Annotated in this window: 88 protein-coding genes, 1 tRNA gene, 1 other RNA gene and 1 pseudogene (1 of these 91 only partly in view); 34 read left to right on the top strand and 57 right to left on the bottom strand. The window is 68.9% G+C overall.

What is annotated here, in order from left to right; genetic code table 11:
* From ribB to ACSQ2H_RS02535, 6 genes are all read right to left on the bottom strand, one after another.
* Nucleotides 1-231 carry the start of a 3,4-dihydroxy-2-butanone-4-phosphate synthase gene (gene ribB / locus ACSQ2H_RS02560; RefSeq protein ID WP_436059902.1) on the bottom strand. Its footprint begins 897 nt before the window's first position, so the window shows 231 of its 1,128 coding nt (coding positions 1-231); it begins with the start codon at nucleotides 229-231; its stop codon lies beyond the left edge, outside the window.
* Nucleotides 228-803 carry an NADPH-dependent FMN reductase gene (locus ACSQ2H_RS02555; RefSeq protein WP_436059901.1) on the bottom strand — a complete coding sequence of 192 codons (576 nt, stop codon included), beginning with the start codon at nucleotides 801-803 and terminating at the stop codon, nucleotides 228-230. The genes ribB and ACSQ2H_RS02555 overlap by 4 nt, the downstream gene beginning before the upstream one ends.
* Entirely contained in the window at nucleotides 800-2,518 is a 1,719-nt protein-coding gene (locus tag ACSQ2H_RS02550; protein WP_436063537.1) for a class I adenylate-forming enzyme family protein, read from the bottom strand. The genes ACSQ2H_RS02555 and ACSQ2H_RS02550 overlap by 4 nt, the downstream gene beginning before the upstream one ends.
* A gap of 154 nt (nucleotides 2,519-2,672) precedes the next feature.
* Entirely contained in the window at nucleotides 2,673-4,001 is a 1,329-nt protein-coding gene (locus ACSQ2H_RS02545) for an acyl-CoA dehydrogenase family protein (RefSeq protein WP_436059900.1), read from the bottom strand.
* Nucleotides 4,002-4,189: 188 nt separating this feature from the next.
* Nucleotides 4,190-5,728: an MATE family efflux transporter gene (locus tag ACSQ2H_RS02540; RefSeq protein WP_436059899.1), complete on the bottom strand. Its 1,539-nt coding sequence runs from the start codon at nucleotides 5,726-5,728 to the stop codon at nucleotides 4,190-4,192.
* 189 nt (nucleotides 5,729-5,917) lie between these two features.
* Nucleotides 5,918-7,324, bottom strand: coding sequence for an amino acid permease (locus tag ACSQ2H_RS02535; protein WP_436059898.1), 1,407 nt, complete (start codon nucleotides 7,322-7,324; stop codon nucleotides 5,918-5,920).
* A 170-nt stretch (nucleotides 7,325-7,494) separates the two neighbouring features.
* Here ACSQ2H_RS02535 and ACSQ2H_RS02530 point away from each other — a divergent pair, with 170 nt between their 5' ends.
* On the top strand, nucleotides 7,495-9,240 hold the full coding sequence (locus ACSQ2H_RS02530; protein ID WP_436059897.1) for a DUF885 domain-containing protein: 1,746 nt from the start codon (nucleotides 7,495-7,497) through the stop codon (nucleotides 9,238-9,240).
* Here the strand turns inward: ACSQ2H_RS02530 and ACSQ2H_RS02525 are convergent.
* The gene (locus tag ACSQ2H_RS02525; RefSeq protein WP_436059896.1) at nucleotides 9,237-9,872 is read right to left on the bottom strand and encodes a TetR/AcrR family transcriptional regulator; all 636 of its coding nucleotides are present in this window, start codon (nucleotides 9,870-9,872) and stop codon (nucleotides 9,237-9,239) included. The two genes, ACSQ2H_RS02530 and ACSQ2H_RS02525, sit on opposite strands and share 4 nt — an antisense overlap.
* Before the next feature lie 152 nt (nucleotides 9,873-10,024).
* On the opposite strand from ACSQ2H_RS02525, the gene ACSQ2H_RS02520 reads away from it, so the two are divergent.
* The 4 genes and pseudogenes from ACSQ2H_RS02520 to ACSQ2H_RS02505 all read left to right on the top strand — a co-directional run bounded on the left by ACSQ2H_RS02520 (nucleotide 10,025) and on the right by ACSQ2H_RS02505 (nucleotide 13,549).
* The gene (locus ACSQ2H_RS02520; protein WP_436059895.1) at nucleotides 10,025-10,849 is read left to right on the top strand and encodes a UDP-2,3-diacylglucosamine diphosphatase; all 825 of its coding nucleotides are present in this window, start codon (nucleotides 10,025-10,027) and stop codon (nucleotides 10,847-10,849) included.
* Between the two features lie 55 nt (nucleotides 10,850-10,904).
* Nucleotides 10,905-11,096, top strand: a pseudogene (locus ACSQ2H_RS02515) (TetR/AcrR family transcriptional regulator); the annotation flags it as partial.
* A 111-nt stretch (nucleotides 11,097-11,207) separates the two neighbouring features.
* Entirely contained in the window at nucleotides 11,208-12,305 is a 1,098-nt protein-coding gene (locus ACSQ2H_RS02510; RefSeq protein WP_436063536.1) for a glycosyltransferase family 4 protein, read from the top strand.
* A gap of 11 nt (nucleotides 12,306-12,316) precedes the next feature.
* Entirely contained in the window at nucleotides 12,317-13,549 is a 1,233-nt protein-coding gene (locus ACSQ2H_RS02505; protein WP_436059894.1) for a bifunctional alpha/beta hydrolase/OsmC family protein, read from the top strand.
* 61 nt (nucleotides 13,550-13,610) lie between these two features.
* On the opposite strand, the gene ACSQ2H_RS02500 is transcribed toward ACSQ2H_RS02505, so the two are convergent.
* The 6 genes from ACSQ2H_RS02500 to ACSQ2H_RS02475 all read right to left on the bottom strand — a co-directional run bounded on the left by ACSQ2H_RS02500 (nucleotide 13,611) and on the right by ACSQ2H_RS02475 (nucleotide 19,535).
* Entirely contained in the window at nucleotides 13,611-14,651 is a 1,041-nt protein-coding gene (locus ACSQ2H_RS02500; protein ID WP_436059893.1) for a substrate-binding domain-containing protein, read from the bottom strand.
* 27 nt (nucleotides 14,652-14,678) lie between these two features.
* Nucleotides 14,679-15,950 carry an OprO/OprP family phosphate-selective porin gene (locus ACSQ2H_RS02495; RefSeq protein WP_436059892.1) on the bottom strand — a complete coding sequence of 424 codons (1,272 nt, stop codon included), beginning with the start codon at nucleotides 15,948-15,950 and terminating at the stop codon, nucleotides 14,679-14,681.
* 270 nt (nucleotides 15,951-16,220) lie between these two features.
* Complete coding sequence (gene phnE, locus ACSQ2H_RS02490) at nucleotides 16,221-17,030, bottom strand: phosphonate ABC transporter, permease protein PhnE (RefSeq protein WP_436059891.1); 810 nt, start codon at nucleotides 17,028-17,030, stop codon at nucleotides 16,221-16,223.
* Between the two features lie 9 nt (nucleotides 17,031-17,039).
* Complete coding sequence (gene phnD, locus ACSQ2H_RS02485) at nucleotides 17,040-18,062, bottom strand: phosphate/phosphite/phosphonate ABC transporter substrate-binding protein (protein WP_436059890.1); 1,023 nt, start codon at nucleotides 18,060-18,062, stop codon at nucleotides 17,040-17,042.
* A complete protein-coding gene (gene phnC / locus ACSQ2H_RS02480) occupies nucleotides 18,059-18,853 on the bottom strand; it encodes a phosphonate ABC transporter ATP-binding protein (RefSeq protein ID WP_436059889.1) in 795 nt (264 codons plus the stop codon). Before phnC ends, phnD begins: the two co-directional genes overlap by 4 nt.
* 154 nt (nucleotides 18,854-19,007) lie before the next feature.
* Nucleotides 19,008-19,535: an N-acetyltransferase family protein gene (locus tag ACSQ2H_RS02475; RefSeq protein WP_436059888.1), complete on the bottom strand. Its 528-nt coding sequence runs from the start codon at nucleotides 19,533-19,535 to the stop codon at nucleotides 19,008-19,010.
* Between the two features lie 221 nt (nucleotides 19,536-19,756).
* Between ACSQ2H_RS02475 and ACSQ2H_RS02470 the strand changes: the two genes are divergently transcribed.
* Nucleotides 19,757-21,010: a type III PLP-dependent enzyme gene (locus tag ACSQ2H_RS02470; RefSeq protein ID WP_436059887.1), complete on the top strand. Its 1,254-nt coding sequence runs from the start codon at nucleotides 19,757-19,759 to the stop codon at nucleotides 21,008-21,010.
* Nucleotides 21,011-21,107: 97 nt separating this feature from the next.
* On the top strand, nucleotides 21,108-22,169 hold the full coding sequence (locus ACSQ2H_RS02465; protein ID WP_293406132.1) for a 1,9-bis(guanidino)-5-aza-nonane synthase: 1,062 nt from the start codon (nucleotides 21,108-21,110) through the stop codon (nucleotides 22,167-22,169).
* A gap of 45 nt (nucleotides 22,170-22,214) precedes the next feature.
* Here the strand turns inward: ACSQ2H_RS02465 and ACSQ2H_RS02460 are convergent, their stop codons facing one another.
* A complete protein-coding gene (locus tag ACSQ2H_RS02460; protein WP_436059886.1) occupies nucleotides 22,215-23,042 on the bottom strand; it encodes an SDR family NAD(P)-dependent oxidoreductase in 828 nt (275 codons plus the stop codon).
* A gap of 108 nt (nucleotides 23,043-23,150) precedes the next feature.
* Between ACSQ2H_RS02460 and ACSQ2H_RS02455 the strand changes: the two genes are divergently transcribed.
* Entirely contained in the window at nucleotides 23,151-23,942 is a 792-nt protein-coding gene (locus tag ACSQ2H_RS02455) for an acid phosphatase (RefSeq protein WP_436059885.1), read from the top strand.
* 3 nt (nucleotides 23,943-23,945) lie between these two features.
* Here ACSQ2H_RS02455 and ACSQ2H_RS02450 read toward each other — a convergent pair whose 3' ends face one another.
* The 3 genes from ACSQ2H_RS02450 to ACSQ2H_RS02440 form a co-directional block, all read right to left on the bottom strand.
* On the bottom strand, nucleotides 23,946-24,404 hold the full coding sequence (locus ACSQ2H_RS02450; protein ID WP_436059884.1) for a hypothetical protein: 459 nt from the start codon (nucleotides 24,402-24,404) through the stop codon (nucleotides 23,946-23,948).
* A gap of 77 nt (nucleotides 24,405-24,481) precedes the next feature.
* Nucleotides 24,482-25,252: a molybdopterin-dependent oxidoreductase gene (locus tag ACSQ2H_RS02445; RefSeq protein ID WP_436059883.1), complete on the bottom strand. Its 771-nt coding sequence runs from the start codon at nucleotides 25,250-25,252 to the stop codon at nucleotides 24,482-24,484.
* Nucleotides 25,249-26,061, bottom strand: coding sequence for a cytochrome b/b6 domain-containing protein (locus tag ACSQ2H_RS02440; RefSeq protein WP_436059882.1), 813 nt, complete (start codon nucleotides 26,059-26,061; stop codon nucleotides 25,249-25,251). The genes ACSQ2H_RS02445 and ACSQ2H_RS02440 overlap by 4 nt, the downstream gene beginning before the upstream one ends.
* 115 nt (nucleotides 26,062-26,176) lie before the next feature.
* Here ACSQ2H_RS02440 and ACSQ2H_RS02435 point away from each other — a divergent pair, with 115 nt between their 5' ends.
* Entirely contained in the window at nucleotides 26,177-26,371 is a 195-nt protein-coding gene (locus ACSQ2H_RS02435; protein ID WP_436059881.1) for a hypothetical protein, read from the top strand.
* Here ACSQ2H_RS02435 and ACSQ2H_RS02430 read toward each other — a convergent pair.
* On the bottom strand, nucleotides 26,368-26,574 hold the full coding sequence (locus ACSQ2H_RS02430) for an alkylphosphonate utilization protein (RefSeq protein ID WP_436063535.1): 207 nt from the start codon (nucleotides 26,572-26,574) through the stop codon (nucleotides 26,368-26,370). The genes ACSQ2H_RS02435 and ACSQ2H_RS02430 overlap by 4 nt on opposite strands.
* A gap of 225 nt (nucleotides 26,575-26,799) precedes the next feature.
* Between ACSQ2H_RS02430 and ACSQ2H_RS02425 the strand changes: the two genes are divergently transcribed.
* Nucleotides 26,800-27,726, top strand: coding sequence for a thioesterase family protein (locus tag ACSQ2H_RS02425; RefSeq protein ID WP_436059880.1), 927 nt, complete (start codon nucleotides 26,800-26,802; stop codon nucleotides 27,724-27,726).
* Here ACSQ2H_RS02425 and ACSQ2H_RS02420 read toward each other — a convergent pair.
* Nucleotides 27,723-28,601, bottom strand: coding sequence for an alpha/beta fold hydrolase (locus ACSQ2H_RS02420; RefSeq protein ID WP_436059879.1), 879 nt, complete (start codon nucleotides 28,599-28,601; stop codon nucleotides 27,723-27,725). The two genes, ACSQ2H_RS02425 and ACSQ2H_RS02420, sit on opposite strands and share 4 nt — an antisense overlap.
* 259 nt (nucleotides 28,602-28,860) lie before the next feature.
* On the opposite strand from ACSQ2H_RS02420, the gene ACSQ2H_RS02415 reads away from it, so the two are divergent.
* The 3 genes from ACSQ2H_RS02415 (at nucleotide 28,861) to ACSQ2H_RS02405 (ending at nucleotide 31,463) form a co-directional block, all read left to right on the top strand.
* Nucleotides 28,861-29,169: a hypothetical protein gene (locus tag ACSQ2H_RS02415; RefSeq protein ID WP_183776471.1), complete on the top strand. Its 309-nt coding sequence runs from the start codon at nucleotides 28,861-28,863 to the stop codon at nucleotides 29,167-29,169.
* A gap of 81 nt (nucleotides 29,170-29,250) precedes the next feature.
* The gene (gene mnmD / locus ACSQ2H_RS02410) at nucleotides 29,251-31,065 is read left to right on the top strand and encodes a tRNA (5-methylaminomethyl-2-thiouridine)(34)-methyltransferase MnmD (protein WP_436059878.1); all 1,815 of its coding nucleotides are present in this window, start codon (nucleotides 29,251-29,253) and stop codon (nucleotides 31,063-31,065) included.
* Between the two features lie 2 nt (nucleotides 31,066-31,067).
* Nucleotides 31,068-31,463, top strand: coding sequence for a DUF6491 family protein (locus tag ACSQ2H_RS02405; protein ID WP_436059877.1), 396 nt, complete (start codon nucleotides 31,068-31,070; stop codon nucleotides 31,461-31,463).
* Between the two features lie 82 nt (nucleotides 31,464-31,545).
* Here ACSQ2H_RS02405 and ACSQ2H_RS02400 read toward each other — a convergent pair whose 3' ends face one another.
* From ACSQ2H_RS02400 to ACSQ2H_RS02390, 3 genes are all read right to left on the bottom strand, one after another.
* Nucleotides 31,546-34,710 carry a TonB-dependent receptor domain-containing protein gene (locus ACSQ2H_RS02400; protein WP_436059876.1) on the bottom strand — a complete coding sequence of 1,055 codons (3,165 nt, stop codon included), beginning with the start codon at nucleotides 34,708-34,710 and terminating at the stop codon, nucleotides 31,546-31,548.
* Between the two features lie 460 nt (nucleotides 34,711-35,170).
* Nucleotides 35,171-38,320, bottom strand: coding sequence for a TonB-dependent receptor domain-containing protein (locus tag ACSQ2H_RS02395; protein WP_436059875.1), 3,150 nt, complete (start codon nucleotides 38,318-38,320; stop codon nucleotides 35,171-35,173).
* A 467-nt stretch (nucleotides 38,321-38,787) separates the two neighbouring features.
* Nucleotides 38,788-41,760, bottom strand: a complete 2,973-nt coding sequence (locus ACSQ2H_RS02390) for a TonB-dependent receptor domain-containing protein (protein ID WP_436059874.1) — start codon at nucleotides 41,758-41,760, stop codon at nucleotides 38,788-38,790.
* Between the two features lie 290 nt (nucleotides 41,761-42,050).
* Here ACSQ2H_RS02390 and ACSQ2H_RS02385 point away from each other — a divergent pair, with 290 nt between their 5' ends.
* The gene (locus ACSQ2H_RS02385) at nucleotides 42,051-42,623 is read left to right on the top strand and encodes an acyloxyacyl hydrolase (protein ID WP_436059873.1); all 573 of its coding nucleotides are present in this window, start codon (nucleotides 42,051-42,053) and stop codon (nucleotides 42,621-42,623) included.
* Between the two features lie 65 nt (nucleotides 42,624-42,688).
* Here ACSQ2H_RS02385 and ACSQ2H_RS02380 read toward each other — a convergent pair.
* Both ACSQ2H_RS02380 and cpdR read right to left on the bottom strand, forming a co-directional pair.
* Nucleotides 42,689-42,763: transfer RNA gene (locus ACSQ2H_RS02380), tRNA-Val, on the bottom strand.
* Between the two features lie 92 nt (nucleotides 42,764-42,855).
* On the bottom strand, nucleotides 42,856-43,215 hold the full coding sequence (cpdR, locus tag ACSQ2H_RS02375) for a cell cycle two-component system response regulator CpdR (protein WP_056023153.1): 360 nt from the start codon (nucleotides 43,213-43,215) through the stop codon (nucleotides 42,856-42,858).
* Between the two features lie 136 nt (nucleotides 43,216-43,351).
* Between cpdR and ACSQ2H_RS02370 the strand changes: the two genes are divergently transcribed.
* Nucleotides 43,352-44,254 carry an N-formylglutamate amidohydrolase gene (locus tag ACSQ2H_RS02370; protein ID WP_436063534.1) on the top strand — a complete coding sequence of 301 codons (903 nt, stop codon included), beginning with the start codon at nucleotides 43,352-43,354 and terminating at the stop codon, nucleotides 44,252-44,254.
* A gap of 2 nt (nucleotides 44,255-44,256) precedes the next feature.
* On the opposite strand, the gene recR is transcribed toward ACSQ2H_RS02370, so the two are convergent.
* Nucleotides 44,257-44,859 (bottom strand): recombination mediator RecR, encoded by a 603-nt coding sequence (gene recR, locus ACSQ2H_RS02365; RefSeq protein WP_436059872.1) that lies wholly within the window; start codon nucleotides 44,857-44,859, stop codon nucleotides 44,257-44,259.
* A 117-nt stretch (nucleotides 44,860-44,976) separates the two neighbouring features.
* On the opposite strand from recR, the gene ACSQ2H_RS02360 reads away from it, so the two are divergent.
* Nucleotides 44,977-45,495 (top strand): GNAT family N-acetyltransferase, encoded by a 519-nt coding sequence (locus ACSQ2H_RS02360; protein ID WP_436059871.1) that lies wholly within the window; start codon nucleotides 44,977-44,979, stop codon nucleotides 45,493-45,495.
* Here the strand turns inward: ACSQ2H_RS02360 and ACSQ2H_RS02355 are convergent, their stop codons facing one another.
* The 3 genes from ACSQ2H_RS02355 to ffs all read right to left on the bottom strand — a co-directional run bounded on the left by ACSQ2H_RS02355 (nucleotide 45,496) and on the right by ffs (nucleotide 47,789).
* Nucleotides 45,496-45,822 (bottom strand): YbaB/EbfC family nucleoid-associated protein, encoded by a 327-nt coding sequence (locus ACSQ2H_RS02355; protein ID WP_056023162.1) that lies wholly within the window; start codon nucleotides 45,820-45,822, stop codon nucleotides 45,496-45,498.
* Between the two features lie 7 nt (nucleotides 45,823-45,829).
* Entirely contained in the window at nucleotides 45,830-47,653 is a 1,824-nt protein-coding gene (locus ACSQ2H_RS02350) for a DNA polymerase III subunit gamma/tau (protein ID WP_436059870.1), read from the bottom strand.
* A 37-nt stretch (nucleotides 47,654-47,690) separates the two neighbouring features.
* An RNA gene (gene ffs / locus ACSQ2H_RS02345) (signal recognition particle sRNA small type) lies at nucleotides 47,691-47,789 on the bottom strand.
* A gap of 60 nt (nucleotides 47,790-47,849) precedes the next feature.
* Here ffs and nudC point away from each other — a divergent pair.
* The 3 genes from nudC to ACSQ2H_RS02330 all read left to right on the top strand — a co-directional run bounded on the left by nudC (nucleotide 47,850) and on the right by ACSQ2H_RS02330 (nucleotide 51,083).
* Nucleotides 47,850-48,776: an NAD(+) diphosphatase gene (gene nudC, locus ACSQ2H_RS02340; RefSeq protein ID WP_436059869.1), complete on the top strand. Its 927-nt coding sequence runs from the start codon at nucleotides 47,850-47,852 to the stop codon at nucleotides 48,774-48,776.
* Nucleotides 48,777-48,897: 121 nt separating this feature from the next.
* Nucleotides 48,898-49,251 (top strand): UrcA family protein, encoded by a 354-nt coding sequence (locus tag ACSQ2H_RS02335; RefSeq protein ID WP_436059868.1) that lies wholly within the window; start codon nucleotides 48,898-48,900, stop codon nucleotides 49,249-49,251.
* 89 nt (nucleotides 49,252-49,340) lie between these two features.
* Nucleotides 49,341-51,083 (top strand): winged helix-turn-helix domain-containing protein, encoded by a 1,743-nt coding sequence (locus ACSQ2H_RS02330; protein ID WP_436059867.1) that lies wholly within the window; start codon nucleotides 49,341-49,343, stop codon nucleotides 51,081-51,083.
* Here ACSQ2H_RS02330 and ACSQ2H_RS02325 read toward each other — a convergent pair.
* From ACSQ2H_RS02325 to ACSQ2H_RS02315, 3 genes are read right to left on the bottom strand one after another with little or no spacing between them, the layout of a single operon-like run.
* Complete coding sequence (locus ACSQ2H_RS02325) at nucleotides 51,080-51,382, bottom strand: hypothetical protein (protein ID WP_436059866.1); 303 nt, start codon at nucleotides 51,380-51,382, stop codon at nucleotides 51,080-51,082. The two genes, ACSQ2H_RS02330 and ACSQ2H_RS02325, sit on opposite strands and share 4 nt — an antisense overlap.
* Nucleotides 51,382-52,230: a prephenate dehydratase gene (locus ACSQ2H_RS02320; protein ID WP_436059865.1), complete on the bottom strand. Its 849-nt coding sequence runs from the start codon at nucleotides 52,228-52,230 to the stop codon at nucleotides 51,382-51,384. Before ACSQ2H_RS02320 ends, ACSQ2H_RS02325 begins: the two co-directional genes overlap by 1 nt.
* Entirely contained in the window at nucleotides 52,227-52,964 is a 738-nt protein-coding gene (locus ACSQ2H_RS02315; protein ID WP_436059864.1) for a 3-deoxy-manno-octulosonate cytidylyltransferase, read from the bottom strand. The genes ACSQ2H_RS02320 and ACSQ2H_RS02315 overlap by 4 nt, the downstream gene beginning before the upstream one ends.
* Nucleotides 52,965-53,102: 138 nt before the next feature.
* Here ACSQ2H_RS02315 and ACSQ2H_RS02310 point away from each other — a divergent pair, with 138 nt between their 5' ends.
* Nucleotides 53,103-53,765: a c-type cytochrome gene (locus ACSQ2H_RS02310; protein WP_436059863.1), complete on the top strand. Its 663-nt coding sequence runs from the start codon at nucleotides 53,103-53,105 to the stop codon at nucleotides 53,763-53,765.
* Nucleotides 53,766-53,771: 6 nt separating this feature from the next.
* Here the strand turns inward: ACSQ2H_RS02310 and ACSQ2H_RS02305 are convergent, their stop codons facing one another.
* Entirely contained in the window at nucleotides 53,772-54,605 is an 834-nt protein-coding gene (locus tag ACSQ2H_RS02305; RefSeq protein ID WP_436059862.1) for a C40 family peptidase, read from the bottom strand.
* The gene (locus ACSQ2H_RS02300; protein WP_436059861.1) at nucleotides 54,602-55,984 is read right to left on the bottom strand and encodes a leucyl aminopeptidase family protein; all 1,383 of its coding nucleotides are present in this window, start codon (nucleotides 55,982-55,984) and stop codon (nucleotides 54,602-54,604) included. Before ACSQ2H_RS02300 ends, ACSQ2H_RS02305 begins: the two co-directional genes overlap by 4 nt.
* 98 nt (nucleotides 55,985-56,082) lie before the next feature.
* Here ACSQ2H_RS02300 and ACSQ2H_RS02295 point away from each other — a divergent pair, with 98 nt between their 5' ends.
* Nucleotides 56,083-56,928, top strand: a complete 846-nt coding sequence (locus ACSQ2H_RS02295) for a tetratricopeptide repeat protein (protein ID WP_436059860.1) — start codon at nucleotides 56,083-56,085, stop codon at nucleotides 56,926-56,928.
* A 16-nt stretch (nucleotides 56,929-56,944) separates the two neighbouring features.
* Here ACSQ2H_RS02295 and ACSQ2H_RS02290 read toward each other — a convergent pair whose 3' ends face one another.
* Both ACSQ2H_RS02290 and ACSQ2H_RS02285 read right to left on the bottom strand, forming a co-directional pair.
* Nucleotides 56,945-57,121 (bottom strand): hypothetical protein, encoded by a 177-nt coding sequence (locus ACSQ2H_RS02290; protein WP_436059859.1) that lies wholly within the window; start codon nucleotides 57,119-57,121, stop codon nucleotides 56,945-56,947.
* Nucleotides 57,122-57,929: 808 nt separating this feature from the next.
* Nucleotides 57,930-58,139 carry a hypothetical protein gene (locus ACSQ2H_RS02285; protein WP_436059858.1) on the bottom strand — a complete coding sequence of 70 codons (210 nt, stop codon included), beginning with the start codon at nucleotides 58,137-58,139 and terminating at the stop codon, nucleotides 57,930-57,932.
* A 55-nt stretch (nucleotides 58,140-58,194) separates the two neighbouring features.
* On the opposite strand from ACSQ2H_RS02285, the gene ACSQ2H_RS02280 reads away from it, so the two are divergent.
* Both ACSQ2H_RS02280 and ACSQ2H_RS02275 read left to right on the top strand, forming a co-directional pair.
* Nucleotides 58,195-58,377 carry a hypothetical protein gene (locus ACSQ2H_RS02280; RefSeq protein WP_436059857.1) on the top strand — a complete coding sequence of 61 codons (183 nt, stop codon included), beginning with the start codon at nucleotides 58,195-58,197 and terminating at the stop codon, nucleotides 58,375-58,377.
* Between the two features lie 69 nt (nucleotides 58,378-58,446).
* Nucleotides 58,447-58,821, top strand: coding sequence for a hypothetical protein (locus ACSQ2H_RS02275; RefSeq protein WP_436059856.1), 375 nt, complete (start codon nucleotides 58,447-58,449; stop codon nucleotides 58,819-58,821).
* A gap of 60 nt (nucleotides 58,822-58,881) precedes the next feature.
* Here the strand turns inward: ACSQ2H_RS02275 and ACSQ2H_RS02270 are convergent, their stop codons facing one another.
* Nucleotides 58,882-59,913: an NAD(P)-dependent alcohol dehydrogenase gene (locus tag ACSQ2H_RS02270; protein WP_436059855.1), complete on the bottom strand. Its 1,032-nt coding sequence runs from the start codon at nucleotides 59,911-59,913 to the stop codon at nucleotides 58,882-58,884.
* Between the two features lie 291 nt (nucleotides 59,914-60,204).
* Between ACSQ2H_RS02270 and ACSQ2H_RS02265 the strand changes: the two genes are divergently transcribed.
* The 3 genes from ACSQ2H_RS02265 (at nucleotide 60,205) to ACSQ2H_RS02255 (ending at nucleotide 65,283) form a co-directional block, all read left to right on the top strand.
* A complete protein-coding gene (locus tag ACSQ2H_RS02265; RefSeq protein ID WP_436059854.1) occupies nucleotides 60,205-61,797 on the top strand; it encodes an L-serine ammonia-lyase in 1,593 nt (530 codons plus the stop codon).
* 34 nt (nucleotides 61,798-61,831) lie between these two features.
* On the top strand, nucleotides 61,832-63,313 hold the full coding sequence (locus ACSQ2H_RS02260) for a hypothetical protein (protein ID WP_436059853.1): 1,482 nt from the start codon (nucleotides 61,832-61,834) through the stop codon (nucleotides 63,311-63,313).
* 155 nt (nucleotides 63,314-63,468) lie between these two features.
* A complete protein-coding gene (locus ACSQ2H_RS02255; RefSeq protein WP_436059852.1) occupies nucleotides 63,469-65,283 on the top strand; it encodes a flavin-containing monooxygenase in 1,815 nt (604 codons plus the stop codon).
* A 52-nt stretch (nucleotides 65,284-65,335) separates the two neighbouring features.
* Here the strand turns inward: ACSQ2H_RS02255 and ACSQ2H_RS02250 are convergent, their stop codons facing one another.
* Nucleotides 65,336-65,773 carry an Rrf2 family transcriptional regulator gene (locus ACSQ2H_RS02250; RefSeq protein WP_436059851.1) on the bottom strand — a complete coding sequence of 146 codons (438 nt, stop codon included), beginning with the start codon at nucleotides 65,771-65,773 and terminating at the stop codon, nucleotides 65,336-65,338.
* 104 nt (nucleotides 65,774-65,877) lie between these two features.
* On the opposite strand from ACSQ2H_RS02250, the gene ACSQ2H_RS02245 reads away from it, so the two are divergent.
* Complete coding sequence (locus tag ACSQ2H_RS02245) at nucleotides 65,878-66,771, top strand: NAD(P)/FAD-dependent oxidoreductase (protein WP_436059850.1); 894 nt, start codon at nucleotides 65,878-65,880, stop codon at nucleotides 66,769-66,771.
* On the opposite strand, the gene ACSQ2H_RS02240 is transcribed toward ACSQ2H_RS02245, so the two are convergent.
* Nucleotides 66,768-67,448, bottom strand: a complete 681-nt coding sequence (locus ACSQ2H_RS02240) for a Crp/Fnr family transcriptional regulator (RefSeq protein ID WP_436059849.1) — start codon at nucleotides 67,446-67,448, stop codon at nucleotides 66,768-66,770. The two genes, ACSQ2H_RS02245 and ACSQ2H_RS02240, sit on opposite strands and share 4 nt — an antisense overlap.
* Before the next feature lie 85 nt (nucleotides 67,449-67,533).
* On the opposite strand from ACSQ2H_RS02240, the gene ACSQ2H_RS02235 reads away from it, so the two are divergent.
* Nucleotides 67,534-68,361: a TauD/TfdA dioxygenase family protein gene (locus ACSQ2H_RS02235; protein ID WP_436059848.1), complete on the top strand. Its 828-nt coding sequence runs from the start codon at nucleotides 67,534-67,536 to the stop codon at nucleotides 68,359-68,361.
* Here ACSQ2H_RS02235 and ACSQ2H_RS02230 read toward each other — a convergent pair.
* On the bottom strand, nucleotides 68,330-69,673 hold the full coding sequence (locus ACSQ2H_RS02230; protein ID WP_436059847.1) for an HWE histidine kinase domain-containing protein: 1,344 nt from the start codon (nucleotides 69,671-69,673) through the stop codon (nucleotides 68,330-68,332). The genes ACSQ2H_RS02235 and ACSQ2H_RS02230 overlap by 32 nt on opposite strands.
* Before the next feature lie 196 nt (nucleotides 69,674-69,869).
* Here ACSQ2H_RS02230 and ACSQ2H_RS02225 point away from each other — a divergent pair, with 196 nt between their 5' ends.
* On the top strand, nucleotides 69,870-71,498 hold the full coding sequence (locus ACSQ2H_RS02225) for an ABC-F family ATP-binding cassette domain-containing protein (RefSeq protein ID WP_436059846.1): 1,629 nt from the start codon (nucleotides 69,870-69,872) through the stop codon (nucleotides 71,496-71,498).
* A 7-nt stretch (nucleotides 71,499-71,505) separates the two neighbouring features.
* Here ACSQ2H_RS02225 and ACSQ2H_RS02220 read toward each other — a convergent pair whose 3' ends face one another.
* The 11 genes from ACSQ2H_RS02220 to ACSQ2H_RS02170 form a co-directional block, all read right to left on the bottom strand.
* Nucleotides 71,506-71,691, bottom strand: a complete 186-nt coding sequence (locus ACSQ2H_RS02220; protein WP_436059845.1) for an oxidoreductase-like domain-containing protein — start codon at nucleotides 71,689-71,691, stop codon at nucleotides 71,506-71,508.
* 44 nt (nucleotides 71,692-71,735) lie between these two features.
* Nucleotides 71,736-72,722, bottom strand: a complete 987-nt coding sequence (locus ACSQ2H_RS02215) for a type II secretion system F family protein (protein WP_436059844.1) — start codon at nucleotides 72,720-72,722, stop codon at nucleotides 71,736-71,738.
* Nucleotides 72,723-72,726: 4 nt separating this feature from the next.
* On the bottom strand, nucleotides 72,727-73,704 hold the full coding sequence (locus ACSQ2H_RS02210) for a type II secretion system F family protein (protein WP_436063533.1): 978 nt from the start codon (nucleotides 73,702-73,704) through the stop codon (nucleotides 72,727-72,729).
* A 6-nt stretch (nucleotides 73,705-73,710) separates the two neighbouring features.
* On the bottom strand, nucleotides 73,711-75,237 hold the full coding sequence (locus ACSQ2H_RS02205; RefSeq protein WP_436059843.1) for a CpaF family protein: 1,527 nt from the start codon (nucleotides 75,235-75,237) through the stop codon (nucleotides 73,711-73,713).
* Nucleotides 75,238-76,725 carry an AAA family ATPase gene (locus ACSQ2H_RS02200; protein ID WP_436059842.1) on the bottom strand — a complete coding sequence of 496 codons (1,488 nt, stop codon included), beginning with the start codon at nucleotides 76,723-76,725 and terminating at the stop codon, nucleotides 75,238-75,240.
* A complete protein-coding gene (locus tag ACSQ2H_RS02195) occupies nucleotides 76,725-77,408 on the bottom strand; it encodes a CpaD family pilus assembly protein (protein WP_436059841.1) in 684 nt (227 codons plus the stop codon). The genes ACSQ2H_RS02200 and ACSQ2H_RS02195 overlap by 1 nt, the downstream gene beginning before the upstream one ends.
* Nucleotides 77,405-78,991: a type II and III secretion system protein family protein gene (locus tag ACSQ2H_RS02190; RefSeq protein WP_436059840.1), complete on the bottom strand. Its 1,587-nt coding sequence runs from the start codon at nucleotides 78,989-78,991 to the stop codon at nucleotides 77,405-77,407. Before ACSQ2H_RS02190 ends, ACSQ2H_RS02195 begins: the two co-directional genes overlap by 4 nt.
* Nucleotides 78,988-79,851 (bottom strand): Flp pilus assembly protein CpaB, encoded by an 864-nt coding sequence (gene cpaB / locus ACSQ2H_RS02185; protein WP_436059839.1) that lies wholly within the window; start codon nucleotides 79,849-79,851, stop codon nucleotides 78,988-78,990. The genes ACSQ2H_RS02190 and cpaB overlap by 4 nt, the downstream gene beginning before the upstream one ends.
* Nucleotides 79,852-79,990: 139 nt before the next feature.
* A complete protein-coding gene (locus ACSQ2H_RS02180; RefSeq protein ID WP_436063532.1) occupies nucleotides 79,991-80,506 on the bottom strand; it encodes an A24 family peptidase in 516 nt (171 codons plus the stop codon).
* Between the two features lie 126 nt (nucleotides 80,507-80,632).
* Nucleotides 80,633-80,809 carry a Flp family type IVb pilin gene (locus tag ACSQ2H_RS02175; protein ID WP_436059838.1) on the bottom strand — a complete coding sequence of 59 codons (177 nt, stop codon included), beginning with the start codon at nucleotides 80,807-80,809 and terminating at the stop codon, nucleotides 80,633-80,635.
* An 88-nt stretch (nucleotides 80,810-80,897) separates the two neighbouring features.
* The gene (locus ACSQ2H_RS02170; protein ID WP_436059837.1) at nucleotides 80,898-81,068 is read right to left on the bottom strand and encodes a Flp family type IVb pilin; all 171 of its coding nucleotides are present in this window, start codon (nucleotides 81,066-81,068) and stop codon (nucleotides 80,898-80,900) included.
* Nucleotides 81,069-81,373: 305 nt separating this feature from the next.
* On the opposite strand from ACSQ2H_RS02170, the gene ACSQ2H_RS02165 reads away from it, so the two are divergent.
* From ACSQ2H_RS02165 to ACSQ2H_RS02155, 3 genes are read left to right on the top strand one after another with little or no spacing between them, the layout of a single operon-like run.
* Nucleotides 81,374-81,763, top strand: a complete 390-nt coding sequence (locus ACSQ2H_RS02165; protein ID WP_436059836.1) for a pilus assembly protein N-terminal domain-containing protein — start codon at nucleotides 81,374-81,376, stop codon at nucleotides 81,761-81,763.
* 56 nt (nucleotides 81,764-81,819) lie between these two features.
* On the top strand, nucleotides 81,820-82,443 hold the full coding sequence (locus tag ACSQ2H_RS02160; protein WP_436059835.1) for a TadE/TadG family type IV pilus assembly protein: 624 nt from the start codon (nucleotides 81,820-81,822) through the stop codon (nucleotides 82,441-82,443).
* Entirely contained in the window at nucleotides 82,434-82,958 is a 525-nt protein-coding gene (locus ACSQ2H_RS02155; protein WP_436059834.1) for a TadE/TadG family type IV pilus assembly protein, read from the top strand. The genes ACSQ2H_RS02160 and ACSQ2H_RS02155 overlap by 10 nt, the downstream gene beginning before the upstream one ends.
* Here the strand turns inward: ACSQ2H_RS02155 and ACSQ2H_RS02150 are convergent.
* The 3 genes from ACSQ2H_RS02150 to ACSQ2H_RS02140 are packed head-to-tail and all read right to left on the bottom strand — an operon-like array spanning nucleotide 82,948 to nucleotide 86,526.
* Nucleotides 82,948-83,712, bottom strand: a complete 765-nt coding sequence (locus ACSQ2H_RS02150) for an aminotransferase class IV (protein ID WP_436059833.1) — start codon at nucleotides 83,710-83,712, stop codon at nucleotides 82,948-82,950. The genes ACSQ2H_RS02155 and ACSQ2H_RS02150 overlap by 11 nt on opposite strands.
* Nucleotides 83,709-85,046, bottom strand: coding sequence for an aminodeoxychorismate synthase, component I (pabB, locus tag ACSQ2H_RS02145; RefSeq protein WP_436059832.1), 1,338 nt, complete (start codon nucleotides 85,044-85,046; stop codon nucleotides 83,709-83,711). Before pabB ends, ACSQ2H_RS02150 begins: the two co-directional genes overlap by 4 nt.
* A gap of 37 nt (nucleotides 85,047-85,083) precedes the next feature.
* Complete coding sequence (locus ACSQ2H_RS02140) at nucleotides 85,084-86,526, bottom strand: MFS transporter (protein ID WP_436059831.1); 1,443 nt, start codon at nucleotides 86,524-86,526, stop codon at nucleotides 85,084-85,086.
* A gap of 241 nt (nucleotides 86,527-86,767) precedes the next feature.
* Between ACSQ2H_RS02140 and ACSQ2H_RS02135 the strand changes: the two genes are divergently transcribed.
* Entirely contained in the window at nucleotides 86,768-88,591 is a 1,824-nt protein-coding gene (locus ACSQ2H_RS02135; RefSeq protein ID WP_436059830.1) for an ABC transporter ATP-binding protein, read from the top strand.
* 145 nt (nucleotides 88,592-88,736) lie between these two features.
* Here the strand turns inward: ACSQ2H_RS02135 and ACSQ2H_RS02130 are convergent, their stop codons facing one another.
* The 3 genes from ACSQ2H_RS02130 to ACSQ2H_RS02120 all read right to left on the bottom strand — a co-directional run bounded on the left by ACSQ2H_RS02130 (nucleotide 88,737) and on the right by ACSQ2H_RS02120 (nucleotide 91,948).
* Nucleotides 88,737-89,906, bottom strand: a complete 1,170-nt coding sequence (locus ACSQ2H_RS02130) for a pyridoxal-phosphate-dependent aminotransferase family protein (RefSeq protein ID WP_436059829.1) — start codon at nucleotides 89,904-89,906, stop codon at nucleotides 88,737-88,739.
* A gap of 219 nt (nucleotides 89,907-90,125) precedes the next feature.
* Nucleotides 90,126-90,899 carry a tyrosine-protein phosphatase gene (locus tag ACSQ2H_RS02125; protein ID WP_436059828.1) on the bottom strand — a complete coding sequence of 258 codons (774 nt, stop codon included), beginning with the start codon at nucleotides 90,897-90,899 and terminating at the stop codon, nucleotides 90,126-90,128.
* A gap of 50 nt (nucleotides 90,900-90,949) precedes the next feature.
* Entirely contained in the window at nucleotides 90,950-91,948 is a 999-nt protein-coding gene (locus tag ACSQ2H_RS02120; RefSeq protein ID WP_436059827.1) for a YeiH family protein, read from the bottom strand.
* A 74-nt stretch (nucleotides 91,949-92,022) separates the two neighbouring features.
* Between ACSQ2H_RS02120 and ACSQ2H_RS02115 the strand changes: the two genes are divergently transcribed.
* Entirely contained in the window at nucleotides 92,023-92,901 is an 879-nt protein-coding gene (locus ACSQ2H_RS02115) for a LysR family transcriptional regulator (protein WP_436059826.1), read from the top strand.
* Here the strand turns inward: ACSQ2H_RS02115 and ACSQ2H_RS02110 are convergent.
* Nucleotides 92,898-93,569: a CerR family C-terminal domain-containing protein gene (locus tag ACSQ2H_RS02110; RefSeq protein ID WP_436059825.1), complete on the bottom strand. Its 672-nt coding sequence runs from the start codon at nucleotides 93,567-93,569 to the stop codon at nucleotides 92,898-92,900. The genes ACSQ2H_RS02115 and ACSQ2H_RS02110 overlap by 4 nt on opposite strands.
* Between the last annotated feature and the right edge of the window lie 31 nt (nucleotides 93,570-93,600).

The raw sequence follows: 93,600 nt of genomic DNA, 5'->3' as shown, positions 1-93,600 counted from the left end.
CGCCCGCTCGGCGCTGATCGAGAGACAGATCAGCCCCCGCGCGTGCTTGGCCATGAAGTTGATCTGGTCCGGCGTGGCGAACTGGGCCGGGATGATGACGTCGCCCTCGTTCTCACGGTCCTCGGCGTCGACCAGGATGTAGGGCCGGCCGTTGCGGGCGTCCTCGATGATGTCCTCGATCGGGGAGATCGCCGATTCGTAGGGCGCATCGTCGGTGTGAGCGGTGGTCATAGTCGGGCTTTCATCTTGGCGAAGTCCAGGACCTGCTCGCCGACCGTGGCCAGCTGCCAGGCGTCCTTCGCCTCGATGCAGCCGCCCTCGGCGTCGAACAGACCCGTCGTGGCGTTCAGGGCCGCGCCGAACGGTGTCGGCCAGCCCCGCAGCGCATGTACGATCGAGCGCAGGGTGGTCAAGGTGGTTCCGGCCGCCTGCCAGCCGTCAGCGGTGATGACGCAGCCCACCGCGCGGTCGGTCAGATAGGGCCGATCATCGCCGCGCAGCATCTCCAGGGTGTCGAGCGCGTTCTTGATCACCCCGGAGATCGAGCCGTGATAGCCCGGCGAGGCGACAATCACCCCGTCGGCCGCGCGCACCGCCTCGGCCAGTTCGACCTGTTCGGGCGTCGCCTCGGCGATCGCCGGATTGTAGATCGGCAGGCGGGCGAGGAACTCGCCCCCCAGCAAGCGGGTCTCCCCGCCCCCGGCCTCGACCGCCCGCAAGGCGACGCTCAACGCCCGCTCGGTGCTCGAACCGATCCGGGTGGTGCCGCCGATGCCGACGATCAGCGGCTTGCGCGAACTCATGAGGTCCCCTCGAACAGCTTCTTCAGTTCGGTCTTCACGATCTTGCCGTTGGCGTTGCGCGGCAGCGTCTCGGGCCAGAACCGCACCTCCACCGGGACCTTGAAGGACGCCAGACGCTCGCGGACGAAGGCGCGCAGCTCGTCCTCGCCGGCGGTCCCGCCGGGCTTGAGGTGCACCACCGCGACCGGCTCCTCGCCGAGGGTCTTGTGCGGCCGGCCGACCAGCGCGGCGTCCATGACGTCGGGGTGGTCGTAGAGCACGTTCTCCACCTCCACGCAGTAGATGTTTTCGCCGCCGCGGATCAGCATGTCCTTGGCCCGATCGATGATGAAGAGGAAGCCCTCCTCGTCGATCCGCGCCAGGTCGCCGGTGCGCAGCCAGCCGTCGACGAAGGTCTCGGCGGTCGCCTCCGGCTTGTTCCAGTAGCCCTTCACGACCTGCGGGCCCTTGACCCAGAGTTCGCCGACCGCGTCCGGGGCCAGCACGGTCTTGCCCTCGGCCGGGTCGCGGATCTGCATCTCGCCGACCGGCGCGGCGGGACCGGCGCTGGCCGGGCGGTTCTCATAGTCCTTGCCAAGGTGAGAGGTGAAGGTCGCCGTGGTCTCGGTCATGCCCCAGCCGTTGCCGGGTTGGGAGGCCGGGAACACCTCGACGATCTTGCGCACCAGCTCGGGCGCCGACGGCGCGCCGCCATAGGCCACCGACTGCAGCGAGGACAGATCGTACTTGGCCCGGGCCGGATGCTCGATCAGCTGCCAGGCGATGGTCGGCACCCCGCCGGTCGAGCCCACCTTCTCGCGCTCGATCAGCGCCATCGCCGGTTCGGTGTCCCAGCGGCGCATCAGCACGATCTTGCCGCCCGAGTTCAGCGCCGGCGACAGGTTCGCCGACAGGCCGGTGGCGTGGAACATCGGCACCACCAGCAGATTGACCCGCTGCGGCAGCTTGTGCGGATCGCTCTCCGGCAGCGGTTGGCCGGCGCGCAGGAAGTTGCGCGTCGCCGAGATCCCGCTGGCCATGATGTTCGACGTCATGTTGCGATGGGTGCCCAGAGCGCCCTTCGGCTTACCGGTCGTCCCCGACGTATAGAGAATGGTCGCATCGTCCTCAGGCTCGAGCGCGACGTCCGGCAGCGGCTGATCGGGCAGCCGGCCCCAGTCGTTGACCTGGCCGATCACGTCTTCCAGCCGCCGCACCTTGGGATCGGACGGCTCGCCGGCCAGGCGCGGGACATAGACCTTCTCCAGGTCGGGGAGATTCGGGAACGAGGCGGTGATCCGCTCCAGCCGTTCGTCATCGACGATGGCCACCTTGGTGCCGGAGTCGGCCAGGCCGTACTCCAGCTCGGGCCCGGTCCACCAGGCGTTCAGCGGGGTGACGATCGCCCCGGCCAGGATCCCGGCCCAGAAGGCCACCGGCCATTCGGGGATGTTGCGCATGATGACCGCGACGCGGTCGCCCTTCTTCACGCCGTCGGCTTGCAGTTGATGGGCCAGCGCGATCGTGGCCCGGGCGAAGCTCTCGAAGGTGGCGCGGTCGTTCTCGTAGACCAGGAACTCGCGGTCCGCGAACGTGCGACCATTGAGGAAGATGTCGCGTAGGGTCGGCGGCGCGTTCTTCCAGGTGCGGGTCACGATCCCGCGGATCGGCTTTTCCTCGATCTCGAAGCGCTGGCCCGGCGCGGTCAGCTGCGCATGGGCTTGGGCCAGACTCATCACCGGCCAGACGGGCGCCGACGGCGGCGCGGAATGGGTTTGAACGTCGGTCACGAAAATCCTCGAAATCGAATAGCTCAAAATAAGAAGGGCGGCCCCCGCTGAAGGAGCCGCCCCACACACTAGACCGTTGCAGCGTGAACGCTACAACCCGTCAGACGCTTTCGGCGCCGGCCGCGCGCTGGGCGCGATAGGCTTCCTTCAGCTCGCCCAGTTCCTTGGCGTACTTCTCCTCGGCCGCCTCCTTGAGGCGCGGGATGTGATAGTTCGGGAACAGGTCGTTGTCGGGCCGGTAGTCCTTCAGCACCTGCTTGGCGAGCGTGACCTTGTGGACCTCGGTCGGGCCGTCGGCGATGCCCATGACCAGCGAGCTGGTGACCATGTGCATGAACGGCATCTCGTTGGAGACGCCCAGCGCCCCGTGCAGGTGGGCGGCCTTGGTGGCCACGTCGTTATAGACCTTGGGCATCGCGACCTTGATGGCGGCGATGTCCTTGCGGACCATGTTGTAGTCCTTGTGCTTGTCGATCAGCCAGGCGGTGCGCAGCACCAGCAGGCGGAACTGCTCGACCGCGATCCAGCTGTCGGCGATCTGCTCCTGGACCATCTGCAGGTCGGCGAGCTTGCCGTCGCGGGTGGTCCGCGAGACCGCCCGGCGGCACATCAGGTCCAGCGCGTGCTTGCAGGCGCCGACCGTACGCATGGCGTGGTGGACCCGGCCGCCGCCGAGGCGGACCTGGGCGATGACGAAGGCAGCGCCCCGCTCGCCCAGCAGCGCGTCATACGGCACGCGGACGTTGTTGTAGCGGACGTAGCCCTCGCTGCCGTTGCCGATCTCGCCGCTGCCGACGCCGACGTTGCGGATGATCTCGACGCCGGGCGTGTCGGTGGGCACCAGGAAGATCGAAGTCCGGCGATAGGGATCCTTGGCGTCCGGATCGGTCACCGCGTAGAGCACCAGCACCTTCGAATAGCGGGCGTTGGTCGAGAACCACTTCTCACCGTTGATCACCCACTCGTCGCCGTCGAGCACCGCGCGGGTCTTGAAGGTCAGCGGGTCGGAACCGCCCGTCGGCTCGCTCATCGAAAAGGCCGAACGGATGTCGCCGTTGAGCAGCGGCCAGAGGTACTGCTCCTTCTGCTTGTCGGTGCCGTAGTGGGCGATGATCTCGGCGTTGCCGGTGTCAGGCGCCTGGCAGCCGAAGATCGTCGGAGCCAGGCTGTTGCGGCCCAGCTTCTCATTCATAAGGCCAAGCTTGAGCTGGCCATAGCCCTGCCCGCCCAGCTCCGGGCCGAGGTGGCACGCCCACAGCCCCTGGTCCTTCACCTTCTGCTGCAGCGGCTTGATGAACTTCTCGCGCCCCAGGGTGCCGCGCACCGCCAGCCCGAGCTGCGAGAGGGGCTCGACCTCCTCGCGCATGAAGTCCTCGATCCAGTCCAGCTTCTTCTGGAACTCAGGGTCGGTTTCGAAATCCCACGCCATCTGGCGTCTCCCATCTTCTGCTTACAATTCGCGTTTTTCAAAAAATCGGTATGGTCGGCCGCGCAGCCGCCCAGAATTGTTGCGCACGGACAGCTGCTTAGCCGCCCGCGCTTGCCGACATTATCAAACGCTTGTTTGCGTGACGCAACGTCGCCGATGCGGCTTACGTGCGTTTTCTAGAGTTCGCCCTACTCGGCCGGGGCCTTCACGGGGATCTTCGGCCCGCCGGCGGCATGACGCGCGGCGTCGAGCGCCTCGGTCTCCTCGGCGACAGCCGGCGGGCTCATGCCGGTGTCGGGCGCCGAGCCAACGGGAATGCCTTCCATGAGCTTGGCCTTCCGCCAGCCGCCCCAGCGATAATAGCCGGCGGCCAACACCAGCGACATGATCGAGCCGAGCGGGAAGCTCCACCACACGGCGTCCTGACCGAGGACAGGCTCCAGGAAGTGCGCGAACGGGATGCGCACGAACCACATCGAGATCAGCAGCCCCAGCAGCGGCGGCCAGACCGCGCCGGTGGCGCGGATGATGCCGTTCAGCACGAAGGCCATGCCGAAGGGAATGAAGCCCCACAGCGCGAAGGCGTTGATATGCATGGCGATCGCCAGCGAGGGACTGTCGGACGGCAGGAAGGCCATCAGCACCCACGGCTCGACCAGATAGATCAGCGCCACCGGGATCCCGGTCATGAAGGCGGCGATCATCACGCCCTTGCGGGCGATCTGGTTGACCCGGTCCATCTTGCCCGCGCCGACGTTCTGCGCCGCCATCGACGAGACCGCCGCGCCCAGCGCCATGGCCGGCATCTGGATGTAGGTCCACAGCTGGATCGCCGCCCCGTAGCCGGCCGCCGTGGCCGAGCCGTAGGCGTTGACGAAGCGGATCATCAACACCGCCGCGCCGGAGATGACCAGCATCTGCAGCGCCATCGGGAAGCCCTTGACCACCAGCGTCTTGATGATCGCCAGCTCGGGTCGGAACAGCTTCCAGTCGCCGCGCTTGAGGATCAGCACGCTGTCGGTGCGGTAGAGATAGACGATCATCGCCGCGAGGGTCAGCGTCTGGCTGACCAGGGTCGCCGTCGCCGAACCGGCGATGCCCATCCGCGGGAACGGGCCGAAGCCCGTGATCAGCATCGGATTGAGGATCACGTCCAGCCCGACCGCGGCGACAGAGAACCAGAACGGGGTCTTGGAATCCCCCGCCCCGCGCTGCGCCATCATCACGAACGAGAAGAAGTACATGAACGGCATCGCCGCGAAGATCACCCGCAGATAGGTGATCGCGTCGCGGGTCGCGTCCGGCGGGGTCTGCATGAGCTTCAGGATCGTGGGCGTCAGCAGGTAGCCGGCCACCCCGACCGACAGCGACAGCACCAGGAAGAAGGTCGAAGCCGATCCGACCACCCGCTTGACCGTCGCGACGTCCTTGGCGCCGACCGACTGCGAGATCAGCAGGTTGGCCGCCATGGTCATGCCGAACACCGCGCCCAGCATCAGGAAGAAGATGTTGTTGGCGTTGACGGTGGCGGTCAGCGCCGCCTCGCCCAGCACGTGGCTGACCCAGATGGCGTTGGCCGATCCGTTCAGCGACTGCAGGATGTTGGAGCCCAGCACCGGCAGGGCGAACACGATCAGGGTCTTGCCGATCGGACCTGTGGTCAGGTCCTGCATGCCGCCGGGACGACCGCCAGGCGCGGACGCGCCCTTCTTTACCGCTGAATCCACTTCGCTCCCCAGGGCGCTGAAGAATATGCGCCGTCCGGCCGCCCGACCTCGCCCCTGAAATGAGGGCGCTGATTTGCTTACGCCCCGGGCGGCAGGCGAAGCGACTGTAGGCGCGCGCCTGCGTCGCCTCAAGCAGGGCCGGCAGGAGAAATCGACCCGGGCGGCCCTGGCTCGCCCGGGCCCCGGGGCCTACGCCGTCGCCAACCGGCTCTTGACCCGGCCGTAGGCCAGATAGGCGACGACGCCGATCGCGTTCCAGATCAGGAAGTTGATCAGGGTCGACACCGGCAGGGTGGTGAACAGGTAGAGGCATCCGACCACCGCCGCCGGGCCGACGATCCACCAGAGCGGCGTGCGGAACGGTCGCGGCAGGTCCGGCGCGCGGCGACGCATCAGCATCATCGCGATGGCGGTGGCGATGAAGGCCAGCAGGGTGCCGGCGTTGGCCAGGGCGGCGATCTCGTCGAGCGGCAGGAAGCCGGCGATGGTCGCGGCGACGACGCCGGTCAGGATGATCACGGGCGCCGGCACGCCGCGCGCGCCCACCCTGGACAGCCGACGCGGCAGCAGGCCGTCGCGGGCCATGGCGAAGAAGATCCGGCTCTGACCGAACATGAACACCATGATCACGGTCGGCAGGGCGACGACCGCCGCTCCGGCGACCACCGCGGCCACCTGCGGATGGCCAAGACCGCGCAGGATGTAGGCGAGCGGTTCCGGGCTCTTGGAGAACACGTCGAACGGCGAGGCGCCCAGCGCCGCGGCCGCGACGATCATGTAGATGGCGGTGCAGGCGAACATCGAGCCGATGATGCCGATGGTCAGGTCGCGCCCCGGGTTCTTGGTCTCCTCGGCCGCGGTCGAGATCGCGTCGAAGCCATAGAACGCGAAGAAGATGATGCCGGCGGCCGCCGCCACCCCGCGCTTGACGCCGTCGGCGTCCATGGTCGCGCCATAGCCGAAGGGGGCGAATGGCTCGAAGTGCGCGGCGTCGAACGCCGGGATCGTCAGGGCGACGAAGGCGGCCAGGGCGACGATCTTCACGATCACCAGGATGAAGTTGATCGTGGCGCTCTCACGGGTGCCGACCAGCAGCAGCGCGCTGACCACCAGGGTGATGAAGATGGCTGGGACGTTGATGATCCCGCCGGCGTGCGGTCCGGCCAACAAGGCTTGCGGCACGGCCCAGCCGGCCTGCTGCATCAGGCCGCCAGCATAGCCCGACCAGCCCACGGCCACGGTCGAACAAACGACGGTGTATTCGAGGATCAGGCTCCAGCCGACGATCCAGGCCGTCAGTTCGCCCATGCCGACATAGGAGTAAGTGTAGGCGCTGCCCGCCTGGGGCATCATCGTCGACATTTCGGCGTAGCAGAGCGCGGCGAAGGCGCAGACCGCCCCGGCCAGCGCGAAGGACAGGATCACCGCTGGCCCCGCTAGGCCCGCAGCCACGCCGGTCAAGGTGTAGATACCGGTCCCGATGATCGCGCCGACGCCAAGGGCCACTAGATGCGGCCAGCCGAGTGTCGGGATCAGACTGTGTCCGTCGTGGGCCGGCGGCGGCTCCAGCGACTTGCGACGCGTCACGAAACTCATGGACTTCCCCCGAGGGCTCTTTTCTTGTCGCGCGAACATGACGCGTCGCGCGCTACGCTTGAAGTGGGATGATTCTTCGCCGTCCGGCGAGCGTTGTTAGCCGAAAATACCTTGGCGAGGGACAGCGCAGGCGCCAGCTTTCCTGAACTCATTGTGAAGGTGGACTGATTATGCGCCTGGCGCCGCTGGCCCTTGTTTTCGCCCTGGGCGCTGCGCCCGCATTTGCTGACGATGCAGCGCTCGACCGGCTGATCGCCGACTACGAGCTCTACAGCCTCTCGCAGAACCCGATCGAGGCCGGCCAGCAGGGCGATCGCGCCGCGCTCTCTCGCCTGCCGGACAATTCCCCCGCCGCGGACGCCGCCCGCGCCACGGCCCTGAAGGACTTCGCCGCCCGCACCCAGGCTATCGCCCCTGGCGAACTCTCGGACGAGGGCCGCATCAACCGCGAGTTCCTCGGCTGGACCGTCGATCGCCAGCGACAGAGCCTGGCCTTCGACGAGGCGCGGATGCCGTTCTCCTCGGATGGCGGGTTTCACTGGACGCTCGGCTATCTCGCATCGTCGACGCCGATGCGCGGCCCCGCCGACGCCCGCGCCTGGATCGACCGCCTGAATGCGGCGCCGGCCTACTACGCCACCGAGATCGCCAACGCCCGGCGCGGAGCCAAGACGGGTTTCACCCAGCCGCGCGCCACCGTCGAACAGGTGCTGGCCCGCGCCCGCGAGCAGGCCGCCGCGCCGGTGGAGAGCGATCCGCTGCTGGCCCCGCTCGACCGGCTGCCGGCCGAGATCCCCGCCGCCGAGCGGGCGGCGTTGCGCGCCCAGACGCTCGCCGCCATTGCCGACAGGCTCCGCCCCGCACAGGCGCAGTTCGTGACCTTCCTGGAAACCGAGTACCTGCCCAAGGCCCGAAGGGGCCTGGCGGCCCGCAGTCTGCCGGACGGCGAGCGCTATTACGCCTGGCTGGTCGCCGACCACACCACCACGGCGCTGACGCCGGACCAGATCCACCAGAACGGTCTGGCCGAAGTCGCCCGCATCCGCCGCGAGATGGACGCCGTGATCGCCGAGACCGGCTTCAAGGGCGACTTCGCCGCCTTTCAGGCGCACCTGCGCAGCGACTCGCAGTTCTATGTCACCAGCCGCCAGGCGCTGCTGGAGAAGGCCTCCGAAATCGCCAAGCGGATCGACGATCAGCTGCCGGCCTGGTTCGCCACCCTGCCGCGCCTGACTTATGGCGTGCGGCCTGTGCCGGCCGACATCGAGAAGACCTACACCACCGGCCGCTACTTCTCGGGCAATCCCAAGCTGGGGATCGCCGGCGGCTACATGGTCAACACCTACGACCTGCCCCAGCGGCCGCTCTATGAGCTGCCGGCCCTGACCCTGCATGAGTCCGTCCCCGGCCATCACCTGCAGATCGCGCTCGGCCAGGAAGCCGACGACATCCCTTACTTCCGGCGCGAAGCAAACGTCACCGCCTTCACCGAGGGCTGGGGTCTATATGCCGAGAAGCTGGGCGGCGAGATGGGCATCTACCGCGACCCGTACGAGCGCTTCGGCCGGCTGTCCTACGAGATGTGGCGCGCCTGCCGGCTGGTGGCCGACACCGGCCTGCACTGGAAGGGCTGGAGCCTGGATCAGGCCCGCGAGTGCTTTGCGAAGAACTCGGCCCTCTCGCCGTTGAACATCGAGGTCGAACTGGCGCGCTACGTCTCCTGGCCGGGCCAGGCGCTGGCTTACAAGACCGGCGAGATGAGGATCGTCGCCATCCGCGAGAAGGCCAAGGCGCAGCTGGGCGAGCGGTTCGACATCCGCCGCTTCCACGACGCCATGCTGCTGGACGGCCCGATGCCGCTCGACATGCTGGAGCGGCGGATGGACGGGTGGATCGCGGCCGAGAAGGCGCGCTAGTCCGGCCAGAGTTCCTGGACGTCGCCCTTGCGGTTCAGCACCCGCACCGCGCGCTTGACCACCATCAGCAGCCGCTCCTTGCGGGCCGGCTCGTCATAGGTCATCGCCCCGCGAGCCAGGCCTTCCAGCAGGAAGCGCCCAAGGTCGCGGCTGGTCTGGAAGCGCGGATCGACGCCCGCCTGCGCCAGCGCCAGGAACCGGTCGCCGACCTGATTGCGGTCGAAGGCGCTCTGGGCGTCGGCCAGGCGCACGCGCAGCATCGCATCGGTGCGCGCGGCGGCCTCAAGTTCGGCGAAGGCGATGAACGGAATTTCGTGCAGCAGAGCCCAGTAGGCGTCGATCGCGTGCTCGGCGGCGTCCACGCCCGGCGCCATCGGTCCGCTTGCCGCCTGTTCAAATAGCCGCGCGCGCTCGACCTCGATGTAGGCGATGGCGGCCTCGACCAGCTCTTCGCGGCTGGCGAAATGATAGAGCATCGCGCCACGGGTCAGGTTCGCCGCGTCGGCGATCATGGCGTTGGTCGCCGCGTGATAGCCGGTTTCAGCAAACAGCCTCATGGCCGCGTCGAGAATACGCGCGCGGGTGCGCCGAGACTTCGGCGTCTCCTTCGCAGGATAGGTTCGGGCGTCCATCGGACCTTATTTCGGAAGACCGGGGGAGGGTCGGCCTCAACCAAACCCTTAATTCAAAAGGCGCCGCGACAAAAGGGGCGCGGGCGGTTTCATGAGAATGACATGCAAGCAGCCTAACCGATGAGCAGTTCTGGCCGGCCAAGGGGCACGGAATGGCAGATCTGGCGATCCGCAACTACCGCGCGGTATTCATCTCCGACGTTCATCTGGGCACCAAGGGCTGTCAGGCCGAGTTGTTGCTCGACTTCATCCGCCACATCGAGTGCGAGAGCCTCTACCTGGTCGGCGACATCGTCGACGGCTGGAAGCTGCGCTCGGGCTGGCACTGGCCGCAGTCCCACAACGACGTGGTGCAGAAGATCCTGCGCATGGCCCGCAAGGGCGTGAACGTCATCTACGTCCCGGGCAACCACGACGATCGCGTGCGCGAGTTCGTCGGGGTCCACTTCGGCGGCGTGGTCGTGGTGCGCGACGCCATCCACGAGACCGCCGACGGCAAGCGCTTCTTGGTCCTGCACGGCGACGAGTTCGACGGCGTGGTCCAGCACGCCCGCTGGCTGGCCTTCGTCGGCGACTACGCCTATCGGGCGCTGGTCGCGACCAACACCCTGTTCAACCGCGTCCGCCGGCGCATGGGCTTCGGCTACTGGAGCCTCTCGGCCTTCCTGAAGACCAAGGTCAAGAACGCCCTCCAGTTCGTCGAGAACTTCGAGGCCGCGGTCGCCGACGAGGCCCGCCGCCGTGGCGTCGACGGAGTCATCTGTGGACACATTCACAAAGCCGAGATGCGCGACATCGACGGGATCGCGTATATCAACGACGGCGACTGGGTGGAGAGCTGCTCGGCGCTGGTCGAGCACCATGACGGAACGCTCGAGATCCTCCACTGGGCCAAGCTTCGCTCGTGGTCGGCCATCGACCGGACCATTCGCCTGGTCGAGCCGGTCGAGCCGCTGCCCACTCCGGCGGCGGCCTGAGCCGCGGATCACCCCTGATTGACAGTCCTGCTGATTTGGTGACAGTCCCGCTGTCATGTTGCCGCCGACACGCTACGCCTCGAGCCTGCGCGACCGCCAGAAGCAGGCGACCCGCGACCAGATCATGCACGCCGTGGCGCGCAAGCTGGAGTCGGGCCCGCTCGAAGACCTGAGCTTCGCCGAGATCGCCGCAGAGGCCGAGGTCGGCGAGCGGACGGTCTATCGCCACTTCCCGACCAAGGAAGCGCTGCTGGGCGCCTTCTGGGCCTGGCTGCAGGCTCAGGCCCTGGCGCCGACGCGGCCGGCGACCCGCATCCGCGACGCCATCACCGCCCCGCGCGAGAACGGCCACAAGCCGATGCGGATCCTGCTGGTCACCGACGCCTGGGAGCCGCAGGTCAACGGCGTGGTCCGCACCCTCAGCCGCGTGGTCGGCGAGCTCAAGGAGCTCGGCCATTCGGTCGAGGTGATCAGCCCCGACCAGTTCAAGACCTTCCCGCTGCCGACCTATCCCGAGATCAAGGTCGCCCTGGCCGCGCACGAACCGGTGCAGGAGCGCTTCAAGGCCTTCGAGCCGGAAGCCATCCACATCGCCACCGAGGGCCCGCTGGGCCTGGCCGCGCGCCGCATCTGCGTGGAATGGAAGCTGCCGTTCACGACCAGCTACCACACCCGGTTCCCGGAATACGTCTCGGCCCGGCTGCCTTTGCCGCTGGCCGCCGGCTACGCCTACATGAAGTGGTTCCACAAGCCGTCCGGCCGGATGATGGTCACCACCCCGACCATGAAGGACGAGCTGGAGCGCCACGGCTTCGGCAATATCTCGGTCTGGTCGCGCGGCGTCGACACCGTGATGTTCCACCCCAAGCGCGACGACGAGCCCGACATCTTCGCCGGCCTCGCCCGGCCGATCTTCCTATCTGTCGGCCGCGTGGCGGTGGAGAAGAACATCGAGGCCTTCCTCGGCCTCGACCTGCCCGGCACCAAGGTGGTGGTCGGCGACGGCCCGCAGCGTGACGAGCTGATGGAGCGCTATCCGAACGCGGTGTTCACCGGCGCCAAGTTCGGCGACGAGCTGGCCGCGCACTTCTCCTGCGCCGACGTCTTCGTCTTCCCTTCGCTGACCGACACCTTCGGCCTGGTGATCCTGGAAGCGATGGCCGCCGGCGTGCCGGTCGCCGCCTATCCGGCCCCCGGCCCGATCGACATCATTCCTGGCTCCGGCGCCGGGGTGCTGGCCCACAGCGCCACCGAGGGCCTGCGCGAGGCCTGCCTGGAGGCTCTCAAGCTCGACCGCAAGCAGGTCCGCAGCTTCGCCGAGGGCTTTTCGTGGAAGGCCTGCGCCGAGGATTTCGTGAAGAACCTCCAGCCCTATCCTGAGCCGGAGAAGACCCGCTTCTGGCGCAAGCTGCGTCGGCTGGCCCGCGTGCGCCGGCGTCGGCCGGAGGCCGCATAGGGAACCGTCCAATGTCCGTCAGCGTCGAACGCGTCGAATTCCCCGGCCACTCGGGGGCGACGCTCGCCGCCCGCCTGGACCGCCCGAACGGGCCGATTCGCGCCTACGCCCTGTTCGCGCACTGCTTCACCTGCTCCAAGGACCTGCTCGGCGCCCGCCGCATCGCCACCGACCTGACGCGGATCGGCGTGGCGGTGCTGCGCTTCGACTTCACCGGTCTCGGCTCAAGCCAGGGCGAGTTCGCCTCGACGAACTTCTCCTCCAACATCGAGGACCTGCGGGCCGCGGCCGACTACCTGCGCCAGAATCATCGCGCGCCCTCGGTGCTGATCGGCCACTCGCTGGGCGGCGCGGCGGCCCTGGCCGTGGCCAAGGATATTCCCGAGGTGCGCGCCGTCGTCACCATCGCCGCGCCGGCCGATCCCGCCCACGCGCTGAAGAACCTCGGCTCCAGCCTCGAGCAGATCGAGTCGGAAGGACAGGCCGAGGTCGAGCTCGGCGGCCGCCGCTTCACCATCAAGCGGCAGTTCGTCGAGGACGTGCGCCGCAGCGCCCTCCGCGAGGCGATCGCGGCGATGAAGAAGCCGCTGCTGATCCTGCATTCTCCGATCGACCAGACCGTCGGCATCGACAACGCCACCCGCATCTTCCTGGCCGCCAAGCATCCCAAGAGCTTCGTCTCGCTCGACAAGGCCGACCACCTGCTCACCGACCCCGACGACGCCGCCTTCGCCGCCCAGGTGATCGGCGGCTGGCTGCCCCGCTACCTGCCCGCCGATCAGCCGCAGGGCGAGGAGCCCATCGAGCACGTCCGGGTCATGGAGACCGGCGACAGCAAGTTCCAGAACACCGTCCAGGCCGGCCGCCACCGATTGTTCGCCGACGAACCGCAGAGCGTCGGCGGCGGCGACACCGGCCCCTCGCCCTACGATCTGATCTCCGCGGCGCTGGGCGCCTGCACCTCGATGACCCTGCGGCTCTACGCCGAGCGCAAGGGTCTGCCCCTTGGCCGCATCCAGGTCGATGTCAGCCACGAGAAGATCCATGCCCGCGACGGGGTCGGCGGCGGCGATTCGCCGGTCCGCCCGAAGATCGACTGCTTCACCCGGGTGATCTCGATCGAGGGCGAACTCGACGACGACCTCGCCGCCAAGATCGTCGAGATCGCCGACAAGTGCCCGGTCCATCGCACGCTGGAGAACAGCTCGGCGGTGCGCACCGAAGTCCGCCGCGCCGGCGCCTGAAACGCAGAACGCCGCGGATCTTGCGATCCGCGGCGCCCGACGTCTCTCCTGGGACTAACCTTTAGCTGGCGGGACGCGCCATCGGGGTCAGCTTCTGGGCGACCGTCTTCTGGCCGTCGTGCTGGCCGGCCGGCAGCGAGATCAGGCCGCGGCTCGCCAGGTACCCGCCCTTGCCCGTCGCCGCGTCGGAGACGAACTCGTTCAGGTATTCCCGCAGGCCCTGGGTCACCCCGATGTTGGCCTTCTTCACGTAGATGTAGAGCGAGCGGGCCAGGGGGTACGAACCGTCCGCGATCGTCTGGGCGGTCGGCTTCACGCCGTTGACCGAGGCGCCCTTGATCTTGTCCATGTTCTCTTCGAGGTAGGACCAGCCGAAGACGCCCAGCGAGCCGGGGGTCTTGGTCAGGGTGCCGACGATGGCGTTGTCGTTCTCGCCGGCGTCGACCCAGCCGTCCTTACGGAGCGGGTCGACCACTTCCTTGAACTTCTTCTCGTTGTTCGAGCGCAGTTCCTCGGCGGTCGGGAACTTGCGGGCCCCGGCCTCGATGGCCAGTTCGACGAAGGCGTCGCGGGTGCCCGAGGTCGGCGGCGGGCCATAGACGTTGATGCGGTTGCCCGGCAGGCCGGTGCCGATCTCGTCCCAGGTCGCGTAGGGGTTCTTCACGAACTTGCCCTGGCGCAGCACGTTGGACGCCAGACCGAGGTACAGGTGCTCGGTCTTGAAGCTGTAGTCGGCGCCGTCTTTGTCGGTGGCCACGACGATGCCGTCGAAGCCGATCTTGATCTGGACGATGTCCTTCACGCCCTTGGCGGCGCAGGCGTCGAACTCCGACTTCTTCATCGGACGCGAGGCGTTGGCGATGTCCGGGAAGGCGTCGCCGACGCCGCCGCAGAACAGCTTGATGCCGCCGCCGGTGCCCAGGCTCTCGACCTTGGGCGCCTTCTTGCCGGTCTTCTTGGCGTAGTTCTCGGCCACGCGGGTGGCGAACGGGAACACCGTCGAGGAGCCGGCGGCCCAGACGTAGTCGCGGGCGGCGTAAGCCGGGGCCGCGGCGCCCAGGGTGGTCGCCGCAGCAGCGGCGCAGAGCAGAAGCTTCTTCATGGGTTCAGTCTCCTTCAGGCGCGGCGACTAGAAGTCGAGCTGCGCGCGGACCTGGAATTGCTGGACTTCGACGTCACGGCCGGGGCCGGGATTGTCGATGTCGGCGTTGGTGTAGTTGGCCTGCAGACGCACGTACGAGGTCGGGTAGTAGTTGGCCCCGAGGGTGATGCCCTTGTACTTGCCGGCGTCCTGCGACAGCGTCCGGCCGGCCGCGGTGGTCGCAGTGTCGTAGGCGTCGGTCAGGTCGGCATAGTCGTAGCGGGCCAGCAGTTCGACGCCGCCCCAGCCACCGGCGGTGATCGGGTTCAGGATCTTCGGACGACCGAATTCGCCCTTGGCCGCGTCGTAGGCGCGCTGCTCGCCGGTCGGCCAGAAGCTGACGAAGGCGTAGCCGGTCTTGATGGTCGGGTCGCCGCCCGGCTGGATGGTCTTCAGACGATCGATCTTCATGCTGGCGTACTCGCCCTGCACCGAGAACGGACCATGCTGATAGGCGCCTTCGAAGGCGATGGTCTGGTCGGTGTCGCCGATGGCGCCGGTCGAGTAGTAGCGGGTGTTGCCGTAGTTGGTGTTGGTGCGGCCGCGATAGTTGAAGGCCGCCTCGTCGCCGTGGTTGCGGCTGCGCGCCCACAGGCCCAGGTGCGCTTTGTCGATGTCGTTGTTGATCGGCGCGAAGGTCACGCGGCCGGTCACGCCGACGCGTTCCTTGCTGCCCGGATTGGCGGTGGCCGTGTTGTCGACGTCGGCGCTGTTCAGGCTGTCGCCCGCCAGCTGGCCGGTCACGGTCCAGTTCAGGCCGTTGGCCTTGGCCACGACCGACATCAGGTACGAGTCGGTGGCGATGTCGCCGTACGGGCCGCGGTCCATGAAGCTGATGAAGCGGGTCGAGGTCATGTTCTCAAGGCCCGCGGCCTTGATGTTGCCGACCATCAGCGAGGTCATGTCGGTCGGCTTGAACTCGATGACGACGTCATCCCAGGCCCAGGCCGCGCCGTTCCACGAACCGCCCTCGACCTTGTAGGCGAAGTAGTTGTTCAGCTTGCCTTCGACGCCCAGGAACACCTGACGGCCGCGGGTGTTGCTGGTCTTGTAGTCGGCCAGCGCGCCGGCGCGATCAACGTCCTGGTAGGTGTAGTCCAGCAGCACCCGGCCGCGGACCTTGAACTGCACGTCGTCATTGGTCCACTGCGGCGCGCCCTTCCAGGCGGTGGTGGTGTCTTGCGCCTGGGCGCCGCCGGCGATGGCGAGCGCGATCACGCCGAGCGCCGCCCCGGCGCAAAGCGAGGTGTTGATCTTCATTCTCAGGATCCTTGTAGAGCTATCCCCGTGAGCCCTTTCAGAGCTTGGGAGGCGGCTTAACGAGGTCCCGTGACGCTTCCGCCAAGCTTCAGCGACAGCAGATCGTCAGTTTGAAGACGGATTTGCGACGCCCCCGCCGGGCGGGTGAAAGAACGCCTCTAAAAGACGTCCAATCCCTTGCGGATCAAGGATTTCGGAGAGTTGGGCCGCCGACGGCGGCGTCGCAGCGGGGCGCACGATCGGCCCCGCCTGCGACATTCTGGTCACGCTCTAGAGCAGGCGTGCACGGATGGTTTGTGACAGCAGGTCGATCAATGTGACAGCCACCACGATGACGATCGCGATCGCCGCGACTCGCGAGTACGAGAACGAGTTGAGGCTGTCGAACAGGATCTGGCCGATGCCGCCGGCGCCGATCAGGCCGAGCACCGTGGCCGCCCGGCTGTTCGATTCGAACCGGTAGAGCGCGTACGAGGTCCACAGCGGCGCGACCTGCGGGATCACCCCCCAGACCACCTCCTGCAGGGGCGCTGCGCCGGTGGCGCGCACGCCTTCGACCGGGCCCTTGTCGATCGACTCGACCGCCTCGGAGAACAGCTTGCCCAGCACCCCGCCGGTGTTCAGCGCCAGCGCCATGACCCCGGCGAACGGCCCCAGGCCGACGGCGACGACGAAGATGGTGCCAATGACCAGGTCCGGCACCGAACGCAGCACGTCCATCAGCCGGCGGATCGGCAGCTGGACGTAGGACGGCGTCACGTTGCGCGCGCCCAGCAGGCCGAGCGGCACCGCGATCAGCACGGCGATGGCCGTGCCCCACAGCGCGATCTGAACGGTCAGCCACATCTGACTGACCAGGAACGTCCAGTCGCTGAAGTCCGGATGCAGGAACTCGCGGCCGAACTGCCGCATGTTGTCCGAGTTGGCGAACAGCTTCGGCAGCTTGCTCATCTCGGCAGGCCCGAAGCTGATCACCAGCAGCACGATGATCCCGCCCCACAGGCCGAGGTCGAACAGTTGCTGGCCCAGGGGCCGCGAGGGCGGCTTCAGGAGGTCGGTGTTGGTCACGCTGGCGGTCACGGAAATGTCCTACTGGGCCGCGACGGGCTGGCCGGTCTTGGCCTCCAGCGCCGCGCGCTCGGCCGCGATGGTGTCGAGCGACTTCTGGGCCTGGGCTTCCTTGACCTTGTCGCCGGCGTTGCGGGCCGTCAGCAGTTGCTCGGTCGCCTCCATCTCGCGCACCGGCAGCAGGTGCGAGTTGTCGGCCGGGCGGAAGCCGCCGATCGACAGCGCCGCCAGCAGCTTGCGCTGGCGTTCGGCCTCCGGGCCTTCGCCCTGGGCGTAGGTCAGGAAGAACTGGCGCAGCTTTTCCTTCACCGCGGGGTCCAGGTCGCTGCGCCAGATGATCGGGTCTTCCGGCAGCTTGGGGCTTTCCCAGATCACCCGCACCTGGTCGGCGACCGGCGAGCCGCGCTCGCGCTGCAGGCGCAGGGCGGTGGAGTTGTTGGTGGCCACGTCCAGCACGCCTTTGGCCACCGAGAACAGGTTGGCCTGGTGGTTGGCGGCGCGGACCTGCTTGAAGCAGGCCTCGGGACGGATGCCCTTCGGCGCGAACAGATAGGTCATCGGCGCGAGCGTGCCGGAGGTCGACTTGGCGTCGCCGATCCCGAAGGTCAGGGTCTTGTCGCACTTCAGCACGTCTTCCAGCGTCGTCTTCGAGCTGGCCGGCACGATCAGCAGCGACTTGTAGCCGTCCGACCCGCTGGGATCGAAGGTGCGCGCGAACACTTCGCCGTTCGAGCGGCGCACGGCTTCCAGGCCCGACTGATTGGAGAACCAGCCGGCGTCGGTCTGCTTGAAGCGCAGGGCCTCGATCAGGGCGGTGTAGTTCGAGGCGAAGAACGGCTTCACCGGGATGCCGATCGACTTCTCCATGTCGGCCAGGATCGGCTTCCAGAAGGTCTCCATGCTGGTGGAGTTTTCGGTCGCCAGGATCGAGAAGTTGATCACCTTGGGCGGGCCGCCGGGCGGGGTCGTAGTCTCGGACTTGCCGCAGGCCGCGACGCTGAGGGCGGCCAGGCTGCTGCCGATGAGCAGGCGACGATCGATCATTGCGGGGCTCCTTCCCAGAAGACGTCCTCGAATTCCGGGCCGTAGATGTCGATGAGCTGTTTGCGTTCCAACTGCGCGGCCGGGCCGTCATAGACGACCTTGCCGGCCTTCAGGGCGACCACGCGGTCGCAGTAGCGCAGGGCGTAGTCGACCTGGTGCAGCGTGACGACGACCGTCAGGCCGTCCTGCTGGTTCAGGTCGCGCAGAATTTCCATCACCCGGCGCGCCGACACCGGGTCGAGCGAGGCGACGGGTTCGTCGGCCAGGATGATCTTGGCCTTCTGGACCAGGGCCCGAGCGATCGCGCCGCGTTGCTGCTGGCCACCCGACAGGGTGTTGGCGCGCTGGCCGGCGTATTCGGCGACGCCGACGCGCGCCAGGGCGGCCATGACCGCCTGCTTGGTCTCCCCCGGCCAGAACCCGAACACGCCGCGCACGAACGGAATGCGGCCGAGCGACCCCAGCGCCACGTTCGAGAACAGGGTCAGGCGGCCGACCAGGTTGAACTGCTGGAAGATGAAGCCGATGCGGATGCGCGCCTCGCGCACCTTGCCGCTGATCTTGCCGTCCGACTGCACGACGCCGCCGAACGCCTCGATGCGGCCGGCGCCGCTGTCGATGGTCTGCAGGCCGCTGATCGAGCGCAGCAGCGTCGACTTGCCCGAGCCCGAAGGCCCGATCAGGGCGATCATCTCACCCTTGCTGACATTGAGAGACACGGAATCGAGGGCGCGCCGCGAGCCGAAGCTCTTGGTGGCGTTCCGCACGGACAGTACGGCGGCTTCAGACATAGATGGCGAGGCTTCCCCGGATCAGCGCGCGCATAGGTACGGACTGGCTGTGATCGCCGACCCCTGCGACGGCTTCATGACACGAGGCCCCGCTTTCGGTCCAGCACGCGATAGTATCACCGCCCGTCACAGGTCTCCGAGTGCTGGTTGCGGGTCAGTAGTGACCCTCGCCGATCAGCGGCGAAAGCTCATCCCAGACGAAGACGATGTTTTCGGAGCGCCATAGCGGCCCAGGATCGGTGAAGCCGCCGGCTCGCCGCCCGCCCAGCTGTTCGTAGAACCGCATCGCGGGCGCGTTGCCGACCACCACCGCCAGCGCGCAACCGCCATAGCCCCAGTCGGCGAGCTGCTGGGTCAGCGCGCTCATCAGCCGCCGCCCGATCCCGCCGCCCTGGGCCGCCGGATCGACATGCAGCCAGCGGACCTCGCCGCGGCCGCCGAACGCCTCTTCGGTCGGCGCGCAGGCCGAGCCGAACCCGACGATGCGTCCGCCGCGCTCGGCGACCAGGGTCGTGCGCTGCGGATGCTCCTCGCCGAGCACTTCCTCCCAGCGGGCCCGGCGCACGGCCTCCGTCAGTCCGTCCCAGGCCGCCTTCGTCGCAAGGTCGCGATAGGTCGCGCGCCAGACCTCGTCGTGCAGCCTGGCGATGTGGGCGGCATCGGCGAAAACCGCTGTACGCAAAGCGATCGCGGCCTCCGTAAAATCCCTCGAAACCATATCGCGGCGCCCCCCTCGCAAGTCCTGGCCCGGCTTGGGTTTGATGACAATTTTTGGGCGAAGAAACAAACCCCTTTACATCGGGGGTCATCGCCCCTATTTCGCACGGCTCCGGCGGACCCGATGTCCTGAAAAAGCGCTGCTAACGCCGGTCTGGGTTCAACTGCCAATGGGGGCTACGTGAATTGCGCACGTACCATACGCCCCTGGACCTGGTCCGTGAGCGGCCACCGGAACGCCCTGTCGCCATTGCGCGACCGGACGCGGTGGCGGTAGCGGCGCGCTGGTTCCAGGAAAATTTCAAAGGCGACGTCTTCTACGCGGTGAAGGCCAATCCTTCTCCGTGGGTCATCAAGGCCCTCGTTGAAAACGGCGTAACGTCCTTCGATGTGGCTTCGGTCCCCGAGATCGAGCTTGTCGCGCAGCACGCGCCCGGGTCCCGCATGGCCTTCATGCATCCGGTCAAGAGCCGCGCGGCGATTGCGGCCGCCTACTTCGATCACGGCGTGAAGACCTTCTCCCTCGACACGCACGAGGAACTCGAGAAGATCCTCGCCGCGACCCAGGGGGCCAAGGACCTCAACCTCATCGTCCGTCTCGGCGTCGCCGCCGAGGGCGCGGCCTATTCGCTGGCCGGCAAGTTCGGCGTCGACCAACACCAGGCCCCCGGCCTGCTGCTGGCCGCCCGCCGCGCGACCCAGGACCTGATGGGCGTCTCGTTCCACGTCGGCAGCCAGTGCATGCGGCCTACGGCCTATCAGGCAGCCATGACCCAGGCCTCTCGGGCCCTGGTCCGCGCCGGCGTGTTCGCCGACGTGGTGGACGTGGGCGGCGGTTTCCCGTCGGTCTATCCCGGCATGGTTCCGCCGGACCTGGCCGACTACATGGACTCCATCGACCGCGGCTTCGCCGAGATGATGGTGCACGAGACGACCGAGCTGTGGTGCGAACCCGGCCGGGCGCTGGTCGCCGAAGGCTCGTCGATCCTCACCAAGGTCGAACTCAAGAAGGGCGACGCGCTCTATCTGAACGACGGGTCGTACGGCTCGCTGTTCGACGCCGCGCACACCAAATGGCCCTTTCCGGTCAAGCTGCTCCGCAGCGAGGACGGCGAGGCCAAGGAAGTCGAGGGGCCGCTGAAGCCCTATCGCTTCTGGGGTCCGACCTGCGACTCCCTCGACCACATGCCCGGCCCGTTCTGGCTGCCGGAGGATGTGCGCGAGGGCGACTATGTCGAGATCGGCATGCTCGGCGCCTACGGCGTGGCGATGAACACCCGCTTCAACGGTTACGGCGACGCCGAAACCGTCGAGGCCTCCGACGCCCCTATGGCCTCGATGTACGGTCTGGCCCGCCGCTCCATTCCGGTTCCCCGCCAGGAGAACCAGAATGTCGTGAAGCTGTCGCGTGCGCGCGGAAAGAAGCGTCGGCGGAAATAAGCCGGGCGCTGGAAAGTTATAGGCGCGGCCGGTCGCTCCGTCCCGGCCGCGCCTTTTCCATTTTGGACGGGCGCTCAAACTCTAGAGGTCTCAGAGAATGAACGCTGACGTTCAAAAGTCGAACCGCAAGGCCGAGCTGCTGGCCAACACCGTCGAGCACGTGGCGATCGACCAGTACGACGCCCGCCCGATCGTCGACGCGATGCGCAAGATGAGCTTCACCAGCCGCGACACCGCGCGCGCCGCCGACATCTGGTCGATGTCGCTGGAAGACAAGGAATGCTCGACCTGGCTGACCCTCGCGGGCTCGACCAGCGCCGGCGGCTGCATGCACATCTACCGCGACATGGTGAAGTACGGGATGATCGACACGATCGTCGCGACCGGCGCCTCGATCGTCGACATGGACTTCTTCGAAGCCCTCGGCTTCAAGCACTATCAAGCCCAGTCGGACGTCGACGACCGCGACCTGCGCGACCTCTACATCGACCGCATCTACGACACCTACATCGACGAAGAAGAACTCCAGAACTGCGACGGCACGATCTACGAGATCTGCAACCTGCTGGAGCCGCGCCCCTACTCGTCGCGCGAGTTCATCTGGGAAATGGGCAAGTGGCTGGCGGCGGGCAACGCCAAGAAGCCGGACTCGCTGATCGAGACCGCCTATCGCGAAGGCGTGCCGATCTTCTGCCCGGCCTTCGTCGACTCGTCGGCGGGCTTTGGTCTGGTCAAGCACCAGGTCGAGCGCATGAAGGAAGGCAAGCCCTACCTGACCATCGATGCGGTCGCCGACTTCCGCGAACTGACCGACATCAAGCTGGCGGCCGGCACCACCGGCCTGTTCATGGTCGGCGGCGGCGTGCCGAAGAACTTCGCCCAGGACACCGTGGTCTGCGCCGAGATCCTCGGCCACGAAGCGGCGATGCATAAGTACGCGGTGCAGATCACCGTGGCCGACGTGCGCGACGGCGCCTGCTCGTCCTCGACGCTCAAGGAAGCCTGCTCCTGGGGCAAGGTCGACGTGACCTGGGAACAGATGGTGTTCGCCGAAGCCACCACCGTGGTGCCGCTGATCGCCTCGGACGCTTGGCACCGCGGGTCGTGGAAGACCCGCACCAAGCCGCGCTGGAACAAGCTCTTCGAAAAGAAGGCCTAAGGCCTCAACAAAACGGCGTCCCTCGGGACGCCGTTTTTCTTTGAGCTACTCCCCGGCCATGTAGCGGTCGAACCGCTCCTTCCAGTCGGCGTGCCAGCGCGACAGCGCCGGCCGGTTCTCGACGATGTCGCCGGCGGTCCACAGCACCCGCTTCTCGTCGACCGCGCGCGGCGTCTCGTTGTCCTCGCACCACAGATAGAAGTCGCCGCGGGCGATCCCCTCCAGCATCCGCTCGACCACCTGCTCGGAGGTCCAGGCCGAGGGCGGACGCTCGGGGATCCGGCTGGCGACCATGCCGGTATAGGTGAACCCCGGGACCAGCAGGTGGGCGCTGACCTGGCAGCCGGCGGTGTTGCGCAGGGTATGCGCCAGCCCCTCGGTCAGCGCCTTCACCCCGGCCTTGGAGACGTTGTAGGCGGTGTCGCCCGGCGGCATCGTCACCCCCTGCTTGGAGCCGGTGTTGACCACCAGCCCCGGCGCGCCGCTCTGCGCCATGGCCGGGGCGAAGGCCTGCACGCCGTGCAGCACCCCCATCAGGTTCACCCCTAGCACCCGCTGCCAGCCGTCGGGATTGGACAGGGCGTCGCCGCCCCCGCCGACCCCGGCGTTGTTCATCAGCACCGACACCGGCCCCAGCCGCTCGGCGACGGTCTTGGCCAGCGCCTCGACCGCCGCGCGGTCGGACACGTCGACGACGAGGGCGATGGCCGGCTCGCCCAGTTCGGCCTGCACGGCGGCCAGCCGGGCCCCGTCGGCGTCGACCAGGCAGAGGCGCATCCCCTCGCCCGCCAGCCGCCGGGCGGCGGCCGCGCCGATGCCGTTGGCCGCGCCGGTGACGACGGCGACGTTTCCAGGTGCGATGGCGGGATGCATGGCGTTCTCCAGGGCTGCGGGCTTGTCCGCGTCATCTTAGCGGCAAATCTACCGCTTGAACCGCGCTCGCGGCTCCGCATGATCGGCCGCCAGTTCGGAAGGGTCGTCATGAACCGCATCGTCATCAGTCTCGTCGCCGCAGCCGCGCTCGCCGGCGGCGGAACCGCGCTCGCCCAGCAGCAGACCAAGCCCGCGCCGACGGGCTACCTCGGCGACGCCGCCCCCGACAGCTACAAGATCCTCCCGCCCGCCCCGACGCCGGGCACGATCCGCTACCAGGCCGACCGTTCGGCCTTCCTGGCCACCCGCTCGCTCAAGGACAGCCCGCGCTGGTCGCTGGCCACCGCGGACGCCGACGAGGCCGCCATCGTCAAGGACATGAGCTGCGCCATCGGCATGCAGCTGACCCCGGAAAGCGCGCCCAAGCTGACCAAGATCCTGATGACCGCCCGCTACGACGTGCGCCGCGCGGTCAATCATCCGAAGGACATCTACAAGCGCCAGCGCCCCTACCTGATCGACGAGGGCGAGATCTGCGTGGCCAAGACCGACGGCCTGGCCAAGAGCCCCGACTACCCCTCCGGCCACACCACCTGGGGCTGGACGGTCGGCCTGATCCTGGCCGAGCTGGTCCCCGAGCGGTCGACCGAGATCCTCGCCCGCGCCCGCTCGTTCGGCGAGAGCCGGCTGATCTGCGGCGTGCACAACATGAGCGCGGTCGAGGCCGGCCGCACCAACGGCTCGATCGTCGTCGCCGGCCTGCATGGCTCGGCGGCCTTCCGCTCCGACATGGATGCCGCTCGCAAGGAGATCGCCGCCCTGCGGAAATCGGCCAAGGCCCCCGACGGCGCGGCCTGCGCGGCCGAGGCCGAGCTGATCGGCAAGTCGCCGTACAACTAATCCCTAGAACGGAAAGCTGGTCGCGACCTGCAGTCCGACCAGCGCCAGCATCGCCGCCAGGCTGATCAGGTGGTCGCGATAGACGTCCACCGCCAGCTTGGTCTGGACCTCGGGCGTGTCCACCGCCTGGCCCAGCCGCACGGCGTTGCGCCAGGTGCGCCACAGCCCCAGGCCGATCGAGACCGCCGCCAGTGCCAGCGACGCGCCGCTGACCCAGATCGGCTGCACCCGCTCGAGCATCTGGATCAGGATGCCCGCCAAGGTCAGGGCCAGCACCGACGGCGTCAGCCAGTTCATCGGCCAGGCCCCGGTCGTCACCCGTCGATAGTACAGCGCCATCGAGGCCAGCACCTCGTCGGGGGCGCGCTCGGGGCCCCGGCGTTGGACCTGGACGTCGAAGGTCAGGTCGATCCACAGCACCGCGGCGAGAAAGCCGGCGCCTGCAGCGATCACGGCGTTCATGGTCATCGTCCTGCTGGCAGGGCCCGCCCCCGCACGCTCAGTTCGGGATTTTCCGGCGCAGATGTCAATTCCGCGGCTCAGATCCCCGCGTACCACTCATAGCCGCGGTCTTCCCAGAACCCGCCCTTGCCGCCGCCGATCCCGGCCAGGTCGGCCACCGCCTCGATGCGCATGACGTACTTGGCGTGCTTGTAGCCGAGCTGGCGCTCGACCCGCAGCCGCACCGGCGCCCCGTGCTTCACCGCCAGCGGCGCACCGTTCATGTCGTAGGCCAGGATGCTCTGCGGGTGATAGGCGTCGATCAGGTCGATACTCTCGTAGTAGCGCCCCAGGGCCGGCGGCGCGTTGGGGTCCAGGGTGTCGGCGCAGTGAAAGACGATGTAGCGCGCGCTCTCCTTCAGCCCGGCCCGGTCCAGCAGCGGCCCCAGCCGCGCGCCGCTCCATTGGCCGATCGCCGACCAGCCCTCGACGCAGTCGTGCCGGGTGATCTGCGTGCGGGCCGGCTGGGCGCGCAGTTCGGCCATGCTCAGCGACAGCGGCCGCTCGACCAGGCCGTCGATCACCAGCCGCCAGTCGGCGAACCCCGCCTCGACCAGCGCCCGGTACTCGGGGTCGCCCGGGGCGGTAGAGCCGTTGGCGCGGAAGTCAGGCGAGATCTCGGCGGGGCTGAATTCCTGGGCCAGCGCCTTGCGATCGACGATCAGCCGCTGGGCGCGCCGGGTCAGGCCTTCGGCGCGCGCCAGGCCCCGCTGCACGCCCGCGTTCATGGTGAGCTTGTCGCAGGCCCCCAGCACCGCCCCCATGGCGGCGACGGCCAAGCCCGACAACCATCGGCGCCGGTCGATCATCGCGGCTCCTCCCCGATCGCGAACTTGCCAGTGATCATCGAGCGCAGCCCGTTCAGCGGCCCTGACAGCACCACCATGGCCAGGTGGACCGCGACGAACGCCACGATCAGGCCGGCGGTGATGAAGTGGATCGTGCGCGCCGACTGCCGCCCGCCGAACAACTCGGGCAGCCACGGGAAGCCGGCGTTCATGCCCGGCGACATCGACAGCCCAGTCAGCACCATCAGCGGCAGCAGCACGAAGACGACCCCCAGATAGGACAGCTTCTGCAGGGCGTTGTAGCGCCGCGCCGCCTCGCCCCTGGCGAACCGCAACCGCGCATGGTCGACAATCTCGCCCAGCAGATGGCGCGGCGACAGCTGATCGCGGCTCGGCAGCAGGTCGCGGCGGAAGTGGCCGCCGATCAGGCCCGCCACCAGATAGACCAGCCCGTTCAGCGCAAAGAGCCAGGCGAAGGCGAAGTGCCAGCGGCGCCCGTCGGCCAGGCTGCGATAGCTGGGCAATGTCGCCCAGGACGGAAAGCCGCGTACCTCGTTCCCGGAGAAGCCGAGCACGCCGGTGGTCTCGACATAGGTCGAGCCGATCTTGGTGATCCCGATCGCCTCGCCGCCGCGCTCGGCCGCGAACATCGACACCCAGGGGCGGGCGAAGGTCGAGACGTCGCCCCAGTAGAGCGCGGGATGGGCGTTGAAGATCTGCAGGCCGCTGAGCAACAGCACCAGCAGCGCGGCCGCATTGATCCAGTGGGTCAGCCGGGTCGTCAGCCCGTGCAGGCGGACGGGCGGCGACTGGTTGTCCGTGTCGGGCATCGAGCGTCCCTCAGGTCGAGCGTGACCTTGCCATGCCGTGGTTACGGGCGCCATGGGCCCTCGGATGCGGGAACATCGCTCGGCGGCGGCGATTTCCTCATCAGAGGAGACCGCCATGCCGCAAACCCCCGCCGACGACGGACGCCTGCAGAGCCCAGGCCGCCGGAAGAACGCCGCCGAACCGCTGGACGCCGCCAAGGACAACGACGGTGCGGAGCGCTATCCCGAGCCCCGCAGCTTCGACACCGATACGCCGCCCGGCGGTCACATGGGTTCGGCCGGCGACCCCGCCGAAGGCAAGCGCGACTAGAGCTTGCGGACGAACTCGGCGCGCAGCACCAGCCCCTTGATGGCCTCGTGCCGGCAGTCGATCTCCTGCTCGTCGCCGGTCAGGCGGATCGACTTGATCACCGTGCCGCGCTTCAGGGTCTGGCCGGCGCCCTTGACCTTCAGGTCCTTGACCAGGGTCACGCTGTCGCCGTCGGCGAGCAGGTTGCCGACCGCATCGCGCACCTCGACCTGCTGCGACGCCGCGGTGTTGGCTGCCGCCTCTGCGGCGCTCACCCACTCGCCGGTGGTTTCGTCATAGACGAACTCGTCGCCGCTCTCGCTCATGCCGCCTCGCAATACTGGTCGGCGCTGGCTTAAAGCCTCGGGGCGGCCAGGGCCAGCCTCCTGGCGCAGGCCGGCCTCTCCCCCTAAGGTTCGCGCCGTTTCGAGTGTCGGGGGAGCGTGCAAGTGACCGAACAAGGCGTCGAGGTCTGGAGCGGCGGCGTCAACACCTGGGAATGCGACGAGATGGGTCACCTGAACGTCCGCTTCTGGGTCGCCAAGGCCCAGGAGGGGCTGGCCGGGCTCGCCGCGCTGCTGGGCATGCCGCGCGCCTTCGCCCGTGACGGCGAGTCGACCCTGGTCGTACGCGAGCAGCACATCCGCTTCCTGCGCGAAGCCAAGGCCGGCGCCTCGCTGCACATGACCGGCGGCGTCGTGTCGATGGGCGAGCACGACGCGCGGCTGCTGCTGGTCATCCGCCACCTCGACGGCCAGCCGGCCGCGACCTTCCAGCTGGTCGTCGATCACGCCACCGCCCGCGAACTGCGCCCCTTCCCCTGGCCGCAGCGCCTGCGCGAGCGAGCCGCGGAGATGACGGTCGAGATTCCGGCCTTCGCCGCCGCGCGCAGCATCGACCTCTCGCCCGTCGTCGCCACCGCATCGCTGCCGCGCGCCGACGAACTGGGCCTGAAGCGGATCGGCCTTGGCGTCATCGGCCCGGCCGAGTGCGACGTGTTCGGCCGCATGCGGCCCGAGATCTTCATCGGCCGCGTCTCGGACGGGGTCGGGCGGCTGTTCGGCGACGTCCGGCCCGGCCCGGCCGACGGCGATCCGGAGGCGCGGATCGGCGGGGCGGTGCTGGAATATCGCGTGCTGCACCTCGACTGGCCGCAGGCCGGCGACGGCGTCGAACTGCGCTCGGGCTTCGCCGGCTGCGACGCGCGCACCCGCCGGGTCATGCACTGGATGGTCGATCCGCAGAGTGGCCGGCCCTGGGCCAGCGCCGAGGCGGTCGTGGTCTCGTTCGACCTCGACCGGCGCAAGGTCGTCGACATCTCGGAAGCGGCGCAGGCGGCGTTCCGCGCCGCCTCGCCGGCCGGGATCGCGCTCTAGGCCACCGCGTCCCGCAGCGCGGCGTGGACCAGGTCCGGCCGCTCCATCGGCAGGAAGTGGCTCGTGCCGGGCACGGTCTCGACCTGGATGCGGCCGGCGGCGACCAGGGCGTCCAGCTTGGGATCCTCGCGGCAGGTCGAGCCCTCCTCGGCCCGCAGGATCCGAATCGGGACCTGGGCCTGCTCGAAGGCGCCCCAGGTGTCGTGGGCGTGCGAGGCGAAGTTGGACGCCTCCCACTCCGGCGCGCAGGAGAGCTCGACCTGGCCGTCCTCGCGCTCACGGAAGCCGTCGGCGACATAGTCGGCCAGCATCTCGCCCTGCCAGGTCCGGAACGCCCCGCGGCCGGTGTAGGCGGCGACCACAGCCGCCTTGTCGGGAAACACCGACCGACGTCGCAAGGCGCCCTGCACCAGCGGCGAGTTGCTCACCTGGCTCGGGTCGACCGGTCCGGCCGCCGGCATCACCACCGGATCGAACAGCACCACGCGGCGCACGCGGTCGGCGGCCAGCGCCTGGGCCAGCACGCAGGCGGTGCCGCCCATCGAGTGGCCGGCCAGCACCACGTCGCGGACGTCGAGGGTCTGCAGCAGCGCCAGCAGGTCGTCGCGCAGGCCGTTCCACGAGGTCCGTCCGACGGTTTCGGCCGGCAGGGTCGAGCGGCCATGCCCGCGCTGGTCGACCGCCAGGATCCGCAGGTCCTCGGCCAGCGGCGCAAGAATTGTGCGATAGGTGCGCGCATTGAAGCCATTGGCGTGAACGAAGACGATGTCGACCGGTCGGCCCGGATCGCCGAAGTCCAGCGCCGCCATCGCGCCGCCGCGATCCTTCAGGTCGATCAGGCGCGCGCGCGGCGCCTCCGCCAAAGCCGATTCCATTGCAAAACCCTCCGCCGACCGCCGATCTGGGCCGGTCACCCCCTCGAAACCACATTGACGCGCGGTTCGACAACACCCTCCAAGCCCTTGGTTTTCGGGGGGATGGGGGCAAGGGTTGCAAAAGTGATCACGAGGGCGTGAATTAAAGCCTTGCCCTGAGCGCCAAGCCGGGCATATTCCGAAGCAGCGCAGCGATGTTCCCCGTCAGGGTCGCCTCGTTGAGCCGCTTCTAACCTCCGTTTCCAGGGGACCCAGGGACATGACCACCGAAATCCTTCGCAAGCTGCTCGTCGCCGGCGCCGCCGTCGCCGCTCTGTCCGTCGCCGCTTGCGGCAAGCCGGCTGAAAAGGCCGCTGACACCGCCGAAGCCACCGCCGAAACCGCGACCGACGCCGCCGCCACCGCGACCGACGCCGCCGCCACCGCCGCTGACGCCGCTGCCGACGCCACGAAGGCCGCTGGCGACGCGACCGCCGCTGCCGCCGCTGCTCCGGCCGACGCCGCTGCCGCCGCTGCTGCTCCGGCTGCTCCGGCTGCCGACGCCGCTGCCGCTCCGGCCGCGAAGTAAGTCTTACGAACGCATCCGCGTTCTTAAGCGAAGGGCCGCCCTCCCGGGCGGCCCTTTTCTTTTGCGCGTTATAACGGCGCGATGAGCGACGAATCTCCCCTCGCCTGGACCGACGACGGTCAGCCGCGGTCGCGCCTGTATGGCGACGTCTATTTCTCGGCTGAGGACGGCCTGGCCGAATCCCGCGCGGTGTTCCTGCAAGGCTGCGGCCTGCCGGACGCCTGGGCCGGGCGCACCCGCTTCACGGTCGGCGAGCTGGGCTTCGGCACCGGCCTCAACATCCTGGCCCTGCTCGACCTCTGGCGGACCAACGCCCCGTCCGGCGCGCATCTCCACGTCTTCAGCGTCGAGGCCCACTCGATCACCGCCGACGAGGCCGCTCGCGCCCTGTCGCGCTGGCCCGAGCTCGCGGACCTGGCGGCGCTGCTGGTCGCCCGCTGGCCCGGCCGCGCCCGCGGCTTCCATCGAATCGACCTGCCCGAGGTCGCCGCGACCATCGACCTGGCGGTGATGGACGTCGAAACCGCGCTCTCCGCATGGTCCGGCCAGGCCGACGCCTGGTTCCTCGACGGCTTTTCGCCCGCGCTGAACCCGGCCATGTGGCGCGAGGAAATCCTCGCCCTGGTCGCCGCCCGCTCGGCCCCCGGCGCCCGCGCCGCCACCTTCACCGTCGCCGGCGCCGTGCGCCGCGGCCTGGCCGCCGCCGGCTTCGCGGTCGACAAGCGTCCTGGCTTTGGCCGCAAGCGCGAACGGCTGGAGGCGCAGATGCCGGGCGAGCCCGTCCCGCGCCCGCCTCGCCGCGTCGCGATTGTCGGGGCCGGCATCGCCGGGGCCAGCGCCGCCCGCGCCCTGCGCGCGCTCGGTTGCGAGCCCATAGTGCTCGACGCCGACGGCCCTGGCGCCGGCGCGTCCGGCAACCCCGCCGCCCTGGTGACGCCGCGGCTCGACGCCGGGCTCGGCCCGCTGGCCGCGCTGTTCGCCCAGGCGCTCGGCCGCGCTGGGCGGCTCTATGAAGCCCTGCCCGGCGCCGTCCTGGCCCGCAGCGTCCTGCAGATCGCCGGCGACGAGCGCGACGTCGCCCGCTTCGCCAAGATCGCCGCCTCGGACCTCTTCGAACCCGGCGCCCTGGTCCCGCTCGACGCGGCCGAAACCACGGCCCGCCTGGGCGAGCTTTCGACCGCCCCGGCTCTCGATCTGGCCGCCGCCCTGGTGGTGGTGCCAGCCGCCATCCTCGCCGCCTGGAGCCCGCAGGTCGTCCGCGCCGAGGTGGCCCAAGTCGTCCCCGCCCCGGCGTGCGTCGTCCTGCGCGATTCGGCGGGCGGCACGATTGTGGAGGCCGACGCGGTAATCCTGACGATAGGACCCGCTATCGGCGCGTTGCTGGACGGCCTGCCGATCGCGCCGGTCCGCGGCCAGGCCAGTTGGACCGACGCCGCGACCACCGGGCAGGCCGCGGCCTGGGGCGGCTATGCGGTCCCGACCCGCACGGGCCTGCTGTTCGGCGCCACCCACGACCGGGGCGAGACCGGGACCGACGTCCGTGCCGACGACCACGGCCGCAACCTCGCCACCCTCGCCGCCGCCCTGCCCGGCCTCGCTGCGCAGATCGACGACGGCGCGCTGCAGGGCCGCGCCTCGGTCCGCGCCACGACGCCCGACCACCTGCCGCTGGCAGGCCCCGCGCCGGGCCTGGACGGCGTCTACGTGCTGAGCGGGCTCGGGTCGCGCGGCTTCTGCCTGGCGCCGCTGTTGGCCGAGCACGTCGCGGCCCTGGCGCTCGGGGCGCCTTCGCCGCTGCCCGCGCCGCTTGCCGACCTCGTCGCGCCCGACCGATTCCACAGGCGCGCAGCACGCAAAGGTCGTAATCTCGCCAGCGAGACCGCTAAAGGAGCGTGACCATGATCCGGGCCTTTCTCGGCGCAGTGGGGGCGTTGGCCCTGGCCGGCTGCACCACTCCGCCGGTTTCGGACGCCGCCGTCGCCGCCAGCAGTTCGGCCCGCAGCTGCTTCTGGGCCAACAACGCCAACGGATTCAACGCCGTGGACGAGACCACGGTCTATGTCCGGGTCGGGGTTCGCGACGTCTATCGGCTCGACCTCTTCGCGCGCTGCCCCGACGTCGACTGGAACCAGGCCATCGCGCTGTTCTCGCGCGGCGGCAATTCGATCTGCTCGGGCCTCGACGCCTCGATCATCACCAAGGGCCCGTTCGGCCCCCAGCGCTGCGAAGTGCGCACGGTCACCAAGCTGACCCCGGAAGAGGCCGCCGCGCTGCCGCCCAAATCCAAGCCTTGAAACGAAAAAGCGGGCGCCGCCTTCGAGGGGGCGACGCCCGCAGTACGGCCCTACGCGTCGCCGCGCCGGCCGGAGGCTCGCATCAGAAGCGCTTCTTCAGCGCCACTGCATAGACGCGGCCCAGCGGGTTTCCGCTGCCCGGGTCGTAGTTGTACTGGGTGCCGATCGCGAACGGCGGGTCCTCGTCGAAGATGTTCTGGACCGTCAGCGTCGCGGTCGTGTCCCACGGCAGTTCGGCCCGATAGGTCAGGTCGTGCTGCCAGTACTCGTCGATTTTGATCGACTGCTTCAGCGCCGCAGCGAGGGCGATCGAGTTGGTCTCCACCTGGGTGGTCGAGGACACGTGGCGGATCTGCCAGCGGAGGTTATGCATGCCGCTGGACCAGTTCACGAAGGCGTTCGCCCGCAGCCTGTTGTAGCCGGTGAACAGCGAGGCGCGGTAGGTGCCGGCCCGCTTCTGGACGCCCGCCGCATTCGAGGGGAAACCCTCGATGTCGTAGGGCTCTTCATCGAACTTGAGCAGGTAGGTGCCGTCGAACCCGGCGCTGAGGGCGCCGTTGAACAGCTCCCCGACGTCGAGGTTGGCCTGGAAGTCCACGCCCGACGTCTTCACGCCGCCGCCGTTGATGTACTGGGTGCGGTACGAGAGGATGTTGGCCCGACCGCAGTTGCCGCCGGTGAAGGTGAACCGCGCCTGGACGGCGGCGTAGGCCGCGTTGCCGCAGTTGCCGGTCGCCGAGCCGCCCGGGAACATGACGTTCAGCAGGTCGGCGGTGGCTTCCGAGGTGAGCGGATCTTCGAAGTCGAAGTCCCAGTAGTCGATGGTCGCGCGGAAGTTGGAGAATTCGACCACGCCGCCGATGTTGTAGGTGAAGGCGGTTTCCGGCTCGAGGTTCGGGTTGCCGTAGAGGTCGTTGGCCCGGTAGGTGCCGTTGGCGTTGGTCAGGTTACGCGCGAAGTTGGTGGTGGTCAGGGTCGCCGCCGGCGCGCGGTAGGTGGTGCCGACCGAGCCGCGGAACGCCAGCCAATCCAGTGCTTGCCAGCGGACCGAGGCCTTCGGGTTGAAGGTGTCGCCCTGGCTCTCGTAGGTCTCGTAGCGTCCGGCCAGCGTCAGCTCGAGGCCGTCGGCGATCGGGATCAGGGTTTCGGCGAACACCGAGCTGATCTTCCGGTTCACGTCGTAAGGCCGCAGGTTGGCGTTGAACAGGAACGGGCCGTTCGCCGTGGTCGGGCAGAACGGCGAGCCGTCGCCGTAGGGCGGGCTGTCGACGCAGGGCGTGGCGTTGGCGTCGTAGAAGACGTCCGGGTCCTGGATCGTGCGGTCGTAACGGTACTGCGCGCCGGCCGCCCAGGCGATGTTGCCGCCGCCGATGTCCCACGGCAGTTCGCCGTTGAAGACCACGTCGGCCACGAACAGCTCGGACGAGATCTCGTTGCGCTGCTTCTCGTCCATCCAGGCGACCACCGCCCCGCGATTGGCGGCCGCGTCGTTGAAGCCGGGGATGGTGCTGTTGGCCACGTAGAAGGGGTTGGCTCCGACCTGCGCCAGGCTCTGGTCGAAGGCGTTGGTGAACGGGTTGAAGAAGAAGCAGCCGAGCGCGGCGTTGCCGGCGTTGGTGGTGAAGTTGTTGGTCTCAGCCGCCGTACACTGGTCGGCGTTGCCATCGCGGCTGCCGAAGCCGCGAAGGGCCATCTGCAGCCGGTTAACCGACAGATCCTCGAGGTTGTAGTTGTAGTCCTGCTTCTGCCAGGTCAGGGCGACGTCGAAGCCGATGTCGTTGAAGATCTTGCCCTTGAAGCCGCCCGCCACCCGGGCCGTATCCACCTTGTAGGAATAGTGGGCGTGCCGGTCGTCGGTATACGGGTTGCCGCCAAAGCCGATCGGGCGCCAGACGCTCTGGCTGGTCGCCAAGCCGTTGGCCAGGGCGCTGGCCACGCCCGCCCGCGCCAGGGCCAGGCCCGCCGCGCAGCTGGCGGCGTCGACGCCGTAGGGAAGCACCGTACCCGTGCAGTTGGCCGCGTTGATCTGCGAGACCAGGGCCAGCAGGCCGGGGTTGGTGTTCGGAATGTAGAAGTTCGACTGCTCGCCGGTGCCGGTCGCCGGGATCGGCGAGACGCCGCCGCCGGCCGAGCCGCCGGAAGCCAGGATCGGCGCCGGGAACTGGTTCGGCCCGGTCACGGCCCAGCTTTGCAGCGGGGTCTCATGCATCGCGTACAGCACCTCGATGTTGGCGCTGAGGGTGTCGGTGATGTCGAAGTTGAACTTCCCGTAGGCCTGGTAGTGGTGCTCGTCCTCCACCAGGTTGTCGAAGGTCGTGTACTGGAAGTTACAGACCCCGCTATTGGGGACGACCGTGCGGGTCCCGATCAGGGTGGTGAGGCTGTAAGGGGCGCCGCCGTTGGCCGCGCAGCCGATGTCGGGCAGCACGCCATTGAAGCTCGCCGCGGTGAAGCCGGTGTTCGGCGAACCGGTCGGGGTGGTGGTCGCATAGGTGTAGCCGCCCGGGTTGCCGGTCGCGGCCCAGCCGCCGAGCGGGTTCTCCAGGAAGCCGTCGACGCCGGTGCGAATGGCCCAGTCGCGCTCGAAGATCGGCATCTCGGAGCGGGCGCGATAGCCCAGGGTGATCAGGGCGTCGGCGTTGTCCCACTTCTTGCCCCAGGCGAGCGAAGCCTCGTAGTCGCCGTCCGAGCCATCAATGAACTGGTACTGGCCGCTGAACTCGAAACCGTCCAGATCGGTGCGGGTGATGAAGTTGACCACGCCGCCGATGGCGTCGGAGCCGTAGGTCGCGGCCGCGCCGTCCTTCAGCACTTCCACCCGGCCGATGGCCGCCGTGGGCAGCAGGTTGATGTCCACCGCGTTCAGGCCCTGCGGCGAGACGGGGACGCGGCGGCCGTTGAACAGCACCAGGGTGCGGCTGCCGGTGACGGCGGAGTTCAGGCTGCGCAGGTTCACCGTGGCGGCGCCGGAGCCAGAGCCGAAGCGGTTGTTCTCGCCGATCACCGCCCCGGAGGACGGGATGGTCTTGATGAACTGGACCATGGTCGGCGAACCGCGGGCCTCAAGCTCCTTGGAGCCGATGACGTCGACCGGCAGCGCTGCATTTTCGGGCGTGCCGGCGATGAACGAGCCGGTGACAACCACCTCCTCGACGGTGGAGGCCTGGGCGTAGGCTGAACTGTTGGCTGAAATTGCCAGGACGACGGCCAATAGCGAGCCGCCGCAGAAATAACTGCTCTTCAACATTGGTTTCCTTCCCCCTCGAGAGCCGCCCCCGTCTGGTGCGGTGGCTTTTGACTCATGAGCAGAAAGATCATCGAACGGGCCCGCGGGCTCCGCCACTATTTTTCAGCTTCGCAACATACTGTTGTCTTGAACCGGGCAGCGCACGGCCGGCGGTAGTGATCAGCGTTCATAAACCGCTGATAAGCGGACGGTTTTCCAGATCGGAGAACGCCGATCCTTTAGATTTCAACGGTTTCACTGCATTTCAGGTCGCGCGGCGGCGGCGCGGCGGCGCGGCCGGCGTCCAGGGCGTAACGCCGGCCGGACGGCTGACGTCACGGCAAGTTGAGGCGTAACTGTTGCACGAAAGCCCCGTTTTGGAGGGTCTCCGGAGCGCCCTATGGCCACGCGTACCCCACACAAGACAAAACGCCGCCCCCTTTCGGGGACGGCGCCTGCCTAAGCGAACTTCGTTTGAAGCTTAGAAGCGCTTCTTCGCCGAGATGGCGAACACGCGGCCCAGCGGGTTCGCGCTGGAGGGGTCGTAGTTGTACTGGGTACCGATCGCGAACGGCGGCTCTTCGTCGAACACGTTCTGAACCGTCATGGTCAGAGTCGTGTCCCACGGCAGTTCGGCCCGATAGGTCAGGTCGTGCTGCCAGTATTCCGGGATCTTCGTCGTCGTCTTGGTGGCGAGCGCCAGGCCGATCGAGTTCGATTCCGTCTGGTTGACCGAGCTGATGAAGCGGGTCTGCCAGCGCAGGTTATGAATGCCGCTGCTCCAGTTCACCCACGCGTTGGCGCGCAGTTGGTTGTAGCCGGTGAAGATCGACGCGCGGTAGGTGCCCGCACGTTCCTGGGTGCCGCGGCCCGGAGCCGGGACGCCTTCGATCAGGTAGGGATCTTCGTCGTACTGGATCAGGTAGCTGCCGTCGAAGCCGGTGGTCAGCGCGCCTTCGAACAGGTCGCCCACGTCCAGGCTGGCCTGGAAGTCGACGCCCGAGGTCTTCACCTTGCCGCCGTTGATATACTTCGTGCGGTACGACTGGACGTTGGCGCGGCCGCAGCCCAGGTCAGTGAAGGTGAAGCGCGAGCGCAGAGCCACATAGGCCGGATCGGTGCTCGTGCAGACGTTCGCGCCCGTGGCCGGGAACGCGGCGGCCAGCATGTCGGTGGCGCTTTCCAGGATCAGCTGGTCTTCGAAGTCGAAGCTCCAGTAGTCGATCGTGGCGCGGAACGCCCCGAGCTTGGCCATGGCGCCGACGCTGTAGGTGAAGGCGGTTTCCGGATCCAGGTCCGGGTTGCCGTACTGGTCGTTGGCGCGCCACGTGCCGTTGGCGTTGGTCAGACCGCGGGTGAAGTTCGTGGTCGTGATGATCGCCGACGGAGCGCGGTAGGTGGTGCCGACCGAGCCGCGCAGGGCCAGCCAGTCCAGGGCCTGCCAGCGCAGCGACGCCTTCGGATTGAAGGTCTCGCCTTGGCCCGCATAGTACTCGTAGCGGGCGGCCAGGGTCAGCTCGAGGTCGTCGGTGATCGGCAGCAGGGTTTCAGCGAAGACCGAGCTGATTTCACGCGAGACGTTGTACTGAGCCAGGTTGGCGTTGAACAGGTACGGACCGGTGGGGACCAGGCAGTAGGGCTGGCCGTCGCCGAACGGAACCGAGTCCACGCAGGGCGTCGCGTTGACGTCATGCAGCACTTCGGGGTTTTGGCGATACTGGTCGTAGCGGTACTGGGCGCCGGCCGCCCACTTGACCTGACCACCGCCCAGTTCGAACGGCAGGTCGCCGTTCAGAACGATGTCGGCGACGAACAGGCGGGTCGACATCTTGTTGACCAGACGCTCGTCCATCCAGTCGACGACCTCGTTGCGGGCCGCGACGGCTTCGTTGAAGCCCGGGATGGTGCTCGAACCGATGTAGAACGGGTTCGACGGGACGTCCGACAGGCTCTGCTCGAAGCCGTTCGAGAACGGATTGAAGTAGTAGCAGCCCATCGCCGCGTTACCGGCGTTGGTCTGCCAGTTGTTCGTCTCGGCGGCCGTACACTGGTCGGCCGCGCCAGCCCGGCTGGCGAAGCCGCGCAGGCCCTGCTGCAGGCGGTTGACCGAGATGTCTTCCTGCACGCGGGTGTAGTCTTGCTGCTGGTAGGTCAGCGCGCCGTCCCAGTTGATGCCGAAGGGCAGTTCGCCCTTGAAGCCGCCCGACACCCGGAAGGTGTCGACCTTGTAGGAATAGTGGGCGTGCTTGTCTTCAGTGTACGGGTTGCCGCCGAAGCCGATCGGGCGCCAGGCCGTCTGGCTGGCCGCGACGCCATTGGTCGCCGCCGTCGCCACCGCGGCGCGCGCCGCGTTCAGCGCCGTCTGGCAGCTGGCCGCGTCGATGCCGTAGGGCAGCACCGTGCCGGCGCAGTTGGCGCCGTTGACTTGGCTGATCAGCGCAGCCAGGCCAGGGTTGCTGGCCGGGATGTAGAAGCGGCCCTGGTCCGAAGGCGCCAGCGCCGGGATCGGCGAGGTGCCGCCGGCCGCCAGCGGGGTCGGGAACTGGTTCGGCCCGGTCACAGCCCAGCTTTGGTTGGGCGTGTCGTGCATGGCGTAGAGCACTTCGATGTTGGCCGACAGGGTGTCGGTGATGTCGAAGTTGAACTTGCCGTAGGCTTGGAAGTGCTCTTCTTCCTCAACCAGGTTGTCGAACACCGTGTACTGGAACTGACACGAGTTGGCGTCGGGGTTGAGCTGACGCAGGCCGATCACGGCCGAGATGTTGTAGGGCGCGCCGCCGTTGGCCGCGCAGCCGATGTCCGGCAGGCCGGCGCCGAGCGTCGCGCTGGCGAAGCCGCCATTGATCCCAGGCGTGATCGAAGAGATCACGTTGTACTGACCGGGGTTGCCGGTGCTGGCCCAGCCGCCCAGCGGGTTTTGCAGGAAGCCGTCGACGCCGGTGCGCAGCGCCCAGTCGCGTTCCTGGATCGGCAGCACCGAACGGTGGCGGTAGCCGACCGTGATCAGCGCGTCGGCGCTGTCCCACTTCTTGCCCCAGGCCAGGTTGGCTTCGTAGTCGCCGTCCGAGCCATCTATGAACTGGTATTGTCCGCTGAACTCGAAGCCGTCGAGATCGGTGCGGGTGATGAAGTTGACGACGCCGCCGATGGCGTCAGAGCCGTAGGTCGCGGCCGCGCCGTCCTTCAGCACTTCCACCCGGCCGATCGCGGCCGTCGGCAGCAGGTTCACGTCGACCGAGTTGAGGCTCTGCGGCGAGACCGGCACGCGCCGGCCGTTGAACAGAACCAGGGTCCGCGAACCGGTGCTCGGCGAGTTCAGGTTGCGCAGGTTGACCGTCGCCGCGCCCGACCCCGAGCCGAAACGGTTGTTTTCGCCGATCACCGCCCCTGAGGAGGGGATGGTCTTGATCAGCTGGACCATGGTGGGCGACCCGCGCGCCTCCATTTCCTTCGAGCCGATGACATCCACCGGCAGAGCGGCGTCTTCAGGCGTCCCGGCGATGAATGAGCCGGTGACGACCACCTCCTCTACCGTAGAGCCGCCGTCCTGGGCAGCGGCCGTTCCCGACACGCCGAACGCCAGGGCGACGGCCAATAGCGACCCGCCGCAGAAATATCTGCTCTTCAACATAAGTGTTTCCTTTCCCCCTCGAACGCGCGCGGCGATTGAAATGCCGCGTTTGTCTATGTCCGAGTATGGCGATCATCGACGCAGATGAGCCAAGACGCCAGAGCGTTGTCGCGATCGTTACAAACTTGAAACGCGATGCAATTCAGCGCATATTTTTGACAGAACCGAGAGTTTTGACGGTCAACCGCATACCGCAATCAGTAAATTTTGATCACTCAAGAATAATACTTACTAAGTCATTGGTTTTACGTATTTTCCGGACTTCTAAACCGATCCAAACGACGCCCGGATCAAACCGGTGCTTCGAATAACTCGCTGCGCGGTGGAGTCCGGCGGGTCTTCCACCCTGCGGTAGGTGTGGCGCCGGCGCCGCGGCCACAGAAAAAGGCGCCGCAGGGGAAGCCCGCGGCGCCTTCAAGACGTGATCGTGGGGCCGCGAGTCGCGCTCGCAGCCCCTCTTTGCGAAGCTAGAACTTCTTCTTCACCGCCAGCTTGTAGGTCCGGCCGAGCGCGTTGCCGGTGAACGGATCGTAGTTGAGATCCAGTCGGGCGAACGACGGCTCGACGTCGAACAGGTTGTCGATCGACACGTTGACCGTCACGTCCCAGGGCAGGAACACGCGGTAGTCGAGTTCGTGCACCCAGCTCTCGTCGATCTTGGCCCCTTCCGGCTGGATCGCCCCGTTGACCGGGTTGGGCGCGAAGATCGAAGCCCGCTGGTCGATGTAGGAGTCGATGTAGTTCACCGTCCAGCGCAGGTTGTGCGGCCCGTGGCTGTACTCGGCGTAGACCGAGCCCTTGAGCTGCGGCAGCGAGGTCGCGGTGAGCTGGTAGTTAAGGTAGCCGGCCGCGTCGAACGCCTTCTCGACGGTCACGTCGCCGATCTTGAACTCATCGACCTTGTACTCGAGCGTGTAGGTGACCGAGCCGCCAATCCGCAGATTGCCGCCCCAGACGTCGCCGGCGTCGTAGTCGCCCAGCACGTCGATCCCGGAGGTCTTCACGCCCGGGCCGTTGGTCCAGTTGGTCCGCACCCGCGAGATCGTCGCAATGTTGCAGGCGCCCTGGAACACGAAGCGGGCCTGCAGGTCGGCGTAGGCGGGCAGACCGCAGTTGGTGGAGGCGCCGTTCGGGAACATCGTGTTGACCATCGAGGCCGAGGGTTCGGCCACGATCGGGTTCTCGAAGTCGAAGTTCCAGTAGTCGACGCTGCCCTTGAAATTGCCGACGTTGAGGATCGCGCCGACACTGTAGGTGGTGGCCTTTTCCGGCTCCAGGTCCGGGTTGCCGAAGATGTCGATGGCGCGGAACGCGCCGCCGATGAACGACAGGGCCGTGACGCTGGACGTGGTCAGCTGGGTCAGCGGCGGGCCACGGAAGGTCGTGCCGGCCGAGGCGCGGAACGCCAGGGCGTCGGTGGCCTGCCAGCGGACGGCGATCTTCGGGTTCAGGGTCGAACCGGTGTCGCCGCCGTAGTCCTCGTAGCGGGCCGCCAGCTGGACCTGCAGGTCGTCGGTGACCGGCAGCGCCATTTCGGCGAACAGGGCGTAGACGTCGCCCTCGAGGTCAGCCTCTTCGCCGGTGCCCAGGAACATCAGCGGGCCGTTGCGCACCGAACAGCTGGTCGAACCGTTGAACGGAGTGTCGATGCAGGGGTTGGCGTCGATGTTGCTGAGGTCGTTGTACGACGAGGTGAAGAAGCTGCGGCGGAACTGCGCCCCGGCCGCCCATCCGACCGCGCCGCCGCCCAGTTCCCAGCCCAGTTCGCCGTTGAACACCGCGTCCGCGACGAACAGCTTCGAGGTCTGCTTGGTCGAGACCTCCTGGAAGAACCAGCGCACCAGCTCCGGATTGTTGGCGAGCGAGGCGTTGAAGTTCGGGTTGGTCTGGCCGGTGATCGTGTTGTTGGCGATCGCGTTGGAGAACGGGTTGAAATAGTAGCAGCCGAGCGCAGTGTTGCCGGCGTTGGTGGTGAAGTTGTTGGTCTCGGCCGCCGTACAGCCGCCGGCCGTGCCGTTGTTCAGCGAGCCGTAGCCGCGCAGGGCCAGCTGGAAGCGCGACACCACCGTGTCGTAGCCGGTCCGCACCCCGGTTTCCTGGCCGTAGGTCAGGGCGAAGTCGTAGCCGACGGCGTCGTTGAACTGGCCCTTGATGCCGCCGCTGACGCGGAAGGCGTCATAGTGGCGACGGCCTTCCGACGGCCCGTAGTCGAACGCCGGGTTGCCGCCGAACGACAGCGGCCGGTAGCGCACGCCGGGGATGTGGACGCCGGTCGCGAAGGCCGGGATCTGGGTCGGATTGGCGTTACGATAGGCGATGAAGCCGGGGTTGCTGGCCGGGACGAAGTAGCCGGCCAGCACTGAGGCCGGCAGCTGGCCGACGGTCGGGTTGGTGGCGGCCGTCGAGGTCTGCAGGGCCAGGTACGACGGCGAGGTCTTCCACTCCGGCACGTCGGTCTCCGAGTAGAAGACTTCGACATGCAGCTGGGCGTTGTCGCCCAGGTCGGCGTTGGCTTCCCCGTAGAGCTGGAAGCGGTCTTCGTTCTCGACGAGATTGTCGTAGGGAATGAAGTTGAAGAAGCAGGCCGGCAGCGCGCCGCCCTGCACCACCCCGCCCAGCGAGGCGCAGCCGTTGTCGAGCGCAAAGCCGGCAGCCGGCGTAAACGCTCCGCTCGGCAGATTGGTCACCGGAAGGAACGGGGCGACGGCGTTGCCGGCCGACCAGCCGCCTTCAGGGTTGTTGAAGTAGGACTGGCTCGCCCAGTCGCGTTCGGTGGTCGGCAGCTCCGAGCGGTGCTGGTAGCCGGCGCTCAGCAGGACGTTGCCGTTCTCCCAGGTGTGGCCGAAGATAATGCTGCCGTCATAGTCGCCGTCCGAACCATCGACGTAGCGATAGCTGCCGTTCAGCTCCAGGCCGTTGAAATCCTTGCGGGTGATGAAGTTCACGACGCCGGCGATGGCGTCCGAGCCGTAGGTCGCGGCCGCGCCGTCCTTCAGCACCTCGATCCGGCCGACTGCGGCCGACGGGATGATGTTGGTGTCGACGATGCCCGCCCCGGCCTGGCCGAACGGGTTCGCGGCCATGCGGTGCCCGTTGATCAGCACCAGGGTGCGCTGGGCCCCGAGGCCCCGCAGGTTGACCGAGCCCGAGCCTTCCGAGCCCTGGGCCCGCGGGTCGAACTGGTTGGTGTCCCCCAGCACCCCGCTGGAGACCGGCAGCGCCTTCAGAAGCTCGACCGTCGTGGGCGAACCCTGCTTGGCCAGGTCGTCGGCGCCGATTACGTCCACGGGCAGAGCCGCGTCCTCGGGCGTGCCGCGAATGAAGGACCCGGTGACCACCACCTCCTCGACGGTGCTGGCTTGTTGGGCAAAGGCCTGGCCGCCGAGGGCCAGAGCAACGGCCATGACTGAGCCGCCGCAGAGATACCTGCTCTTCAACATCATTTTCCTCCCCCTCGACGGACGCCGGTTTCGATCTGACGCGATGGTCGTCCGTGGGTCTGAGGATGAGATGCGAGTTCGAGGCCGCCGCGCTAGGTGAATTTTGCAGAACCGCAACAATGCATTCGAACTGCGTTCAAATCGCAACACCGTTGTTCGACAAGGCTTTTTGACGAAGATGATCAAAAGCGCACCCCTGACGTGGCGTCATGGGAGCGCCTCAAGGCCTGACCCACACCTCCGGGTTTCGCCCCATAGGCGGGGGTGGGCAGCCCCGCTTAACTGGCCGCATGAAGCGGGCGGCTCTCCCTCGATACACATGGTTGGTGGTGGTGGCGGCGGCGCTGGCTGCTGGCGGCCACGCGCAGGCCCATGAACTCCGGGTCGGCGCAGGGTACGCCCCGCACGGGCCCGAGGAAGGCGCCTCGGTGATCGTCGAGTACCTGTTCCCGCCGGCGAAGGCCTTGAAGGTGATCGGGACGCCGCGGCCGTTCGTGAGCACCCAGATCAGCCTGGACGGCTACACCAACTACGCGCAGGGCGGGCTGATCTGGCGCTTCGAGCGGGAACGCACCTATCTCGACCTGGGAGCCGGCGTGGCGGTGCACGACGGCTCACTCTACCTGCCGCGCCCGCAGGAGGGCGTACCGCATGACGAAAACCTGCGGCGCAAGGCGGCCCGCGACGAGTTCATCGAGTTCGACAAGCGGTGGGTGTTCCACGCCACCTTCGCGGTCGGCTATCGCCTCACCGAGCGGTGGGCGGTGGAGTTCGAGGGCCAGCATTGGAGCAACGGCCAGTTCGGCAGCGACACCCACGACGGGGCCGACAGCCTGGGCCTGCGCGCGGCCTACCGCTTCTGAGCGCAGGCAGGCGTTCGCACGCAGAGGTCAGGCTGCGAGGGCTTGGAACCAGCTTGTAAGGAGAATGGTGGACGTGACAGGGATTGAACCTGTGACCCCCTCGATGTCAACGAGGTGCTCTCCCGCTGAGCTACACGTCCGAACCAAGTCGGCTCCCTTTCGGGAACGGGAGGCGGCGGTATAGCGGCGAGGACGGGCTTGTGCAAGCGCCCTCGACCGCATTTTCACAGCCTTATGCGGCGGCCATCATCCGCTCGACCTCGGAGACGATCTCACGCAGGTGAATCGGCTTGGACAGCACCTTGGCGCCCGGAGGCGCGCTCTCGCCCGCGGCCAGGGCCACGGCGGCGAAGCCGGTGATGAACATGATGCGAAGGCCTGGATGGCGGGCCGCGGCCAGGCGCGCGACTTCGATCCCGTCCATGCCCGGCATGACGATGTCGGTCAGCAGCAGGTCCCAGTCCTGGTCGAGCACGGCGGCGGCTTCCTCGCCGTCGGCGCAGGAGGTCACCTCGTAGCCGGCCCGTTCCAGCGCGCGGGACAGGAAGCCGCGCAACGAGTCATCGTCTTCGGCGAGGAGAATTCGGGGCATGGGTAGCTCGCAGGTGCGTAGTCGTAAGGCTCCACAGTAGCTGCGCAGACGTAAATCGCCGATGAACCGAAGGCCCTGAAGGCGTGGCGGCGCGATCTGTTTGACCCACGCGAAGACGCACCGTCATATGGCGGCGATGAACGCCTGGGAGCCCCTCGCCGCCGACCGTTCCGCGCCGGCGCTCGCGCCCTTCGAGGTGCGCCGCGCAGCGCCCGACGGCGCGCCCGCGCCGACCCCGCTGGTGTTCGCTTCGCCCCATTCAGGCCGGCTCTATCCTGACGACATGATGGCGGCCGCCGCGCTGGATTCGCTGGCCATCCGCCGCTCGGAAGACGCCTTCGTCGACGAACTGATCGGCTCTGGTCCGAGCCAGGGCGCGGCGTTGATCTGCGCCAATCTGGCCCGGGCCTATATCGACGTGAACCGTGAGGCCTTCGAACTCGACCAGGCGATGTTCGCCGACGAACTGCCGGACTTCGCCCGCGCCCGCACCGCCCGCGTCGCCGCCGGGCTCGGCGCGATCGCCCGCGTGGTCTCCGAGGGCCAGGAGATCTACACCCGCAAGCTGACCTTCGCCGAGGCCCGTCGCCGCATCGACGGCGTGCACGCGCCCTATCACCAGGCCCTGGCGCGCCTGCTGGGCGAAGCCCACGCCGCCCACGGCTATGCGATCCTGATCGACTGGCATTCGATGCCGGCCGCCGCCGCCAAGGCCGGAGCCCGCGACGGGCCGTGCGACATGGTGCTGGGCGACCGTTTCGGCGCCTCCTGCGCGAGCCAGGTGACCCAGAAGGTCGAACAGGAGCTCGAGGCCCGCGGCTACAAGGTGGCCCGCAACGCGCCCTATGCCGGCGGCTACACCACCGAGCACTATGGCCGCCCGAACCGGCGCACTCACGCCCTGCAGATCGAGATCAACCGCGGGATCTATCTGAACGAGGGCACGCTGGAGCCGACCAAGGGCTTCAAACGGCTCAAGGCCGACCTCGACGAGGTGATCGCCGCGCTCGGCGCCATGGACTGGTCCGGCCTGAAATAGCCTTAGGCGGGCCGGCGCGCGCGCATGGCCTGGTTGATGGTGCCGTCGTCGAGCCAGTCGAGTTCGCCGCCCACCGGCACCCCGCGCGCCAGCATGGTGACGCTGACCCCGGCCCCCTCCAGCCGCTCCGCCAGGTAATGGGCGGTGGTCTGGCCATCGACCGTCGCCGGCAACGCCAGGATGACCTCGCGCACGCCGGTCTCCGACGCCCGCGTCACCAGCGGGCCTATACGCAGCGCTTCGGGACCGACCCCGTCGAGCGCCGACAGCAGCCCGCCCAGCACGTGGTAGCGGCCGCGGAAGGCGGCGGCCCGCTCCATGGCCCACAGCGCCCCGACCTCCTCGACCACGCAGATCAGCGCGGCGTCGCGTTGCGGGTCGGCGCAGATCGCGCAGGGATCCTGGGTGTCGAGCGATCCGCAGACGCCGCAGGTTTTCACTCGTTCGGCCGCCGTCGACAACGCGTCGGACAGCGGCAGCAGCAGCTGGTCGCGCCGCTTCAGCAGCGCCAGCGCCGCGCGACGGGCAGAGCGCGGCCCCAGTCCCGGCAGCTTGGAGAGCAACGAGATCAGACGCTCGATTTCAGGTCCGGCGGAGGCGGCCAAGTCAGCTCCTGGCTAGGCGAGAGGTGCGGTGTGCGCCACCCTGGCGGCGATTCAACAGTGGCGCGGTCATGCAGATTGTCGGGACTACCCATCTAGATGTCGAGGGGAGCGCTCGCCATGGTCATTTCTGATCTTCCGCAGGTCGAGGGCGCCCAAGTCGCCCTGATCTCGGGCAGCGCCGTTCCCGAGTTGCAGGAACTGCTCGAACGCTGCGCCGACTTCGAGGTGTTGGTCACCGGTTCGCCGCCCCATGCGGACGCGGCCGCCGACCTGCTGGTCGAGGTTCCGCCCGACCACGCGCTGCGCGACAAGCTCGTGATCGGGATCTGGACGGAGGCGGGGCTGACCGCGGCGATCGACCTGCTGCGGGACTTCCCCGATCCGCACGCCTGGTATCTGGGGCTGCTGCTCATCGCGCCCGAGGCCCGCGGACAGGAACTGGGCTCGAAAATCGTCGCGGCGCTGCGGGATTGGATCGTCGCTCAGGGCGGCTGGACGATCCGGCTGATCGTCCAGGAACAGAACCCTGCGGCCCGCCGCTTCTGGATTCGTCAGGGCTTCGTCGAGATCGGGACGAGCGTGCAGGAACTGGAAGACCGCACCAATCAGGTGACCCGGCTGGAGCTCCGGCTCTAGCTAGAACTTCGGCATGCCCGGCAGGCCCATGGCCGCCAACGGGCCGGCGGCCTCGCGCATCAGCTCCGACTGCTGGGCGTCGAGCTTGCGCTTGGCGTCGGCATGGGCGGCCACGATCAGGTCCGAGATCACCTCGCCCTCGCCGGGGGCCAGCAGGCTCTCGTCGAGCTCGACGCCGGCCATCTCGCCCGTGCCCTTCAGGGTCACCTTGACCATGCCGCCGCCGGAGGTGCCGTCGACCACGATTTCGGCGATGCGCGCCTGGGCGTCGGCCAGCTTCTGCTGCATGGCCTGAGCCTGCTTCATGATGGAGCCGAGGTCTTTCATCGCAATCTCACTCTTCGTCTTCGTCGTCTTCCGCGCCCTCGATCGGCGGCGCGACATCGGGCTGCGGCAGGTTGCGCACGCCGACGATCTCAGTTCCCGGGAAGGCCTGCATCACCGACAGCACGAAGGGATCGGACTCGATCTCGGCGCGGACTTCCAGCGCCTCGCGCTTCTGCCGTTCCCAGGCGCTCTCGGTTCCGCCGCCCCCGCGCGCGGCGATCAGCCACGGCTGGCCGGTCCATTCCTTCAACCGCCCCACGAGGCGTTGAGCCAGGTTGTTCGGCCCGCCCGGCACGGGTTCGTACTCGATCGCCCCCTGACGGAAGCTGATCGGACGCACGAAGCGCTCGACGTCCAGCTGCAGGACGATGTCGCGCTTGGCCTTGATCAGGTTCAGCACGTCGGCGAACGAATTCAGGGTCGGGACGGCGTCGGCCTGCTCCTGCGGAGCGGCCATCACCCGGGCTTGGGCGGTCACCCCGCCGCCGCCCATCGCGGCCACGCCGCCGCCACCACCGCCGCCCCCGCCGCCACCACCGCCGCCCCCGCCGCCGCCGGGCGCGGGCCCGCTCGGGAGCTGGTCGCCGGCCGCCAGGCGCTTGAGCGCCTCCTCGGGGCCCGGCAGGTCGGCGGCATAGGCCAGGCGGATCAGCGCCATGTCGCAGGCCGCGGCCGCGTCAGGCGCGCGACGCACCTCTTCGTGGGCCTTCAGCAGCATCTGCCAGATGCGCGAGAGATTCCCGGCCGGCACCGAGGCGCCGACCGCCGCCAGCCGCGCGGCCTGCTCCTTGGGCAGGGTCAGGGCCTGCGGACCGATCGCCTTGGCCACCGACGCGCCGTGGGTGTGGTCCATCAGGTCCAGCATCACCTGGCCGGGCTCGGCGCCGAAATTATAGAGGCCGCGGAAGGTCTCCACCGCCGGGCCGGCTTGGCCGCGCATGACCTGCTCGAACAGGCTGATGGTCTGGGCGCGGTCGGCCAGACCCAGCATGTCGCGGATCGCGGCGGCGGCTACGGTCTGGCCGGCCTCGGCCTGGACGATCGCCTGATCCAGCATCGACTGGGCGTCGCGCATCGAGCCCTCGGCCGCGCGCGCGATCAGCAGCATGCCCTCGGCCTCGACCCGCGCGCCTTCCTTCTCGGCGATCATCTCGAGGTTCTTGACGATCACGTCCGGCTCGACGCGGCGCAGGTCGAAGCGCTGGCAACGCGACAGGATCGTCACCGGCACCTTGCGGATCTCGGTGGTCGCGAAGATGAACTTGGCGTGGGGCGGCGGCTCTTCGAGGGTCTTCAGGAGCGCATTGAACGCCCCTGTCGAGAGCATGTGCACCTCGTCGATGATGTAGACCTTGTAGCGGGCCTCGACGGGGGCGTAGCGCACGCCGTCCAGCAGCTCGCGCATATCGTTGACGCCGGTGCGGCTGGCAGCGTCGAGTTCCAGCACGTCCATGTGCCGGCCCTCGATGATGGCGCGGCAGTGCCGGCCCTCCTCGCGCAGGTCCAGGCTGGGCTCGTGGACGGCGTCGGTGTCGTAGTTGAGAGCGCGGGCCAACAGGCGCGCGGTGGTGGTCTTCCCGACCCCGCGGACCCCGGTCAGCATGAACGCATGGGCGATCCGGCCGCTGGCGAAGGCGTTGCGCAGCGTGCGCACCATCGCTTCCTGGCCGTAGAGATCATCGAAGGTCCGCGGGCGGTACTTCCGGGCGATGACGGTGTAGGCGGCCGATTCCTCGGCCGGCGGCGCAGGCGGCGGCGCCGCAGGCGCGCCGAACATGTCGCTCGTATTGGGATCGCGCTCTAGGATCTCGGGTTCGTCGTCTTCTGCCATTGGCGCCCGAGGATGGAGGCTTGAGCCTTGTGGGGCTGGGTGGAGACCGAACGACGACCCGGAGCGAAACTCGTTGTGGCTGCTTCCTTCCGGACCTGACCAGGTTGGCGAGGCGTCCGCCCGTCGCCGATCTCCGCCCCCTATATCGCGACCTTGGCGCTCGCGCGCAAGCGCCAGCGCAGCTACAACTCCGCCCATGCCGCTTTCAGCCCATCAAAACACCTTCGCCGGCAACCCGTTGAACCGCGCCAGCGAAAGGCGCGGCGACGTTTCCTGGCTGACCGAAAAACTTCTCGCGCAGGACTCGCTGGCCATCGCGCTCTGGAACGGCCAGCCGTTCGTCGAGTCGACGGCCGACGGCGGCGTGCAGATCGCCTACCTGCCCTCGCGCATGGCCGAGGACCTGTCGGGCGGGGCTGAGCGCCTGCTGTTCCTGGGCCTCTGGCAGGAGACCGCGGTCTTCGCCGTCGACCTGGAGGGCGGCCACGACCCAGCCGATGGGCCGCTGGCCGGGATGGGGCGATTCGAGGACCTGCGGGCCATGGCCCTGCGGCTGCCCGCGACCGATGCGGCGATCATGGCCACCGCCAAGTCGATGTTCGAATGGCGGCGGCGCCACCGCCACTGCTCGTCCTGCGGCGAGCACACCGACGTCGTCGACGGCGGCTGGAAGCGCGCCTGCCCATCCTGCAAGGCCGAGCACTTCCCGCGCACCGACCCGGTGGTGATCATGCTGGCCGTGCACGGCGACCGCTGCATGCTCGGCCGCCAGGAGATCTGGCCCAAGGGGATGTTCTCGGCCCTGGCCGGTTTCCTGGAGCCCGGCGAATCGATCGAGGAGGCCTGCGCCCGCGAACTCGAGGAAGAGGCCGGCCTGAAGACGCTGTCGGTCGAGTACCACTCGACCCAGCCCTGGCCCTATCCGTCGTCGCTGATGATCGGACTGATCGCCCAGGTGGCCAGCGACGAGGCGACGCCCGACCAGACCGAGCTGTCGGAAGTGCGTTGGTTCACCAAGGCCGAGGCCCGCGACGTGCTGGCCGGCAAGGTCGAAGGTACGTTCGCGCCCGGAGCCATGGCCATCGCCCACCAGCTGCTGAAGACCTGGGCCGAGAGCGAATAGATCGGGATTTCGTCGGGGGAAGATCGGGTCTTGGTCCTGTCGGGAGCGGGCCGAGCGGCGTCTGTTTGAGCCCGCCTGGTGCAAGCCGCACCGGGCGAGCAGGCCCGAAAGGACTCCTCCCATGCTTGCCAAGACCCTGCTTGTCGCCGCCGCCGCGCTTGGCCTGTCCAGCGCCGCCCACGCCGCGCAGCCAGTCGAGAACCCCGACCAGACTGTGTCCGTCGCGGTGCCGTACGGCGATCTGAACATCAACCGCGAGGCCGGCGCCACGATCGCCCTGCAGCGGATCAACAACGCCGCCGCCGAAGTTTGCGGTCGCGAATCGCAGGTCACCAGCCTCGACCGCATGGCGCTGCACCAGGCCTGCGTGCGTTCGACCGTCGACCGCACCGTGACGCGGCTGGGCAATCCCGTGGTCGCCGCCTTGAACAGCGGACAGGAGCAAAGCCACACCATGCTGGCCATGCGCCACTGAACCTAAGGGTGGCCGACTCGCCCGAGGGTGTATGGCGAGCCGCTCCCCCGACTGCTAGTTTGCCCGTACGCGAAATCAGGGCTCGTCCCATGAGCGCATCGGACTTCGAGGACGCCGCGGCGCCCAACAGGCGCAACGGCGAGGCGGACGGGCAAGCCGTCAGCCAGATTCGGCTGGCCCAGGAGCTCCCCCTCGCCCTCGGCCCCCTGCAGATCGATCCCGCCTTGCGTCGGGTGGCGCACGAGGATGGCCGCGAGGAATTCCTGCAGCCGCGCGTGATGCAGGTGCTGGTGGCCCTGGTGCGCGCGGAAGGCCAGATCCTGTCCCGAGACGACCTGCTGAGGTCCTGCTGGTCCGGCCTGATCGTCGGCGAAGACGCCATCGACCGAGTCATCGGTCGCCTGCGGCGTCTGGCCGACTGGGCCGGTGGCGGCGCCTTCGACGTCCAGACCATCACCAAGGTCGGCTATCGGCTGACGTATCGGGACGCTCGCCCCTCCCCCCGCCCATCGCAGGCCGCGCGCAGTTCGATCTGCGTCCTGCCCTTCGCCAACATGAGCGACGACCTGCAGCAGGACTACTTCAGCGACGGCATCAGCGAGGACATCATCACCGACCTCAGCAAGGTGTCGTCGCTGTTCGTCGTCGCCCGCACCAGCAGCTTCGCTTTCAAAGGCAAGAACCCGGACATCCCTCAGATCGCGCGCCAGCTGCATGTCGGCCATGTCCTGGAAGGCAGCGTCCGCAAGTCGGGGGGACGGGTGCGGATCACCGCTCAGCTGATCGACGCGGCCAGCGGAGGGCATGTCTGGGCCGAACGCTTCGACCGCGATCTCAAGGACATCTTCGCCCTTCAAGACGAAATCTCGCAGGCCATCGTCGCGGCGCTGAAGCTCAAGCTTCTGCCCGAGGAAAAGCGGGCCATCGAGCACCGCGGCACCACCAACCTGGAGGCCTACAACCTCTATCTGCTGGCCCGCCGCTACTATGTTCCCGGCTGCGGCGGCGACACCCGCGCGCTGGAAGCCATCGAACGGATCTGCCAGGGCGCGATAGAGATCGACGCCAGCTACGCCCGCGCCTGGACCTTGCTCGGGGTGGCCCAGACCCTGCTGCACTTCAACTACGGGCGGGCCGGCGAGAGCGGGCTGACCGCCATCCAGAGGGCCCTTGAGCTCGACGGGAACCTGGCTGAGGCGCATGCGGTGATGGCCCGACACCTGTCCGAACAGGGGCAAGACGAGGAGGCCTTCGCCCGCGCGGACCTCGCGCTCGCGCTCGACCCGGAGTCCTGGGCGGCCAATTCCGAGGCTGCGCGGCTCTACTACAAGGCTCACCGGTTCCGCGATGCGATCCGGCACTGGGAAAAGGCGGTTCTGCTGCCCGAGACCTCCCGCAGCGACCCCGGGCTGCTGATGTCCTGCTATTCGGCCGTCGGCGACCTCGAAGGGGCGCAACGGGCGGCTCGAATGGCGTTGGCCCGCGCCGAGGAGGCCCTGGCCCAGGATCATGTCGACGGCGCCGCCATCGGCTGCGGCGCCAGCGCGCTGGCGGTGCTGGGCAAGCCCGATCAGGCCCGCGACCTGATCCGCCGAGCGCTGCTGATCGATCCCGATAACCTGCGCATGCGCTACAATTTCGCGTGCGGCGCGGTGCTGTACCTCAAGGACATCGACATGGCGCTCGATCTGCTGGGATCGGTCTTCGCCAGGATGTCGGTGAGTTGGCTGCGTCACGCCGAACTGGACCCGGACCTCGATTCGATCCGCGGTCTGCCGAGCTACCGCGCCATGGTCGCCGCGGCCGAGGAACGCTTCGCGCGAGCCGCCTAGGCGCCGACCTTCAGGCTGACCTCGACGTCGTCGCCGCGGCGGGTGCGGCGCTCCAGCCGCGCCTGGCCGATGGCGTTCGAGAGATCGGCCGCAAAGGCGCGGACTTCGGGGCGTAGGTCGCCGAGCACGACGATGCGATAGGGCGGCGACAATTCGCTCATGGTGCCGAACACCATCGAATCCACGAAGGACTCGACGCTGGAGCCGTGGCCTGGCAGCGCCTGGATGGTCTCCTGCAGGAGCTTGGCGAATTCCTTGCGGTTCCAGCAGCGGCTGGCGTCGATCTCGATCGTGTTCATCAGCCGGCTCGCGAACGGAAGGGGTCGGCCGGATAGACGCCGAGGATCTCGAAGCGTTCCGAGAAGAACTTCAGCTCGTCGAACGCCAGGGCCAGGCCGCGGTCCTCGGGCCGGCCGTCGACCTCGGCGTAGAAGAAGGTCGCAGTGAAGGCGCCGTTCTCCATGTAGCTCTCGAGCTTGGTCATGTTGACGCCGTTGGTCGCAAACCCGCCCAGCGCCTTGTAGAGCGCGGCCGGGAGGTTGCGGACCCGGAAGATGAAGCTGGTCACGCAGGGGGTGGTGAACGGCGGCGGCGGCGGGGTCTTGTCGGCCGTCATCACCAGGAAGCGCGTGGTGTTGTTGTGCTCGTCCTCGATGTCGCGGGCGACGATGTCGAGGCCGTAGAGCTCGGCGGCCAGGGCCGGCGAGACCGCGCCGCGGGTCGGGTCGGGATGCTCCGACAGCAGCTTGGCGGCCAGCGCCGTGTCGCCCACCGGCTCGGTCTTCAGGCCCATGCGGCGCAAGGACTTGCGGCATTGGCCCAGCGCGATCGGCATCGACGAGACGGTCTTGACGTCCTCGAGCTTCACGCCGCGGTTGACCATCAGCTGGAAGTGGATCGGCTTGAACCGCTCGCCGATGATCTTCAGGCCCGACGACGGCAGCAGGTGGTGCACGTCGGCGACGCGGCCGGCGATCGAGTTCTCGACCGGGATCATGCCCAACTGGCAGTCGCCCAGCTTCACCGCGTCGAACGCCTCCTCGAACGAGGCGTGGGGGACCGGCTCCATGTCCGGAAACGCCGCGACGCAGGCCTCGTGGCTGTTGGCGCCGAGCTCGCCCTGGAAGGCGATGCGTCCCTTGGTCATGCGTGGTCCCTTGCGTACTGGCGGGCTTTCTCAAGGTCGGCGGGGTTGTCGACCGAGATCGGGGCTTCGTCGATCACCGCGGCCCAGATGGACATCCCCATCTCCAGGGCGCGCAGCTGCTCCAGGCGCTCGCGGATCTCCAGCGGCGACGGCGGGGCGGCGCAGAAGCGCTCCAGCGCCTGGCGGCGGTAGCCGTAGACCCCGTGGTGCAGCCACACGGGCGCGTCGCCGTAGAGCACCGAGCGGGTGAAATAGAGCGCCCGGGCGCTGCGGCCGTCGGGCGCCATGGCCGCGACGACCTTGGGGATGTCGGGATTGCTGCGCTCGGCGACGTCGGCCTCGGCGACCATCACCGTGGAGATGTCGCAGCTCGGCTGCTCGGCCAGCAGCCGGGCCGCCGCCTCGACCACGGCCGGCGCCACGAACGGGATGTCGCCCTGCAGATTGATGACCACGTCATGCGCGCCGGCCGGGTCCAGGGTGTTCAACGCCGCCAGGATGCGGTCCGAGCCGGACGGGAGGTCGGGATCGGTCAGCACCGCCTGCCCGCCCGCGGCCTTCACCGCCTCGACGATCTCGGCGTCGCCGGCTGCGACCGCCACGGGCCCGACGCCGGCCGCCTGGGCCTGACGCAGGACACGGACGATCATTGGGAGACCCTCGATATCTGCGAGGGGCTTTCCCGGCAGCCGAGTGGCCGCCATGCGTGCAGGAATAAGGATGATCGGTTTCATGACACCCGGAAGCGACCAACTGGCTGGTTGCGCGGGCGGCGGTAGCGTGTAAGAGAGCCGGGCGCAATAAGGGGCGGGGATTCCCGTGCTGACGCCAGCCCGCTTTGGCTGGCCGTTGAGAGGGCCGATTTAGAGACTATGAGCGACCTGACGTTCAATAAAGTCGCGGGCGCCGTGCTTGCGACCGGCTTGGCCATTGTCGGCCTGCGTGAAATTTCGTCGGGCGTGTTCGCGCCCCATCCGGTCGAAAAGCCGGGCTACGCGATCGAGGTCGCCGAGGAAGCGGGCGCCGGCGGCGCCACCGCCGAAGCGCCGATCGACTGGGGCACCGTCCTGCCGACCGCCGACATCAAGGCGGGCGAAGCGGTCTTCGCCAAGTGCAAGTCCTGCCACACCATCGAAGCGGGCGGTCCGAACGGCACCGGCCCCAATCTTCATGGCATCCTCGGCAAGAAGTCGGGCCAGCACGCCGGCTTCGCCTACTCGCCGGCCATGATCGAACACGGCACCCACGGCGTCTGGACCTTCGAAGAGACTTCGGAATTCCTCAAGGCGCCGCAGAAGCACCTGTCGGGCACCAAGATGACCTTCGTCGGCCTGAAGAAGGCCGAGGACCGCATCAACCTGCTGGCCTATCTGAACACCCAGGGTTCCAACCTGCCGTTCCCGGCGCCGGCTCCGGCCGCCGCTGCGGCTCCGGCGGCGGACGCTGCTGCGGCCCCGGCCGCCGACGCGGCTGCCGCTCCGGCGGCTGCGGCTCCCGCCGCGGCGGCCCCGGCTGCTCCGGCCGCCGCGCACTAAGCCTTTCTAATAACGGCGGAAAGCGGTGGGTTCGCCCACCCCCGCCGCGACGTAGCGAGCCCTTGTCACCGACAAGGGCTCGATTGCTGTGGCCATATGGTGCGCGTTGGCGTGCACGATGGTCTCGCCGTCCAGCATCATGGCCACGTGGCCCTTCCAGAACACCAGATCGCCGCGCGCCAGCGCGCCCTCGGCCACCGCCACCCCGCCCTGCGCCTGCTGGTCGGTGTCGCGCGGCAAGGCCACGCCGCAGGCCCCAAAGGCTTGCAGCGTAAGGCCCGAGCAATCGAGGCCGAGGCTCTCACGCCCGCCCCAGAGGTATGGCGTCCCGACGTAGCGCAGGGCCACGGCGGCCGGATCGGTCTCGAAGACCCCGACCGGCGCCAGGTGATCCCCCACGAACCAGCCGATCCCGGCCACGCGGGCGAAGCGGCCGTCGCGCTCTTCGACGTCCAGCAAGCTGCCGAGAGAGTACGGGCCGAGCGCCCGCGACTTGATGCTGGGCGCCTCGAAGGCGTAGGTCCGCAGCGCCGATAGCTTCATATTCGGCGCCCTATCGGCAGGTTTCAGCGCCGATAATTCCACAAACCCGACATAACCATCGCGCCGGGCCTGGCCCCAGGCGTAGCCGCCGGCCTCGTCGAGGACGTCAAACCCTTCTCCGCAAAGGAGTTGGTCGACCTGCTCGGCGCCGGCGTCGGCCGAGCGCAGGATCCCAGCGGCAGGTTTCGCGCATATATGCCGGCGCCTATCGGCATAACGATCGGCAGCGACGATAGCCTCCAGCTCGCGCGCGGCGAGGTCGCCGCGGGCCAGCGTCACGCGCGGATCGAAGCTCACGAAAAGCGGCCCGCGAGCATCGCATAGAGGGCGCGGATCGACTGGGCCTCGCCGCCCGAGGGCCAGCCCGGCCGGCCGCGCGGGTTCCAGGCGAAGATGTCCAGGTGCACCCACGGCCCGCTCGGCGCGAACTTCTGCAGGAAGAGGGCCGCGGTGACCGAGCCGGCCTGGGCCCAGGCGTCGGAGTCGTTCTTCAGGTCGGCGACGTCGCTATCGAGCGAGTCGACATAGCCCTTCCACAGCGGCATCCGCCACAGCGGGTCGGCGACCGCGGCGGCGGCGGCCTCAATCTGGCCGGCCAGCTCCTCGTCATCGGTGTAGTAGGGCGGCAGCTGCGGGCCGAGCGCCATGCGCGCCGCGCCGGTCAGGGTCGCCAAGTCGATGGTCAGGGCCGGCTCCAGCTCGGCGGCGCGGGTCAGGGCGTCGGCCAGGATCAGGCGGCCCTCGGCGTCGGTGTTGCCGACCTCGATGGTCAGGCCCTTGCGGCTGCCCAGCACGTCGCCCGGCCGCATGGCGTCGCCGGAGATCGCGTTCTCGACCACCGGCAGCAGGATCGCCAGCCGCACCGGCAGACCCGCGGCCATCACCATCCGGCCGAGCGCCAGGGCGTGAGCGGCGCCGCCCATGTCCTTCTTCATGTTGCGCATGCCGGCCGACGGCTTGATGTCGAGGCCGCCGGTGTCGAACACCACGCCCTTGCCGACCAGGGCGACCAGCGGCGCGCCCTCCTGGCCCCAGCTGATCTCGATCATCCGCGGCGCACGCTCGGGCACGGCGGCGCGGCCGACGGCGTGGACGGCCGGATAGTTCGCCTCAAGCAGGCCCTCGCCGGTGACCACGGTGATGCCCGCGCCGTACTGCTCGGCGATCTCGCGGGCGATGGTCTCGATCTGCAGCGGGCCCATGTCGCTGGCCGGGGTGTTGACCATGTCGCGGGCCAGGGCGCAGGCGTGGGCGATGCTGCGCACCTGCGCGACGTCGACGCCCTCGGCCGCCACCAGGCGCGGACGCTTCTCGCCCTTCTTCTTGTAGCGGTCGAAGCGGTAGCTCCCGAGCGCAAAGGCCAGGGCGATCTGATCGGGGGCGATCTCGGCCGGGGCCGAGGCGATGCGGTAGTCGCCGGCCGGCAGCCTGGCCGCCAGGACGCGGAAGCCTTGGGCGTCTCCCGCCGCGCCGAGGCCCAGCAGCACCCGGTCGATGCCGCCGGCGGTGTCGGGCACGACCAGCACCTGGCCGGCCTTGGCCTTGAACTCCGACAGTTCGGCGAACGCCTTCACGAAGGCCTGGCGGCCCTCGAGGAAGCCCGCCAGCTCGCTGTCGCGCAGGGCGTGGACGGGAAAGACGGCGCCCTCGGCGTGGTCGACGACGACTTCGGTCATGGCGCTCTCCTGCCCCGCCGGGCGGCGGAAATTATGCTTAACGCTTCCTTTAAGCGGGCGGGGGGATGCTTGGCGCACTCACCGGAGCCCGTCATTCCATGTGTCGCATGTCGGCCCTCGCCGCAACCGCCCTCGCCCTCACCCTGGGCGCCAGCCCGGCCCTGGCCCTGCCGTTCGGCAAGAGCGCCGACAAGGCCGCGCCCGCGGACAAGGCGCCGGCCGCCGCCGCGCCGGCCCCGCGCAAGGCCAGCGCCCAGGAGCGCGCCCAGATCGCGCGGCTGGACCCGCTGGCCCGCGCCGCCTTCTGGGCGCACGAGACCGAACTCGACCCGAACGACGTCGACGCCGGGATCAAGCTCGCCCAGGCGCTGCGCCAGATGGGCAATTACGGCGACGCGCTGCAGGCGACCGAGCGCACGCTGATCGTCGCCCCGAACAATGTCGAGGCGCTGCTCGAAGCGGCCCGCAGCCAGGTCGGCCGCGGCCAGGGCTTCTACGCCATCGAGCCGGCGCGGCAGGCGCAGGCGCTGGCCCCGCGCGACTGGCGCATCCCCTCGCTGCTGGGCGTCGCCTACGAGCAGGCCAGCCGTTTCGACGAGGCGCTGGCCGCGCACCGCCAGGCGCTGGCGCTGGCGCCGGACAACCCGGTCGCGCTGGGCAACCTCGGCATGTACTACGCCGCGCGCGGCGACACGGCCCAGGCCGAGGCGACCCTGCGCCAGGCCGCCGCCCGCCCCGACGCGCCGATCGCCGTGCGCCAGAACCTGGCCCTGGTGGTCGGACTGTCGGGCCGCATCGACGAGGCCGAGCGCCTGGCCCGCCAGGATCTGCCGCCGGAAATGGTCGAGAACAACCTCGCCTGGCTGCGCAGCGCCCGCGCCCCCGCCGCCAGCGGCGGCGCGCCGAGCGCCCGCTCGTGGGAGAGCCTGCGGCAGACGCCGTAGGGCGCGGCGCGCAGGGTCAGTGCGACGTGGGGCCCTCTTCCTCGATGATCGCGATGAGGGTCTCCCGCCCATCCGGCGGCCAGAATTCGATTTCCAGGAGCAGCTGTTCAATCTCGTAGGGCGCTGCGGTGCGAAGCCACTTCCTCAATTGGATGATCGAGTTGAGAGGAAGTCGCGAAACGAGCGGAGTCATGGCCGGACCTCTTCGGCCGCGCGCGGGCACGGACGAGACATCGGTTGTGACGGGTCGGGCGTCCTGCCCGCCAGCGCCGCCGCCTGCGCGTTCTGGCGCTTCAGCCATTGGTGATTGGCGCGACTGTCGGCGAGGGCGCCGCCCGGATAGAGTTTCATCGCGCTGCGCCTGCACATAGCCGCGAGCGCTGCCCTCTGGGCGACACCAATCGATCGCCCTGCCACACCGAGACCCTGGTCGCGCTGTCGTGTTGGCTGAGCACCGCCGACGCTCGCCGCCTAGCGCGGGCGTCGCTGGAACAATAGATCGCCTCGAAACTCGCAGACACGCCATCGGGTTTGGCGGGATAGATCATGTAGAGCTTCATCGTCGGCTCCGGCTTTGATTGGGAGCTTCCCGGTGCAGCCAAAAGCTTCCCGAATTCAGTAAAATTTCAGTCTTAAGTTCACCGAAACGCACGGTACGCCGAATTTTGCCGCCTCGAAACAAAAATTGTGATTTATCTAAAACGTGAGGACATCACAAAGTAGCGGCAACTATTCCAGTTTTCACGGGTTTATACTTCATGGATTTTCGACCGACACCACTAGAACGTGCGTTTCAACTCGCCCGAACCGGGGAGTTTTCGGGGTTGGGGGCCGTCGTCGACCGTCTTCGCGTCGAAGGCTTCAGCGTGAATCAGATCGAAGGACCGCAACTCAAGCGCCAGATCCGCGAGCTCTGCGCGGCGTCGGCGTGCAGCCCGCAAATGACGAATAGCCCCCGTGTCGAATGCCTGGCGGCCGGCCGCCCCGGCGTTCCAGACACGTCACCCCTCGGGTGGAGAGCGGGTTTCGCTGGCGGCGATGAGGTCGTCGAAGTCCCTGATCGCGTCTCGCAGCTGGTAGATCGTCTCGACGCTCACGTCCTTGCTGTCGGACATGATCTGGTAGGTCCCGTCTTCGAAGCGCGAGAGCTGCTCGATGAGCAATCCGCGGAGGTACGACCAGCGTCGCCGAATGTCAGCGGGCGTTTCCATGCCCGGAACGCTACGCCCTGCGGCCAGGGCGCGCCACCTCAAACCGGGGCGAACGATGACCCTCCAGTATGAAGCCCGCCGGGACGACGCCGGCTGGACGGTGTTCGATCGCTGGACCGGGATGATCGTAATCCTCAATCGCGTGCGGCTGGTCGGGCTGTCGGCCTTCCTGGCGGACGAATTCGTCGAGCGTCTCAACAGCGACCAGGAGCGCGGCGACCGCACCATCCATCAGTAGCCGGCGCGCGTCATCGCCGTGACGCCCGATTGTCGCCAGCCCGACACAGGCGGCGAGCATCCTGGCGCCATGCGAATCGCGGCGCCGCCCGTCCTGGCTTTCGCGCTGGCCGCCGGCCAGGTCTCAAGCATGGCCTGGGCCGCGCCGCCGATCGAGGCGGCGTTCGGCAACACCGTCGTCTCGACCTTTCCAGACGGCAAGACCCAGCACATCTGGTTCGACGAAGACGGCGCCTATAGCGCCAGCGGCCGGCGCGGCCAGCGCTCCAGCGGACGCTGGAGCCTGAGGGGCGGCGAGGTCTGCCTGCGCCAGCTGCGCCCGTTCCCGGCCCCGATCGTCTATTGCACCCCGGCCCCGCGGGACGTCAGCGCCGCCTGGACGGCCAAGGCGCTGGACGGGCAACCCGTGCGGCTGCAGCTGGTGCGAGGGCGGTTTCCTCACTGAGCGGCGGCGCACTAGGGGGGGGTGTCATCCGGAATGCGGGAACACCCCCCGCGAGGCCCGTCAGGGCCGCAGCACCGCCCGGCCGTGGATCTTGCCCTCGCGCAGGCGCTGGTAGACGTCGACCGCCTGGTCGAGGGCGAAGGTTTCGATGTCGGCCTTGATGGCGCCGGACTGCGCCAGGGCGATCACCTCCATCAGCTCGGTGCGCGAGCCCCAGTAGGGGACGCTGACCTGCGTGCCGTAGGGCGGGTTGTTGGCCGAATAGCTGAGCACGCCGCCGGCCAGGCCGACGATGGTCAGGCGGCTGGCCCGCCCGACCGTGCGCGCGCAGAGGTCGATGGTCGGCTGCGCCCCGACGAAGTCGAGGGCCACGGTGATCCCGCGCTGGCCGGCGAGGTCGGAGATCTCCTCGGCCGCCAGGTCCCCGTTACGGGTGTTGACCGTGTGCTGGACGCCGAGCTTGCGGGCGTGGGCGAGCTTCGCGTCGTCGATGTCGCCGGCGATCACCTTGGCGCTGGTCAGGGCCTGGAGGATCTGCACGGCCATGTGGCCAAGGCCGCCGACCCCGAGCACCAGCACCGTGGCGTCGGGGGTCAGCAGCGGCAGCGCCGTCTTGATGGCGTGATAGGGGGTCAGGGCCGCGTCGCTGAGCGGGGCGGCGGCCAGCGGGTCGAGCCCGCCCAGCGGCACCAGCAGCCGCGCCGAGGGGACGATCATGAACTCGGCCATGCCGCCGTCGGAGCCGAGCCCGCCGCCGTAGCTGGGGATGGTGGCGTGGCGCTCGCAATAGTTCTCGGCGGAACTCTGGCAGGTCTTGCACTGGCCGCAGCCCCAGGGGCCGTAGACGGCGACGGGATCGCCCTCCTTCCAGCCGCTGACGCCCTCGCCCAGCTGTTCGATCCAGCCGGCGTTCTCGTGGCCGAGGGTGAAGGGCCCAAGCCCGCCGAGCCCATGCTCGAGCACGTGCAGATCGGAGTGGCAGACCCCTGCCCCGCCCATCCGCACCAGCACCTGGCCGGGACCGGGCACGGGCTTCGCGATATCGACGATCTCAGGCGGACGACCGGACTCGATGAAGCGGACAGCCTTCATGCCAGGACTCCTGGTTGTGGAGCGGCGAGTTTGGGCGCCTGGCGGCGGGGAAGGCAATGGGGGGATGACGACGCGCGAGCCGCGCTGGCGAACCGGAGTGAAAATGTATTCCCCGCCGCGCCTCCATCTCTGAATTCATAACAATCGCCAACCTGCATCTTCCCGCGCAAGACCCCAGGCACCGAGTCCTTAGGGGAAACGCGGGGGGCGCCTACGCACTTCACCCTATGCTAAGCTCGAACTTTCGGCCGCATCCTCCAGCTTCCTGATTTCTTCAAGAGGCGCAGGGTGATGGCCAGTGAAGATCTCGTCCAAGACAATCCCGTTCCGCAATTGGATAGGAGCGAGCCGCCCGCCGGCTCGGATCGTCGTGCGTTCATGGTGCGCAGCGCCATGGCCGCGGCCATCGCCACCCTGACCGGGCGGCCGATCGCGGCCTATGCGCAGACGCCGGCGACCTCGCCGCAGGACTCGGTGAAGCTCGATCCGAGCCTGGACGTGGTGAAGAAGTCCAAGGGTCCGGTGATGACCCTGGTGGACGAGTTCTACAAGGTCGGCCCCGGCCCCTCGTCGTCGCACACCATCGGGCCGATGCGGATCACCTATGACTTCTATCAGCGGGCCGCCAAGCTGCCGCCGGACCAGCTGGCCCAGGCGACGGCCCTGCAGGTGAACCTGTTCGGCAGCCTGAGCGCCACCGGCAAGGGCCACGGCACCGAGCGCGCGGCGCTGGCCGGGCTGATCGGCAAGGAGCCGGCGACGGTCGATCCGGCCTTCCTCGACAGCCTGGCCGCCGATCCGAACCAGACCTTCAAGGTCAAGCTCGGGAACAAGGAGATCCCGGTCTCGCTGAAGAACATCGTCTACGACGCGACCAAGGGCGACTTCCACCACCCCAACACCATGACCGCCAAGCTGATGGCCGGCGACAAGGTGCTGCTGGAGCAGGAGTACTATTCGGTCGGCGGCGGCTTCATCGAGTGGAAGGGCTACGAGCCGCCGAAGAAGAACCCGCCCAAGTATCCGTACGAGCGGATCAGCCAGGTCATCGAGTACTGCAACCGCGACAAGATCTCGATCGCGCAGCTGGCGCGCGCCAACGAGACCGCGATCTCCGGCAAGAGCGACGCCGAGATCGACGCCTTCCTCGACAAGATCCTCGGGGCCATGGACGCGACGGTGAAGACCGGCCTGGCGGCGCCGACCTCGACCCTGCCCGGACCGATCAAGCTGAAGACCAAGGCGCACGACGTCTATGAGAGCGCCCAGAAGCAGGAGGGCGAGGCGCGGCGCGCCATCGGCCTGGTCTCGGCCTATGCGCTGGCCGGCTCCGAAGAGAACGCCCGCGGCCACCTGGTGATCACCGCCCCGACCGGCGGATCGGCCGGGGTGCTGCCGGCGGTCATCTACTCGCTGGGCCCGAACGGGGCGAAGATGTCGAAGGAGAAGCTGCGCGAGGCGCTGCTGGCCGGCGCGGTCGTCGGCTATCTCTGCAAGCACAACGCCACCCTGTCGGCGGCCGAGGGCGGCTGCCAGGCCGAGATCGGCGTCGCCTCGGCCATGGGCGCGGCGGCGATCGCCCAGGCCTATGGCGACAGCCCGCAGGTGGCGGCGAACGCCGCCGAGGGCGCGCTGGAGCACCACCTGGGCATGACCTGCGATCCGGTGGCCGGGTTCGTGCAGATCCCCTGCATCGAGCGCTGCGCCTTCGGGGCGGTGAAGGCCTGGACCGGCTACCTGATCGCCAAGAACGAGGTCCCCGCCAACCGCCGCGTGGACTTCGACTCGACGGTCGACGCGCTGGCCCTGACCGCCAAGGAGATGAACTCCAAGTACAAGGAGACCTCCGAAGGCGGCCTGGCGGTCTCGCTCGTGCTCTGCTGAGGCGCCGGTGGGGCCGGGGGCATCAGTCCGGCGAGTGATCGCGGCCGGCGCGCTCGCCGCCGCGTTCGCGAGCGCCGCCCAGGCGCAGGACCGGCCCGCCACCACCGCCGAGCTGGAGCAGCAGGTCAACGCGCTGCAGGCGCAGCTGCGCGCCATGCAGGAGCAGCAGCAGGCGCTGACCGCGACGCTCGGCCGGCTGCAGCAGCAGCTGAACAGCCAGAGCGCGGCGGCCCCGCCGCCCACCGCCGCGCCGCCCGCGCAGGCCGCGCTCGCCCCGCCGCTGGCGGTGAAGTCCTCGACCGGATCGATGGGCGAGAAGCTGGCCGAGCGCTATCAGGACGGCATCGTCATCTGGCAGACGCCGCCGGACGCCGACGTTCCCTTCCTGCTGAAGTACAACATCAATTCCCAGGTCCGATATCTGAACACCACATCGGGCGACGAGACCTTCACGGATCACCTGGGGGTCGATCGCGCGGTCAACCTGCGCAACGACATCACCGTCAACCGCACGATGTTCATCCTCGGCGGCTACATCTTCGATCCGCGGCTGCGCTACAGCTCGACGGTCTGGACCTCGGCCGGGTCGAACTCGATCGTCATCGCCGGCAACATCGGCTGGCAGTTCAACAAGGCCTTCACCCTGACCGGCGGCTACACCGGCGTGCCCGGCAGCCGCTCGCTGGTGAACACCTTCCCGTTCTTCCAGTCGACCGACCGGACCATGGCCGACAACTTCTTCCGCCCCGGATTCACGCAGGGGATCTGGGCCAACGGCGACATCACCAAGGACCTGCATTACCTGGCCTTCGTGGGCAACGGCCTGAACACGCTGAACATCTCGGCGGCCAAGATCGACGAGAACCTGATGGCGTCGGGCAGCCTGTGGTGGGAGCCGCTGGGCGAATACGGACCGCCCGGCAAGTCGCGCAACATGTACGACGACTACTACGCCTCGCCGAACCTGCGCATGCGGCTGGGCACTTCGTTCACCTGGGCGCGGGAAGACCGGTTCTCGGACCTCGACCAGTCGAGCCCCGAGAACACCTCGATGCACAATTCGGACGGGGTGCTGACCTTCGCCACCGGGGCGTTCGCCCCCGGGGTGACGGTGGACAACGCCACCTACCGCATGTGGGCCATCGACCTCGGCCTCAAGAAGTACGGCTGGTCGCTGAACGGGCAGTACTATTTCCGCTGGATCGACGACTTCAAGGCCGACGGGCCGATGCCGATCGACAGCATGTTCGACCACGGCTTCGAGCTGTCGGGGGCGGCGTTCATCGTGCCCAAGAAGGTGATGGCCTACGGCCGCGGCTCGATGGTGTTCGGCGAGTTCCGCGACTCCTGGGAGGCCGGAGTCGGGGTGAAGTGGTACTTCGTGCCGACCGAGCGCATGTGGCTGACCGCCGAGGTGATGCGCGTGGTCGATACGCCCTATGGCGGGGTGTTCACCCCCTACACGGCCGGCCTGACCGCCTGGGTGCCGATGGTCCAGGCGGTGCTGGCGTTCTGACATCGATTACGCCGGCGCGGCTGGCGCTAGGCGATTGCAGAACGCCGATAACATACTGTAAGTTCGAAAAATAACGAGCCGCGATCCGCGGCCGCGCGGCTTTGTCCGGGCGGCCGATTACGTGGCAATAGATTGATCAAGTTGGGGAATTCCGCATGACCGCCGTCACCGACGCGCCCGCCAAGCGCCAGATCGACAAGCAGGCGCTGCTGGCGAAGTACATCGCCGAGCGCGACAAGCGGCTGCGGACTGACGGCAACGATCAGTACCAGCAGCTGACCGGCCGCTTCGCCCACTACGCGCAGGACCCCTATACCCCCGTGGTGGAGCGCGAGCCGAAGACCGACCACGTGACCTTCGCCTTCGTCGGCGGCGGTTTCGCCGGGCTGGTGACCGGGGCGCGGCTGGTCGAGCAGGGCGTCACCGACGTGCGCATCGTCGAGAAGGGCGGCGACTTCGGCGGCACCTGGTACTGGAACCGCTATCCGGGCGCGCAGTGCGACACCGCCTCGATGATCTACATGCCGCTGCTGGAAGAAACCGGTCACATGCCGACCGAGAAGTACGCCCATGCGCCGGAAATCCTGGCCCAGTGCCAGCGGATCGGGAAGCAGTACGGCCTCTATGAGAACGCCCTCTTCCACACCGAGGTGACCGACATCGCCTGGGACGAGGCGAACTCGCGCTGGGTGATCTCGACCAACCGCGGCGACGCCTTCACCGCCAGCTTCATCGGCCTGGGCACCGGCCCGCTGCACGTGCCCAAGCTGCCCGGCATTCCCGGCATCGAAGGCTTCAAGGGCCACGCCTTCCACACCAGCCGCTGGGACTACGACTACACCGGCGGCGATCCCGGCGGGGCGCTGATGGAGAAGCTGGCCGACAAGCGGGTGGCGATCATCGGCACCGGCGCGACCAGCGTGCAGGCCGTGCCGCACCTGGCCAAGGCCTGCAAGGAGCTCTACGTCGTGCAGCGCACGCCGTCCTCGGTGGACGTGCGGGCCAATGCGCCGATCGATCCGGAGTGGTTCGCGGGCATCGCGACGCCGGGCTGGCAGCAGCGCTGGCTGGAGAACTTCACCGCCAACCAGGCCGGCGGCAACGCCGACGAGGACCTGGTGATGGACGGCTGGACGGACCTGTCGCGCCGCATCCGCGCCAAGATCATGCAGCTGGCGCCGGAAGACCGCACGCCGCTGAAGATGCTGGCCGCCTATGAGGACTCCGACTTCGAGAAGATGGAGGAGATCCGCGCGCGGGCCGAGAGCATCGTGCAGGACGGCGAGACGGCCGAGAAGCTCAAGGCCTGGTATCGCCAGCTCTGCAAGCGGCCCTGCTTCCACGACGCCTATCTGCAGGCGTTCAACACCCCGGGGACGGTGCTGATCGACACCGACGGCCAGGGCGTCGAGGCGATCACCGAGAACGGCTTCGTGGTCGGCGGCGAAGAGTACGAGGTCGACTGCATCATCTACGCCTCGGGCTTCGAGGTCGGCACCGACTACAAGCGCCGCTCGGGCTTCGAGGTCGTGGGGCGCGACGGCCTGACGCTGTCGGAGGCCTGGGGCGAGGGCATCAAGTCCAAGCACGGGATCCACGTGCGCGGCTTCCCGAACGCCTTCTTCGTGCAGCCGACCCAGGGCGCGAACCTGATCTCGAACATTCCGCACAACCTGACCGACTCCGGCCGCACCATCGCCGTGACCATCAAGCACGCGCTGGACGGCGGGTTCCGCGAGGTCGAGGTCAGCCAGGAGGCGCAGGACGCCTGGGTCGCTCTGATGCTGAGCGGCATGGGCCGGATGATGGGCGCGCCGGACTGCACGCCCGGCTACTACAACAACGAGGGCAAGGACCCGGGCCCGGCGGCGAAGCTGAACGTCGGCTATCCGGCCGGGGCCAGCGCCTACTTCCAGTACATCGACGGCTGGCGGACGTCGGGCCAGTTCGAAGGGCTGGAGTTCCGCTAAGAACGATCTTTGGGGCGTGACGGCCGCTTCAACCGGCGACCACTTGAAGCTGTCACGCCCCGTGGCCCGCGGCGAAGCGGTCGTCGAAATCGCGGGAGAGATCCCCGAGGGTGACGGCCGCGAACCGCGCGGAAATCAGCTCGCGGGCTTGCTGAAGGGTTCCCTCCAGCGCGCCATTGACCGCCTGTTCGACCAGGCACTCGGGATGGTCCTGCGACTGGCCGATGGCGAACAGCGTCGGCTCGTCCAGGGCCCGGTAGATATCCATCAGGGTGATGTCGTCGAGCGGCCGGGCCAGCGCCCAGCCGCCGCCCTGCCCCGGCTCCGAAGCCACCAGCCCGTCGCGGCGCAGGCCGGCCATGGTGCGGCGCACGACCACCGGATTGGTCGCCAGCATCGCCGCCAGCTGCTCTGAGGTGGCCTTGCCGCCCAGCCGGTCCATGTGGATCAGGGCGTGCAGCATTCGCGAAAGTCGGCTGTCGGTGCGCATGGCGCAGATATGGCCCCTGCGCACATTCGTAACAAGACCAGTTGCGGAATCGATCCTCCCGCCCATATCCGTAACTTCGAAAGTATCGAATACGGAGATGGACGATGTACGACGCGATCGTGGTGGGGGCGAGCTTTGCGGGCTTATCGGCGGCGATGCAGCTGGCGCGGGCCCGGCGCAAGCTGCTGGTGATCGACGCCGGGGCGCCGCGCAACCGCTTCGCGCAGGCCGCGCACGGCTTCCTGGGACAGGACGGCGTCGCGCCGGCGACGATCATGCGCACGGGACTGACGCAGCTCAGCGCCTATCCGAGCGTCGAGTTCGCCGACGGCCTGGCGACCCGCGCCTGGGGCGAGATCGACGCCTTCCGGGTCGAGTTGGACGACGAGGTCGAGCTGGCGGCGCGGCGGCTGATCCTGGCCACCGGCGTGCGCGACGCCCTGCCCGACCTGCCCGGCGTCGCCGAGCGCTGGGGGACCAGCGTGCTGCACTGTCCCTACTGCCACGGCTACGAGATGGACCGCGGGCCGCTGGGCTTGCTGGGCGGCGACCCGGCGCTGGCGTTGAAGGCCGGGCTGATCGCCGAGTGGGGCCCCACGACGCTCTTCCTGCAGGGCGGGCCGGCGCCGGACGCGCAGACGGCGGCGAAGCTGGCCGCTCGCGGCGTCGCCATCGAGGCCACGCCCATCGCCCAACTGGTCGGCGAGGCGCCGCGGCTGTCGGCGGCGCGGCTGGCCGACGGTCGCGAGATCCCCCTCGCCGGCCTGTTCGTCGCCCCGCGCACCAGCCCGGCCAGCCCGCTGGCCGCGCAGCTGGGCTGCGCCTTCGAGGACGGCATGACCGGGCCCTATGTGCGGGTCGACGACAAGCAGCAGACCAGCGTGGCCGGCGTCTATGCGGCCGGCGACCTGGCGATGCAGATGCACAACGGCACGCTGGCCTCGGCCGCCGGGGCGATGGCCGGGTTCGGGACGCACCAGTCGCTGATCACGCTCTAGCTCTCGGCCACCCGCTCGAGACGGCGCAGGTCGAGCACCTCGACCGCGCCGTAGTCGAGGCCGATCAGGCGCTCGCGGGCGAACTCGACGAGCAGGCCGTTCACGGTCTTACGGCTGAGCCCGACCATCTCGGCCAGGGCCTGCTGGCTCAGCGCCAGCCGCGGCGGGCCGCGGCGGCTGCGGGCCAGCACCAGCAGCCGCGAGGCCAGCCGCTGGCGCGGCGGCAGGGCGACGGCCTCGGCGGCCTGGCGCACGGCGCCGCGCAGCTGCAGATAGACGAGCGCGGCGAGCGCGCGCCAGATCTCGGGCCGGGTGCGGGCGATGCGCTCGAGCCCGGCGTCGGAGACCCGCAGCAACAGGCTGGGCTGGGCGCAGACGGCGGTGACGATCCGCGGGCCGCCGCCGAAGGCGACGCTCTGGCCGAGCGCGCCGCCGGGTCCGGCCTGGCTGAAGCGCACCTCGCGGTCGCCGGGCGCCTGACAATAGAGATCGACCGCGCCCTCGATCACGACCAGCAAGCCGGTCTCTTCGTCACCCTCGGCCTGGGCCCAGCGCCCGGCGCCCAGCCGCGCCAGCTGACCTTCCGCCAGCAGCGCGTCGGCCAGCCCCGGCCCATAGGGCGCGAGCCAGCCGGCGGCGTGGAGGACCTCGAGGGCCAGGCGACGGTCGTCGGTCATGCCAAGACTGTAACCTTGGTGACAATCTTGCGCGAGCGCCGTTCCTAGGCTCACCCGAAAGACAATCGCCAGGGAGGCGACCGACATGACCGCCATCGTCCGTGAACTCGAAGGCTGCGGCGCCGAGATCGCCAATGTCAGCCTGCCGGCCGCCAGCGCCGCCGACATCGACCTGATCCGCGAGACGGTCTTCCGCCGCGGCGTTGCGTTCCTGCACGGCCAGCACCTGACCCCCGAGCAGCACATCGCCTTCGCCGAGCAGATCGGGCCGATCGTGGTCAACCGCTACTTCCCGCCGTCGGAGAAGTACCCGCAGATCGCCAAGGTCGAGAAAACCGAGGCCCAGACCACCAACATCGGCGGCGGCTGGCATACCGACCACAGCTATGACCTCGAGCCGGCCATGGGCTCGGTGCTGCTGGCCATCGACACCCCGCCGAGCGGCGGCGACACCATGTTCGCCGACATGTACGCGGCCTATGAAGCGCTGTCGGACGGGCTGAAGGCGACGCTGGCCGGCCTGCGCGCGGTCCACGCCTCCGAGCACATCTACGGAATGGACGGGGTCTACGGAAAGACCGACCAGGCGCACCTGGCCGGCAAGACCGACACCCCCAGCGCCGTGCACCCGGTGGTGATCACCCACCCCGGCAGCGGCCGCAAGGCGCTGTACGTGAATCCGGCCTTCACCCTGGGCTTCGAGGGCTGGAACCGCGACGAGAGCCGCGCCCTGCTGGCCTATCTCTACCAGCACGCGGTGAAGCCGGAATTCGTGCACCGGTTCGCATGGAAGCCCGGCTCGATGGCGATCTGGGACAACCGCGCCACCTGGCACCAGGCGATGAACGACTATCAGGGCCACCACCGGCTGATGCACCGCATCACGATAGCCGGCGGTCCGCTGGCGGCGTAGGCAGGGGTACGCCCGCCCAACTCGCGGCGGGCGTCTCGGCGTGCACCCTGAAGCGGCAGACGAGCCCTTCGGGCCGGTAGTCGAGGTCGGCCGGCGCGCCCAGCTCCCCCGCCAGGCCCCGGCCGAGCAGCCGCGACCCGAACCCGGCTCGCGTCGGCGGAGCGATCGGCGGGCCGCCGAATTCGCGCCACTCCACCTCTGACCCTTGGCCGTCGTCCGCGGTCCAATGGACGACGACGCGCCCCTCGGGAACCGAGAGCGCACCGTGTTTCGTGGCGTTAGTGGCGAGTTCATGCAGGGCCATCGACAGCGCCACGGCGGCGCTGGTCGCCACCCAGATCGGCGGGCCTCGCGCCTCCACGCGGTTTGCGTCCGCGTAGGGGTTCACGGCGGTGGCGACGATCTCGTGGAGATAGCAGCCCTCCCAAGCCTGCCGGGTGAGGACGTCGTGGGCGGCCGACAGCGCCATCAGCCGCCCGTTGATGGCGGCCTCGCGCTCTGCGTCCACCTCCTTCAAGGTCTGGGTCACCACCGATTGCACGGTCGCCAGGGTGTTCTTGACCCGGTGGTTGAGCTCGCCGATCAGCAGCGCCTGGCGCTGTTCGAACCTGCGCCGCGCGGTGACGTCCTCGGCGGTTCCGATGTGGCCGGCGAACCGGCCGTCGTCGAAACGCGGACGGCCGTGAAGGTGAACGATGCGCAGCCCGCCGTCGGCGTGGCGAAATCGGCCCTCGACGTCAAAGGGACTGGCGGCCTCGCGCGCCTCGCGCAAGGACGCCATGAGCTGGTCATGGTCCTCGGCGTCCACCGCTTTCAGCCAGCCCTGGTCCAGCAGGTCTTCCCGGCTTCGCCCCAGGGTGTCGACCATGGCCTGGTTGATGAAGGTGAGGCCGCCGTCCGCGCGGCTCGCCCACGCCGCGGCCGGCATGTCGAGCGCCAAGGCCCGAAAGTGACGCTCGCTTTCGGCCAGCCGGCGTTCGGCCGCGCGGACTTCGGTGATGTCGCGCCACACCGCGCCGACCCCGCCGCACAAGGGGAAGACCTGGATCAGCAACAACCGCCGCTGACCGCGCAGGGGAAAGGCGGCCTCGGCCTCCTCCGGCGCCTGGGTCTCGCGCACGCGACGACAGACGACGGCGAAGGGGCTGCCTTTCGAGATTCGGGGAAAGCTCCACAGGACCCGGCCGACGATCTGGCTGCGCGGTCTCTGCAGGAAGCTGACGGCGGCGGCGTTGCAGTCGATGCACAGCCAGTCCGCGTCGAACTGAAGGAAGCTCTCCGAGAGGCCTTCGACGAACTCGCGGGGAAGCATGGTGGTCGCCCGCGCGGCCCCGGCCTCAATGTCCGATAAGTCATCGCCCATCCGGCAAGGTTGTTGTGCGCGACGGCCGCCTACAATCGGGTATGGGCCTTAGCGACCCCGCGCGAACGCTTCAGATCGAAGCAGGGCCGTGCTTCCGGCTGCAGAGGACTGGCGTTCCTTCCTCGCCCGCGCTAGCAGGCGCCCCATGATCCGCCTCGACAACATCACCAAGCAAAACGGCCACCAACTCCTGTTCATCGAAGCCTCGATGGGCGTCCAGAAGGGCGAGAAGGTCGGGCTGGTCGGTCCGAACGGGGCCGGCAAGACGACGCTGTTCCGCATGATGACCGGCCAGGAGCTGCCAGACGACGGACAGGTCGCCGTCGATGCCGGCATGACCATCGGCTATTTCAGCCAGGACGTCGGCGAGATGTCGGGCCAGAGCGCGGTCGCCGCGGTGATGGACGGCGTCGGCCCGGTCAGCGCGCTGGCCGCCGAAATGGCCAAGCTCGAGGCGGCGATGGTCGACCCGGACCAGGCCGACGAGATGGACGCGATCATCGAACGCTATGGCGAAGTGCAGGAGCGCTTCCAGGACCTGGACGGCTATGCGCTGGAAGCCCGGGCGCGCGAGGTGCTGGCGGGGCTGAGCTTCAGCCAGGAGCGGATGGACGGCGACGTCGGGCTGCTGTCCGGCGGCTGGAAGATGCGCGTGGCGCTGGCCCGCATCCTGCTGATGCGGCCCGACGGCATGCTGCTGGACGAACCCAGCAACCACCTCGACCTGGAAAGCCTGATCTGGCTGGAGGCCTTCCTCAAGGGCTACGACGGCGCGCTGCTGATGACCTCGCACGACCGCGCCTTCATGAACCGCATCATCGGCAAGGTGGTCGAGATCGACGCCGGCTCGCTCATCACCTATTCGGGCGATCTCGACTTCTACGACCAGCAGCGCGCGCTCACCGAGCAGCAGCGCCAGGCGCAGTACGAGCGCCAGCAGGCCATGCTGGCCAAGGAAATCAAGTTCATCGAGAAGTTCAAGGCGCGCGCCAGCCACGCCGCCCAGGTGCAGAGCCGGGTGAAGAAGCTCGACAAGATCGAACGCGTCGAGCCGCCGCGCCGCCGCCAGAGCGTCCAGTTCGAGTTCCGCAGCCCGCCGCGGTCGGGCGACGACGTGGTCGCCCTGCGCAACATCCACAAGGGCTACGGCGCCCAGCCGATCTACGAAGGCCTCGACTTCCTGGTGCGCCGCAAGGAGCGCTGGTGCGTGCTGGGCGCCAACGGGGCCGGCAAGTCGACGCTGCTGAAACTGGTGGCCGGGGCCACGGCGCCCGACCAGGGCACGGTCAACGTCGGCGCCAGCGTCAAGATGGGCTACTTCGCGCAGCACTCCATGGACCTGCTGGACGGCGAAGAGACGATCTTCGAGTCGCTGGACGGCTCGTTCCCGCAGGCCGGCCAGGGCGCGCTGCGCACCCTGGCGGGGTGCTTCGGGTTCTCGGGCGACGACGTCGAAAAGCCCTGCCGGGTCCTGTCCGGCGGCGAGAAGGCGCGGCTGGTCATGGCCAAGATGCTGTTCGATCCGCCGAACCTGCTGGTGCTCGATGAGCCGACCAACCACCTCGACATGGCGACCAAGGAGATGCTGGTCGCGGCGCTGGCCGACTTCGAGGGCACCATGCTGTTCGTCTCGCACGACCGCCATTTCCTGGGCGCGCTGTCGAACCGCGTGCTGGAGCTGACGCCGCAGGGGGTCCACCAGTACGGCGGCGGCTATACGGAATATGTCGCTCGCACCGGCCAGGAAGCGCCCGGCCTGCACCCCGAAGGCTAGGCCGCGATCACGGCGAGGGCGGCGAGAGGTCCTTGAGAATGGCGTCGGGATCGGCGCCCAGCTTGCGGACCCGCTCGCTCCATCGGTCGAGGGCGCGCTCGTAATAGTCGAAGATGCAGGGATCGCAGCCGCGCCGGCAGCACTCGTCCTCGTGCGGACGGGTCGGCGGCGGAGGGATCGGGGCGGCGTTCACCGGCGAAGGTCTAGTCGGCCGGCCCGGTGTTGGCCAGGGCGCCGTCAGCCCCCGGCCGCGCCGGCCCGCATCAGGTCGCTGACCTTGAGCGCGGCCGGGCCGAGGATGACGATGAACAGCACCGGCAGGAAGAAGACGATCATCGGGATCGTCAGCTTGGCCGGCAGCTGGGCGGCCTTCTTCTCGGCCGCGGCGATGCGCATCTCGCGGTTTTCCTTGGCCATGACCCGCAGCGCCGCGCCGAGCGGCGTGCCGTAGCGCTCGGCCTGGATCATGGCGGTGGTCACCGACTTGATGCCCGGATGGTTGGTCCGCCGGGCCAGGCCCTCATAGGCCATGCGCCGCTCGGGCAGATACGAGATCTCGGCGGTGAGCAGGGTCAGCTCCTCGGCCAGCTCGATCGAGTTGCCGCCGATCTCCTGGCTGACCTTCTGGATCGCCGCCTCGATCGACATGCCGCTCTCGACGCAGATCAGCAGCAGGTCCAGGGCGTCGGGCCAGGCGCCGATGATCGAGTCGCGGCGCTTGGTGGCGACGTTGCTGATGAACACGTTCGGCGCGTAGTAGCCGGCGGTCAGGCCGACCACCGCGAAGAAGAAGCGGGTCATCGGCGGCAGGCCGAAATCGTTGACCAGGAACAGGTAGGCCCCGACCACGATGAAGAACACGAACGGCAGGATGAACCGGAAGAAGTAGAAGGTGGAGACCGGCCGCGGGCCGCGGAAGCCGGCCTGGGCCAGCTTGTCGACCACCTGCGGGTCCTCGAGCAGGCGCGAGAGCTGCAGCCGCTCGACGACCTTCTTGTAGAGGCCCTCGTCGACGTGGCGCAGGCTGTTCTGGCCGCGGGACCCTGCCAGGGCCTCGCGCGACTTGCGGCGCAGCTCCTCGCGGCGGGTCGACACCGATTTCAGCCGCGCCTCGAGATTGCGGCGGTCCATCATCGGCATGGCGATGGTGACGATGGTCGCAAAGCAGACCACCGCCACGAAGAGCGTCAGCAGGTTGGCCGGGTTGGTGAGCGCCTCGACCATGCCGTCAGAGCCTGAAGTTGATCATCTTGCGCATCGAGAGCACCCCGAGCGACATCCAGAAGGCGCCGATCATCAGCATCACGCGGCCGCGCGGGTCGGTGAACAGCGGGCCCATGTAGTCCGGCGCGGTGATGAAGATCAGGATCGCCACGGCGGGCGGCAGACAGCCGATGATCGCCGCCGAGGCGACGGCTTCGGCCGACAGCGCCTTGACCTTTTCGCGCATCAGCTTGCGCGAGCGGATGACGGTCGAGAGGTTGCCGAGCGCTTCGGCCAGGTTGCCGCCGGTCTTGGCCTGGATGGCCAGCACGATCGCGAAGAACCGCACCTCCGGCGTCGGCATCTCGGCGTGCATCTTGTCCAGCGCCTGGTCGATGGTCATGCCCATGCCGATGCTCTCGACCAGGCGGTTGAACTGGCTGGCCAGCGGCTCAGGCGCCTCCTTGCCGATGACCCGCAGGCTGTCGTGCACGGGCAGGCCGGACTTGATGCCGCGCACGACGATGTCCATGGCGTCGGGGAAGGCCTCGGTGAACTTCTTGATCCGCGACTTGGCGATGGCCCCGACCACCCAGCGCGGCAGGCCCAGGCCCGCGGCGAAGGCCAGGCCGAAGGCGGCGAGCGGCATCTTGCTGAACGCCCAGACGACCAGCAGCACCACGATCGCGAGCCCGGCGCTGATCATCCAGAAGGTGCTGACCTTCATGCCCAGGCCCGCCTGGCGCAGCTTGGAGGAGATGCTGAGCAGCGCCTTCTTCTGCTCGCGGTCCTGGTCCTTGAGGGTCTTGAGGAGCTGCTTGCGGCGCTGTTCCTGGGCGGTGGCGGCCGGGCGGCGGCGATTGGCCTCGCGCACCTCGTCGCCGCCGACCAGGGCCTGGGCGCGCTTCAGGGTCTTGGCGTCGGCGGTCGAGCCGCCGGCCAGGGCCAGGCCGACGCCGGCGATGGCGACGAACCCGAGAACCGCGATCAGCAGCGTCAGCAGCATCGGCTATTCCGCCGCGTCGAGCGCTTCGGCGAGCTCGCGCTCCAGGCCGTAGTAGCGGGCCCGGTCCCAGAAGCGCGGCCGGGCGATGCCGGTGGAACGGTGGCGGCCGAGGACCTTGCCGTCGGCGTCGTCGCCGGTGATCTCGTAGACGAACAGGTCCTGGGTGATGATCACGTCGCCTTCCAGCCCGACCACCTCGGTGATGTGGGTGATGCGGCGCGAGCCGTCGCGCAGACGCGCGGCCTGGATGATCACGTCGACCGAGCCGACGATCATCTCGCGGATGGTCTTCGAGGGCAGGCCGTAGCCGCCCATGGTGATCATCGACTCCATCCGGCTGATCGCCTCGCGCGGCGAGTTGGCGTGGAGCGTGCCCATCGAGCCGTCGTGGCCGGTGTTCATGGCCTGAAGGAGGTCGAAGGCCTCCGGGCCGCGGACTTCGCCGACGATGATCCGTTCCGGACGCATCCGCAGGCAGTTCTTGACCAGGTCGCGCATGGTGATCTGGCCCTGGCCCTCAAGGTTCGGGGGCCGGGTCTCCAGGCGCACGACGTGCGGCTGCTGCAGCTGCAGCTCGGCGGCGTCTTCACAGGTGATGACCCGCTCGGACGGGTCGATGAAGGCGGTCAGGGTGTTGAGCAGGGTGGTCTTGCCCGAGCCGGTGCCGCCCGAGATGACCAGGTTGCATCGGCAGGCGCCGATGACCCCGAGAACCCGCGCCCCTTCCGGGCTGATGGAGGCGTACTCCACCAAGTTCTTCATCGTCAGCTTGTCCTTCTTGAACTTCCGGATGGTCAGGGTCGGACCATCCAGCGCCAAGGGCGGGGCGATGACGTTGACGCGGCTGCCGTCGGGCAGGCGCGCGTCGCAGATCGGCGAGCTTTCGTCGACCCGGCGGCCGACCTGGCTGACGATCCGCTGGCAGATGTTCATCAGCTGGGTGTTGTCGCGGAAGCGGACATTGGTCAGCTGCACGCGGCCGGCGACTTCGATGAACACCCGCCCGGCGCCGTTGACCATGATGTCGGCGATGTCGTCGCGCGACAGCAGCGGCTCCAGCGGCCCATAGCCGAGGACGTCGTTGATGATGTCCTGGACGAGGGTGTCCTGCTCGGCCACCGACATCGAGACGTTCTTGATCGCCACCAGCTCGGCGACGATGTCGCGGATCTCCTCGGCCGCCTGCTTGGCGTCGAGCTGGGCGAGCTGCGCCAGGTCGATCGTGTTGATCAGGGCGTTGAAGATCGTGGTCTTGGTGGCGTGGTAGTAGTCGCTCTGCTCGCGCACGACCTGGGTCGTGGGGGCTGGCCCCTGGGCGGCGCGCAGCTGCTCGAAGCCCAGCGTCTGCTTGGGACCGGTCGCCGGCTTGGCGGCGCGCTCGGCCGGCGGCGGCGTCTGGACCGGCGCGCTCGGCGCGGCGGTCGGCTCGATGCGCTGCGGCCGCGTGGCGATCGCCGGACCTTCGGCTGCGGGAGGCGGCGCCTGACGCGGCGCCTGCGACCCGCCTTCTGTGGGGCGCTTGCCGAACATCTACTTCTTCTTGAACAGGCTGGAGAGCAGCGAGGACTTCTGGACCTGCGGCGGCTCGCGCCGGGCGATCTGCTGGGCCAGCTGGTCGAGGCCCTCGGCGGACTTCGACTTCGGGCCGACCTCGCTGATCATCTGGCCGTTGTTGGCGGCCTGGCCGAACAGCTTGGGATCGAACGGCAGGCAGAGCGCCGGGGTGAGGTCGAGCGCCTCGCCGAAGTCCTTGACCGGGATCTCGGGGCGGCCGGGCACGCCGACCTGATTGAGCACCAGTCGCGGCGGGGCGTCGTTGGGCCGGGCGCGACGCACCAGGTCGACGATGTTCTTGGCGTTGCGCAGCGAGGCGAGGTCCGGCGTGGCGACGATCACCAGATCGTCGGACGACAGCAGGATCTTGCGCTTCCAGGCGTTCCAGACGTGCGGCAGGTCGAGGACCACGAAGGGCGCGGCGCTGCGGATCTTCTGGGTGACCTCTTCGAACGCCTCGGCCGAGATGTCGTAGTCGCTGTCGAGCGTCGCCGGGGCGGCGAACAGCGACAGGCGGTCCGAGCAGCGGGCCATCATCCGGTCCATCAGCACCGGGTCGAGGCGGTCCGGCTGGCCGAGCGCGTCGGCGACGCCCTGCAGCGGGTCCTGGTTGAAGTCGAGGCCGGCGGTGCCGAACGGCAGGTCGAGGTCGACCAGCACCGCGCCGGTCTGCAGCCGTTCGCTGATCGAGTGGGCGACGTTGTGGGCGAGCGTCGAGACCCCTGCCCCGCCCTTGGCGCCGCAGAAGGCGATCTGGCGGCCGATGAACGGCGCCGAGGGATCGGCGTAGAGGCTGGTGGCGGTGCGCACCAGCAGCAGCGGATTGAGCGGCGGGACCAGATACTCCGACACCCCACGGCGCATCAGCTCGCGATAGAGGGCGATGTCGTTGGCCGAGCCGATGACCACCACCTTGGTGCCCGGATCGCAGACCTCGGCCAGACGGTCCAGCTGAGCCAGCAGCACCGAAGCCGGATCGGCGCTTTCGACCATCACCAGCGAGGGCGTGGCTTCGTTCTGATAGGCCTCGACCGCGGCGGACAGGCCGCCCATGCGCACGGCGACGACGCCGCGCTCCATCCGCCGATCGGCGGCGGCGACCGACGCGAACTCGGCGGTCTCCGGGTTGGCGCAATAGATGTGGACGGTGATGCGCGGCAGGCTGGCCTCGCCGAAGGCCGCCTCGGCCCCGGCGATCATGTCGTGCACCGGATTGGCGGGCGTCCGCTCAGGCGGCAGCGGCGGCACGGCCGGGGCGTCGCCGAAGTCGTCCTCGGCGGCTTCCAGCAGCGCGTCGGCGCGGGCGCTCTCGCGCACCGGCGGCAAGTCGGCGAACGGGTCGCCGAACGGATCGGCCGCCGCAGCCGGCGGGCTCTCGCGCCAGGATTCGTCCTGGGCGGGGGCGAACTCGTCGTCGGCGTCGAAGTCGAGATCGAAGGGATCGTGACCCTGTTGCGGCTTCATTACTTCACCACCTGCGACACCGCTCCGGTCGCCTGACTGTCGCGGGCCGAGGCTGTGATCTCGCCCTTGCGGTACTTGTCGAGCACCACGGCGCGGCGCTGGGCGTCGGCCGGGTCGAGCGCCGAGGGCCCCAGAAGATCGGCCGGATTGGCGATCTGGGCGGCCATGTTGGCGGTGACCGAGCAGCCGAATTGCGACTGAACCTGGTTGGTCGCCGACTTAGAGATGTTGTCCCACTGCTGACCGCAGGTCGGGATGGAGACCGTGTAGCTCTCGCGGCCGACGATCAGCGGCGCGGCGGCGTCGCCCTTGGCCTCATAGCCTTGCACGCGAACCTCGGCGCCGTAGCTCGCCAGCATGGCGCGGGCGCCCTCGGTCGCGCGCGAAACCATCGCCGCGTCGGGCCCGCCCACCGGCGCGCGCAGGGTGATCGGGCCGCGCGAGCCCAAACGCCAATCGCCGGCGAACCCGGCCAAGGCATCCTGTTGGGTCGAGGACAGGCCCTGGGCGTGGACGGCCAGATAGATCTCCTGCGCCTGCGGCCGGACCTCGGGGGCCCAGAGCTCGGTCGGGGTGCGGGCGGTCTCGGCGCGGGTCGGCTCGGGCGCCGGCAGCGGGACGCTGGCGCAGGCGCTCAGCGCGGCGCCGGCGAACAACAGGACGGAAAGGCGAAGTGCGCTCATTCGATCACGTAGCCGTGCGGCCCCTGGTAGCTGCGCCCCGATTGCGCCTGGGGATTGGCGTTGTAGGCCTTGATCAGCGAGCCCATCAGCACGGTGGACGGGTCGTCGGCGATCTGCAGGCCGTCGACCGGCGTCTGCATGCGGCCGGGGCTCACGGCCTCGACGATGTAGGGCGTCACCAGGATCACCAGCTCGGTCTCGCCGGCCAGGTAGTCGCGCGAACGGAACAGGGCGCCGAGCACCGGCAGGGTGGTCATGCCTGGCAGGCTGTCGATGTTCTGCTTGGTCTTTTCCTGCAACAGGCCGGCGATCATCATCGAGCCGCCCGACGGCAGTTCGACGGCGGTCTCGGCGCGACGCACGGTCAGAGCCGGAATGGTCAGGGCGGCGCTGGTCCCCGGCGTGGTGAGGGAGAACGCGCCCTGGCTGGTCAGTTCCGAGACTTCGGTCGAGACCTTCAGGGCGATACGGCCGGAGGACAGCACCACCGGGGTGAAGCCCAGGCCGACGCCGAAGGGCTTGAACTCGACGGTGACGCCGCCGTCCTTGTCCTGCGCGACCGGGATCGGGAATTCACCGCCGGCCAGGAACTTGGCCGACTCGCCGGAGACGGCGCTCAGGTTCGGCTCGGCCAGGGTGCGGACGAGGCCGACTCGTTCGAACGCCTTGATGGTCGCCTCGCCCGAGTTGAGCCCTGGGCTGCCGGCGGTGTCCTTGAGGGTCGCGGTGTTCCAGTTCGAGGCCTGGGTCGCGTCGCGGACCACGACATCGCACATCTTGCTCGGGTCGAACGAACAGGGGAACTGCATGACCGGCTGCTTGGTGGTGTTGGTCTGCCAGCCGCCGGTGATGCCACCGAGCAGCGAGCCGTTGATGCCGAAGCCGGCGACGGTGCCGAACTTGTACTGGGTCTCGCCCAGCTGGCCGAGCACGGTGTTGAGGTTGAAGCCCAGCTGCTTGATGACGTTGCGCTGCATCTCGACGATGCGCACCTTGAGCATCACCTGATCCTTGCCGGCGACGCCGAGCATGTTGATCACCAGCTCAGGCTTGGCGACCGCGGCGCGGGCGATCTGCAGCGCCTTGTCGGCGTCGGCCAGGTTCGGCACCTGGCCCGAGAGGATCAGGCTCTCGTTCATCGAATCGACCTGGACGCGGGCGCCCGGCACGATGCGGTTGATGGTCTGGGCGACCGCGGTCGGGTCCTGGTCGACGCGGATGTCGAGCGCCAGGATGCGGCGGCCGGCCGAGTCAAAGAACACGGCGTCGGTGGTGCCGCTCTTGAGGCCCAAGATGAAGATCCGCCGCGGCGAGCGCAGCATGGCGTCGGCGACGCCGGGGTTGGTCACCAGGACGTCGCGGACATCGACCGGCAGCTCGATGATCGCCGACTTGCCGGTCGGCAGGTTCAGCGCCTGGGACGCGGTCCCGCCGGTGAGATTGACCCGGACCACCGCCGACTGGGCGGCGAGGCCCGCCGCCATCGCCGGGGCGGCCGCTTCAGAAACCTGGGCGAAGGCCGCGCCCGGCGCGAGGGCGGCGGCGAAGGCGGCGAGCGCGATAAGGGTGCGGCGCAGCGTCATGGATTGGCGACCTCGGAGACCTGCCCGGCGCGGAACACGCGCACGCCCTGGGCGGAAGCGCGGCTGGCGACGCCGCGTCCCGGCGCGCCGCCGATATCGGCATAGGAGCGAAGCGCGAGCTGCATCTCGCCCTGGGCCTTGCCGCGGGCGATGATCTCGACGTCTGCGGCGGGGATTTCGATGGTGGCGACGCCGCCGACGATGGTGCGGGCGTCCTTGGCCGGCTCGATGTTCTGGTCGATGGCCAGGACGCGGACGTTGCGCATCAGCACCTCGGTCAGCATCGTCTTGGAGCCGCTGCTCGAATCGCTGCGGCTTTGCAGCACGTCGACCCGGTCGCCCGGCAGGATGAAGCCGCCGGCGGCGGTCTCGGCGTTGATCGGAACCGCCATGGCCCGCATGCCCGGCTGCAGCACCACGGCCATGAAGCCGCTCTGACCGGCGCGGACCACCTTGCGGGCCACCACCGGTTCGCCCGCGGCCAGGGCTTCCTTGACGATGGCGCCATCGAAGGCCTGCATCGGGCCTTGCGGCATGACCATGTCGTTGGCGACGCGAGCCGCCTTCTGGACCGCCTTGTCCGGCATCTTGGCGGGCAGCGCCGGAGCCGCTCCGTCGGTGACGAACGCCGCGTTCAGCGCGTCGGCGGGCCAGGGCTGCCAGCCGAGATCGGCCGGGGTCAGGCGGGTGCCGATCGGCAGTTCACGCTTGGCGATCAGCACCTGGACGACGGGTTGCGGCGGCGGGGCGGCGGCGACCGCTTCCGGCCGCTTGGGCGTGACCATGCCGCGCACGATGAAGGCCAGCCCGATGGCGGCGATCGCGGCGACGGCCAGCAAGGCGATACGGGCAGGACCCATGGTCGGTGCTCAAGGCTCCGCGCAAGCGGGTGTCAGGCGGGTGCGCCGCGGTCCGCGGGCGCACGCGATTCGGTCGACCGGCGTTTTGCCGGCAGGGTCTGTTTGCGCGGCCCATGGTTAACGCGGCCTAAAGCCACGGTTAGAAACCAGGCCAAGCCTGCATCAGCGGCGAGGCCGCGAAGGCCGCCAGGGCCCCGGCCGCAATCGCCACGCCGTAGGGCACCGCTTCCTCCGGATCGGCCAGCCGTCCGAACCAAGCCGGGCCGCTGAGCACGTAGGGCCGCAGGATCGGCGAGCGCAGGCTGATCAAGGCCAGCGCCAGGGCCCCGCCGGCCAGGCCGGTCATCACCACATAGGTGAGCGCCGCCGGCGCGCCCAGCCAGAGGGCTGCGGCCGCGAACAGCTTGGCGTCGCCGCCGCCGATCCAGCGCAGGGCGAACATGGCGATGCCGACCGCCAGAGCGCCGAGGCCGACGAGCAGGTGCGCCCCGATGGACATCGGGGTCAGCCCGAGCAGCAGCGCCGCCGGGAAGAAGGCGATGATCAAGACGCCCGAGATCCAGTTGGGGATGGTGAAGCTGGTCAGGTCGCGCAGCGCGCCGACGATCACCAGCACCGGGAAGAAGAGCAGCAGCGCGGCCTGGAGGAGCGTGATCATTTCTGGATCGGTCCGGAACTTTTGTTCACCGGCACTCTGCGCGGTCAGCCGTGAATGGATGATTGAAAAAGAAAAAGGGCCGCTGCGAGAGCGGCCCTTTTCTTATCGATCCCGGCCAGTTCCCTAGGGAAGCGACTGGGGGAAGGCGTTGGCGACGGTCTGTAGAGCTCCCGTCAGCGCGGTGGTCAACGGCCCGAGGGCGGCGACCAGGACGACGCTGATGAGCGCGGCCATCAGGGCGTACTCGATAGCAGTGGCGCCCGACTGGTGGACGCTGAACCGCTTGAGAAACTTTCTCATCCCGAAACCCTCCCGGCAGGCCATGCGCGGAACGCCATCAGAGCGACGTAACCGCGGCGGCTTTCGCCGCCGCGGTCGCCGGTGAGGCTTACTTGCCTTCCAGAGTCTTCTGGATGCCTTCGAACGAATTCGTCAGGCCCGAGCCCAGGAAGCCCATGGCGGTGACCAGGGCCACGGCGATGAGAGCCGCAATCAGGCCGTACTCGATGGCGGTGGCGCCAGATTCGTCCTTCAGGAAGCGCGAAACGAACTTCGACATGCTCGATCTCCTTTTGTTTAGCGAGCAGATTGTTGAGGCATCAAACCTTTTTGGTCTGCTCGCCCCGAAACGCAGGATGACTTTCGCGCACTTGGCTTAATTGCCAGTAAACAGTCATGTATAAACGCCGGTTTACCTATGATTTACTTGCGTTTACTGTAAATATCGATTAACCATGGGTGCGAAATGGGGCGATTTTCGCGTTTCGACATAATGATTCTCGCGCACGCGAGGGGTCGGAAGTTCAGGCTTTATTGACCATTCCAATCGAGTCTTCGCTCGACGCCTTCATGCCGGAAACGCCCATGCGCCGCTCGATCCTGTCCCTGACGCTCGCCCTGACCGCCCTGGCGGGGGCCGCCCAGGCCGCGCCGTCGCTGGTGGTTCCGATCGACCAGAGCACCCCGCTGACCCTGCCGCGCGGCGCCCGCGACGTGCTGATCGGCAATCCGGCCATCGCCGACGTGGCGGTGATCGATTCCGGCAAGGCGGTGATCAGCGGCCGCGGCTATGGGGTCACCAACTTGGTGGTCATCGACCAGCTGGGCCGCACAGTGCTCGAGCGACAGGTGGTGGTCGCCGCCCCCAGCGAGGGCCGGGTGTCGGTGATCCGCGGCCCGAAGGTTTCGGAGTACGCCTGCGCCGGCGGTTGCGAGCGCGCCGGCGACAAGGACGGCGATTCAGCTAAGCCTTAAACCTCCAGTTAGCCAGACTTGGCTAGTCTCCGGCGGTCACGCTCCCTGGAGACGCCATGCCGCGCTCTGCAACCCAGCTCCGCACCGTCATCCGGCGGTTCGTCCGCTCGCGCCGCGGCGCGACGGCGGTGGAGTTCGCCCTCATCGCCATGCCGCTGATGATGCTGCTGTTCGGGGTGTTGGAGCTGGCGATGATCCTGCTGGTCTCGGCGACCCTGGACACCGCCACCGACTTCGCCGCCCGCAACATCCGCACCGGCCAGTTCCAGAGCGGCCAGAGCAAGGCGCCCGTCAACCAGCAGGGCTTCCGCCAGCTGGTCTGCGTCAACATGAGCTGGCTGGAGAAAATGTGCTCGCTGCAGGAGCCCGAGGCAGGCAAGCCCGACCCTAATCCGCTGTTCGTCGAAGCCCGCAGCTTCGCCACCTTCGCCGACGCCGGCGCGCAACCGCCGCGCGACCCCACCACCTTCGATCCGCAGAACACCGACTGGTGCGCCGGCAACCCGGAAGACATCGTGGTGGTCACCACCTACTTCAAATGGCCGATCGTCACGCCGTTGCTTCGGCCGCTGTTCAAGAACTTTGAGGGCGGCCGGATGATCAGCTCCACCCGGCTGTTCCGCAACGAGCCGTTCAACCCGGCGCTCCGCCCCCTCGGGAACCGCACGCAATGCTCGTGAAGCAGGACCTGATCGGCGATCGGCGCGGCTCGGCCGCGGTCGAGTTCGCCTTCATCGTGCCGATCGTGCTGGCGCTCTACTTCGGCATGGTCGAGGCGACGCAGGCGCTGCTGGCCAATCGCCGCGCCAGCGCCGTCACCACCGCCGTCGGCGACCTGGTGACCCAGCAGGCCCAGGTCACGACGGCCGACGTGAACAACATCTTCAACGCCAGCACGGCGATCATGAAACCGTTCGCGACCGACCAGCTGGCGATCCGGGTGACGAGCATCGAGATCAACGCCAGCGGCGCGCCGGTCCAGAAGTGGACGCGCGACAACGGCAAGACCATCGCGGCCACCAACGTCTCGACTGTCGCCGCATCGATGCGCACGCCGAACACCGCGGTGCTGCGCGCCGAGACCGTCTACACCTACCGCACCCCGTTCCAGCAAATGCTGCCGGGCAGCTTTACCTTCCGGCACAAGATGGACCTGGCGCCGCGCGCCGGGGTTCCGATCACGCTCAACCCCTGACGGCGGCGGCCAGCGCCTCGACCAGGGGCGAGGGCTCCCACGAAAAGCCGTCCAGCGAGCGCACCTGGCGTACGCCGACCAGGGCGTTGGTCAGGAAGGCCGCGTCGGCGCGAGCCAGTTCGGCGACGCCCGAGCGGGTCTCGACCACCGCCAGCCCCTGCCCTTGCGCCAAGGCGATCACCCGCGCGCGCATGGTCCCGGCCAGCACCCCGCAGTCGAGCCGCGGCGTGTAGAGCCGCCCGCCCCACAGCCAGAAGACATTGGCCGCGCTTGCGCAGGCCACGTCGCCGCGGGTGTTGAGCAGCAGCGCCTCATCCACGCCGGCGTCGCGCGCCTGCGCCCTGGCCAGCACGTTGTCGAGATAGGAGAGCGTCTTCAGCCGCGAGACCGGCGAGAGATCGTTGCGGCGCACGGTGCTGGTGATGAGGTCGGCCGGTTGCTGCGGCATGGGCGCTGGAGCCGCTGTGGCGAACACCCGGACCTGCGGCGTCTCGGGCCGGTCGAGCCCCCGGCCGCCGGAGCCGGCGGTGAGCGTGAGACGCACCGCGGCGCGGGGCGCGTCCAGTCCGGCCAGGGCCTGGGCCATGGCCTGCGCGGCGGCGGTGCGATCGAGCGGCGGCAGGCCGAGGCTCGCGCAGCCGGCGGCCATGCGGTCGAGATGCGGCTGCGGCGCGACGAGGACGCCGTTCTCCGCCAGCAGGGTTTCGAAGAGGCCATCGCCCAGCAGCAGGCCGCGGTCGTCGAGGGGGATCATGCGCAGGGCGCCTCCGTGAGCGCTTTGACGAGGGCGGCGATCTTGGCTTCGGTCTCGAGCCGTTCGGCGCGGGGATCGCTGCCCTCGACGATGCCGGCCCCGGCCCGCGCCTCCACCCGCCAGCCGCCGGCGGTCTCGACGCAGGCGGCGGTGCGGATCAGCACGCTGGAATCGAAAGCCCCGTCGGCGCCGGCCCAGAACAGCGAGCCGCAATAGGGGCCGCGCGGCGTCTCGAGTTCGGCGATCACCTTCATTGCCTGGACCTTGGGCGCGCCGGTGATCGAGCCGGGCGGAAAGGCGGCGGCCAGCAGGTCGAGGGCGTCGCGGCCCTCGGAGAGGCGGCCGGTGACCGTGGAGACCAGGTGGTGGACGTTGGCGAAGCTCTCCAGCGCCCAGAGGCTGGGGACCTTGACGCTGCCGGGCGTGCAGACGCGGGCCAGGTCGTTGCGCATCAGGTCGACGATCATCAGGTTCTCGGCCCGGTCCTTGTCGCTGGCCAGCAGTTCGGCGGCGAGGGCGGCGTCGGCGGCGGGATCGGCCCCGCGCGGGCGGGTGCCCTTGATCGGCTTGGTCTGCGCCGCGCGCTCGCGGACCTGCAGGAAGCGCTCGGGCGAGTTGGAGACCAGCGCCAGGCCCGGCAGGCGCAGATAGGCGGCGAACGGCGCGGCGCTCTGCTCCAGCAACCGGGCGAAGAGGTCGAACGGCTGCGCGCCGGGCGCCAGGGCGCCGGTCCAGGCGCGGGCGATGTTGGCCTGGAAGATCTCGCCGGCCCGGATGCGGGCGACGACCTCGGCGACCGCGGCTTCGTAGGCGGCGGGATCGCCCGCCTGCAGCGGGCCGGCCAGCACGCCGGCGCGGGGCGCGAGCGGGGCGGCGTCCATCCAGCCGAGCGCCTCGCGGGCGAGGGCCCCGGCGGCGGCGTGATCGCCAGCACGGCCGACGGCGACCACGACGTGGGCCTCGTGATCGAAGGCCAGCAGCGCGTCGTAGCGGGCGGCGGCGAGATCGGGCCACGCGTCCTGGCGGGCCAGGCCCAGCGGCTCGACATGATCGCCGAGTTCGTAGGCGGCGAGCCCGACGACCCCGCCCTGGAACGGCGGGCCTTCCGCCGACGCCGGGGCGGGCGGGCCCAGCAGATCGCGCAAGCGGGCGAACGGATCGCCGGCCTCGTCGGCGCGATGGGTGAGGGTCGCGGCCGGGGCGCGGGCGACATAGGACCAGCGCGCGCCGACGCCACCGGTGACGAGGCCCAGCGCCCAGGGTTCGTCGGCGAAGGCGCTGAGCACCTCGGCCGGTTCGCGCCAGGGTGCGGCAAGCTGGGCGACGCAGGTCATGACCCGGGCCTTAGCGCCGCGCGGCCGACAGGGAAAGTCAGATGCGGCGGCCGCCTCCACGCACGAACAGCAGGCCGACGAAGCCGATGGCCAGCAGGATGGTGACCATGGCGAAGCCGCCCTGCTGGCTGTGGGTCGCCTTGGTGCCCCAGTTGACCATCATCGGGCCGAGCCAGCCGGTGGCGACGCCCGACAGCGCGTAGACCCCGAAGAAGGCTCCGGTCTGATCGGGCGGGGTGATCCGCGTCAGCATCGTGCGGCTGGAGGCGTACTGGGCGGTGATGAACACGGCGTTGGAGAAGCCGATCAGGATGAAGATCCATTCCGGCAGGGTGCGGAACACCGGCCCGTCCCACATCGGCGGGTGCGCGGCCGCGTCGAAGGCCCAGAAGTAGAGGATCTTGTCGGGCGCCATGCCCAGCATGGCGATGATGCCGAGCAGCGACATGAAGATCTCGACCCGCACCGCGCCCTTGGGGCCGAGGCCGGCGTCCAGCCAGCGGCCGACGAAGCCGCCGAACACCGCCAGGATCGAGAGCACGATGCCGTACATCAGCATCTCGAGCGCGCCCCACTTCATCACCCCGATGGCGTAGAGCCCGGCGTAGATCAGGATCGCGTTCATGCCGTCGACGTAGAACATCCGACTGACCAGGTAGATCGCCGCGTCCTTGTAGCGACGCACGGTGGCGACCATCCGCACCAGCTGGACCGCGCCGTTCCTGAAGGCGGTCAGCATCGGAATGCCGGTCTTCGGCGCGTCGGGCGTGAACAGGAACAACGGCAGGGCGCCGAATGCGAAGATCGCCCCGGCCATCAGGGCGACCACCCGCTCCGGCTCATGGCTGGCCGGGTCGAGGCCGAACAGCGGCGCTTTGGGCACCCAGGCCCAGTCGACCTTGCCCGGTAGGGCGAAGGCCCAGGCGATGAAGGCCAGCGCCACCACCGAGGTGAAGTTGCCGAGCGCCAGGGCCAGGCCCGAGGCCTTGTGCGCGCCGTTGAGGCCGGCGGCCCGCACCAGCAGCGAATTGTGCAGCACCTCGCTGAACGCGAACAGCAGGCCGATGGCCGTGGTCAGCAGCATGATCATGGTGACGGTCAGGCCGCTCTGGTCCGGCTTGGCCCACCAGAGCGCGATCATCATCGGGACCATCAGGCCGACGATCAGGGCCAGCCAGCCCTTGCGGGGCCCGAGCTGGTCGATGGAGGCGCCGAGCAGCGGCGCGGTCAGCATCACCGCCCAGCCGGCGTACTGGCTCCACTGCGAGATCACCTCCTGGCCGCGCACCGGGTCGCCGACCATCACGCCCGCGACGTAGGGCATGAAGATGTAGATGGTGATCAGGATGACGTAGGGATTGCGGGCGCCCTCGAACAGCGACCAGGCGACCCCGCCGCGGTTGAGGCGGCCGTCGCCCATGACTTCGGCGTCGATCGGCAGATCGACAGCGCCGGCCCCGCTGGCTTCAACTGTGCTCAAGGCAGTCTCCCGGACGCCCGCTCATGGCGGCGGACTTGGCGGGCACGTTACGCCCCGGCGCGGCCTTGGGAATCGAAAAAGCGGCATGGCGCGCAGATAACGACGTTGCCCGAGCCGCCATGCGGCGGCATAGTCCGCGCGTCGACAACGGCCCACCCAACGGGCCGGCGCAGGGAGAGTGAAATGAGAACGTTCGTGTCCAGCCAGAAAGGAAATTCCTCGCAACAGGACATGACGGCTCATGCAATCACGAACCCCGAGGGCGACCGCAGACGCGCGTCATAACCCCCTCACCTTCCGGCCGAGCGCCGGACTTTCGGCCCAGGCCCGCGCCCGGGCGCTGAAATTCGTTTCCTACTATCGGCCGCACATTCCGCTGCTTGTGGCGGACCTGGCCTGTGCAGTGCTCGTCTCGGCGACGGCGCTGTTCCTGCCGCTGTGCGCCAACTACGTCGCCCGCCAACTCGGCGCGGCTGGCGAGGCGTCGGTGGCGCTGAACCAGATCTACGCGGTCGGCGGGCTCATGCTGGGCCTGCTGGCGGTGCAGGTGCTGGCGACGCTGTTCGTCGACTACCAGGGCCATGTGATGGGCGCGAAGATGGAGAGCGCGCTTCGCAAGGAGCTGTTCGAGCACTGCCAGACCCTGCCCTTCCGCTTCTACGACCAGACGCGGGTCGGGCAGTTGATGAGCCGGATCACCAACGACCTGTTCATGCTGGGCGAGCTCTATCACCACGGTCCCGAAGACCTGGCGATCGCGGTGTTGAAGTTCGCCGGGGCGATCGCGATCCTCGCCTATCTCGACGTGCCGCTGACCTTGATGATCGTGGCGATCATTCCGTTCGCGGTGATGTACGCCCTGCACTTCAGCGGCCGCATGAACATCGCCCTGACCCAGTCCAAACGGCAGGTCGGAGCGATCAACGAACGGGTCGAGGACTCGCTGGCCGGGATCCGGGTGGTGAAGTCCTTCGCCAACGAGGACGTCGAGAACCGGCGGTTCGAGGCGGAGAACCTCAAGTTCCTCGACACCCGGCGGGCCGGCTACAAGAGCGAGGCCTACTTCTCGGTCGGAACCACCACGTTCGCCCAGCTGATCACCGTGGTGGTCATCGTGGCCGGCGCGATCCGGGTGCAGCAGGCGCAGCTCAGCATCGCCGACATGCTGACCTTCCTGCTGTGTGTGGCGGTGCTGATCGACCCGGTGCAGCGGCTGGCGAACTTCGTGCGGCTCTGGCAGCAGGGCTACACCGGGTTCACGCGGATGATGGAGATCCTGGAGACCGCGCCGGAGGTCGCCGACCGGCCCGGCGCGACCGTGCTGGATCGGCCGCGCGGGGCCATCGCGTTCCGGGATGTCAGCTTCCGCTACGAGGAGGACGGCCCGCACGTGCTGCGGAACGTCACGCTCGACGTGCGGCCGGGCGAGTTCGTGGCGCTGGTCGGCACCTCGGGAGTCGGCAAGACGACGCTGTGCTCGCTGATCCCGCGGTTCTACGAGCCGAGCGCCGGCGCCGTCGAGGTGGACGAGATGGACGTGCGCGACCTGACGCTGAGCTCGCTCCGGCGCAACGTCGCGGTGGTGCAGCAGGACGTCTACCTGTTCGCCGGCAGCGTCGCCGAGAACCTGCGCTACGGGCGGCCGGACGCGAGCGACGAGGCGATCGTCGAAGCCGCCCGGCGGGCCAACGCCCACGACTTCATCAGCGCGCTGCCGAACGGCTACGACACCGACATCGGCCAGCGCGGGGTGAAGCTGTCAGGCGGGCAGAAGCAGCGGCTGACCATCGCCCGCGCGTTTCTGAAGGACGCCCCGATCCTGATCTTCGACGAGGCGACCAGCGCCCTCGACAACGAGAGCGAAAAGGCGGTGCAGCAGGCGCTGGGCGAGCTGGCCCGGAACCGCACGACCCTGGTCATCGCCCACCGGCTGTCGACGGTCAGGAACGCCGACCGCATCCTGGTGCTGACCGACCAGGGCGTGGCCGAACAGGGCAGCCACGAGCAGCTGATCGCGGCCGGCGGCGCCTATGAGCGGCTCTACCGGATTCAGGCGAGCATCTAGGGACGGTTTTTCCTCCCCCATCGAGATGGGGGAGGGGGACCGGCGCAGCCGGTGGAGGGGGCGGCGGCCGGCGATAAGCTTGCGGCCCGCCCCCTCCACCACGCTTCGCGCGGTCCCCCTCCCCCGCTTCGCGAGGGAGGAAAATTTAGCCCAGCTTGGCTTCGGCGGCGGCGAGGCCGGCCTTGGCGTCGGCGTTGAAGCCCTGAGCCTGGAGCGCTTCGGAGAGGGCGTTGAGGCACAGGCGGACGTGCCACGGGGTCGCCGAGGCGCCCATCAGGCCGATGCGCCAGACCTTGCCCTTCAGCGGGCCGAGGCCGGCGCCGATTTCCAGGTCCCACTTGTCGAGCACGTAGGCGCGCACGGCGGCCTCGTCGACGCCGTCGGGGACGATCACCGCGTTGAGCTGCGGCAGGCGGTCCTTCTCGGCGACCAGGAACTTCAGGCCCAGGGCCTCGACGCCGGCGGCGAGCGCCTCATGGGTGCGGGCGTGACGGACGAGCACGGCCTGCTGGCCTTCCTCGAACAGCGCGACCAGGCTCTCGTGCAGGCCGTAGAGGGCGTTGATCGGCGCGGTGTGGTGATAGGTGCGCCCGCCGTCGCCGCCCCAGTAGCTCATCAGCAGGTTGAAGTCGCAGAGCCAGTTGCGGACCTTGGTCTTGCGGCCGGAGATGGCTTCCTGGGCGCGCTTCGAGAGCGCGATCGGCGACAGGCCGGGAGGGGCCGAGAGGCACTTCTGGGTGCCCGAATAGACGGCGTCGGCGTCCCAGGCGGCGACGTCGACGGTGATCCCGCCGAGCGAGGTCACGCAGTCGACGATGGAGAGCGCGCCGTACTTGCGGGCCAGGCCGCAAAGGGTGGCGGCGTCGCTGCGCGCGCCGGTCGAGGTCTCGGCGTGGACGAAGGCGAAGACCTTGGTCGGGGCGGCCTTGAGGGCTTCCTCCACGGCGGCCGGATCGACCGGCTTGCCCCACTCGAACTCGACCTTCACCACCTCGGCGCCGGCGCGGTCGGCCATGTCGGCCATGCGGCCGCCGAAGGCGCCGTTGATGGCGATGACGGCGCGGTCGCCCGGCTCCAGCAGGTTCATGATCGCCGCTTCCATGCCGGCGGTGCCGGGCGCGGGCAGCGGGACGCAGGCATGGTCAGGCGCATTGAACAGCCGGGCCAGCGCGCCCTTGATCTCTTCCATCAGCTCCTGGAACTGCGGGTCCAGGTGGCCGATGGTCGGACGGGCCAGGGCCGACAGTACGCGGGGGCTGACGTCGGAGGGGCCGGGCCCCATCAGGATGCGCCGAGGCGGCTGGAAGCTCTGCATGACTGGTCCCCGTCTTTGTTGGTTGCGGGGACGCTTAGGGGATCGGGGCGGCGATGTCAGCCCAGGGATGCGCGCTGAGCACGATGCCCCCCCGCTGGGGGAGCTGTCCGCTATGGCGGACTGGGGGGGGACTTTGACGCGCGGCCGCTGAGAGAAGTCCCCCTCCGTCTCGCTGCTGCGCAGCGATCCACCTCCCCCAAGAGGGGAGGAATTAGGGGCTCAGCGCAGGATGCGGGCGGCGATGGCGTCGCGCAGGGCGGTGTCGACGCCGAGCGCGTCGGCCAAGTAGTTGTCGACCGAGCCGTGGCGGTCGGTCATCACCTTGAAGGCTTCGGCCAGGAACGCCTCGTGGACGCTGACCGCCTGGCGCAGGCCCGCGTCGTCGACGGTGACGCCGGTCAGGTCGCGGATCCAGGGGCCGAGGAACTCGACGCGCTTGTCGATGGCGGCGGCGTCGTTGGTGGCCAGGTAGTCGGTCATGGTGTCGTCGCGGTGCACCCCGGCGATGTGGTGGGTCAGGGCGCAGATCATGCCGGTGCGGTCCTTGCCGGCCGCGCAGTGGACGACCACCGCGCCCTCGGTTTCGGCCAGGGCCCGGAAGTAGCGCCTGAACAGGTCGACCATCCGCTCGGCGTGCGGCGCGGCGCGGTAGAACTCGAGGCTGTCCTTGAAGAACCAGTCGGCGTTGACGCTGGGCGCGGCCTTCAGGGCGTCTGCCCAGTCGTGTTCGGGACCGTCGATGTCGTTCTCGATCACCGCGCCGGCGAAGCCTTCCCAGCGGCGGGAGGGTTCGCGCTCGCGCTCGCGGCGGCGGCGCAGGTCGACGATCACCCCGACCCCGAGGTCGCGCAGGCCGGCCAGGTCGCCCTCGGTGGCGTAGGCGTGGTTGGCCGAGCGGAACAGGCGGCCGGCCTTCACGCCGCGGCCGCAGGCGGTGCCGTAGCCGCCGAAGTCGCGGAAGTTGTCGATGGCTTCGAATTTGATCGTCGTCATGGCGCGGGATTTAGCGCTTCCAGGCGACGATTTCGAGAGGGCGCGACGCCTCAGGCCCAGCCCAGCAGCATGAGCAGTCCGATCGCCAGGGCCCCCAGCAGCAGCAGCGACAGGCTGGCCGCGGCGATGACCCGCGGCCCGGCCCGCAGCAGGGCGCGCACGTCGGTCCCGAGGCCGAGCGCGGCCATGGCGGCGATCGTCAGCCAGATGGAGGCCTGGCCGGCGGCATGGATCGCGGCCGGCGGCGCGAGGCCGGCGGCTCGGAGGGCGGCGAGCGCCAGGAAGGCGACGACGAACCAGGGGACCAGACGGCCGAGATCGGCGCGCGCACCGCCACGCGACAAGAGGCCGAGCGCCAGGCAGACCGGGCCCAGCGCGACCACGCGGGTCAGCTTGACCAGCGCCCCGACCTGCACGGCCGCGGCCCCGGCCGGCGCGGCGGCGGCCAGCACCTGGGGCACGGCGTAGACGGTGAGGCCCGCGAAGGCGCCGGCGGCCAGCGGCGAGAGCCCGAGCAGCACCGCCAGCGCCGGGACGGCCAGCACCACGCCGACGCCGAGCACCGCGGTGAAGGCGATGGCCGAGGCGACGTCGTCCGGCTCCGCGCCGATGACCGGGGCGACCGCGGCGATCGCCGAGTTGCCGCAGATCGAGTTGCCGGCGGCGATCAGCACCGACATGCGGCGCGGCAGGCCGAAGGCCCGGGCGATGGCGTAGCCGCCGGCCACCGAGAGCGCGACGACCAGGGCGATCCCGGCCAGCATGGCGGGGCCGACCGCGGCGAGGCTGGCGGCGCTGACGCCGAGACCGAGCAGGGCGACCGCCAGTTCGAGCAGGGTGCGGGCGCTGAACTCGATGCCGCCGGTCCACAGCGGCCCCGGCGCCCAGAGGGTGCGGACCGCAGCCCCGAGCAGGATGGCGAGCACCAGCGCCTCCAGCCAGGCGCGGCCGGTCAGCTGGACCTCAAGGCCCTGCAGGCCGACAGCGGCGAGACCGAGCAGAGCGCAGAGCAGGACGCCGGGGAGACGGGCGCGGATGGCGATCGACATGCCGCCTTGTCCGCCGATCCATTCAATCGATCCAACGCATTGTTGTTGCCATTTCAATCTGAAATTTCGATCATATGGGCATGACCCTTGAGCAGCTTCGGATCTTCGTGGCGGTGGCCGAGCGCCAGCACATGACGCGCGCGGCGCAGGCGTTGAACATCACCCAGTCGGCGGCCTCTGCGGCGATCGCGGCGCTGGAGGCCCGGCACGACACCCGGCTGTTCGACCGGGTCGGCCGCGGGCTGGCGCTGAGCGAGGCGGGCCGCGCCTTCCTGCCCGAGGCCCGCGCGGTGCTGGCCCGCGCCGCCGACGCCGGCCGGCTGCTGGACGACCTGGCCGGCCTGAAGCGCGGGCGGATCGACATCTTCGCCAGCCAGACGGTGGGGGCGTACTGGCTGCCGCCGCGGCTGGCGGCGTTCGGGCGCGAGCACCCTGGCGTCGAGCTGCACCTGGCGATCGGCAACACCGCCCAGGTCACCGAGGCGGTGCTGAACGGGGCCGTGGAGCTCGGCTTCGTCGAGGGCGCGGTGGAGGCGCCGCTGCTGGAGCGGCGGCAGGTGGGCGCCGACCGGCTGGCGATGGTGGCGACGCCCGACCATCCGCTGGCGAGACGCAGGGATTTCGAGCTCTCGGCGCTGACCGAGCACCGCTGGGCGCGGCGCGAGGCCGGGTCAGGAACGCGCTCGGAGTTCGAGCAGGCGCTGCGCGGCCTGGGGGTCGATCCCGACGCCCTGCCCTGCGCGCTGGTGCTGGCCTCGAACGAGGCGATCCTGGCGGCGGTAGCGCAGGGCGGGCTGCTGGCGGCGGTGTCGGAACTGGCGGCGCGGCCGCTCATCGCCAGCGGCGCGCTGGTCGCCGTGGGACCAGAACTGCCGCCGCGGCCGTTCGACCTGGTCCGCCACCCCGACCGCCGGCCAAGCCGTGCGGCCGCCGCGCTGCTGGACTCGCTCTAGGCCCCCAGGCGCTCGATCTCGCCCTCGATCACCCGGGCGACGACGTCGGATTGCTGGCGCAGGGACAGCCCCTCGCCGAGCATGCGGGCATAGACGCCGCGCCCGGCCTGGAAGGCGGTGAGGCTGGACGACAGCAGGATCGCGCGGACCTTGGCCTCGGTGTTGGTCCGCGGATGGCCCATGGCGCGGGCGATCAGCGCCGCCGAGAGCTCCATGCCCGGCGCCCAGAGTCGCGAGTAGAGCAGTTCGTGCGCGGGGCCCGGCACCGCGATCTCGCGGTGGATGAACAGCGCCCAGCTGCTGGTGTCCTCGTCGGCCAGCATGAAGTCGATCAGCCCGCGGTAGAACGCCTTGAGCGCGGCGCGGGCGTCCTGCGGGGTCATCGGCGCCTGCATCGCCGCCAGCGCCTGGCGGGCGACCTCGCCGAGCGCGGCCTCGTAACGCAGCGCGATCTCTTCAGCGCAGGCCATGTAGAGCCCGTTCTTGTCGCCGAAATAGTAGTTGAGCGTCGGGAGGCTGGCCTCGGTCTCCTCCACGATCTGGCGGGTGGTGACGGCCGCGAAGCCATGCTGGCCGAAGAGGTTGGCGGCGACCTCGAGCATGCGGGCGCGGGTCTCGTCGCCCTTGCGGTAGCCGGCGGGTCGCGGATCGGGTCTGGCCGAGGTCATCGCCCATTCTCCCCCAGAAGCGGCGCGCCCC

Source organism: Phenylobacterium sp. LjRoot97 (assembly GCF_964254345.1).
In the GTDB taxonomy this organism is placed as follows: domain Bacteria; phylum Pseudomonadota; class Alphaproteobacteria; order Caulobacterales; family Caulobacteraceae; genus Phenylobacterium.
The sequence above is the reverse complement of the archived record's forward strand: the minus strand, read 5'-3'. Positions and strand labels throughout refer to the sequence as shown.

Excerpts from the sequence above, each read along its gene's own strand:
- ACSQ2H_RS02555 (WP_436059901.1), bottom strand. The coding sequence starts at position 803 with ATGAGTTCGCGCAAGCCGCTGATCGTCGGCATCGGCGGCACCACCCGG.
- ACSQ2H_RS02550 (WP_436063537.1), bottom strand. The coding sequence starts at position 2,518 with ATGAGTCTGGCCCAAGCCCATGCGCAGCTGACCGCGCCGGGCCAGCGC.
- ACSQ2H_RS02545 (WP_436059900.1), bottom strand. The coding sequence starts at position 4,001 with ATGGCGTGGGATTTCGAAACCGACCCTGAGTTCCAGAAGAAGCTGGAC.
- ACSQ2H_RS02535 (WP_436059898.1), bottom strand. The coding sequence starts at position 7,324 with ATGAGTTTCGTGACGCGTCGCAAGTCGCTGGAGCCGCCGCCGGCCCAC.
- ACSQ2H_RS02530 (WP_436059897.1), top strand. The coding sequence starts at position 7,495 with ATGCGCCTGGCGCCGCTGGCCCTTGTTTTCGCCCTGGGCGCTGCGCCC.
- ACSQ2H_RS02525 (WP_436059896.1), bottom strand. The coding sequence starts at position 9,872 with ATGGACGCCCGAACCTATCCTGCGAAGGAGACGCCGAAGTCTCGGCGC.
- ACSQ2H_RS02520 (WP_436059895.1), top strand. The coding sequence starts at position 10,025 with ATGGCAGATCTGGCGATCCGCAACTACCGCGCGGTATTCATCTCCGAC.
- ACSQ2H_RS02510 (WP_436063536.1), top strand. The coding sequence starts at position 11,208 with ATGCGGATCCTGCTGGTCACCGACGCCTGGGAGCCGCAGGTCAACGGC.
- ACSQ2H_RS02505 (WP_436059894.1), top strand. The coding sequence starts at position 12,317 with ATGTCCGTCAGCGTCGAACGCGTCGAATTCCCCGGCCACTCGGGGGCG.
- ACSQ2H_RS02500 (WP_436059893.1), bottom strand. The coding sequence starts at position 14,651 with ATGAAGAAGCTTCTGCTCTGCGCCGCTGCTGCGGCGACCACCCTGGGC.
- ACSQ2H_RS02495 (WP_436059892.1), bottom strand. The coding sequence starts at position 15,950 with ATGAAGATCAACACCTCGCTTTGCGCCGGGGCGGCGCTCGGCGTGATC.
- phnD (WP_436059890.1), bottom strand. The coding sequence starts at position 18,062 with ATGATCGATCGTCGCCTGCTCATCGGCAGCAGCCTGGCCGCCCTCAGC.
- phnC (WP_436059889.1), bottom strand. The coding sequence starts at position 18,853 with ATGTCTGAAGCCGCCGTACTGTCCGTGCGGAACGCCACCAAGAGCTTC.
- ACSQ2H_RS02465 (WP_293406132.1), top strand. The coding sequence starts at position 21,108 with ATGAACGCTGACGTTCAAAAGTCGAACCGCAAGGCCGAGCTGCTGGCC.
- ACSQ2H_RS02460 (WP_436059886.1), bottom strand. The coding sequence starts at position 23,042 with ATGCATCCCGCCATCGCACCTGGAAACGTCGCCGTCGTCACCGGCGCG.
- ACSQ2H_RS02455 (WP_436059885.1), top strand. The coding sequence starts at position 23,151 with ATGAACCGCATCGTCATCAGTCTCGTCGCCGCAGCCGCGCTCGCCGGC.
- ACSQ2H_RS02450 (WP_436059884.1), bottom strand. The coding sequence starts at position 24,404 with ATGAACGCCGTGATCGCTGCAGGCGCCGGCTTTCTCGCCGCGGTGCTG.
- ACSQ2H_RS02445 (WP_436059883.1), bottom strand. The coding sequence starts at position 25,252 with ATGATCGACCGGCGCCGATGGTTGTCGGGCTTGGCCGTCGCCGCCATG.
- ACSQ2H_RS02440 (WP_436059882.1), bottom strand. The coding sequence starts at position 26,061 with ATGCCCGACACGGACAACCAGTCGCCGCCCGTCCGCCTGCACGGGCTG.
- ACSQ2H_RS02435 (WP_436059881.1), top strand. The coding sequence starts at position 26,177 with ATGCCGCAAACCCCCGCCGACGACGGACGCCTGCAGAGCCCAGGCCGC.
- ACSQ2H_RS02420 (WP_436059879.1), bottom strand. The coding sequence starts at position 28,601 with ATGGAATCGGCTTTGGCGGAGGCGCCGCGCGCGCGCCTGATCGACCTG.
- ACSQ2H_RS02415 (WP_183776471.1), top strand. The coding sequence starts at position 28,861 with ATGACCACCGAAATCCTTCGCAAGCTGCTCGTCGCCGGCGCCGCCGTC.
- mnmD (WP_436059878.1), top strand. The coding sequence starts at position 29,251 with ATGAGCGACGAATCTCCCCTCGCCTGGACCGACGACGGTCAGCCGCGG.
- ACSQ2H_RS02405 (WP_436059877.1), top strand. The coding sequence starts at position 31,068 with ATGATCCGGGCCTTTCTCGGCGCAGTGGGGGCGTTGGCCCTGGCCGGC.
- ACSQ2H_RS02400 (WP_436059876.1), bottom strand. The coding sequence starts at position 34,710 with ATGTTGAAGAGCAGTTATTTCTGCGGCGGCTCGCTATTGGCCGTCGTC.
- ACSQ2H_RS02395 (WP_436059875.1), bottom strand. The coding sequence starts at position 38,320 with ATGTTGAAGAGCAGATATTTCTGCGGCGGGTCGCTATTGGCCGTCGCC.
- ACSQ2H_RS02390 (WP_436059874.1), bottom strand. The coding sequence starts at position 41,760 with ATGTTGAAGAGCAGGTATCTCTGCGGCGGCTCAGTCATGGCCGTTGCT.
- ACSQ2H_RS02385 (WP_436059873.1), top strand. The coding sequence starts at position 42,051 with ATGAAGCGGGCGGCTCTCCCTCGATACACATGGTTGGTGGTGGTGGCG.
- cpdR (WP_056023153.1), bottom strand. The coding sequence starts at position 43,215 with ATGCCCCGAATTCTCCTCGCCGAAGACGATGACTCGTTGCGCGGCTTC.
- ACSQ2H_RS02370 (WP_436063534.1), top strand. The coding sequence starts at position 43,352 with ATGAACGCCTGGGAGCCCCTCGCCGCCGACCGTTCCGCGCCGGCGCTC.
- ACSQ2H_RS02360 (WP_436059871.1), top strand. The coding sequence starts at position 44,977 with ATGGTCATTTCTGATCTTCCGCAGGTCGAGGGCGCCCAAGTCGCCCTG.
- ACSQ2H_RS02355 (WP_056023162.1), bottom strand. The coding sequence starts at position 45,822 with ATGAAAGACCTCGGCTCCATCATGAAGCAGGCTCAGGCCATGCAGCAG.
- ACSQ2H_RS02350 (WP_436059870.1), bottom strand. The coding sequence starts at position 47,653 with ATGGCAGAAGACGACGAACCCGAGATCCTAGAGCGCGATCCCAATACG.
- nudC (WP_436059869.1), top strand. The coding sequence starts at position 47,850 with ATGCCGCTTTCAGCCCATCAAAACACCTTCGCCGGCAACCCGTTGAAC.
- ACSQ2H_RS02335 (WP_436059868.1), top strand. The coding sequence starts at position 48,898 with ATGCTTGCCAAGACCCTGCTTGTCGCCGCCGCCGCGCTTGGCCTGTCC.
- ACSQ2H_RS02330 (WP_436059867.1), top strand. The coding sequence starts at position 49,341 with ATGAGCGCATCGGACTTCGAGGACGCCGCGGCGCCCAACAGGCGCAAC.
- ACSQ2H_RS02325 (WP_436059866.1), bottom strand. The coding sequence starts at position 51,382 with ATGAACACGATCGAGATCGACGCCAGCCGCTGCTGGAACCGCAAGGAA.
- ACSQ2H_RS02320 (WP_436059865.1), bottom strand. The coding sequence starts at position 52,230 with ATGACCAAGGGACGCATCGCCTTCCAGGGCGAGCTCGGCGCCAACAGC.
- ACSQ2H_RS02315 (WP_436059864.1), bottom strand. The coding sequence starts at position 52,964 with ATGAAACCGATCATCCTTATTCCTGCACGCATGGCGGCCACTCGGCTG.
- ACSQ2H_RS02310 (WP_436059863.1), top strand. The coding sequence starts at position 53,103 with ATGAGCGACCTGACGTTCAATAAAGTCGCGGGCGCCGTGCTTGCGACC.
- ACSQ2H_RS02300 (WP_436059861.1), bottom strand. The coding sequence starts at position 55,984 with ATGACCGAAGTCGTCGTCGACCACGCCGAGGGCGCCGTCTTTCCCGTC.
- ACSQ2H_RS02295 (WP_436059860.1), top strand. The coding sequence starts at position 56,083 with ATGTGTCGCATGTCGGCCCTCGCCGCAACCGCCCTCGCCCTCACCCTG.
- ACSQ2H_RS02290 (WP_436059859.1), bottom strand. The coding sequence starts at position 57,121 with ATGACTCCGCTCGTTTCGCGACTTCCTCTCAACTCGATCATCCAATTG.
- ACSQ2H_RS02285 (WP_436059858.1), bottom strand. The coding sequence starts at position 58,139 with ATGGAAACGCCCGCTGACATTCGGCGACGCTGGTCGTACCTCCGCGGA.
- ACSQ2H_RS02280 (WP_436059857.1), top strand. The coding sequence starts at position 58,195 with ATGACCCTCCAGTATGAAGCCCGCCGGGACGACGCCGGCTGGACGGTG.
- ACSQ2H_RS02275 (WP_436059856.1), top strand. The coding sequence starts at position 58,447 with ATGCGAATCGCGGCGCCGCCCGTCCTGGCTTTCGCGCTGGCCGCCGGC.
- ACSQ2H_RS02270 (WP_436059855.1), bottom strand. The coding sequence starts at position 59,913 with ATGAAGGCTGTCCGCTTCATCGAGTCCGGTCGTCCGCCTGAGATCGTC.
- ACSQ2H_RS02265 (WP_436059854.1), top strand. The coding sequence starts at position 60,205 with ATGGCCAGTGAAGATCTCGTCCAAGACAATCCCGTTCCGCAATTGGAT.
- ACSQ2H_RS02255 (WP_436059852.1), top strand. The coding sequence starts at position 63,469 with ATGACCGCCGTCACCGACGCGCCCGCCAAGCGCCAGATCGACAAGCAG.
- ACSQ2H_RS02250 (WP_436059851.1), bottom strand. The coding sequence starts at position 65,773 with ATGCGCACCGACAGCCGACTTTCGCGAATGCTGCACGCCCTGATCCAC.
- ACSQ2H_RS02245 (WP_436059850.1), top strand. The coding sequence starts at position 65,878 with ATGTACGACGCGATCGTGGTGGGGGCGAGCTTTGCGGGCTTATCGGCG.
- ACSQ2H_RS02240 (WP_436059849.1), bottom strand. The coding sequence starts at position 67,448 with ATGACCGACGACCGTCGCCTGGCCCTCGAGGTCCTCCACGCCGCCGGC.
- ACSQ2H_RS02235 (WP_436059848.1), top strand. The coding sequence starts at position 67,534 with ATGACCGCCATCGTCCGTGAACTCGAAGGCTGCGGCGCCGAGATCGCC.
- ACSQ2H_RS02230 (WP_436059847.1), bottom strand. The coding sequence starts at position 69,673 with ATGCTTCCCCGCGAGTTCGTCGAAGGCCTCTCGGAGAGCTTCCTTCAG.
- ACSQ2H_RS02225 (WP_436059846.1), top strand. The coding sequence starts at position 69,870 with ATGATCCGCCTCGACAACATCACCAAGCAAAACGGCCACCAACTCCTG.
- ACSQ2H_RS02215 (WP_436059844.1), bottom strand. The coding sequence starts at position 72,722 with ATGGTCGAGGCGCTCACCAACCCGGCCAACCTGCTGACGCTCTTCGTG.
- ACSQ2H_RS02205 (WP_436059843.1), bottom strand. The coding sequence starts at position 75,237 with ATGTTCGGCAAGCGCCCCACAGAAGGCGGGTCGCAGGCGCCGCGTCAG.
- ACSQ2H_RS02200 (WP_436059842.1), bottom strand. The coding sequence starts at position 76,725 with ATGAAGCCGCAACAGGGTCACGATCCCTTCGATCTCGACTTCGACGCC.
- ACSQ2H_RS02195 (WP_436059841.1), bottom strand. The coding sequence starts at position 77,408 with ATGAGCGCACTTCGCCTTTCCGTCCTGTTGTTCGCCGGCGCCGCGCTG.
- ACSQ2H_RS02190 (WP_436059840.1), bottom strand. The coding sequence starts at position 78,991 with ATGACGCTGCGCCGCACCCTTATCGCGCTCGCCGCCTTCGCCGCCGCC.
- cpaB (WP_436059839.1), bottom strand. The coding sequence starts at position 79,851 with ATGGGTCCTGCCCGTATCGCCTTGCTGGCCGTCGCCGCGATCGCCGCC.
- ACSQ2H_RS02175 (WP_436059838.1), bottom strand. The coding sequence starts at position 80,809 with ATGAGAAAGTTTCTCAAGCGGTTCAGCGTCCACCAGTCGGGCGCCACT.
- ACSQ2H_RS02170 (WP_436059837.1), bottom strand. The coding sequence starts at position 81,068 with ATGTCGAAGTTCGTTTCGCGCTTCCTGAAGGACGAATCTGGCGCCACC.
- ACSQ2H_RS02165 (WP_436059836.1), top strand. The coding sequence starts at position 81,374 with ATGCGCCGCTCGATCCTGTCCCTGACGCTCGCCCTGACCGCCCTGGCG.
- ACSQ2H_RS02160 (WP_436059835.1), top strand. The coding sequence starts at position 81,820 with ATGCCGCGCTCTGCAACCCAGCTCCGCACCGTCATCCGGCGGTTCGTC.
- ACSQ2H_RS02155 (WP_436059834.1), top strand. The coding sequence starts at position 82,434 with ATGCTCGTGAAGCAGGACCTGATCGGCGATCGGCGCGGCTCGGCCGCG.
- ACSQ2H_RS02150 (WP_436059833.1), bottom strand. The coding sequence starts at position 83,712 with ATGATCCCCCTCGACGACCGCGGCCTGCTGCTGGGCGATGGCCTCTTC.
- pabB (WP_436059832.1), bottom strand. The coding sequence starts at position 85,046 with ATGACCTGCGTCGCCCAGCTTGCCGCACCCTGGCGCGAACCGGCCGAG.
- ACSQ2H_RS02135 (WP_436059830.1), top strand. The coding sequence starts at position 86,768 with ATGCAATCACGAACCCCGAGGGCGACCGCAGACGCGCGTCATAACCCC.
- ACSQ2H_RS02130 (WP_436059829.1), bottom strand. The coding sequence starts at position 89,906 with ATGCAGAGCTTCCAGCCGCCTCGGCGCATCCTGATGGGGCCCGGCCCC.
- ACSQ2H_RS02125 (WP_436059828.1), bottom strand. The coding sequence starts at position 90,899 with ATGACGACGATCAAATTCGAAGCCATCGACAACTTCCGCGACTTCGGC.
- ACSQ2H_RS02120 (WP_436059827.1), bottom strand. The coding sequence starts at position 91,948 with ATGTCGATCGCCATCCGCGCCCGTCTCCCCGGCGTCCTGCTCTGCGCT.
- ACSQ2H_RS02115 (WP_436059826.1), top strand. The coding sequence starts at position 92,023 with ATGGGCATGACCCTTGAGCAGCTTCGGATCTTCGTGGCGGTGGCCGAG.
- ACSQ2H_RS02110 (WP_436059825.1), bottom strand. The coding sequence starts at position 93,569 with ATGACCTCGGCCAGACCCGATCCGCGACCCGCCGGCTACCGCAAGGGC.